Source organism: Brachybacterium halotolerans subsp. kimchii, assembly GCF_020792675.1.
Classification (GTDB): Bacteria; Actinomycetota; Actinomycetes; order Actinomycetales; family Dermabacteraceae; genus Brachybacterium; species Brachybacterium halotolerans.
Map to the genome: position 1 here is coordinate 2606628 of NZ_CP086254.1, position 113318 is coordinate 2719945.

The window sequence follows — 113318 nt, forward strand, 5'->3', positions numbered from 1 at the left end:
GATGTGGTCGGGTCGCTGGGCATGGGCCGAGGAGTCCTTCCGGGGCGGCATCGGCGCCGCGCCTCGCAGCAGATGCTACGGGGCGGCACCGGCGTCGGCCGTGGGCCCCGCGTCAAGCCGGTGCCCCTTCACGATCCCGCGCCCGCTCGCGACCCCTTGTCCCCCATGTGGTCGCCGCGTAGCGTCGGAGGCGTCCACCATCGAACGAAGGAGATGCACGATGAACGAGACCGTCGACGTCCCGACCCCGGCCGGAGCCGAGCGCACGCGGCCCGAGAACGCCGAGGGAGGCTTCCTCGCCTCCGACGCCCTGGCCAAGAATCTGCAGCGCGTGCTCGTGGAGCTCACGGCCCTCCACCTCGTGGGCAAGCAGGCCCACTGGAACATCGTGGGCCCGAACTTCCGCGACCTGCACCTGAACCTCGACGAGGTCGTGGACATCGCGCGGGAGGCCGCCGACGACATCGCCGAGCGGATGCGCGCACTCCACGCCACGCCCGACGGTCGACCCGCGGTCGTCGCCGAGCAGAACTCCCTGCCCGAGTTCCCCCAGGGCGAGGTGCTCACCCACGACGCGATCGACCTCGTGACCTCGGCGATCGAGGCGACCGTCGGCAGCATGCGCTACGTCCATGACGAAGTCGACGAGGCCGATCCGACCTCTGCCGACATCCTCCACGGCATCATCGAGAAGCTCGAGCAGCAGGCCTGGTTCATCAGCGCAGAGACGCGCACGCCGGCGAACTGAGCCGCGACCCGCACGGGCGGCGCGTGGGCACCCGTGCGGGCTGCTGAGCCCAGGTGCTGCGGAACAGAGGCGCTGCGGTACCGAGAAGACGAGGGCAGGCCGGATGGGGCGGACGAGGCGAGGCGCCGCGACGGCGGCTCTGGTGCTGCTGATGGCCGCGGCCTGCGCAGGAGAGGACGCGGAGGCCGACGGCAGGTCGATGTCGCCGGTCTCGCGCGGATCGGCCGATGATCCTGCCGCGGCGCGCTCCGATCACCCCTCCTCGGAGGGGGAGCCCACCCCGGCGCTGCCTCCCACCAGAGGGGTCTTCGACTACCAGCTCGGCGGCGCCTACACGCCGTCGAGCCCGATCGACGTGGTCGTGCGCGATGCGACCGCCGAGCCCCTGGAGGGCGCCTACTCCGTCTGCTACGTCAACGGCTTCCAGACCCAGCCCGGCGACGCCGCGATGTGGAGGGGACACGCCGATCTGCTGCTGCACGACGCGCACGGCGACCTGGCCACCGACCCCGACTGGGACGACGAGTACATCCTCGATCCGGCCGGCCCGACGCAGCGCGACGACATCCTGGAGATCCTCGCCCCGGTGATCACGGGCTGCGCCGAGGACGGCTACGACGCCGTCGAGATCGACAACCTCGACACCTTCGACCGGTTCGACCGGATCGACGAGAACGGCGCGATGGCCCTCGCCTCCGCTTACGTGGACCTCGCGCACGAGTCCGGGCTCGCGATCGCCCAGAAGAACGCCGCCGAGATCACGGCGACGGCGCACGAAGAGCTCGGCTTCGACTTCGCCGTCACCGAGGAATGCGGCGCCTACGACGAATGCGCCGCGTACACGGGCGTCTACGGTGCCCACGTCCTGGAGATCGAGTACCCCGACAGCCTCGAGGACGCCGGGATGACCTTCGCCGACCTCTGCACCCTCCCGGACCGCGCACCACTGACGATCCTGAGGGACCGCGACCTCGTCGCCCAGGGCGCCGACGGCTATCGCTACGAATCCTGCTGAACCCGCTCTGCCCCCTGCGCGCGTCAGACCGTGGACTGAGGAGGAGATCGTCGCACGGTGGCAGTGCACAGGGACCCCAGCATGACGCGAACGCGCTGGTGGGAACGAGAGTCTCGGGGGCATGCACACCACCACCTCCCCTCATCCCCGGTCAGCGCCGGTCGCCACCGTGACCGGCCCCTCTCCCTCCGCCGGCTCCGCCCGCCTCGAGGCGCTCGACCTCGCGCGGCTCGTCGCGATCGTCGGCATGATGACCGCCCACCTGCTGGTGCCGTTGGGCGCCGCGCCCGCGGGATCGCCCTGGCAGAACGCTGCGGCCCGGATCGCGAGCGTCCTCACCGAGGGCACCTCCGCGGCGCTGTTCGCCGTGATCGGCGGCTGCAGCCTCGTGCTCGCCTCCCGGAAGCGGCTCGCCGCCGGGGACCGCGCCGGGGCCGTGCGCAGCGGCATGGTCCGCGGGGCGCTCGTCCTCGCGATCGGCCTGCTGCTCGGCTTCGTGCCCACGTGGGTGGTGGTCGTCCTCGTGCCCTTCGGCCTGGGCATGATGATCACCGCGCCCCTGCTGCCGTGCTCGAACCGCGTGCTGGCGGCCATCGCGCTCGTCCTCACCGCCGTCGGCGGCTGGCTGAACGCGAGCGTCCGCTCGGACCTCCGCATCGTCCAGGAGATCGGCAACGTGACCCCGTTGAACGTGCTCGAGCCCGTCACGCTGCTGCGCGGACTCGCGCTCACCGGCATGTATCCGCTGATCACGTGGCTGCCGTACCTGCTGATCGGCGTCATCCTCATGCGGTCCCTGCTGGGCGCGATCGAGGCGGGGAGCGTGCGCCGCTGGTCCCTCACGGTGCTCTGCGCCGGAGTCGGCGCGGCGGTGCTCGCCTATGGCACCTCGGCCGCGGTGAAGGCATGGGCGCTCGCGCAGGGCGAGGACAAGATGCTCCTGGACCTCCACGGCTTCGGCGCACCGCTCCGCGGTGACCTCTGGATGCAGGCCCTGGCGACCCCGCACACCGGCTCGATCGCCGACATCATCGCGACGGCCGGCGTCTCCGTCGCCGTGATCGCCCTGCTCATGCTCGTGATCCCGCCGGCCCGACACCTCGCCGGCGCGCTGCCGCGGGCACTCCGCGCGGCCGGCGCCGCGCCGCTCACGATCTACACGATCCACGTGGTGCTCACCGGCGCCGCGATGATCGCCGCGCTCGTCGTCGCGGGCCCCGACGCCTTCGAGAGCGCGCCGTGGTTCATCGCGGGCGTCTGGATCCTGCTCGCGCATCTCGCCGTCGTCGTGCTGATCGGCCTCGTGCTCTCGGCGCGCGGCTCTCGCGGGCCGCTCGAGGCGCTGGTCAGCAGGGTCGCAGGTCGGGCCGGGGGCCGGGTGCGCGACAGGGACGGGGCCCGGGCCGACGGGTGAGTCGGCCGCACGCGGCGCGGCTCCGTCCGACGTCCCTCACGCCCCCGCAGCCATGCCCGCGAGCGCGAGCGGCAGCAGCGAGCTGACCAGGTTGTTCGTGCCGTGCAGCACCACGCCCGGCCAGATCGAACCCGTGCGTCGGAACAGCAGCGCGGCGAACAGGCCGACCATGAAGGCCGAGGGCAGCACCGTGTTGATGCCGTGGAACAGGGCGAACACGATCGCGCTGCCGAGCACGCCGATCCACGCCCCGTACCGCGAGAGCAGGGCGTTCGCGACCACGCCGCGGAACAGCGACTCCTCGCCGATCGGCGTGATGATCGATCCGCCCACGAGCGTGAGCACCAGGGAGAGCGCCCCGCCCGTCGAGGCCGCCTGGTAGCTGGACTGGGGGGACTGCATGTCGCCGGAGAGCACCACGTAGGCGACCGAGAGCGCGCTGCCGATGATCGCCGCGAGCACGCCGAGCCCCGCCCCGGCGAGCAGCTGCCGGCCGCTCGCGCGTCGGAAGCCGAAGGCCGCGGCCGAGCGGATGCGGAGCGCCCATGCGGCGCCGAAGGCGACCAGCCCCATCACGCCGGAGACGAACAGGCCGATGATCCCGCCCAGTGCGCCGCCGCCCGCGAGCGGAAGCAGCAGGAAGACGAGTCCGAAGCAGATCACGTAGGCGACGAGGCCCACGAGGATCTCCGGCCAGCCCGGGGCCGTTGGGCGTGTGGTCGGTGAGGCGGGCGGGGGAGCGGTCGATGCGGGAGCGGTGCGTCGGTCGGTCATCGTGGTCCTCCTTCGGCGGCCCTGGTGAGCGGACCGGTCGGTGACTGGACGACCAGACAAGACTGTGTGGTCACCACAGGGTCAAGGGGTCTGGTCGACTGCGAGCCGCTCGACGCGCGCGATGACGTCGAGCTGGGCGTCGTTGTAGATCTCGTGCAGCGCATCGCGCAGTGCGTTCCGCGTCTCCGACCTGCTCTTCTGGTACTGCGGGGCAGGATCGCGCAGCCAGGGGTGCGCCTCGACCTGGGCCTGCAGCCGGGGGAGCAGATCCTCCGCGAGCCGCTGCCGCGAGGCCTCGTCGGCGTCGGACGGGAGCTCGTCGAAGCGTCGCGATGTCTCGTCGGACGCCTCGACCATCGAGCGCACGTCGGCCAGGGCCTCGGGCCGATAGAGCTCCGCGTAGATCTGGATCAGCGATCGGTCGGCCTCGCTCATGCCGGCGCTCACCGACTCGAAGCCCGGCGGGGTGTGGGCGGGCGCACCGCCTGCGAGCAGCGCCGCGATCTGCGTGCGCGCCTCCTCGAGCTGGGAGATCCGCGACTGCAGCTCCTCGTCGAGCTCGCGCAGGGTCGTGGACACGGAGCTCTCGCCGTCGTCCCCGACCTCCCCGTCTCCCGAGGTCCCACCGGCGTCCTGCGCCGGGTCATCGATGCTGTCGATCCGCGCGAGCGGAACGCCGAGGTCGACGAGCCGCCGGATCCGCAGCAGGCGCACCAGGTGGGGGACCGTGTACTGCTTGTAGCCGTTGCTGCGGCGCTCGGGCTCCGGCAGCAGGCCCGCCTGGTGGTAGTGGCGCACCGTGTTCACGGTGGTGCCGGCGAGGTCGGCGAGCTGGCGCGTGCTCCAGGGCATGGGGGTCCGATCGATGGGGCGCGAGGGACTCCGAGCCTAGACCCCGCCTTTACACCAGCAGCAGCACTCCGCGCACGAGCGCCATCAGCGCCCCCGCGAGCGCGACCGCGAGCACGATCCGCATGGCGCTCTCGCCGTCGACCCTCCGGGAGACCCGGCCGCCCGCGATCACGCCCAGCAGCAGCGCCGCGATCAGCACGGTCCAGCCGGTGGCGGAGAGCGTGGTCAGCGCCCGCTTGGCCACCAGCGAGACGATGCTGAGGATCATGAACTGCACCTGCGCGGTCGCCGCGAAGCCCCGGTGCTCCCAGCCGGTGGCGCGCGCATAGATCACCACGCCCGGCCCACCCACGCCGGCCGTGACGTTCATGAACCTTGAGGCCAGGCCACCCGCGACGCCGAGCGCAGGGGAGTCAGGGACAGTGCGCCCGCGCATCGCGAGGGTGAGCAGCAGCCCCAGCAGCACGATCGTGCTCACCGCGATCATCAGGGACGCCGCCGGCAGCACGGCCACGGCGATCGCACCGGGGATCACCCCGATCACGCCCATCGGCGCGAGGACCCGCAGCCGCTTCCGGTCGACGTCCCTGCGCACCTGGGTGAGGTTCAGCAGCGCGGACAGCGCTCCGCACACGTTGACCACGAGGATCCCCTGCAGCGGCCCCAGTACGAGGACCAGGAACGGCGAGGCGAGAAGCGCGAAGCCCATGCCCGTCGAGCGCTGCGCGAGCGCCCCGACGAACGTCGCCGCCGCGAGCCCTAGCAGCACTGCGGCGTCCGTTCCGATCACACGCTTCAGGGTATCGGGCGGGCCGGCAAGGGCAGGGCCGCGGCGGAGGGGGCACGGCCGCCCCGTCGGTCCGGCCCGTCCCTGAGCGGCTCGTCCGCCTCCGTGGGTCTCGCTCGTTCCTGTGGGTCTCGCGCGGCCGCGTGCACGCCCCCTTCGGAGACTCGCGCCTGGAAGGATGGGGGCATGGCTGCAGCGCTGCGCTTTCGTGAGGACCGCACGTTCACGATCGTCCAGTTCAACGACACCCAGGACGGGCCGCACACGGACCGGCGCACGACAGCACTCCAGGAGGCGGTGCTCGACGACGTCCGGCCCGACCTCGTCGTCCTCAACGGGGACGTCATCGACGGCCGCCCCACGACTCCCCGCGAGGTCGCGCGGGCGCTCCACAACGTGGCCCGACCCATGGAGGAGCGCTCCATCCCGTGGGTGCTCACGTTCGGCAACCACGACGAGGACTCGGCGGCCGCGACCGGCCTGCGCGAGCGCGACCTGCTGGCCTTGGCCCGAGCCCTGCCGCACAACCTCAACGCGGCCGACGACCCGGCGCTCACCGGCACCGGCAACCAGATGCTGCACGTGCGCTCGGCCGACGGCACCCGCGACGCCTTCGCGATCTGGCTGCTGGACTCGGGCCGCTACGCCCCGGAGAGCATCGTCGGCCGCGACGGCGCCGCGCAGGACTTCGAGGGCTATCCCGGCTGGGACTGGCTGCGGCCCGACCAGATCCGCTGGTACCTCGAGGGCTCCGCCGAGCTCGAGCGCTGGAACGGCGCGCTCGTGCCCGGTGTCGTCTTCCAGCACATCCCGCTGTGGGAGCACCGCTTCGCCTGGTTCGGCAGCGTCGACTCGCGCACCGACGCCGACCACGAGCGTGCGGTGCTCCGCCATCGCATCGAGGGGGAGCGCAACGAGGAGGAGAGCCCCGGGCCCGTGAACTCGGGGATGTTCGCCGCGATGCTCGAGCGGGGCGACGTGAAAGGGCTCTTCGTCGGCCACGACCACACGAACACCTACGTCGCCGACTACTACGGGGTCCTGCTGGGCTACGGCCCCGGCACCGGCTTCGGGGCGTACGGCCTCGAGGGTCAGGACGAGCACCGGCTGCGCGGCGCACGTGTGCTGCACCTGGACGAAGCGGTCGACGGGGTGCTCGCGAGCACCGAGCTGCGCCTCGCCTCCGAGTACGGCATCGATCTCACGCCCGGGGTGCAGCCGGGGGAGCCCGCGCCGCTATCCGCAGAGATCGAGGAGGTGCTGGACCCCATGGAGCGTGCCGGGGCCGACGCGCTGGGCGGGCACGGACTCGCCCCATGAACGGGACCGGGGCGTGTCGCGCACGATCGACGGCGAACCCTGCTGTCGATCTCCGGGCACTCGTTCGACAACAGGGTGAGGATGGCGAGAGACGCCGCTCATGACCGAGGAGGTTCCTGATGGCCCGCTACACAGTCTTCCTGCACCACCCGCTCGACCAGCGCGAGACGGACCCCGAGAGGCTCGCCGCCCTGATGGCGGAGCACGACGCGCACGGGCGGGAGCTCGTGGACGAAGGGGTGATGATCTTCGGATCCCCGCTCGAGGACCCCGACGCCAGCACGTCGATCCGTGCGGACAGCATCGTCGACGGACCGTTCGTGGAGGTCAACGAGATCATCGTGGGGTTCTACGTCATCGAGGTGCCGGATCTCGACGCCGCGATCGCCGTCGCCCGTCGCAACCCGATCATCCGTCACGGAGGCGGGGTCGAGGTGCGCCCGATGCCGGACGACGCGGGGCCCGGCGTCCACGGCGGCGTCGACGCGTGAGGGACGCCGTCGGATGAGCTCGTCGGGCACACGGGCGGCGGCCTCGGCGCTCGCGAGCGTCGAGGCCGCCCACCGCGAGCACTGGGCATCGGTGCTCACCACGACCCTGTCCCTCACCCGCGATCTCGACCTCGCCGAGGACTGCACGCAGGAGGCCTTCGCCCAGGCGATCGCCGCCTGGCCGAGCGACGGCGTCCCCCGCAATCCCGGCGGCTGGCTCGCGACGGCCGCCCGCCGCCGGGCGCTGGACGCGATGCGGCGCAGCGAGACCCTGCGGCGCAAGCTCCCCGTGCTGGTGTGGGACGAGCCCGCGACGACCGGGACGCCCGCGACGACCGAGACGACGGGCACGCCCGCGGCGAGCACGGTCGCGTCGGCGAGCTCAGGGGCGACCCCGTCGGAAGGGACCTCGTTAGAAGGGACCCCGTCGGAGGCGGCCCCCTCCGCCGAGATCGAGGACGAGCAGCACGCGATCGTGCTCGACGAGCAGCTGCGCCTCATCTTCCTCGCTGCGCATCCGGCGCTCGCCCCGGAGTCCCGTATCGCGCTCACGCTGCGACTGGTCGGGGGCATGACCACGGCCGACATCGCCGCCGTGTTCCTCGTGGGCGAGAGCACCATGGCCGCGCGCCTCACACGTGCCAAGAAGCGCATCCGCCTGAGCCGGATACCCTGCCGCGTCCCCGGGGCCGACGAGCTCGACGGACGGGTCGGCGACGTGCTCGACGTGCTCTCCGTGCTGTTGACGACGATGGACGCCGATGCCCGCCCCGGTCGCGGCGTGCGCTCGAAACGCGGAGGGGACGGAGGCGCGCAGAGCGTGGTCGATGCCGCCGTGCGCATGCTCGAGACGCTCGTGCGGCTGCTCCCCGGCCAGACCGAGCCGCTCGGTCTGCTCGCGCAGGCGCTCGCCCTCCGAGCCCGTGCGAGCACGCGCACGGACGCGGTGGGCCGGCCCGTCGCCCTCGCCGAGCAGGACAGGCACCGCTGGGACCGCCCCCTTCTGCAGCGGGCGGACGCCCTGGTCATCGACGGACTATCCCGGGGTGGGCGCGGCCCCTATCTGATCCAGGGCGCGATCGCCTGCGCCGTCGCGCTGCCGGAGCGCCACGAGCACGTCGACTGGGACGAGGTCGTCGAGCTCTACGATGCGCTGCTCGTCCATTGGCCCACGGCGATCGTGCGGCTGGGCCGGGCGGTGGCGCTCACCGAGACGGCGGGACCAGGGACGGCCCTCGCACAGCTCGAGGGCCTGGCGGCGGACCTCGAGGGGCACCGGCCCTTCCACGTGATCCGCGGAGACCTGCTCGAGCGCATGGGCGACAGCCGCTCGGCCGCGGCGGAGTTCCGCGCGGCGCTCGCACTGCCGGGCCGTGCGGGCGAGGACGAGCTCCTGGAGGAGCGGGCACTGCGCTCGCCGGGTCCCGATCCCCTGGGGTGACCGGTCGGCAGCGGCGCCTGCCCGTGCGGCCCCGGCCCGGCCCGGGGCGCCGGCCCGCCGCCCGCGACGCCCGCCCCTCCCGCTCCCACGCCCAGCTTGCTAGCCTGAGGGGCACGGAACCGCTGGTCACTCTCGCCGGGAGGTCAGTCATGGACGACCAGATCCCCTTCGACTCCGCAGACCGCGACCTGGAGGTCCTCGTCGGCTTCGACGGGTCCGAGCAGGCCCGATCCGCCCTGCGCTTCGCCGCCGAGGAGGCGCGACGGCGCGGCAGCGGGCTCACCGTCGTCACCGCCTACGCCGCTCCGGGCGCCTTCTACGCGAACCTCGCCTCGATGCCGCACGAGGCCGACGACGCCGGGAAGGCGGCCGCCCGGGAGACCCTCGAGGAGGCGGCCGAGATCGTGAAGGACCACCCCGGCCCGCTCACCTTCCGCTCCGCCAAGGGCGACGCGACCGGGGTGCTCGTGGACGCCTCCGGCGCGGCGCAGCTCGTGGTCGTGGGCTCGCGCGGACGCGGAGGCTTCGCCGGGCGCGTGCTCGGCTCGGTCGCCTCCGGGCTGCCCGCCCACTCCCGCTGCCCCACGGTCGTCGTGCCCCGCCGCGAGACGGCTGACCGGGAATCCGACAGCGACCCTGTCACCGACAGCGCCCCAGCAGCCGGCAGCGCCCCAGCAGCCGGCCGCGGCCCCGTGGTCGCCGGGGTCGACGGATCGGAGCAGAGCGGCCTCGTGCTGCGCGTCGCCGCCCGTCAGGCCGAGAGGCTCGGCACGCCCCTGCGGGTGTTCGTCGCGATGCCGCTGCTGGACGAGTGGACCTACTGGTACCCCACCTACACGGACGACCACGTGTCCGTGGAGGAGCGCCGCGTCGAGCTCGAGGGCATGGTCGAGGACCGCATCGCCCCGCTGCGCGCGGAGCACCCCGACCTCGAGATCGAGGTCGTCGTCGAGATCGGCAACAGCATCGAGCTGCTGGCCGAGCAGAGCCGCGTCGCCCCTCTCACAGTGCTCGGCACGCGCGGGCGGGGCACGGTGAAGAGCGCTCTGCTGGGCTCGGTCTCCCGCGGCGTGCTGCACGGCGCCGGCGGACCGGTCATGGTGGTCCCGACCCGCGCGGCCCAGGGGTGAGCGCTCTCGCGAGCCTCGGCGCCTGGACGCGCGAGTCCGGCACCGTCACCTACGACGTCGCCCCACTGCCCGAGGACGCCCCCGCGGCGTTCACGATCCACGCCGAGTCGCATCCGTCCGGCGCGCCCTCCGAGTATCCCGCCCACACCCATCCGCTGCACGAGCTGGTGTGGGTGCGCGGCGGGACGATGACCGCACGCGTCGACGACCTGCTGGTGACCGTGCCCGAGGGCCAGGGCCTGTGGATCCCCGCCGGGGTCGAGCATGCGGGCCGGCTCACGGCCGACGTCGAGCTGTGCGACGCGTTCTTCGCGCCCGCCGCCCTGCCGGAGCCGCTCGACGCGGCGACGACCCTGGTGATGACGCCGCTGCTCGAGTCCCTCCTGCTGCATCTGACCCGCCGCGACCTTGTCCCCGCCGCGCGGGCGCGTGCGGAGGCCGTGGTCCTGGACGTCCTCGAGCCGTCGGCACCCGCCCTCGACCTGCGCCTGCCGGGCGATCCGCGCATCGATCCGATCGCGCGAGCCCTGCTCGCCGATCCCGCCGACCCGCGGGACCTGCCCGCCTGGTCCCGCGAGGCGGGGCTGAGCACGCGCACCGTCAGCCGTGCGTTCCGCGCCGCGACCGGGCTGTCCTTCGCGCGGTGGCGGCAGATGCTGCGCATCCATCACGCGCTGCGCCTGCTCGGCGAGGGCCGTGAGGTGCAGGAGGTCTCGCGGATCCTGGGCTACTCCCAGCCCAGCACCTTCATCGACGCCTTCCACCGCGTCACCGGGCGCACGCCCGGCGCGCACCTCGCGACAGGTGTCCGAAAACCCCGATCAGACGTCTCGAGGTCGTGATTGCGGACTCGGTGAGGGTCACCTAATCTGATCGCGGCACCGCTGCCCTCACCTCGGGCGCTTCCGGAGCCCAGGATCCCGCGCTCCCCGAAAGGCCCTCGATGTCCTCCTCCCTCCGTGCCCACCCGCGCCGCCTCGCCGCAGCCGCCTCCGCGCTCGCCGCCGGGGCCCTCACCCTGGCCCTGGGCGCCTGCGGCACGACCGACGTCTCCTCCTCGTCGGCCGACTCCGCGGCGTCCGACGGCGGCGCCGCGGCGGCGATCTCGAAGGACTGTGCGCAGGACACGACGGCCACCTCGGAAGACCCGGTCTCGATCACCGACGGCGTCGGCCGCACGGTCGAGCTCGAGAAGCCCGCGCAGCGCGTCGTCGTCCTCGAATGGCAGCAGGTCGAGGACTCGCTGAGCCTGTGCGTGCAGCCCGTCGGCGTCTCCGAGCCCGACGGCTTCCGCACCTGGGACAGCGCCGAGACCCTCCCCGAGGGCGTCGAGGACGTCGGCACCCGCGGCGAACCCGACCTGGACACGGTGCTCTCGCTCGACCCCGACCTCGTCGTGGTCGAGGCCTTCAGCAAGGACGACGAGATCATCGGCCAGCTCGAGAAGACCGGCGTGCCCGTGCTCGCGAACCTGGGCGCGGACCCCGACGACCCGATCGGCAACATGAAGGGCGTGTTCTCCATGATCGGCGAGGCCACCGGGCGCTCCGAGCGCGCGGATGCCGTGCTCGGAGAGTTCGACGACCACCTCGCGGCGGCCAAGAAGGAGGTCCAGGACGCGGACCTGGAGACGAAGGAGTTCCTGTTCTTCGACGGCTGGGTCGAGGGCGGCAACCTCACCATCCGCCCGTACACCGACGGCGCCCTGTTCACCGAGCTCGGCAAAGAGCTGGGCCTCACGCCCGCCTGGGACGACGACCTCGAGGAGGCCTACGGCACCGGCGAGGGCAGCTACATCGACGAGATGCAGAAGAACGACATCTGGAGCTCCCTGCCCGCCGTGAAGGCGGGGCACGCGCACGCCTTCCCGCCGCGCATCTGGGGCGCCGGCGGGCCCCGCTCGAACGAGCAGGCCATCGACGCCTTCGTCGACGGGATCACCCAGGGCTGAATGCACGGGTGGACCCGCCCCCGGGAGATCAGCTCCCCTCGAGCACCTCGAGCACGTCCTCGCCGTACTCGGCGAGCTTCCTCGCGCCGACGCCGCTGACGCCGCCGAGCTGCTCGACGCTCGTCGGCCGCAGTTCGATGATCCCCACCAGGGTGGAGTCGGAGAAGACCATGTAGGGGGCGATCTGCTTCTCCTTGGCGACCGAGGTGCGCCAGGCACGCAGACGCTCGAAGATCTCCTGCTGCGCCGGCTCGAGGGAGGCGGCCGCGCGCGGCGCCCCGCCCCCGCCGCCGCGCCCCGCACCCCGCGACCGCGGAGCCTTCGCGGGGGAGCGGTCCACGGCCAGCTCCACGGTGACCTCGCCGCGCAGCACCGGGCCCGCGTGCTCGCCGGGGACGAGCACCCCGTATTCGCCGACCGCCTCGACGATGCGGCGGGCGAGCAGCTGGCGCAGCACGGTGCGCCACTCGCGCTCGGAGAGGTCCTCGCCGATGCCCCACACGGAGAGCTCCTGATGGCGTGACTGGGCGGAGCGGTCGTTGTCCTTGCCGCGCAGCACGTCGATGACCTGCCCGGAGCCGAACTGCTGGCCGCGCTCGCGGTCCAGACGGATCAGCGCCGAGAGCAGCTTCTGCGCGGGCACGGTCGCGTCCCAGGTGCTGGGCGGGTTCAGGCACACGTCGCAGTTGCCGCACGGATCCGACTCCTGGCCGAAGTAGTGCAGCAGCTGCACGCGGCGGCAGGTGACCGTCTCGCAGAGGGCGAGCATCGCGTCCAGGTGCGCGCGGGCGTTGCGCTTGAAGGGCTCGGATCCCTCGCCCGTGTCGATGAAGCGGCGCTGGCTGACGAGATCGCCCAGGCCGTAGGCCATCCACGCGGTCGAGGGCTGCCCGTCGCGGCCCGCGCGGCCCGTCTCCTGGTAGTAGCCCTCGATGGACTTGGGCAGGTCCAGGTGGGCGACGAAGCGGACGTCGGGCTTGTCGATCCCCATGCCGAAGGCGATGGTCGCGACGATGACCAGGCCGTCCTCGCGCAGGAAGCGCTCCTGGTGCTCGTGGCGCACGGCCGCGTCGAGGCCCGCGTGGTACGGCAGGGCGGCGACGCCGCGCTCGGCGAGCCAGGCCGCGGTCTGCTCGACGCCCTTGCGCGAGAGGCAGTAGACGATCCCCGCCTCGCCCGGGTGCTCGCTGCGGATCAGCCGCAGCAGCTGCTCGCGCGGGGACGCCTTGGGGTCGATGCGGTACTGGATGTTGGGCCGGTCGAAGCTCGAGACGAAGTGCGCCGCATCCTGCATCCGCAGGTTCTCGGTGATCTCACGGTGGGTCTCACGGGTCGCCGTCGCCGTGAGGGCGATCCGGGGGACGTCAGGGAAGGTCTCGGCGAGCATCGAGAGGCCCAGGTAGTCGGGCCGGAAGTCGTGCCCCCACTGGGCCACGCAGTGGGCCTCGTCGATCGCGAACAGGGCGGGCTCGGCGCGCTGCAGCAGCTGAAGGGTGCGGGGCAGCACCAGGCGCTCGGGCGCCATGTACAGCAGGTCGAGCTCGCCCGCGAGGAGCTGCCGCTCGACGGCCTGCGCCTCGTGCATCTCGAGCGTGGAGTTGAGGTAGGCGGCGCGGATGCCGCTCAGCTCGAGCGCCGCGACCTGGTCAGCCATCAGCGCGATCAGCGGGGAGATCACGATGCCGGTGCCGGTCCTGACCAGCGACGGGATCTGGTAGCACAGCGACTTGCCGCCGCCGGTGGGCATGAGCACGACCGCGTCGCCGCCGCCGATCACCTGATCGATGATCTGCGCCTGCTCGCCCCGGAAGGAGTCATAGCCGAAGACGGTCGAGAGCACCTCGAGGGCGCGCGGGTCGCCGGCGGGGGTCGGGGTCAGGGCCGAGGGGGCCTGCTCGTCCTGTGCGGCCGGGTCGAGCTCGGGACCGGGGGCCGACGGTTCCGACGGGGTCGACGGTGGCGACGGGGCCGACGGTTCCGACCGATCGGCCCGTGCCGACGGGGCCTGCGGGTCGGTCGGAGCGGGCGCGTCGGCGGGGGCGTCATGCATGCGTTCCAGCCTATGCGCGAGCACCGACCCGTCGGGCCGGTGGGCGGCGGGTTGTGGATGGGATGCTGCGGGGGCGGGCGGGACCCGCGGGGCGAGCGTGCCTCTGCGATGCGCCGCTGAGACGAACGGTCACGAGAAGGTCACGGACGCCGCCTCGGCTTTCGCCGGGTGTCGGGATCACCGGAGCATGGGGCCCTCCCCGATGCAGGCGCTCGGGACACGCACCGCCCCTCTCGTGCCCCAGGAGCCGCCATGTCCTCCGTGTCGCAGACCGCTGCGTCCCCGATGATCTCCGCCCCGCCCGGCGGATCCGCCGGATCCGCAACCGCCGCCTCGTACGTATCGCCCTCCGTCCTGGTGGACCGGCTGACCGCGGCCGGCGCCGCCAAGATGCACTATTCGACGCGGGAGACCGTGCTGCGAGCGGTGATGGGAGGCGCGATCCTCACCCTCGGCGCCGCCTTCGCCGTCACCGTGTCCACCCAGACCGGCCAGCCGCTGCTGGGAGCCATGCTCTTCCCCGTCGGCTTCATCCTGCTCTATCTGCTGGGGTACGACCTGCTCACAGGCGTCTTCACGCTGCTGCCGCTGGCGCTCATCGCGCGCCGACCAGGGGCCGCGCCGACCCGGATGCTGCGCACCTGGGGACTCGTGTTCCTCGGCAACTTCGCGGGCGCCTTCGCCGTCGCCCTCCTGATGGCCGTCTACTTCACCTACGGGTTCTCCTCGGTCCCGAGCGACGTGGGACAGGCGATCCGGGAGATCGGGCACAGCCGCACCGTCGGCTACGCCGAGCACGGCGGCGCGGGGATGCTCACGCTGTTCGTGCGCGGGATGCTGTGCAACTGGATGGTCTCCACAGGCGTGGTCGCCGCGTTCATGTCCGACTCGATGCTTGCCAAGATCGTGGGCATGTGGATGCCCGTGATGCTCTTCTTCTACATGGGCTTCGAGCATTCGGTCGTGAACATGTTCCTGTTCCCCTCGGGCCTGCTGCTCGGTGCGGACTTCACGATCGGCGACTACCTGATCTGGAACGAGATCCCGACGGTTCTCGGGAACCTCGTGGGCGGTCTCGTCTTCGTGGGCCTCCCGCTCTACTTCGCCCATCGCACTCGCCGCCCGGTCGGCGGAACCGCCACGGCCGACGAGGCGGAGGAGGGCGCGGCGGCGGAGGCGCTCGCGGCCGACTCCCCGGCCGCCGGCGCCCCCGCGATGAGCGCGCCCGGTGCCGCACGACCCGCCGGTGCCGTCGCGGCGAGCGCCGCCCGATGAGCCCGCGCATCGTCGTCGTCGGCGCGGGGATGGCGGCCCATCGGCTCGTCGACGGTCTCGTCACCCGCGCCGAGGAGCGGCTCTCGATCACCGTCCTCGGGGACGAGCCGCACGGCCCCTACGACCGCGTCGGCCTCACCCGCTTCGTCGACGGCGAGAGCGCCGAGGACCTCGCCCTGCCCACGACGATCTTCGCGGACCCCCGCGTCGACCTCCACACCGGCGACCCGGTGACGGAGATCGATCGCCGGTCGCGCACCGTCGCCACCGCCTCCGGCGAGGTCCACGGCTACGACCGTCTCGTGCTCGCCACCGGCTCGCGCGCCTCCAGACCGGCGATCCCCGGGGCCGACGCGCCGGGCTGCTTCGTCTACCGCACCCTCGAGGACGTCGAGGGGCTGCGCGAGCACGTGAGGGTGTGCGCGGAGGGCACGGGCGAGCGGCCCGTGCGCGGCGTCGTCATCGGCGGCGGACTGCTGGGCCTCGAAGCCGCCGGGGCCCTGCAGGGCATGGGCGCCGAGGTCACCGTGGTCCAGTCCGGCGACCGCCTGATGTCGGCCCAGCTCGACCTGCCCGCGGGCGGGATTCTGGGCCGGCTCATCGCCCAGCGCGACATCCGCGTGCTCACCTCCGCTCGCTCCGCCGAGATCAGCACGGGCGCCGGCGCCGACGCATCGGTCACCGGCGTGCGCCTGGCCGACGGCACCTCCCTCCCCGCCGACGTCGTCGTGTTCGCCGTCGGCGTGCGGCCGCGCGACGAGATCGCTCGAGCGGCCGGTCTGACCTGCCACGACCGCGGCGGCGTCGTCATCGACTCGGGCTGCGCGACCTCCGATCCGGCCGTCCTCGCGATCGGCGAGGCGGCCTCCTTCGAGGGATCGTGCGTGGGGCTCGTCGCCCCTGGATATGCGATGGCCGAGGTCGCGGCTGATCGACTGCTGGGCGGGGACTCCGCCTTCCCCGGCTTCGACGCCTCCACGAAGCTCAAGCTCGCGGGCGTGGACGTCGCGAGCTTCGGCGACGCCTTCGCGGAGACCCCGGGGGCTCTCGACGTGGTGTTCACCGATCCTGTCGCCGGCGTCCACAAGAAGCTCGTCCTCTCCGACGACGCGCAGACCCTGCTGGGAGGGATCCTCGTCGGGGACGCCTCGGCCTACGGGTCGCTGCGCCCGCTGGTGGGCGGACCGCTCGGCGCGGACCCCGCCGCGTATCTGCTGTCCGCGGGCGGCACGGCCGCCCCCACCGCTGAGCTGCCCGACGAGGCCGTGGTCTGCTCGTGCTCCTCGATCACCGCGGGGACCATCCGCCACGCCGTGCGGGAGGAGGGGTGCACCGACGTCGCCGACGTCAAGGCCTGCACGAAGGCCGGCACCACCTGCGGATCCTGTGTGGTGGCGATCAAGGGGCTCGTGGGCGCCGAGCTGCGCGCGATGGGTCGCAGCGTCTCCACAGGCCTGTGCGAGCACTTCGAGATGTCGCGCCGCCAGCTGTTCGACGCCGTGCGCGTCACCGGGCTCACCACGTTCAGCGCGATCATCGAGCGCTTCGGCACCGGACGCGGATGCGACACCTGCAAGCCCGTGATCGCGAGCATCCTCGCTGTGCTCGTGCGCAGCCACGTGCTCGAGGGCGAGAACGCCTCCCTGCAGGACACCAACGACCACCTGATGGCGAACCTGCAGAAGGACGGCACCTACTCGGTGGTGCCGCGCATGCCCGGCGGCGAGGTCACCCCCGAGGGACTCATCGTCGTCGGCGAGGTCGCACGCGACTTCGGGCTGTACACCAAGATCACGGGCGGCCAGCGCATCGACATGTTCGGGGCGCGGATGGAGGAGCTCCCCCTTATCTGGCAGCGCCTGGTCGACGCGGGCTTCGAGTCCGGCCACGCCTACGGCAAGTCGCTGCGCACCGCGAAGTCCTGCGTGGGCTCCGCCTGGTGCCGCTACGGGGTGCTGGACTCGACCGCGATGGCGGTGCGCCTCGAGCTGCGCTACCGAGGGCTGCGCGCGCCGCACAAGCTCAAGCTGGGCGTCTCCGGCTGCGCCCGCGAGTGCGCGGAGGCCCGTGCGAAGGACGCCGGCATCATCGCCACCGCCCAGGGCTGGAACCTGTACGTGGGCGGCAACGGCGGTGCCGCGCCGCGCCACGCGCAGCTGCTCGCCGAGGGCCTGGACGACGATGCGCTCGTGCGGACCATCGACCGCTTCTTCATGTACTACATCCGCACCGCGGACAAGCTGCAGCGCACGGCCCCCTGGCTCGAGGCGCTCGAGGGCGGCATCGACGGGCTGCGCGCCGTCGTCCTCGACGACTCGCTGGGCATCTGCGCGGATCTCGACGCCGCCATGGACGCGCATGTCGAGGACTACGAGGACGAATGGTCGGCGACCCTCGCCGACCCTGCGAAGCTCGCCCGCTTCCGCTCCTTCGTCAACGCCCCCACCACCGCAGACCCCGACCTCGCCTACGTGCCCGAGCGAGGGCAGCGGCGACCGGCCCGCCCTGAGGAGCGGGTCGAGGGGAACGTCCTGATCGCCGGCACGACCCTGGAGGTACGACGATGACCGCGCAGACCCTTCCGATCTCCCGAGCCTCTCGCCCCTCTCGCCCCTCTCGCCCCTCTCGCCACGAGCATTCGGCCCGGCGGCCGACGCAGGCGGACTGGGTGCGAGTGTGCTCACGGGACGACCTCGAGGTCGAGCGGGGCCGGGCGGCGCTCGTCGACGGGGAGCAGGTCGCGCTGTTCCTGCTGGCCGACGGCAGCATCCGCGCGCTGGACAACCACGACCCCTATAGCGGGGCGAACGTCATCTCCCGCGGCATCGTGGGCTCGCGCGCGGGCCGGCCCACCGTCGCCTCCCCGATGTTCAAGCAGGTGTTCGACCTGCGCTCGGGCACCTGCGTGGACCCGCAGGGCGGCGAGCACCTGCGCCTGCGCGTGTGGAGCGTGCGCGAGGAGGCGGGCGCGCTGTTCCTGCAGGCCGGGGGCGCACGATGAGCCTCCTTCTGGGCGTCGACCTCGAGGGCCGGGACGTGCTGCTCGTGGGCGGCGGCGCGGTCGCCGCCCGCCGTGCCCGGATGCTGCGCGAGCAGGGCGCCCGCGTGCGCGTCGTCGCCCCCGCGCTCGATCCCGTCCTCGAGGACCTCGCGGCGATCGGACGGATCCGCTGGATCCCGCGCACCGTGCGCCGGCGCGATCTGCGCGGCGCCTGGCTCGTGCACGCCGCCACGGGTGCGCCGGCCGTGGATCAGCAGGTCGCGCAGTGGTGCTCACGCCGACGCATCCTGTGCGTGACCGCCGCGCGCGCCGGTCACGGCAGCGCCCGCATCGCCGCCCAGGCGACCTCGGGCGAAGTCCGCGTGGGCGTCGTCTCCCAGGCCGGCGCGGACCCCCTGCGCTCGTGCGCCGTGCGCGACGCCATCACGGCGCTGCTCGACCAGGGTGCCCTGCCCGTGCAGAGCCGGCGCGGAGCCGTGGGCGAGGGACCCCGCCGCCTCGGCTCGGTCGCGCTCGTCGGCGGCGGGCCGGGACCTCTCGACCTGCTGACCGTCCGCGCCCGGCGGCTCATCGCCGAGGCCGACGTGCTCGTCGTCGACCGCCTCGGACCCGGGGAGGAGCTGGCCCGCAGCGTGCGCGAGGACGTCGAGGTGATCCGCGTGGGCAAGGCCCCCGGCCACCATCCCGTCCCGCAGGAGCGGATCAGCGCGCTGCTCGTCGAGCACGCGCGGGCCGGCCGGAGCGTGGTGCGCGTGAAGGGCGGCGACCCCTTCGTGCTGGGCCGCGGCGGCGAGGAGTACACCGCGTGCCTGGCCGCCGGGGTGGGCGTCGAGGTGGTCCCCGGGATCACCAGCGCGATCGCCGTCCCGCAGGCCGCCGGCGTGCCCGTCACCCACCGCGGCACCGCGGGATCCCTGCACGTGGTCAGCGGCCACGACGCCGCGGGGACCGCGGGCATCTCCCCGGCGACCCTCGCGGCGCTCGCCGACGCCACCGTCACCACGGTCGTCCTCATGGGGGTCGCCGCCCTCCCGGAGATCGTCGGCCGGGCCCTGGACCACGGCGTTCCGGCGAGCCGGCCCGTCGCGATCATCGAGAACGGGCACACCCCGCGCCAGCGCACCACCCGCACCGCGCTCGGGACCGCGGTCCGCGACGCGCACGCGGCGGGCGTGGCCAGCCCCGCCGTGATCGTCATCGGCGAGGTCGCCCGCGAGGGGCTGCTGCTGCCGGGGCCGACGTCGGAGCCGGTGGCCGAGTCGGCGAGGGGGTCGACGGTGCAGCCGACGCTGGAGCCGACGGCGGGGCCGCCCTGCGCGCCCGCGAAGGGACGCGCATGAGCCCGGGCGCGGCCGACGTCCCCGCGAGCGGGGAGCACGGGAACCCCGCCGAGCACGGGAACCCCGCCGAGCACGAGACCCCCGCCGAGCTCGGGAGCCCTGCCGAGCGCAGGCTCTCCGGTGCGCTCGAGGGGCGCCGCATCGTCCTGGCCGTGGACCGGCGGGCCGACGACCTCGCCGCCGCCCTCGAGCGGCACGGCGCCGAGGTCCAGCATGCCCCGGCGCTGAGCATGATCCCGCACGTCGACGACCCGCAGCTGCTGGCCCGCACCCGCGCACTCATCGCCCGCCCCGCGCAGATGCTCGTCGCGACCACGGGCGTGGGCATGCGCGCCTGGTTCGAGGCGGCGGCCGCCGCCGGGCTCGACGACCTGCTGCGGGACGCGTGCGCCGGCACGCGCGTGCTCGCCCGCGGGCCCAAGGCCCGCGGCGCCGCCCAGCGGGTGGGGCTCGCGGTCGACTGGGTCGCCCCCGAGGGCACCTCCGCCGAGATCATCGAGCACCTGCGCGGAGCGGACCTGCGGGGGCGGCGCGTTGCCGTGCAGCATCACGGCTCCGGGGCCGACGCCCTGGATGCGTGCCTGCAGGACCGGGGCGCCCGCGTCATCGCGCTGAACGTGTACCGCTGGGGCCCGCCGCGGGATCCCGCCGCGGTGCGCGGATCGGTGCGCAGCGCGGCTGATGGTGACGTGGACGCGGTGCTGTTCACCGCCGCCCCGGGCACCGAGAACTGGCTCGCGGCCGCCGAGGTCGAGGGGGCGCTGGGCGCGATCCGCGAGCGCGTCCGCACCGGGCGGCTCGTGATGGCGGCCGTCGGCCCGCTCACCGCCGGCCCCCTCGAGGCGCGGGGGATCCCCGCGCTGATGCCGGTGCGCAGCCGGATGGGCGCGCTCGTGCGCGCCGTCGTCCAGGAGCTCTCCGACGGCGCGGGATCGGGATGCGGGACCGAGGCCGTGCCCGTCTCCGACATCGCGCAGCCCCGGGACTTCGCGCCCGAGGACCCCCGGGCCTCCGTGCCCGCGCAGCCCCGGGACCGCGCGCCCGACCGCCCCGACCAGGAGGTCAGCTCCCGATGATCCGTCTCATCGCCTGCTCCCACGGCACCCGCTTCGCGGACGGCCGGCGCGTGATCGCCCGGATCCGTCGGGCCCTCGCCTCCGCCGTCCCGGAGGCCGAGGTCCTCGAGGCCTTCGTCGACGTCGAGGAGCCCGCCGTGGCGGAGGTCGTCGCCCGCGCGTCGGCCGGGGAATTCGCCGACCGCCCGGCTGTCGTCGTCCCGCTGCTGCTCTCGACGGGCTTCCACACCTCGGTGGACATCGCCCGGGCGGTCGAGCCCTGGCAGCACGCGATCGCCGCCGGACCGCTCGGGCCGCATCCGAGGCTGGTGCGCGCACTGCTCGACCGCCTGGCCGAGGCGCTCGAGGCCGACGCCGCCGATCAGGGCGGCGGCACGGGCGCCGCCCGTGATGCGGGCGTGGTGGGGCTGCGCGAGGGCGACCACGTGGTGCTCGCGGCCGCCGGCTCCTCGGACCCCGCTGCGGCGCGCGCGGTCGAGGCCATGCGCGACCACCTCGCCGCGCACCTCCCGTGCCCCGTCATCATCGGCTACGGCGCGGGCGCCTCCCCGTCGATCCCGCAGGCCGTGAGCGCCGCCCGCGACGACGGCGCCTCCCGCGTGATCGCCGCGAGCTACGTGCTCGCCCCCGGCCACTTCGCCCGCCTCGTCACCGCCTCCGGGGCGGACCTCGTCTCCGCCCCTCTGGGCGATCATCCGGCGGTGATCGAGGTCGCCGCCCAGCGGTTCCGGGAGGCCCTGCAGGACCGGGACCGCCCAGGGCCCGACGGCTCGCGGCGCTGTCACGGGGAGCTGTCCGGGATCTCCTCCGGGCGGTAGCGGGGCAGCCGCGAGGCCGGCAGGGCTGCCGCCGCGCTGATGCCGGCCAGGACCAGGAAGCCCAGCTTGAGGGTGCGCAGGCGCTCGGCCTCGTTGACCTCGATCGCGGCGGCCACCTGCTGGGGGTCCGCCGTCGTGCCCTCGAGCAGCTGGGCGAGCTCGTCGTTGCTCACGAAGTTCGCATTGTCCAGATCGACCTGCGAGACGAGCTCGGGTGGGAGCTCCGTGTGATCGACGACGGCGCGTCCCACGTTCACGCCGAGCAGCGTCACCAGCAGCGCACCCATGACGGCCGTCCCCACGGCCGACGCCAGGTTCTGCGTGGTCCCGCGCAGCGATCCGACGTCCCCGGCGAGCCGCTTCGGGGCGCTCGTGACCAGCACGTTGAACACCAGCGTGACCAGTGATCCCTGGCCGATGCCGAAGACGACGAGTCCCAGGATCGTCGGCAGCGTCTCCCAGTTGTTCGTGACCACCGCAGCGAGCCACACCAGCGCGAGGGTGGTCAGGGCGAAGGAGAACAGCGCGATGGTGCGGGGGCTGAAGCGCGAGTAGAAGCGGACGATGAGGGTCGCGGTGACGAACACGGTGAGGTTGAACGGCATCATCGCCAGCGACGTGGCGAAGGGCGCGCGGCCCTGCACCACCTGGATGTAGGTGGGGACGGTGAAGTTCACGGCCGCCTCCATCGCCACGATGATGAACATCGCGTACACGGCGGAGCGCTCGGCGCGCGAGCCGAGCACCCGCAGATCCACGAGCGGCACCCGGTCGGCGGCCATGCGGCGGCGGGTCCACAGCAGGAACGCCTGACCGCAGATGAGTCCGAGCACCACCAGGACCGGCGAGGGCGACATGCCGAGCACCGAGAACGGAGCGGTCTCCTCGGCGCGCAGGATCCCCCACCCGTTGAGGTTGTTGAACCCCAGGGTGAGCATCACGATCGCGGCGCCGATCAGGACCGAGGCGACGAGGTCGATCGTCACCGACGGGTCTCCGCTGTCCGAGCGCAGGGTGAAGCTGAGCGCGAAGACGGCGATGGCCAGGCCGAGGGTGATGAGGAAGATCGGCCGCCAGCCGACGAGCGTCCCCAGGGTGCCGCCGATGAGGAAGGCGCTCATGCCCGAGAAGGCGCGGGCCGATCCCAGGGAGCCGACGGCCGTCGCCTGCTGGGCACCGCGATAGTTCTCGGCGATCAGGGCGACGAGCGCCGGCACGATGATCGCGGCGGCCGCGCCGGCCAGCAGCTGCCCGGCGATCGCCCAGGTGATCGTGCGCGAGAAGATCATCAGCAGCGACGAGGCGGCGAAGACCACCAGGACGCTGCGGAAGATCAGCGTCCAGCCGATCCGCTGGCCGAGCTTGGCACCGGTCATCACGAGCGCGGCGACCGCGAGCCCGTAGACCACGATCGTCGAGCTCGCGGTGGTGGGCGGGACGTGGAAGTCCTCGACCATGCCGCCGAGCGAGATCGGCAGGGCCGCGACGTTGAAGGACATGAGCACCTGGGCGAGGAAGAGCCCGATCATGGGCACCCACGAGCGTCGCTGCTCGGGGTCCTTCGTCGGAGACGGGGACGGGGAGGAGGCAGAGGACATGAGGACCCTCCTGGTGGTCGTGGTCCTGTGGGGGTGGGGATCAGGGATGGGTGAAGGGGGATGGGGGACGCGCGGAGCAAGGGCGGCGACGGCGGTTCAGGGGCTGGGGGAGGCGAAGAGGTTCAGTCCGAGGGCCCGCGAGAGGTACGCGCAGGTCCGCAGGCCGCGCACGCTGTTGCCGGCCCGGTCGAGCGGCGGGGAGAAGACGCCCACGGCGCCCTTGCCCGGCGCGACGGCGACGATGCCGCCGGAGACCCCCGACTTGGCGGGCAGGCCGATCTCGAACATCCACTCGCCCGATCGCTCGTACATCCCGCACGAGGCGAGGACGGCCAGGGTGTCGCGGCAGACCTCCGCCGAGACGACCCGTCGGCCCGTCCGAGGGTTCACGCCGCCTGCCGCGAGCGTGGCGCCCATGACGGCCAGATCATCGGACGTGACCAGGAGGGAGCACTGCCGCGTATAGGCGTCGATAGCGTCCTCCGCTGGGATGCGGAGCCGGTCGTAGCTGGTCAGCAGGTCGGCGATCCCGCGGTTGCGATGATTGCTCGCGGACTCGGACTCCAGGACGGTCTCGTCGATCCGCAGCGGACGGCCTGCGAAGGCGCTGAGCCCCTCCCGGATCGCCTCGAACTTCGCGGCGCCGTCCCGCCCCGGCATGAGAGCGGTGGTGGCGATGGCCCCCGCATTCACCATCGGGTTCATCGGACTCCCGCTGTTCAGCTCGAGGGCGATGACGGAATTGAAAGGCAGTCCGGTGTTGTTGACGCCCACGATCTCGTGAACACTCTCGTGGCCGATCGCGTCGGTGACGAGCGCGAGCACGAAAGCTTTCGAGATCGATTGGATCGTGAAGAGGGCGGTGGTGTCGCCGGCTGTGTGCATCGGGCCCGCGGCTTCGGCGAGGGAGACGGCGAACAGGTCCGGATCGGCCTCTGCCAGGACCGGGATGTAGTCCGCGACCGTGCCTTCCTGCAGGTCACGGTAGCGCTCATGCACCTCGTGCAGCAGCGTGCGCACGGAGGATTCGGCGGGGAGAGTTCCCGTGCGGGCGCTCTGGGGAATCTCGAGGACGTCGGTCTCGAACATCGCGACCTCCCTTTCGGGAACCGAGCGATCGACAGCTTCGTCATCTGGGTCTCTGTTCACGATACGGCTGTCGCCGAGTGATGAACAGAGGTGACCGGAATGCCCTCATCGGGTTTTCCGTCCCGGTGTCTCCCGGCATATCCGATGATCGCCGGGGAGCGCGTGACGTCGGGTCGGTCGTCGGCCGACGCGGATCAGCTCAGCGCGACCTCGCGCCCCTGCGCCGCGGATGCGTAGATCGCCTCGAGGATCCTCACGATCTCGACGCCATGGCCGACGGGCGCGAGGTTCTCGGTGCGGCCCAGGCAGGAGTCGAGGAAATGCGAGATCTCCGCCCGGAATCCGGCCTCCATCTCGAAGGTGCCGGATCCGATCTGAGGGGTCACGTTGACGATCGAGTCGTGCATCTCGGTGGCGATGCTCAGGCGGGGCTCCAGATCGGCTCCGCCCTTGTCCCCGAAGACGGAGACGCCGATCGAATCCTGCGTCGCGTGCAGGGAGTATGAGCAGTCGATCTGGAGGGTCGATCCGTTGTCGAAGCGCACGAGGGCCGTGGCCATGTCCTCGACGCTGTTGGCCGCGGGGTCGTGGTCCGAGGCCTGGTAGCGCGGAAGAGTGGTGATGTTGGCGCGGTTGCCGAGCAGGTCAAAGGTGCTGCCGCTGACCGTGACGGCCGTCGGGCTCCCCATCAGGAACCAGCACAGGTCCAGCACGTGGATGCCGATGTCGAGCAGGGGGCCGCCGCCCGCGATGCCCTTGTCCGCGAACCAACCGCCCGGGTTGCCCGCCCGGCGGATGCAGGAGGCCTTCGCGTAATAGATCTCGCCCAGATCGCCGGCGTCGACGAAGGACTTCAGGACCTGGCAGTTCGGGGCGTGGCGGCGCACGAAGCCCACCTGCAGCACACGGTCGGAGCCCGCGGCGGCCTCCTGGATCCGCTCCGCCTCCTCGAGGGTGCGGGCCAGAGGCTTCTCGACCAGCACGTGCTTGCCGGCGCGGACGGCCGCGATGGCCCACTCGGCATGGGTGTTGTTCCAGGTGCAGATGCTCACGGCGTCGACCTCGGGGTCGGCCAGCAGCTCGTGCGGGTCGCCGTAGGCGCGGCGCGCCCCGTACTCCTCGGCGACCGTCCGGGCGCGCTCGAGGTTCACGTCGCTGATGGCGACGAGCTCCGCCTCGGGGTGGACGGCGTAGGCGTCGAGGTGGGCGCGGGCGATGGTGCCGGCGCCGATGATGCCGATGCGCAGGGTGCTCATGTCGGATGCTCCTGTGTGGGGGAGGGCGGAGATGGACGAGGCAGGGGAGGGAGAGGAAGGAGGAGGGAGTCAGATGCCGAGCAGTCGGCGCGCGTTCGCGAGGCCGCGCGTGCAGCCGAGGAGGCTGTCCTCCCAGCCCTCGAACTCGATCGCGACGAAGCCCGCGAAGTCGGATGCGCGGATGGTGCGGCAGATCGCGGTGAGGTCGAGGTCGCCGCAGCCCACGACCGCCCCGCGCAGGTGCTTGCCGCCGCGGCTGCGGAACCAGCCCTCGCCGGGATCCGCGTCGGACGGACGGATGTAGAAGTCCTTGAGGTGCACGACCATCGCAAAGGGCAGGTTCTGGGCGACCGACGCCTCGGGCGAATCGTCCACGCACACGAAGTTGCCGACGTCGAGGGTGGTCAGGAAGTTCGGCTCGTCCACCGCGTGCACGATGCGGCGCACGCGATCGGCGGACTGCACGAAGAACCCGTGGTTCTCCAGGCTCGTGGTGATGCTCCGGGTCGCCGCGTACTGCGCGATCTCCTTCGCGCTCGCCACGATGCGGGGCAGGACCTGGTCGAACAGCGGGGTGTCGTCCCCCTCGAGTCCGGCGTGGCGCACCACATCGTGGCGCATGCGCGTGATGCCGAGGCGGTGCGCGAGGTCGACGTAGGCCTTCACCCGGGTGATCGCCTCGGCGGACTCGTGAGGGTCCTCGGAGGTGAGATCCGCGCCGACGGCGAGACTGGAGAGGACGACGCCCGCGGAGGCCGCGTGCTCGCGGACCGCGTCGATCGCGGCCTCCTCCCAGCCGATCGAGGGGACGGGGGAGTCGGGCTCGTCGGAGAGGATCGCCAGCTCGAGGTGCTCCGCGCCGCTCGCGGCGACCCAGTCGATCACCTCGGTCAGCGTCATGGCGCCGGAGGAGAGCCGGGGATGGAAGGAGTACGAGCTGAAGCCGAGGTGGAGGTCGGAAGTCACCGGAGGGTCCTCGAGGGCAGTGGGATGGGCCGGGGAGCGGAGCCGGCGCGAAAGCCGGCTGCCGACGGCGCGCGAACCGAGGACACGGCGTCTGCTTCGACGCACGGGACCAGTCAGCGGCCGGTGTGAATGGTTCCAGTATGGCGGGAGGCAGGAGCTCCCGTTCTGCGTCGTGGTCCGGGCCCGGGGCCGCGGCCGGGCGGCTGCGGCGGCTCAGCCCAGGATGCGCTGCGCCGCGAGATCCAGAGCGGCGTGCGCTTCGGGAGCGTCCGCCGCGAGGTAGACGTGGAAAGCGCCCTCGACCAGGTCGAGCTCCACCTCGCCGCCCTGCGCGCGGGCCTCCTCGACGAATCGCTGCACGTCCGGCAGCAGCAGATCGTTCGTGCCCTGCAGGACCGTGACCGGCGGCAGGACACCGAGTTCCCCGAAGATCGGGCTGACCATCGGGTCGGTGAGGTCTCGACCGCCCGCCCAGTTCCGGGCGGACAGATGGAGGTTGTCGACGGTCATCAGCACGTCGGCGGACTCCATCCGCACGGACTCGGGATCGGCGGTGCGCAGGTCCACCCAGGGGGCGTGGACCACCAGGTGGTCCGGCCTCCGCGTGCCGTTCTGCGCGGCGCGCAGGGTCTGCACGAGGGCCATGTTCCCTCCGGCGGACTCGCCGGCGACGACGTACCGGTGGTCTCCGGCCGCGTTCGGGACCTCCTGGGCCAGGGCGTCGATGAACGGCAGGGCGTCCTCGATGGTGCCGTCGGGCCCGGGCAGGTAGTGCGGGATCCACAGGTCGGCACCGGTGCGGTCGGCCAGCCCCAGCACGATCCGCCCGTGCGACTCCTGGAACGGCAGGGTGAACGCGCCGCCATGGAAGTAGACGACCTGGATCCCTGATCCGCGCTCGCGCGGATGCAGGACCTGCACCGGGAAGCCCGCGATCTCCCTCTCCTCGACCTCGAAGCGCTCGGGCACCTCGGGCGGCATCGGCACCGGATCCTTCGCGAGACCGGGATGCTGGGCGTCCCTCATCGCCTGGACGTGGGCGGGCTTGGCGGCGAGAGCGGCCTCGTAGGCCTCCTGGAGCGACACGGGCATGGCCCGATCCTTCGTCCGGGCGCGAGGCCTGTCAATCGGCGGTTGGCTGCTCGTGCCGGTGGACCGTCGCTCGTGGCGACGGATCATCGCTCGTGCCGGCGGATCTCCGCTCGCGGGAGCCGGATGAGTGTGGTCCCGAGCTCCGGGGATCACAGGGGTCAGGCCGCGACGCGCTCGAGGTCCTCGGCGTCCACGTCCTTGCCCGTCGGATCCCAGCGGTTGAGCACGAGCGAGATCGCGCCGAGCAGGGGTGCGCAGGCGACGATCCAGAACACGCCCGTGCCCAGCTGGGCGGTGAGGATCGGGAAGCCCAGCAGGGAGAGCACGGAGAAGGCCCGCAGGGTGCCCTGGTTGAAGCCGACGCCGATCCCGCGCAGGCGGGTGGGGTAGGAGAGGGTCGCGAAGTTCATGAGGTTCGCGCCGGGGCCACCGGCCTGGGCGAAGATGAACGCGGCGAGCATCGCGACGGCCACGAGCACGAGCGCGCTACTGGGCACGCCGATCGCGGCGAGGGTGAACAGGGCCGCAGCCTGGATCGTGAAGCCCACCAGCGTGACCCGGCGCGAGCCGAAGCGGCTGACCACGCTCATGCCGATGAGGCCGCCGGCCAGGCCGAAGCCCATGTTGATCACGAGCGAGGACACGATCGTGACCAGCGGGCCCTGGTGGAAGAGCGTCGCGATGATCAGCGGGGTGCCGTAGGCGACGGCGTTGTACCCGAAGGTCGAGAACACGGAGACGCACAGGGCGGCGATCGTGCGCTGGCGGAAGCGCGAGGAGAACAGCTCGAGGACGTTCGACAGCCGGGTGCGGGCGCTCGCGCGTTCGGTGCCGCTGGAGGCTTCGGCATCGAGCTCGGCGGTGATCCCGTAGTGGCTGGAGAGCACGTCGACCGCGCCGCGCAGGTCGCCCTGGTCGGCGAGCCACTGCGGGGACTCGGCCATGAAGCGTCGGCGCACCAGCAGCACGATCACGGCGGGCACGGCGCCGAAGCCGACGACGATCCGCCAGAGGTGGTCCTGCTGGGTGGCGGGCAGCAGCCAGAAGCACAGGAGCACGATGAGGTACCCGGTGCCGGTCGCGAAGTACCAGGCGGGGGACCACGCGTTGACGCGCTGAGAGCGGTTGCCTTTGCCGCGCAGCCGGGAGAACTCCGCGAGGAAGGCCATGGCGACAGGGATGTCGAGGCCGACGCCGATGCCCATGACGAACCGGAATCCGATGAGGGACCAGACCTCCGGTGCCAGCGCGCTGCCGAGCGCCGCGACGACGAAGAAGACCATGTCCGCCATGAACAGCCGGTACCTGCCGAAGCGATCCACAAGGTACCCGCCGGCCAGGGCCCCGACCACCGCGCCGACCATGATCGAGGCGTTGACCAGGCCCGTCATGAACCCGTCGAGTCCGAACTGCTCCTTGATGGCGGGCAGCCCGAAGGCGATCGAGGAGAAGTCGTAGGCGTCCATGAAGATCCCGCCGAGGGCCAGCAGGATCACCGCGGTCGCCTTCGGGTCGCGCGATCCGAGCGCGGACAGGATCCTGCTGACGTCGGCGGCGGAGGAGACGCGCAGGGGCACGTTCGCGTCGGGGCCGGCAGCGGTGCCAGAGCCGGGAGCGGGGCGCGCGGAGCTGTTTTCGAGCGCGTTGGAGGAGGGGTCCATCGTCGGGGGCATGGGAATGATTGTGGAGGTCGCCGGCCGGTGCGCGTCGGCGTGTGTCGGAATGTGTCGGGTGTGCGGCGAGCGTCCACCAACGTTCAGAAGGGGTCCTCGGGTCATGGGAGCTTATTCACCCACCGGCACCCCGACCCCCGGCTCCGGCAGGTACACCGTCCCGCCGCGCTCGCGGAACTCCCGGGACTTCTCCGCCATGCCCGCCGCCGCGATCTCCTGCTGGGCGGCCTCGTCGCCGAACTCGTCGCGGATGTCCTGCGAGATCTTCATGGAGCAGAACTTCGGCCCGCACATCGAGCAGAAGTGCGCGGTCTTCGCGGGCTCGGCCGGCAGGGTCTCGTCGTGGTACTCCTCGGCGAGCTGCGGGTCCAGGGACAGCCCGAACTGATCACGCCAGCGGAACTCGAAGCGCGCCTTCGACAGGGCGTCGTCCCGCTGGCGGGCGCCCGGGTGGCCCTTGGCGACGTCAGCCGCATGGGCGGCGATCTTGTAGGTGATCACGCCCGTCTTCACGTCGTCGCGATCGGGCAGCCCCAGGTGCTCCTTCGGGGTGACGTAGCAGAGCATCGCGGTGCCGTAGCGGGCGATCTCCGTCGCCCCGATCGCCGAGGTGATGTGGTCGTACGCAGGGGCGACGTCCGTGACCAGCGGGCCGAGCGTGTAGAACGGCGCCCCGTGGCACAGCTCCTGCTGGCGCTCCACGTTCTCGCGCACCAGGTGCAGCGGCACATGGCCCGGGCCCTCGACCATGACCTGCACGTCGTGCTCCCAGGCGCGCTCGGTGAGCTCGGCGAGGGTGTCGAGCTCGGCGAACTGGGCGGCGTCGTTGGCGTCCGCGAGGGATCCGGGCCTCAGGCCGTCGCCGAGCGAGAAGGCGACGTCGTAGCGGGCGAAGATCTCGCAGAGCTCGTCGAAGTGCTCGTAGAGGAAGTTCTCGCGGTGGCGCGCGAGGCACCAGCCGGCCAGGATCGAGCCGCCGCGCGAGACGATGCCCGTCACCCGGTTCGCCGTCAGCGGCACGTACCGCAGCAGCACGCCCGCGTGGATCGTCATGTAGTCCACGCCCTGCTCGGCCTGCTCGATCACCGTGTCCCGGAAGATCTCCCAGGTCAGGGCGTTCGCGTCGCCGTTCACCTTCTCGAGCGCCTGGTAGATCGGCACGGTGCCGATGGGCACGGGCGCGTTGCGCAGGATCCATTCGCGCGTGGTGTGGATGTCATCGCCCGTGGACAGGTCCATGACGGTGTCCGCGCCCCAGCGGGTGGCCCACCCGAGCTTGGAGACCTCCTCGGCGATCGACGAGGTGACCGCCGAGTTCCCGATGTTCGCGTTGATCTTCACCAGGAAGCGCCGGCCGATGATCATCGGTTCGGCCTCGGGGTGGTTCACGTTGGCGGGGATGATCGCCCGGCCTGCGGCGAGCTCCTCGCGCACCACCTCGACGTCGCAGTCCTCCCGCAGTGCCACGAAGCGCATCTCGGGGGTGATCTCGCCCCGACGGGCGTAGTGCATCTGCGTGACCCGTCGGCCCTCGAGCGAGCGCACCGGGGAACGACGCGCACCGCGCCATTCGGCGCTCGCCTCGCCGCGGCGCACGGCCCCGCGGCCGTCATCGGCCAGGTCGCGGGCGCGGCCCGTGTACTCCTCGACATCGCCTCGATCGCGGATCCAGCTCTCGCGCAGCGGCGGCAGCCCCTCCTCGGGCTCACTGCCCGGACCGGCGGTCCGGTAGACCTCGAGCGGCGGGTTCGGCGCCCCGGTGGGGGAGTCGTCCTGGGAGATCCTCGTGATCGGCACGCGGATGTCGTGCGCAGGGTCCTCGAGGTGGCCGAGGGCGTGGGTGGGGTAGTTCTCGGGGCGTGCAGACATGCAGTCGCTCTCCTTCTTCCTTCGCCGGCATGACCCGGAGCAGGTTCGGTCGGTACTCGGACAGCGTCAGTCCGATCTCAGCCCGTTGCGACGGGCACCCGAGGGATCGGCGACGACCGTAGCACGGAGGACGTGCGGTCACGGCTGGCGGTCCGCGCCCGGCAGCGGTCGCGGACGTGGACGCGGGCCTCGAACCCGGCCTGACGGCGTGGGGACCCGTCCGCCGCGGCGTCGGGCCGCGAGACGTCGGGTCGGCCGTCCGAGATGTCCGTAGAGTTCTCCCCGGCGCCCTCCCTGCCGTCCCTCCTCCGCGCACGCTGCCGGGTTCGCGAACCCTCGCGACGGCGGCCCGCGCACGCCTCCTTCCGAACGGAACGACAGATGACCAGCTCCACCCCTTCCCCCGAGAACAACGGCTCCGCGAACTCCGGGTTCCCCGACGCCGGGTCCGCGCATGGCGCCTACGGCTCCGCCGGCGACCCCTATGGTTCGGCGAGCGGCCCCTATGGTTCGGCGAACGCCGCCTACGGATCCCCGGCCCCCGCTCCGGAGTACGCGGACTCCTCGCAGGCCCCGCAGTTCTCCGCGTCCCCGCAGACGCCGGGCCAGGGCCAGGAACCGCCGAAGAAGTCCAAGGCGCTGTGGTGGGTGCTGGGCGGCTGCGGGTGCCTCGCGCTGCTCGCGATCGCGGCCGTCATCATCGTGATCGTGGTGCTCGTGAACAACGCGGACGTCACCGATGAGCCCGCTCCGACCACGGTCTCCGCGTCCTCGTCCGACGGCGACGCGTCGGACGAGCCCAGCGACTCCGCCACGCCGTCCGACCACACCGTCGACGCGACCCCGAACGATGACTCGTCGGCAGATGCCGACGACTCCGGCGACTCCGCTGCCGACGGCACGGACGTCGACCCCGACGACAAGGACGGCGCGCTCGCCGACGCGAAGACCCAGTCGGACATCCTCTACTCGTCGAAGAAGGGCATCCGCGACACGCTCGTCTTCGAGGGCTACAGCGACGAGACCGCCACCTACGCGGTCGACCACCTGGACGCCGATTGGAACAAGAACGCGCTGGAGAAGGCCAAGCTCTACGAGGAGACCGGGGGCATGTCCGACGACGAGATCCATGAGCAGCTCACCTCCGAGTACGGCGAGCAGTTCACGAAGGAGCAGGCGGACTACGCCATCAAGCACCTGCACGACTGAGCGGTCAGCTGGGCGCTGGGGCGGACGCCCCTGGTGCTCCGGGGTGCACATGGTGTACATGTAGCTACATGTATACACAGGTTGCGCGGAGCAAGCGTCAGTCGATCGTCGACACGCTCGCCGGACGCATTCGCGCAGGGGAGTACGAGCCCGGAGCGAAGCTCGAGGGCGAGCACCGCCTCGCCGAGGAGTTCGGGGTCTCCCGCAGCACCATCCGCCAGGCACTGAGCGAGCTGCAGCACCAGCGACTGATCGCCACGGAGACCGGGCGCGGCTCTTTCGTCATCTTCGACGGCCACCAGCTGGATCAGGACCGCGGATGGACGCAGTCCATGGCTGCCGCCGGCAGCGATGTGAGCGCCGAGATCCTTGCCATCGAGGCCGTGGAACGGTCCGAGGTGCCCCTCTTGCCCGCCGACGTCGCCCTCAGCAGGGCCGTCGCGGTGCGCCGTGTGCGCAGTCTGCGGATCGCCGACGGGCAGGAGGTCCCGGTCTCCTTCGAGTGCGCCACGGTCCCCGCCGTCGGGATGCTCGCGGATCTCCCCACAGCGGGTCTCGTCGAGGGTTCCCTCGCCTCCTCCCTCCAGGCGGCGGGCTTCGTCCCCGTGCAGGGGATCCAGCGGGCCGACGTCCGGCTCCTCGACGAGCGGGAGGCACGGATCCTGCGCCGCGACGCCGGTGAGGCCTTCCTCCGAACTGCCCGCACCTCGTTCGACGCCGACGGGCGGTTCGTCGAGCACGTCGTCTCCCTCTTGGACCCCCGGCACTTCACGCTCGCCCTGAGCTTCGGCGGTGAACGATGAGCGCGGCCGGACACCCGACGACGGTTCTCGACCGTGCGCACGGCGCACTGCTCGGCCTCGCGATCGGTGACGCCCTGGGGATGCCCACCCAGTCACTCTCGCGCGAGCAGATCAGCGACCGCTACGGACGGATCGACGGCTTCGTCGCCGGGGCGCCCGATCAACCCATCGCCCCCGGGATGCCCGCGGGCTCCATCACCGATGACACCGAGCAGGCGCTGATCCTTGCGCGGCTCGCGATCGACGGGGGAGGCCGCGTGGACGAACACGACTTCGCCGAGGCGCTGATCTCCTGGGAGCAGGACATGATCGCGCGCGGCTCCCTCGACCTGCTCGGCCCCTCCACACGCGCAGCGCTCGCGAAGTTGCAGGCAGGCGTGCCTGTCGAGGAGACCGGCCGCTATGGCACCACGAACGGTGCGGCGATGCGCATCGCGCCCGTGGGCATCGCCCACGCTCCGGGGGAGGGTCTGATGGACGCCGTCGTCCAGGCCAGCAGGGTCACCCACAACACCGGCTTGGGGATCTCCGGCGCTGCAGCGATCGCCGCCGCGGTGTCGGCGGGCGTGGACGGCGCTGACGTCGACCAGGCCCTCGAGGCCGCGAGGACGGCCGCGGCCGACGGCGCGACGCGCGGGAACTGGATTGCGGGTGGCTCTATCGCGCAGCGGTTCGGCGCCTTCCGCGGCCCTGTTCGCGGGATGGGTCGCGAGGTCGCAGACGACTTCCTCTACGAGGTGGTCGGCACGTCCGTGCAGTCCCAGGAATCGGTGGTCTCCGCGCTCCTGCTCGTCGAACGGGGGGACGAGGATCCCTTCGGTGCCCTCTGCGCCGCGGCCTCCCTCGGCGGTGACACCGACACCGTTGCCGCCATGGCCGGCGCGGTGCTCGGCGCAGTGCACGGAGCCGACGCGTTCCCCGCCTCTGCCGTTCAGAACGTCCAACAGGTCAACGACCTCGACCTCATGCTCCTCGCACGGCGACTCCTCGCCCTGCGCTCCTGATACCTCGTCCCTAAGGTGCCGATGATGCCCACCGAGATTCCCGACCCCGTGACCGCCCCGCCCTCGTACTCCGCTGATGTCCCTCACACGGGCACGCTCCCGGCAGAGGATGGCGTCCCCGGAGCCCTCGAGCAGCGGGGGATCGAGCCAGTCCCGAAGGGGGAGCGGCACGGCAATCCCCTGGAGCTGTTCTGGGTGTGGTTCGCCGCCAACATCTCGGTGCTGGGACTGCCGCTGGGCGTCAGCCTCATCGCCCTCGGGCTCTCCGTCTGGCAATCGGTACTCGTCGCTGTGATCGGCGCGTTCGGCTCTTTCGCCGTCGTCGGGCTGATCTCGATCGCGGGCCGCCGCGGTGGTGCCCCCAGCCTCACGCTGTCCCGGGCAGTCTTCGGAACGCGCGGGAACGCAGGACCCACCTTGGTCGCGCTGCTCTCCCGCCTGGGCTGGGAGACGGTCAACACCTCGACGGCCGCGCTCGCCGTGGTCACCATCGCGTCGCTGGTCCTGGGCACCGGCGCCGATGCGAAGTCCGCCCCGTTGGTCGCCGTCGTCGGGGTCGTCCTGTTCGTCGGCTTCACCGTGTCCGTCTCCGGCATGGGGCACGCGATCATCCTGGTCGTCCAGAAGTGGTCCACTTGGATCTTCGGCGCGGTGAACCTGGTGATCCTCGCCTTCCTCGTGTTCCGGATCGACTGGGCGCAGGTGGCTCAGGCGCCGAACGGCACCACTGCCGCGGTGCTCACGGGCATCGGGACGATCGCTGCGGGCACCGGCATCGGCTGGGCGAACTCCGGGGCCGACATGGCCCGCTACCAGGCGCCCTCCGTCCGTGCGCTGTCGCTCGTGGCCTCCGCGTCCGCGGGTGCGGGCATCCCCCTCGTGGTCATGATCTCGATGGGGTCGATGCTCGGTGCGTCCGACGCGGCGATCGCGGCGTCCGCCAATCCCCTCGACGCCATCCGCAGCACGCTGCCGCACTCCATCGCGGTGGTCTATCTGCTGGTCTCCTTCGTGGGGCTGCTGCTGTCCAACCATCTCTCGGTCTACTCGGCCGGGCTCACGACTCTGACGCTCGGGCTGCGCGTGAGGCGCGTGTACGCCGTGATCGTCGACGTCGTGGTCACGACCACCGCTTCGCTGCTGTTCCTGCTGGTCGCCGACGGCTTCTACGGTCCGTTCATCACTTTCATCTCGTTGCTCGCCGTGCCGATCTCCGCCTGGGTCGGGATCTTCCTGGTCGATCTCGCGAAGCGGCGGAGCTACGACCCCGTGGCACTGCTGGACCTCACCCCGGGCAGCAGGTACTCCTACACAGGCGGGGTGCGCTGGTCCGCCGTCGTGCCGTGGGTCGTCGCGATCGCCGTGGCCGCGCTGTTCATGCAGATCCGTCCGGGCTCGACGCCCTGGTACACCGGCCCGTTGTTCGACACGTGGATCGGGGTCAACGGCATGGCATGGGTGCTCGCCGCGGTCATCGGCGGAATCCTGTACGCCCTCGTCGGTCTGCGCGGCGTGGAGCGCGACGCATGAGCGGCGGCGTCTCGGGCGCGGCGACAGGACCGCGTGTGATCCACACGGGGCAGGCCGTCGTGGACGTCGTGCTGCGGATCCCCGTCCTGCCGGAGCCGGGAGGCGACGTCTTCACGACCGAGCACGTGCTCGCTGCCGGCGGAGGCGTGAACACGATGGCGGCAGCGGCCCGTGACGGGGCCCGCGTGGTGTACGCGGGCAGCCACGGCACGGGGCCCTTCGGCGACCTCGTGCGTGCGGCGCTCGAGGACGAAGGGGTGGACCTCGTGTCGGACCCGGATCCTTCGCGTGACACGGGATTCAGCATCGCCCTCGTCGACGCCGATGCCGAGCGGACGTTCGTCTCCACGGCCGGGGCCGAGGCGCACACGGGCCCCGATCAGCTGCGCTCCTCCCATCCGCAGCTCGGAGACGTCGTGTGCGTGTCGGGATACTCCCTGGCGCACGAGACCAATCGCGCAGCGCTCCTGAACTGGCTGCCGGCCCTGCCAGACGCCCTTGTGGTCGTGGACCCCGCTCCCGTGATCGGCGACGTGGACCTGGACGCCGTCCGGGCAGTCCTGGAGCGTGCCGACGTCTGGACCACGAACGAGCGGGAGGCGGGAATCCTCGTCGACCGCCTCGGGAGGGACGCCGGTGGCGCCCCTGTCCGCGGGACCTCGGCCGCCGAGATCGCGGAGATGCTCTGCCAGCTCTCCGGGACGACGATCGTGCTGCGCGCCGGGGCCGACGGGGCGTACATCGCGCAGCCGGGCGGGGGCGTCCTGCCGGTGGCGGGGTGCGTCGTCGAAGCCATAGACACCAACGGCGCCGGCGATGCGCATACGGGAGTCCTCTGCGCCCGTCTCGCCGCAGGAGCGCGGCTCGCGGATGCCGTCCGACGGGCAAACGCCGCCGCAGCGCTCGCCGTCACTCGTCGTGGGCCCGCCACGGCTCCGCTCGCAGCGGAGACCGACGCGGCTCTCGCGTCACTCTCGCGCTGATCCGGCGTCGGGTGTCAATGCCCGTCGACCGCGGCGCGCGCCGGCAGCCATGGGACTCCACGGCGAAGTTCTCGCCGCGCCGCGTCACCCCGCAACGGCTGGTTCGTCGGTCCTTCGGAGCAGAATGCGCACATGAGACGGACCAGCGATCCGGCCGAGGGGCCGGGGGAGAGCAGCGGCGCAGCCCCTCCCGATGGCGCCCCGGTCTTCGACGCCCTGTGCGCCCACTACGCCCAGGGGCTCGCGAGCGGCGGTGACGTGCGCTGGCTCGCCCACGCGTGGTCCACGCTCGCCGTCGTCGGTGAGGTGCCCGTCGAGATTCCGTCGAACGGGATCGAAGCGGCCGACGCCCGCATCCGCCTGGCGGCGCTCGCCCTGTTCGGCGCCACCCATGACGGCACGGACGAGGAGCCGGAGCCGCCTGCGGTCCTCGAGGGGCCCCATGTCCTCGCCCCGGTCGACATGGCCGCGTGGATGGCCGCGCATGACCTGATGACCGTCGCTCAGCTGCAGGCCGAGGCCGAGCGCGTCGACCCGGACGCCCGGACGACGGACGCCCCGGCAGCGGTTGGCGCGGCCCGGGAGCAGTCCGACACCAGCCTTGCCGGGGACGCCCCGGTCGCCGACCCTGTCCTGTGCACGGAGGACGTCGAGTTCGCGATCGACGCGGTCGCAGGCGAGGTCATCGGCGCCTACTCGCGGCTGCGTCCGCACGTCGTCGCGCTCTTCGCCGAGCTGTGGGCGCAGAGCTACCCCGCGTCGGACCCGGAGGATGTGGACGATTCCCGCAACGGCGGGACCTTCGTGTTCCCGCACTCGACCTATCCGCTGCCCGACAACGAGACGCTGATGATCCTGAACGACAACGGCAGCGAGACGGAGAAGCGCGCCGCCATGCTGCGGCTCTTCGCGCAGATGCAGTCACTGAAGAGCTGAGCCGTCCGAATCGGCCCGTCGGGGTGCGCGCATCCGGGCCCGGAGCCGATCGGGCTCGTTTCGGTCAGTCCGCGAGAAACCCTGTGATCAGTGCGTTCACCCGATCCGGGCACTGCCGGTTCGACCAGTGCCCGGCCCCGTCGATCAGCTCGAACCTCGCACCGGGGATGGCCTCCGCCGCGGCGCGCGAGCGCTCCGGCGCCACGGCCACGTCCTTGCTGCCCTGGATGACCAGCGTCGGGCACTGGATGCAATGCAGATCGGGGCGCAAGTCGACGTTCATGCGCCGGAATCCGATCGAGGCGTTCTGCCAGTCCGAGGAGGCCGAGCCGTGGGCGAGCACGTCGGCGTGGAACTCGTCGACGATGCCCTCGAGATCGTCGACGGGGCCCGCGAACAGGCTGGTACGGGCGAACCACGCGCACACCGCGCGGCTGCGGAAGACCAGTGACGGCAGCGTCCGGTTCAGCAGGCGGCATCGTGCCGTCACCCACAGCAACTGATGGACGATCGGCGGGAACGAAAGGATCCCGGCCGGCGCGAGCGCCACCAGTCGCGAGACGCGCTCGGGTCGCTCGATCGCGTACGCGAGGGCGAGCGCGCCACCCTGCGAGAGGCCGACGAGGTCGACGGCGTCCAGGTCGAAGCGGTCGAGGACGGCGTCGATGCAGCGCAGCATCCGCTGATGGTCCGCCGTCCCGTCCCAGGGGGTCGAGCCGCCCTGCTTCGGCCAGTCCAGGGCGAGCACGCGATGGGACTCGGCGAGCACGGGCACCAGTCGCCTCCAGCTCAGGGACGCGCTGTCGTTGCCCGCGCCGCTGAGGAGCAGCACGGGCGTGCCGTGCTCACCGCGCGTGATCACCTGCAGCGACCCCTCGGGCTGCGGCACGCGCACCACGTCGCCGAGGTCGGAGCCGAACGGTGGCGACGTCATGGCCGCTGCCTCCTCGGGCCGGCGGAGCGGTCGCGCACGACGGCCCGTCGGCCCCGGGACAGGCTCATCCCCACAGGCTCGCGTACGCGGCGCGGATATGGGACTCGATGCGCTCGGAGGCGAGCTGGGCGGACCCCTCCTCGATCGCCTCGAGGACGCCGTGGTGCTCCGCACGCAGCCGCGCGATCAGCGCATCGGAGTCCTCCAGGGAGCCGAAGGCCTGCAGGATCGGCAGCCGCATGGACTCGCGGATCGCGATCGTCATGTCGGTGACCAGGCGGTTGTGGCCCGCCTCGGCGAGGGCCACGTGGAAGGCGGTGTCGAGCTCGTTGAACGCGGCGCGATCGATGCCCGGCTCGTCCATGGCCCCGAGGATCTCGCGCAGATCGGTGAGGTCCTCCACGGAGGCGTTGCCCGCGGCCAGGCTCGCGCTCGAGCGCTCGAGCATGACGCGCGCGTCGATGACGTCGCCCATCGGGAAGCTCGACAGCGCGACGTGCAGGCGCAGCAGACGTGTGAGCGCATCGCTGGTCTCCGCGACGACCTGCGTGCCGGCGACCGGCCGTGAGCCCACGGCGGAGCGGACGGCGCCCTGCGCCTCGAGCGTGCGGATCGCCTCGCGCACCGCGGCGCGGCTGACCTGCAGTCTCTCGGCGAGGTCGCGTTCGGCCGGGAGGGTGTCGCCCACGTGCAGCGCACCGCTGGTGATCTGCTCCTCGATGCGCTCGACGACGAGCTCGTAGGCGCGGCTGCGGTTCACGGGCCGCCAGGCGTCGGCCCCTGCGGCACGCGGGAGCTCCGACCCATGGGCCGAGGACGTGGTGGTCACGACGGAGCTCCCTTCGCGTCATTGACAAGTGCTGCGCGCCACTCTAGCGTGCCGCTGTGTGGTCAGACCACTGAACGGTCCGGCCCACAGTCGCAATCAACGTCACCGTCGACGGAGAGCCCCTCACGCGCAGGCTTCGTGCGGGTCAGGTGTCGCGGATGGCGGCCGCCCCGACCCGAGACCCCTGAGCGAGGTTCCCATGTACCAGCCCGTCCTCGATGCACTGGGCGGTTCGCTCCTGCTCACAGCCCTGGTGGCGATGCTGCCCCTGGTCGTCCTGTTCGTGCTGATCGGCGTCGTGCGGCTGACGGCCTGGAAGGCGGGGCTGATCGCCCTGGTCCTCTCTCTGCTGGTCGCCGTGCTCGCCTACTCGATGCCCGTGGGCCAGGCCGTGCTCTCGGCCACCGAGGGCGCCGCGTTCGGGTTCTTCCCGATCCTGTGGGTCGTCATCAACGCGATCTGGGTCTACAACATGACCGTGGTGACCGGGCACTTCGACGTGCTGCGGCGCTCCTTCGCGAAGGTCAGCGACGACCAGCGGATCCAGGCGGTCATCATCGCCTTCTGCTTCGGCGCCCTGCTCGAGGCGCTCGCCGGCTTCGGCACCCCCGTGGCGATCACGAGCGTCATGCTCCTGGCCATCGGCATCAAGCCGCTGAAGGCCGCCGTGGTCGCGCTCGTCGCCAACACCGCGCCGGTCGCCTTCGGCGCGCTCGCCGTCCCGATCACCACGCTCGCCAAGGTCAGCGGCCAGGACGAGCACCTGCTCTCCTCGATGGTCGGCCGCCAGACGCCGCTGCTCGCGGTGATCGTGCCGATGATCCTGGTGTTCATCATCGATCGCCGCAAGGGTCTCGTGCAGACCCTTCCTGCCACCCTCACCTGCGGCATCGTCTTCTCGCTGGCCCAGTTCGTCACCTCGAACTTCATCTCCACCCAGCTCACCGACATCGTCGCCGCCCTCGTCGCGGCGCTCGCCGTGGTGCTCCTGCTGCGCGTCTGGCAGCCGCGCGAGGCCTTCGTCCCCGCGACCGACGCCGACGAGACCGCGGGCCTCTCGCAGGCCTCCGGCGCCGGTGTCCGCACCCCCGAGGAGATGGCCGAGGCCGACCGCGACGCGCACGACACCACGGCCGACGTGGTCCGCGCCTACGCCCCGTACGGCATCATCGTGGCGCTGTTCGTGATCACCCAACTGCCCGGCATCAAGGACCTCATCGCCCATGAGGCGCTGAACCCCTCGTTCCAGTGGCCCGGGCTGCACCTGCTGAACGCCGCGGGCGAGCCGTCGACCATCCCGACCTTCAAGCTCGACATCCCGGCCTCCGCCGGCACCTGGCTGGTGATCGCGGGCCTGATCTCGATCCCCGTCATCGGCATCTCCCCGGCCCGCGCCTGGAAGGCCTACACCGGCACCTACAGGCAGCTGGCCGCGGCGATCGTCACCGTGATGGCCGTGCTCTCGCTCGCCTACGTCATGAACGCCTCCGGGCAGACCTCGACGCTGGGCACCTGGCTCGCGGCCTCCGGCGGTCTGTTCGCCCTGGTCTCCCCGGTGCTCGGCTGGATCGGCGTGGCCGTCACCGGTTCGGACACCTCATCGAACTCCCTGTTCGGCGCCCTGCAGGCCTCCGCCGCGCAGCAGGCCGGCCTCGAGCCCCTGCTGACGGCCTCGGCGAACTCCTCGGGCGGCGTGCTCGGCAAGATGATCTCCCCGCAGAACCTCGCGATCGCCGCCGCGGCCGTGGGGCTCGCGGGCAAGGAGGGGGAGATCCTGCGGCGCGTGCTGCCCTGGTCGATCGTCTTCCTCGCGCTCATGTGCGTGATCGTGTTCCTGCAGTCCACGCCGGTGCTCGCCTGGATGATCCCCTAGGCGGACGCGGGAGCGCCCCGGCGCAGGAGCACGATCAGCGGCTGCCCATGGGCACAAGTCCCCATGGGCAGATCGACCTAGGATGCCCAGGATGATGGGCAGTGGACGGGGATCGACGGGCGGATGCAGCCCGGGGGAGGTGACGCGTGAGCGCGTACGAGCAGCGTCGGCCGGGTGAGGACGGGCGGGAGACCGCGACGTCGGCCCGGGAACAGCGGACGGGGCGGCCGCTGGCGATCATCACCGCGGGACTCAGCGCCGTGGCGGGCGTGTGGTCGCTCGTCATGATCGCGACGGTCGTCGCGCTCTGCCGGACCACCTACCTCCTGCCTCCGTCCCCGGGATCGGAGAAGTCCACGGTCCACCATGGGTGGAACACCGGCGCGCTCTGGACGATGGCGCTTCCGGCTGTCGCGCTGCTGCTCGCGCTGTTGGGCGCGGTCATCGGCATCCTCCTGCTGGTGCGCAGGAAAGGGGGGAAAGCCTGGGTCCTGCTCGTCCCCTGCGCGGCTCTGGTGCTCGCCACGCTGGGGCCGATCATCGCCCTGGCTCAGCCCGCGCCCGTGTACTGACCCGTGCCCTGACGTGCACGGAAGCCTTCATGCGTGCGCCGAACCCGGGGGAGCGGAGGCGTTCGACCGTCGTCCTCAGATGTCCCGGAATGTCTCGATCTGCGCACCGAGCGCGTTCAGGCGCTGGGCGAGGTCCTCGTACCCGCGGTTGATGACGTAGACGTTGCGCAGCACCGAGGTGCCCTTCGCCGCGAGCATCGCCAGCAGGATGACGACAGCCGGACGCAGCGCCGGCGGGCACACCAGCTCCGCGCCGCTCCAGTGGGTCGGGCCGTCGATGAGCACCCGGTGCGGGTCCATGAGCTGCACGCGCGCGCCGAGCTTGTTGAGATCGGTCAGGTAGATCGCGCGGTTCTCGTACACCCAGTCGTGCAGCTGGGTCCGGCCCTCGGCCGTCGCGGCGATGACCGCGAAGAACGGCAGGTTGTCGATGTTCAGGCCCGGGAAGGGCATCGGGTGGATCTTGTCGATGGGCGCCCGCAGGTCCGAGACGTGCGTGGTGATGTCCACGAGACGGGTCTTGCCGTTGGCCGCGAGGTACTCCTCGGTGCGGTCGTAGGTGAAGCCCATGTCCTCGAGCACGGCGAGCTCGATCTCCATGAACTCGATCGGCACGCGGCGCACGGTGATCGAGGACTTCGTGACGATCGCGGCGGCGATCAGGCTCATCGCCTCGATCGGGTCCTCACTGGGGGCGTAGTCGACGTCGGCCCGGATCTCCGACCTGCCGTGCACGCGCAGGGTGGTGGTGCCGATGCCCTCGATCCCCACGCCGAGCTTCTCGAGGAAGAAGCAGAGGTCCTGGACCATGTAGTTCGGGCTCGCGTTGCGGATGATCGTCTCGCCCTCGTAGCGGGCGGCGGCCATCAGCGCGTTCTCGGTGACGGTGTCCCCGCGCTCGGTGAGGACGATGGGCCGACGGGGCCCGGCGCCCGGGGTCGCGCTCGCCTGGTAGTGGCCCTCGGTCGCGACGACCTCGAGCCCGAAGGGCCGCAGCGCGGTCATGTGGGGCTCGACGGTGCGGGTGCCCAGGTCGCAGCCGCCCGCGTAGGGGAGCTGGAACTCCTGCTCGCGGTGCATGAGCGGGCCCAGGAACATGATGATGCTGCGGGTCCGACGGGCGGCGCCGGCGTCGATCGAGGCCAGGTCCAGCTGCTCGGGCACGATGATCTCGAGGTCGTTGTTCTCGTTCAGCCAGCGGGTGCGCACGCCGATCGAGGTGAGCACCTCGAGCAGACGGTTGACCTCCTCGATGCGCGCGACCCGGCGCAGCACAGTGGTGCCGCGGTTCAGCAGCGAGGCGCACAGCAGCGCGACCCCGGCGTTCTTCGACGTCTTCACGTCGATCGCGCCGCTCAGCGTGGTGCCGCCCTGCACGCGCAGGTGCGAGGGGGCCGACGATCCGATGCCGACGATCCCCGAGTCGAGGGCCTCGCCGATCTTCGCGAGGGTGTCGAGCGTCAGGTTCTGCTGGCCCTTCTCGATCCGGTTGATCGTGCTCTGCGAGGTGGAGAGCTTCTCGGCGAGCTGCGCCTGCGTGAGGCCCGAGTGCAGACGGGCGTCGCGGATGAGCCGGCCGATCTCGTTCCGGTAGTCCTGGTCGCCCGAACGGGCGCCGGCGGCGGCGGACGCCGCGGCGAGCTGGGCGGACGGGGCGGACGGGGCGGAAGGTGCGGAGGGCGTGGAAGACACGGAGGAGCCGTCAGCGGGACGGGTCTGCGAGGTGAACTCGTCGGTCGTCGTCATGCTCGGGAGCGTATCTCATCTATGAGATACCGGCAGGTAGTGTGATCGGGAAGACGTCTGCGGCGTGGGGGCTCGCCCTCCGCGCGATGTTCCGCGTCGAGGAGTCGGCCTTTCGCGAGGTAAGAGGCCGGCCGCGCTCGGCGCCGAGGCCGTGTGCCGCTGCAGCCGCGTGGGGAGGGGGAGAGGAGGAGGCGATCTGTGACCTCGGCGAGGGGCGTGCGGAGGCTACGACCAGGGGTGTGCCGAGGCTATGAGTTGCGGTGGGAAATGAACGCTGAGCCCCGAGCGGGCGTTCCGTACATATTCCACCGCAACTCGTAGCGCTGAGACAGTGGCCCCGCGCCGCCACACGTCCGCCGGGACCGCGTCTCGCGCGGCCACGTCTGCGGGGACCGCGCCCCCGCGCTGCCACGTCCGCTGGGCGACGGGTGCCCGGCGTCAGCTCTTCGGAGGCGGGGGAGGAGACGGCGCGCCCACCGGCGGCGCGACCCGCGGATAGCGCGCGGCGGTGCCGCCCGCGACCGAGCCGGACCCGTCGACCCCGTCGGACGCTCCCGTCGCACTCTCGCCGGCCGCACCTGCCTCGACCAGGCTCGCGCGCGCCGGCGCCGGGTCCCAGCCGCGATCCACGACGCGCTTCTGCACCGTGATCGCCGCGCCGAGGATGACCAGGCCGATCACAGCGAGGATCACCGAGCCCAGCAGCACACCGGGGCGCGCGCCGTAGCCGATGAGGATGCCGAACCAGCCGAAGTCGGTGTCCCCGAAGGTCGTGTTGGCCGAGCCGAAGGTGCCCAGCACCTTCAGCAGCAGCGCGGGCAGGAAGGTGACCAGCAGGCCGTTGACGAACGCGCCCGCGACGGCGCCGCGGCGTCCGCCGGTCGCATTGCCGTAGACGCCCGCGGCGCCGCCGGTGAAGAAGTGCGGGACGAGCCCGGGCAGGATCAGCGCCAGCCCGAACAGCGGGCCGAACACGGTGCCGAGCAGCAGCAGGCCCACGAGCCCGCCCACGAAGCTCGAGAGGAAGCCGATGAGCACGGCGTTCTGGGCGTAGGGGAAGACGATCGGGGCATCCAGCGCGGGCACCGCACCGGGCACCACGCGCGCGGCGATGCCCTGGAAGGCGGGCACGAGCTCACCGAGGATCGTGCGCACGCCGAACAGGATCACCGCGACGGCGATGCCGAACTGCAGCCCCTGCGTCACGGACTGCATGAGGTAGTTGCCCACGTTCGTCGCCCCGCCCTCGAAGGCGGTGAACGCCGTCTTCTCGCCGGCGCGGACCAGGTAGACGACGGCGACGATCACGTACATGAGCACCATCGACAGTGCGGTCGCGACCATCGAGTCGCGCAGGAAGCGCAGCGAATCGGGCACCTTGAGGTCCTCGGTCGAGCGGCTCCTCCCCTTCGGATCGACGAGTCGGCCGACGCTGCCCGCGGCGATGTACCCGGCGGTGCCGAAATGGCCGATCGCGATCGATTCGTCGCCCGTGATGCGCCGCGTCCACGGCTGCGCGAGCGCTGGCAGCGACACCATGAGCACGCCGAGCAGCGCCGCACCGAGGATCACCACGACCGGCGAGGGCATACCCGCCGAGGCCATGACGATCGTGATCAGGGTGGCCATGAACAGCAGGTGGTGGCCGGTGAGGAAGACGTAGCGCAGCGGCGTGAAGCGCGCGAGCAGGATCGCGACCACGAACCCGAGGATCATCAGCCAGGACACCTGGGCGCCGAACTGCTCCTGGGCGATGCCGGCGATGGCCTCGTTCGTGGGCACCACGCCCTGCGCCCCGAGCGCGCCCTGGATCATCTCGCCGAGCGGCGTGAGCGAGGCGGTCACGAGCGTCGCCCCGGCCCCGATGAGCAGGAACCCGAGCACCGCCTTGATCGCACCGCCGGCGATCTGGCCGACGCTCTTGCGCAGGGCGACCAGGCCGATCGCGGTGATGATGCCGATGAGGAACGCGGGGACGCTCAGGATCTCGTTGACGAGGAACTGGGCGATCGCGACGAGGACGTGCATGACGGGCTCCGTGCGGGTGAGGAGGGGACGGGAAGGGCAGGTGGGGAGGGGACGGGCGGGTCAGACGGCGTAGAGGCGGCGCAGGGCGGCGTCGATCTCCGCCAGGGAGGTGAAGTTCTCGATCACCTCGACGGGCACGCCCACGTCCCCGAGGGTCTGGGCGATCGCGCCGGAGGTCAGCAGGAAGTCGGCCTCCTTCGCGCGGCCCTTCGCGGAGATCGTGTCGGTCGCCTCGACCGTGAGGTACGGCGACCAGCCCCAGCGGTCCAGCACCTGCTCGGCCGTGTTCTTGAGGAACAGGCTCGTGCCCAGACCGTTCCCGCACACGGTGAGGATGAGGTTCTTCGAGGGGACGGCGTCGGCGAGCGCGGCCGGGTCGGCCGGAACGGCCGACGGGGTCGACTCGGCGGCGTCACCTGCTTTCGAGGGGCCGGTCCCCGAGGGGGCGACGGCGCCGCCACCGGCACCCGCGGCTGCGGCGTCGCCGTCGAGCGCCGCCAGGACCTCGTCGGCCGAGGACGCCGTGTCCAGGGCGGCGCGGCGCCCCGGATCGGCCAGCGCCCCGGCGAGCGCGGCAAGGGCCTGCTGGTGGGCGGAGTCGTCGGCCGCGGCGAGGGCCATGACGATCGTGACCGGGTCGTTCGACTCGTGCCCGAAGGCGACCGGCTCCGCGAGGCGCACGAAGGACATCCCGGTGCGCGCCACCGAGTCGTCGGGCCGCGCGTGCGCGAGGGCGAAGCCCGGGGTGATGACGATGTACGGACCGTGCTCCTCGACTGTGCGGACCATCGACTCCGTGTACGCGCCGCCGGCGACGCCTTCGCGCACGAGCAGGTCACCGGCCTCCCGGATCGCAGAGCGCCAGTCCGGGGCGACCACGTCCAGCGCGATCCCGGAAGCGGGCAGCAGGTCGGTGATCGCCGAGGGTGAGGGCGCGGGCATGGTGGCCTCCGGGGGTGCGGGGTGCGGACGATCGCAGGTCGCGTGTGCGCGCTCTCGCGCGAGCGAGTTCCTCACTGCGAGGGTACGCGGCTGCGCATCGGCCCAGTGAGGTGCACACCGGAGCGGAGCGGTGCAGCCGGCCCGGGGTGGGGTGTGAGCGGGCTACGAGTTGCGGTGGATTGTGGTCGTTTCGGCGACGCGACCACAATCCACCGCAACTCGTAGCTCCCTGCACACGTCCCCTGTGGGGTACCCCGGTCAGGCGCGGAACCGTGCTCGGCTCGTCGACCGGTGAGCAGGAGATGCCCAGGCCGTGACGCTTCGGGGAACACTGCCGGGCCTGCGCTCGCGCCACCTGGCAGGACACTTCTCGTGCACGGAGAGTGGAGGGAGCCCTGCCCCTCCACTTCTCAGGAGCATCCCCATGTCCCGACCCGTCCATCGCCGCGCCCTCCTCGCCGGCCTGGGAACCTCCGCCGTCGGCGGCATCGGCGCCGCAGCCGCCGTCCCAGCGTCCACGGCTTCCGCTGCTGCCCCGGCGTCCGCCTCCCAGCCCTCCCCGGCCGGTCCCGCCCCCGCAGCCGGAGCAGGCGGCTGACGCCTCGTCGGCCCCGCCAAGGGCAAGCGCCTCCACATCATGACCTTCAACATCCGCATGGAGAACACTGCCAACACCCACCCGGGCGAGGCCGACCACTGGCCCGAGCGCGAGCCGATCCTCGTGGACCTCCTCGAGCGCGAGAAGCCCACGATCCTCGGCATCCAGGAGGGCAAGTACTCCCAGCTGCCCGCGATCGAGAGGGCTCTTCCCTCCCACCGCATGATCGGTTTCGGGCGACAGGGCGGCAGCAGCGACGAGTACTCGGCGATCTTCTACGACCCGGCGCGCCTGCAGGTCCTCTCCTGGGACCAGTTCTGGCTCTCCGACGCCCCGACGGTGATCGGCTCGGCCACCTGGGGCAACCGCGTCACCCGCATCGTGGTCTGGGCGCACATGCGCGATCTGCGCACCGGACGCGAGTTCGCCATGATCAACACCCACTTCGACCACGAGTCGGAGCCCGCCCGCGTGAAGAGCGCGCAGGCGATCTCCGAGCTCGTCCAGGGGGAGGACATCGACGGCCTCCCCACGATCATCACCGGCGACTTCAACTCGCCGGCAGGAACCTCGGGTGCCTACGAGACCCTCGTGACTGACGGACCGCTCCTCGATGCCTGGGCGACCGCCCGCGAGCACCGCAGCCGCGAGTGGGGCACCTTCCCCGGGTACGAGGAGCCCGTCGAGGGCGGCGACCGCATCGACTGGATCCTCACCACCGAGGACGTGCGCGTCCACGAGGCTGGCATCAACATGTACCGGGAGAAGAAGCGCTACCCCTCCGACCACGCACCCGTGGAGGCGCTGGTCTCGCTGACCTGACACGTGCCCCGCAGGACCGAGCCGAGGGGGTCGCGATGCCAGGGAGCCGACCGCGTCGCGAACTGTCGGCGCGACGACTCGGAGCTCGATGCGCACGGAGCGGGGACCGAAGATCGTGGGGTCCTCGTAGGGGCCGACGCTCGACCGCCGGCCCTCCGCGCCGTGACCCTCGTCATGTTCGGGCGGTGCGCCGGGTCTCGCCCTCCACGTCAGCGCCGCGCGAGCGCCGAGCCTCGTCCCGGCGTCGTCGCATCGGCCCCGCGGAGCCTGCACAATTGAGCGCGGTTCTGACCGTTCCGCCGCGCAATCGCCCAGAGTCGGGCAGTGCGGTGGTCTTCTCCCACGTAAGGCAACGATGAAGTTCTTCCAACGACTCGGCAGGTCCCTGATGCTGCCGGTGGCGGTCCTCCCGGTCGCCGCGATCCTCAGCGGCCTCGGCTACTGGATCCTCACGGCGACGGGCAACGACACCAACATCGCGGGCGTCTTCCTGAAGACCGCCGGCAGCGCGCTCCTGGACCACCTCCCGATCCTCTTCGCCATCGGCGTGTCGATCGGCATGGCCACCAAGCCCGACGGGACCTCGGCGCTCGCCGGCCTGGTCTCCTGGCTGACGGTGACCACGCTGCTGGACCCCGAGAACGTCGCCCTGTTCAAGGACATCGACGTCGCCCAGGTGAACCCCGCCTTCGACCAGATCGAGAACGTGTTCGTCGGGATCATCTGCGGCCTCATCGGCGCCTGGGCATACGACCACTTCAAGGACACGAAGCTGCCCGACGCGCTCTCGTTCTTCTCCGGCAAGCGCTCGGTCGCGATCGTCACCGCCGGCATCTCGCTCGTGCTCGCCCTCGTGCTGTTCTTCCTCTGGCCGCTGGTCTTCAGCGGCCTCGTCGCATTCGGCGAGTTCTGCCTGACGCTCGGCCCCTTCGGCGTCGGCCTCTACGGGTTCCTCAACCGCCTGCTCATCCCCTTCGGGCTGCACCACGCCCTGAACTCGGTCTTCTGGTTCGACGTCGCCGGGATCAACGACCTCAACAACTTCATCGGCGGCACCGGCACCTACGGCGAGACCGGCCAGTACATGGCCGGGTTCTTCCCGATCATGATGTTCGGCCTGCCCGGCGCGGCCCTCGCGATGTACACGACGGCCAAGACCAGCCGCCGCAAGCTCGCCGCGGGCGTGCTGCTCTCGAGCGCGATCGCCTCCTTCTTCGTCGGCGTCACCGAGCCGCTCGAGTTCTCCTTCATGTTCCTGGCGCCGGGCCTGTACGTGGTGCACGCCCTGTTCACCGGCATCTCGATGGCGATCACGGCCGCGCTGCCGGTCCGCATGGGCTTCGGCTTCTCCGGCGGATTCATCGACCTCGCGCTGGGCTGGGTCAACCCGATGGCCCAGAACCCGTGGGCGCTGCCCGTGATGGGCGTGTTCTGGTTCGTCGTCTACTTCCTGTCCTTCCGCTTCATCATCCGCCGCTTCGACCTGAAGACCATCGGTCGCGAGGACGGCGACCCGGAGGACGAGTCCGAGGATGCGGCCGGCGCGGCCACCGGTGACGCGAAGTACCTCGCCATCGCCACGGCGTTCCTCGCGGCCCTCGGCGGGCGCGAGAACATCCTGGATCTCGAGAACTGCGCCACCCGCCTGCGCATGCAGGTGGCCGACGCCTCCGTCGTCGACGAGGCCGCGCTGAAGAGGGCGGGCGCCGCAGGCACGATGAAGCCCGGCCGCGGCTCCGTGCAGGTCATCTACGGGACGAACGTCCAGTTCGTGAAGGACGCGATGGACGACGTGATGAGCGGTCGCGTGCAGACGCTCGACACCGCGGAGGCCGAGGCGATCGCCGCCGGCTCCACGAGCAGCGGCGGAGACGCCCAGGGCGGGGTCGCGACCGTCGCCCGCACCAGCCACCTGGTGCGCCTGCGGCAGGCGCTCGAGGGCACCGCAGTGCCGCTCGTGGACGTCCCGGATCCGACCTTCGCGCAGGAGATCATGGGCCCGGGCATCGCCGTGCAGCCGCCCGAGGACCTCGTCGACGCCGTGGTCATCGCCCCGGCCGCGGGCACCGTGCAGCACGTCTTCGACACCGGGCACGCCGTCGCCCTCACCCTGGACGACGGCACCGAGGTGCTCATCCACGTGGGCCTGGACACCGTCGCGATGCAGGGCCGTGGCTTCGAGACCCTCGTGGCGACCGGTGACCGCGTGGTCGCGGGCATGCCGCTGCTGCGCGTCGACCTGGCGGCGGTGCGCGCGGACGGGCATCCCACGATCACCCCGATCATCGTCCTCAACGACAAGGACGCCGTGGTCGAGGTCGTCTGAGGTCGACCGGGCGAGGCCGGTCCCACGGAGGCCGGCCTCGCCCGCTCACCCGTCGCCCCCCCGCTCCCGTCGGCCCCGCCGGCACCCGTCGGCCCCCGCGCCCCTCGGCCCCCGGGTCCGACCACGGGCAGAGGCCCGCACCGCGCGATCCCCCTGGCAGGGGATGACCGGACGCCCACGGGATGGGACTCTTGGGGCATGTCCCTCCTCCTCTCCCCGGTGCCGATCCTGCTCGTCGTCCTCCTGATCCTGTCCCTGCGCAGGGACGCGCGCTGGACGGGCAACGCCTTCCTGCTGTCCCTGACGGCGCTCACGGTCCTCTTCGCGCTGGCCGCGGGATCCGACAGCGCTGCGGGTGCCCTCGTGGGCGGGGTGCTGGTGCTGATCGCGGTCCTCTCGCCGCTGCTCACGCTCGTGCTCATCGGCTTCCTCATCGCCAACGGCGTGTTCATGATGCGCAAGGAGGGGCGGAGTCTGGGGAACCTGCTGTCCCTGCTGGCGGGCCTCGGACTGCTCGCCGTCATCGTCGGCGCCGCGATCTCGCTCCGCTTCGCCGCGGAGCACCCGTGGCTCTTCGTCGTCCTCACGTTCGTGGCCCTGCTGGGCACATGGGCGGGGTACGTGCTGACCTCGTATCTCGTCTACGACGTCGTCTACGCGTGGATCGCCTCCCGCACCTCGGCCCGCTACGTGATGGTGCACGGCTCGGGCCTCATCCGCGGGAGGGTCCCCAAGCTGCTCGCGAACCGCGTCGACGCCGGCATCGCGCACTGGAGGCGCGTGCGCGAGACCCACCCCGATGCGCTGCTCGTCCTCTCCGGGGGCCAGGGACCGGACGAGCCCCGCTCGGAGGCCTCGGCGATGGCCGAGTACGCGCGCGAGCAGGGCGTCCCGCAGGAGGCGATCGTGCTCGAGGACCGCTCGCGCACCACCGAGGAGAACCTGCGCAACACCCGTGGGCTGGTGGGGACCGTGCTCCCGGCCGAAGGGCCCGGCCTCACCGTCACCAGCAGCTATCACGTGCTACGCACGGCCGCCCTCGCCCGCCGCGTGGGCCTGGACGCGCAGGTCGCGCCCGCGCGCACCGCCGGCTACTTCTGGCCGAGCGCCTTCCTGCGGGAGGTCGTCGCGCTCGTGGCCCGGCACAAGATCCTGCACGTCCTGGTCGCCGCGATCGTGAGCGTGCCGCTCCCGCTGCTCATCGCCTTCGCCGTCATCAACGCCTGAGGCGAGCGGCAGGGTCGACGACAGGGCTCGGTCCGACGGCGGGGCCCGGTCAGCCGACGGGACGCGGACCGGCGGAGTGGCTCGGTCCGACGGTCTCTCAGCGGAGCCCGGAGAGCCTGCGCATCAGGGTCCCGCGCAGCTGTGAGAACGGCGGACGCATGAGCGCGAGCGTGTCCGGGACCAGGGGCTTCTTCAGCACCGGCTTCTCGTGGCTGAACCTCTCGTACGAGAAGCGCCCGTGGTAGGCGCCGATGCCGCTCCCGCCCACCCCGCCGAAGGGCAGCGTCGGCGTGGCGACATGGATCAGGCACGCGCCCTCGACCACGCCGCCGGACGACGTCCGCTCCACGAAGGCATCGGCGACCTGCCGCGATGCGGTGAAGAGATAGAGGGCGAGCGGCTTCTCGCCGGCGCCGACGAAGGCGATCGCCTCCTCGGGCCCGCCGACGGGCACGATCGGCAGGATCGGCCCGAAGATCTCCTCGCGCATCACCGTGGGGGTGTTCTCCTCGGTGCGGGCGGCGCTGGGGGAGTCGGGCCTGTCCATCACCAGCACGGTCGGCGCGACGTACAGGTCCTCGCGGTCCACGGTCCCGCCGAGCGCGACGCGGCCCGCGCCCTTCCCGTCAGCCGCCTCGATGTATCCGGCGAGCCGGTCGAGGTGCCGCGGGGCGACGATGCGCCCGTAGTCGGGACTGCGCGAGGGGTTCTGTCCCCACAGCGCGGCGATCGCACGCCGCAGGGCCGCGACCAGGGGCTCGACGAGCTCCGGGGTGGTGAGCACGTGGTCGGGGGCGACGCAGGTCTGACCGGCGTTGACGAACTTCGCCCAGGCCAGCTGCCGCGCGACCTGCTCGAGGTGCGCGGCGTCGTCGACCCACACGGGGCACTTGCCGCCCAGCTCGAGCGTCACCGGGGTCAGATGCTTCGCGGCGGCCGCCATGACGATCCGGCCCACACTGCCGTTCCCGGTGTACACGACGTGGTCGAAGCGCTCCTCGAGCAGCGCCGTGGTCTCCTCGACGCCGCCCTCGACCACGGGGAACGCCTGGGCGTCGAGGTAGCGGGGCAGCAGCCGCGCGAGCACTCCCGAGACCGTGGGCGTGACCTCGCTGGGCTTGAGCACGGCCGTGTTGCCGGCGGCGATCACCCCCACGAGCGGAGCCAGCAGCAGCTGCACCGGATAGTTCCACGGCGAGATCACCAGGACCGTGCCCAGCGGCTCCGGCACCAGACGGGCGCGGGCGGGCTGGAGGGGCAGCGGCACACCGGCCCGGCGCGGCAGGGACCAGCGCTCGAGCTGCCGCAGCGCCTCGTCGATCTCGCTCGTCACCGGGAAGATCTCGGTGAGGCGGAACTCCGTGGCGCTCTTGCCGAGGTCGGCGGCGACCGCCTCCTCGAGCTCGGCGTGGTGCGCTCGCAGCAGGGCCCGCAGGCCCTGCAGCTGCGCGCGGCGGAACACCAGCGAACGGCTCGCACCACGGGTGAAGGCGGCGCGGGCACCGTCGACGCGCGCACGGATCGTGGCGGGAGCGGTGGAGGGGACGGCGTCGGCCTCGCGCCGCGCACGGCGCGAGAGGGCGGGCGGGGACGTGGTGGTCGATGGCATCGGTGCCTCCTGGCGCTCGGTCCGCGCACGCGGACTGCGGCCCACTGTGCCACGGGCGCCCGGGCGCCGACCGAGTGGCTGGGTGGTCGCCCGGGCGGGCCGGGACGTGAGGACAGGGTCAGTCCGCGGGGCGCACGTCGAGCGTCCAGGTGACACCGAAGCGGTCCGTGAGCATGCCGAAGCCTGCGCTCCACGGCGAGGCCGCGAGCGGCTCGATCACCGAGGCCCCGTCGGCGAGGGCGTCCCAGATCGGGCGCAGCTCCTCGAGGCTGCCGGCGCCCGCTGCGAGGAAGAAGGGCTGATCGGTGAGGGTGGTGCCGTTCTCGCGGCGGGTGCGGAAGGGGAACGGCTCGTCGCGGCCCGGCACGTCGTACGCCATCAGCCGCACACCGTCCTCGGAGGTCAGGCTGCCGAACACCACCTTGTCGGCGTCGGGGGAAACGGCGGGCATGCCGAGGGCGCCGTAGGTGGTCGTGGAGACCTCGCCGCCGAAGACGTCTCGGTAGAAGGTCAGCGCCTCGCGCGCGGTGCCGGGCAGGTTCAGGTGCGCGGTGGTGGAGATGCTCATGGTGGTCCTCTCGGAGGTCCGCGGCGGGCGCCGCGGAGGCAGGTGTTGGCGGCGGGGGTGCCGTCGAGGACGACGATTCCGCACGAAGAGGACAGGACGGGTCCTCATCATGGGGGAGGATCGGGGCATGCCCACCACCTCCTCGCGGATGCTCTCGCTGCTCTCCCTGCTGCAGGTCCCGCGCGCATGGACCGGCCCGGCGCTCGCCGACCGCCTGGGCGTCACCCCGCGCACCGTGCGGCGCGACGTGGACCGGCTCCGCGACCTGGGCTATGCGATCCGGTCGACGAAGGGTCCCGTGGGCGGCTATCGGCTCGAGGCGGGGGAGCGGATGCCGCCCCTGCTCCTCGACGACGAGCAGGCGCTCGCCGTCACGGTGGCCCTGCGCACGACCCCCTCGAGCGGGGTCGCGATCGAGGACGCGTCCTCGCGCGTGCTCGCCGCGATCTTGCAGGTCATGCCCTCGGACCTGCGGCAGCGCGCGTCCTCGCTCGCTCTAGAGGTCGTGCCGGCGCCGGTCAGCGCGGACCCTGCGGCGCTCGAGGCCGTGAGCGCCGCGGTGCGCCGCCGCGAGGTCCTCCGCTTCGACTACCCGGGTTCGACGTGGCCCCGTCGCACCGAGCCCCATGGCCTCGTGGCCCGCCAGGGCCTGTGGTACCTGATCGCCTGGGACCTCGAGCGCGAGGACTGGCGCACGTTCCGCCTGGACAGGATGGTGCCGCGCACGCCGACCGGACCGCGCTTCACCCCGCGGGAGCTGCCCGCGGGGGATGCGGCCACCTTCCTGTCCGCCCACCTCAAGGGGTCCCGCGAGGCCGACCGCTGGCCCTGCGAGGGCACCGTCGAGATCGACCTCCCGCTGCGCGAGCTCGCACCGTGGCTGCCCGACGCCCGCATCGAGGAGGTCGCGGAGGGCCGATGCCGGGCCGTGCTCGGATCCTGGTCCTGGGAGGGGCTCATCGCCCAGGTGATCCGCCTCGGTGCCCCGTTCCGCCTGCTCGGGCCGGGCGAGCTCGTCGCCGCGGCCCGCACTGCACAGGCCTCCCTCTCCCGCGCGGCCGACGGCATGGGAGGCTCTGCGCATGGCACCCGCTGAACTCCCGCCCCCGCTCGTCGTCGCCGACGCCGCGGCCTGGCGAGCATGGCTCGACGCCCACGAGGACACCTCCGAGGGCGTCTGGCTCCTGCTCGCGAAGAAGGGCGGCAGCGGGCCGACGACCCTCACCTACCAGCAGGCTCTCGAGGAGGCCCTGTGCAGCGGGTGGATCGACGGGCAGCGTCGCGCGCACGACGAGCACTCCTTCCGCCAGCGCTACACCCCGCGCCGCCCGCGCTCGATCTGGTCGCAGCGCAACGTCGACATCATCGGCCGGCTCGAGGCCGCGTCGCGGATGCGCGAGCGCGGGCGGGCGGAGGTCGAGCGGGCGAAGGCCGACGGGCGCTGGGACAGCGCCTACGCCGGGGCCGCCAGCGCGCAGGTGCCGCCCGCGCTCGCCGAGGCGCTCGCCGCCTCACCCCGGGCCCGCGCAGCGTTCGACCTGCTCACGGGCAGTGCCCGCTATTCCGCCCTGCACCCGATCCTGAGCGCGACCCGCGAGGCGACTCGCCGCACCCGCATCGCCGCGCTCGTCGAGAGACTCGAGAAGGACTGACGGCGCGGGCGGCGGATCGACGGCGCGTCGGGCCGACGGGCTCAGTCGGTGATGCCGACGGCCTCGAGAACCCTGACGAGCGTGTCCTGGTCGCCCACGTTCCCGGGGACCACGATGTACAGCAGCTCGCGGCCGTCCCGCGCGCTCAGGCACCAGGCCGAGACCCCGGGCAGGATCTGGCCGAGCACGTGCGCGGTGCGCGCACCGAGTCCCCTGCGCGCGACCTCCGCCGAGGTGATCCCGCCCTTCGAGATCACCGTGCCCACGCGCGGCAGCAGATCCGCGACAGCCGTGGTCAGCGCCGCCATCACCCGTTCGCCGTGATCGAGCGTGCCGTGGCTCGCGGAGCGCTGCCGCTCGGTCGACAGCAGCAGGAGGGACGCGGCGTCGTCGGCCGGGACGGTCCCGGTGGCAGGGGCGGCAGTGGCAGCACTGGTGGCGGTGCCGACCGAGGCGACCGCGTCCGCCGCCGCGTGCCCCGCCGTGGAGGGATCCACGAGGGCCGCCTCGGTGCCGACGAGCGCCGGCTCGCCGAATCGCCGCGTGACCTGCGCGAGCTGCGTGGTCGCGCCCGCCGTGTGCGATCCGCAGACGAGCAGGGTCTCGCCCGTCGGCCGCTCCAGGGGCAGCGGCAGCCGACCCTCGCTCGCGACCCCCGCGAGGTGGGCCGCGAGAGGGGAGGCCGAGCGCACCACGATCCGCGTGCCGTGCTCCGCCGCCGCGTCGACCGCGCCGGCGATCCGCTTGATGTCCTCGTCGGTCACCGCATCGGGCAGGACCACGTCGCCCTCCGCGGCCGCGGTCAGTGCGTGTTCGAGAGCTCCCGCGCGCACGTCGGCGAGGGGCACGGGGACGCCGCGACGGCCCGAGGCACGGCCCACGTAGTCGGGCAGGTAACCGGTGGTGAAGCCGAACACCGGATCCTCGGCGAACTCCGTCTCGTGGGCCGGCAGGTCCTGGCCGTCGATGCGCACCAGGTGCATGCCGTCGCGGGTGGTGCGCCCGCCGTCGGGGAAGGCCGGGACGAACAGCATGACGGCGTCCTCGAGGAACACCTCGGTCTCGGCGAACACGTGCCCGCGCAGCGTCGAATCTCCGCGCAGCACGAACCGCACCTGCTCACCGGACCGCTCGGCCACGGCGATCCCCGCCGCCCGCACACGCCGGGCCAGGGCGACGGCCTCGTCCGGGGGCAGGGCGCGGCTGTTCGTCTGCACGTACACCGAGTCCGCTCCGGTCAGGGCCTCCTCGAGATCCCGCTCGAGCGTCTCCTCGGAGAGGTCCAGCAGCACGGTCACGCCGGTCGCGGACTGCGTGCCCGTGGGGTCGTCGTCCAGGACGATGGTCTTCATGGGGTCCTCTCGGGGTGGGTAGGGGGTGGGGTCGACGGCGGGACGTCGGGGGACTGGCATGAGCCTGTCACGGGGCGGGACCGCATCGGCAGCGCCGCCCGCGCGGCGGACGTGCCCGCCTCGTCGGCCGGACCGGATGTAGCGTCCCCCTCGATCTCGCGCGAAGCCGCGAGCCGCGCCCCGAGGAGGAATCATCAGCGAGCTCCTGTCCCACCTGCCCCAGCTCGGCGCCGCCGGGTGGCTGCTCGTCGTCGCCGGGGCGCTCGTGGTCGGCTTCTCGAAGTCCGCCCTGCCGGGTGCCGGGACGATCGCCGTGGGCCTGTTCGCCCTGGCCCTGCCGCCCAAGGAGTCGACCGCCGCGCTTCTGATCCTGCTGATCCTGGGCGATGCGACCGCGCTGTGGATGTACCGCCGCGAGCCCGACTGGCGCACGCTGATCCGTCTGATCCCGAGCGTGCTCGTCGGTCTCGTGGTGGGCGCGCTGTTCCTCAAGTACGCCGACGCCTCGGCCGTGCGCGGTGGCATCGGCGTGATCCTCCTTCTCCTGGTCGCGCTCACCCTGTGGCGCCGACGCCGCGCGACCCTGCGGGCTCGCCGCGACGAGAGCCGAGGCGACGGCACGGCAGCGGGAGAGGACGAGCCGACCGTCGGTCGGATCGGGCGCATCGGCTACGGATCGCTCGGTGGCTTCACCACGATGGTCGCGAACGCCGGCGGACCGCCCATGTCCATGTACTTCTACGCGATGCGCATGCCCGTGCTGACGTTCCTGGGGACCTCCGCCTGGTTCTTCGCGATCGTGAATCTGCTGAAGCTGCCTTTCTCCGCGAGCTTGGGCCTGTTCAGCCTGCAGTACGCGCTCATGGACGTGCTGCTCGCGCCGCTGGTCATCCTCAGCGCACTGATCGGTCGACGCATCGCCCAGCGCGTCCCGCAGAGCGTCTTCGAGAAGGCGATCCTCGTGCTCACCGTGGTCTCCGCTGCCGCGCTGATCGTGGGGGCGTGAGCGGACTCAGGGGTCGGCAGCGGGATCCAGGCGGGATAGAGGCGGGCCGCCGGAGCCCTTGTCCTCGACTCCCCGTGGGCGCCACCTTGCAGGGCGGTCGCGGCGGCGTGCCGAGTCCTGGTCGTTGCTCAGCGGGCTCCCTGCCCGCAGCGCCTATCGTGAGGCCGTCGGCCCCGCAGATGAGGAGATCCCATGAGCACCCCGAGCCTCGCTGGCACGTATCCCATCGGAGGGCGCGACGTGCCCCGTATCGGCTACGGCCTGGGCAGTCTGCACCGCTCGGCCGAGCAGCCCGGCGGGCACGATGCCGCCGTCTCCCTCCTGCGCGACGTCTATGACCTGGGCATCCGCATGCTCGACACCGCCCACTTCTACGGGGACGGGCTCGCGAACTCGCTGATCCGCGAGGCGCTGGGCACGCACCGCGACGACCTCTTCCTCGCCACCAAGGCCGGGGCGCGCTCGACGCCAGAGGGGCCGTTCCCGATGACCGCGGCACAGAAGCCCTCCGAGCTGCGCGACAGCGTCGAGATCAACCTGCAGACCCTCGGCACCGACCGGTTGGACCTCCTGTATCTGCGCCGCATGGACTTCCTCCCCGGACTCGTCGTCGAGGGGGATCAGCAGGTGCCGCTCGAAGATCAGCTCGGCCAACTGCTCGCGCTGCAGGACGAGGGCAAGATCCTGGGGATCGGTCTCAGCCATGTGCGCCTCGAGCAGGTGCGGCAGGCGTTTGACCTGGGTGTCGAGGTGCAGGCCGTACAGAACATCTTCAACGCCGTCGACCGCCACGACCAGGCGCTCGCCGATCTGACGGAGGAGAAGGGCGCCGCGTGGATCCCGTACTTCCCGCTCGGCGGCGGCTTCCACCAGGGTCCGAAGGTCACCGACGACGAGACCGTGCAGCGCATCGCCGCCGCGCACGGGGTCACACCTTCGCAGGTGGGCCAGGCATGGCTTCTGCACAGCGCCCCGAACACCGTGCTGATCTCCGGCACCTCCCAGCGAGCGCACCTCGAGGAGAACGTCGCCGCCGGCAATGTGCAGCTGAGCGACGCGGAGTGGGCGCAGCTCGACGCGCTGGGCTGATGCGTCTCTGACAGTGTGACACGGGGGCTATGCGGGCCCTGGTGAAGCGGGGATGTTGCCCGCGAGGCGACCGTCCGATGGGGTCCGATCGGGTGGCTCCCGTTATCCACAACGGGGTGAGAGCAGTGGCGGGCTGGGCGTCGCCTGGATACTGTGCAGGCATCCCGCCCCCACCCGGAAGCCGCCATGACGACGACTCGACGCACCCTCTCCTCCCTCGCCGTCCTCGCTCTCGCCGCCGGTCTGATGACCGGCTGCGGTGACAAGGACGACCCCTCTCCCAGCGCTGGCAGCGAAGCCACCGCGTCTGCCCCCGTGGAGCAGTCCGATGGGGGAGGCGAGAGCGCGAAGCCGGACGTGCCGAAGCCCGACCCGAAGGATTACGCGGGAATGGATGAGCACACGGATGAGGGGGCGGAGCAGGCATACAAATACTTTTGGGCTGTGATGCTTTGGTCCTATCAGACGGGGGACACAGAAGTGCTTAAAAGTCTCTTTGGCGAAAGTTGCGCCAGTTGTGATCAAAACTTGCACGAAATCGAGAAACTTAACAAGACGGGAAAATGGTGGTCTCGGGCTACGATCGATGACCGCGATCTCCGCACATATGAATCCGAGAAGCATGAGCTTGAAGTCGGCTACACCTTCATTCTCTCTGAACACTCGGAACCTGTTTACGGCAACTCGCGACTCAAGCAGGAGCCTGATACAAGGTACGGGACGGTGGGCGGCATGTCGTGGAGCGAAGGTTCGTGGGTGGTGAATGCCTTCAACTTGAAGACTGAGAAGGTCGTCGATGGGTGAGGGGGTGCGCCGCCGCTCTTGCTCGAGGGCAAAGTTGGCGATCGCGTTCCTTTTCGTGATTGCAGGCGTTCTGGCCGGGCATTCCTCGGCGTACGGAGATTTCCAGGGCTTCCTCGACGATGATTCGGTTGGGGCTGACGCCGAAGAGCAAATCAATAAAGGGGAAGGCGGAGATGAGCCGGTCGACACGGGGCCGGGTCATTCTAAGGCTGATCGAGATCGACGCGATAGGCCGACTGGGCGCACGAAGGTGGTCGCGCCGCCTTCTAATCCGTTCTCGGGCTTGGTGGCGTCCATTTCTGCAATATTTGAAACTGAATGGAAGGATGTGGATCGCACTCCCTACAAATGCACGCAAAACGGCAACGTTGGAAAGTGTGTGGCCGATCCTGATGCGTGTACGGCGGAAGAATTGCCGACGATTCGGACCGCAGGTGTCGATGTCATGATCCCGAACACCTCCGGAGTTTCCACAACTCGAGGCGGGGGTGGGGACGGGCAGAGTCAGGTTGGTACTACTTCACTGCGTGGTGCAGGTAGTTCTGCAGGTACCTCTACTTCTACTCGCTGCGTTGGTTCGAAGACTCCTGAAGCGCCTCAAGGCGCTCAGTCTCAGAGTGCCGAGGACGAGAAGCCGGTCGTCATCACCGTCACGCAGAAGGACTTCGCGAAGCTGCCGGTGAAGGCGGCGTCGGCGCATGCTGGTCCGGAGCAGGGGTGGTTGCCGGCGAACATGGATCTGGTGCTCTATGCGGATTCGGAGTCGCAGGTGCTGGAGACGGAGCTGCTGGACACTCCGGTCAGGATCCGGGCGACTCCTGTGGAGTACCGGTGGGATCTGGGTGATGGGAACGTGCTCGTCACGGATGATCCCGGGGAGCCGTGGCCGTCGAAGGATGTGGGCGCGACCTTCGCCTATGAGGGCTGGTACGACGTCACGCTGACGACCACGTATGAGGGGCAGTTCTCCGTGGATGGCGGGGAGTGGCAGGACATCGACGGCACGGTGGAGATCGCCTCGGATCCCCAGGAGGTCTACTCGAAGTCGCTGGAGTCCCGTCTGGTCAATCCCGACCGTCCGCATGACGAGGAGAAGGATCCCTTCGTGCCGAAGCGCTCGAAGGACACCGAAGGTCCACGCGACCCGAACGCCACCACCAAGGAGATCTGAGCGGAGGACGGCTGCTGATCGTCGGCCGTCCGTCGGCCCCGATCACCTCTCCTGGCCGGACACCTCCGCCCGCTCCGCGAACGACCTCGCGGGCGCGGGACCATCGGTCAGGTGCAGCGCGAGCTCGCAGAACATGGCGTCGGCCCAGGAGAACCAGGGGCGGGTGAAGCGCTCGGGGTCATCCACGTGGAAGGACTCGTGCATGCGGTCCGTTCCGCCGTCCGTCGCGAGCAGCAGTCGGATGATCTCGCGACCCCGCTCCGGCGTGCCCGTCAGACCCTCGACGGCGAAGGCGATGGGCCACACGTACTGCTCGGGGGTGTGCGGGCTGCCGATGCCCGTCGCCACCGTCCCCGAGTAGCGGTACGGGTTCGCCATTCCCAGGCAGAACGCTCGTGTCGCGTCCGCGAGCTCGGGATCCAGCACATCGGGCGCATCCAGCGGCAGGGACAGCAGCGAGGGCATGTTCGCGTCGTCCATCAGCAGCTGCCCGCCCAGGCCGTCGACCTCGTAGGCGTAGATCCGGGAGCCCTCGTGCTCGACCACGCCGTGCGCCGCGACGCCCTCGAGGATCGAAGTGCGCAGAGCATCGGCGTCCGCCGCGAGCGCTTCGTCGCCGTACACAGACAGCGCCACGTCCGCGATCGCCATCAGGGCCTGCGCGGCCTGCAGGTTCGCCGGCACGTTGTAGCCGAAGGTGCAGGCGTCGTCGGAGGGTCGGAAACCGCTCCAGGTCATGCCGGTGACGCCGAGGGGCGATCCCAGTCCGTCGCGGTCCAGAGTCTCCGTGGGGATGCCGATGTCGCGCACGAACCTGTACTGCGAGCGCTCCTCGTGCTCGGTCTCGAGCCGCCACTGGTTCACGATCGTGCGCAGGACACCGTGGGCCAGACCGTCGAACAGGTCCCCGCGACCGGTGATCCGCAGCAGACGGTGCCCGAAGATGATCGGGAACGCGAGGGAGTCGACCTCGTACTTCTGCTCCCAGATCATCGGGTCCTGGCACAGGTCGTTCGCATCGTGATGCGCGCCCGTGGGCCCCAGGTTCGCGGAGTTCGCGTACGGGTCGTGCGCGATCATCCGCAGCTGGCGGCGCACCACCGCCGTGAGCAGATCCGTGAGCGGCTCGCAGTCGGCGGCGAGACGCAGGTAGGGGAACATCTGCGTGGTCGAGTCGCGCAGCCACATCGCGGGGATGTCGCCCGTGATGACGAATGCGGTGCCGTCCTCCGCGAGGGTGATCGTGTCGGTGAGAGTGCGCAGCAGCGCCGCCTCGACGAACGATCCGGCCTCTTCGCCGAGCTCGCTGCGGACACGGTCGGCGGCCGAGCGCACGGCATCGGCGATCTGGGGTTCCACGGTGAAGCTCACCCGCGCAAGAGTATGCGGAAAGCGCTCTGCGGGGCGATCGGTTTCAGCGCTCCGCATCGTCTGCGGAGTCCATCGGACAGGCCCAGCGGGCGTCGACCGGTCTCCGCTGCCCCTGCCCCGTCGTCCGCCCATCGTTTGCCCGTCGGCCTGCCCCATCGTCTGCCGGTCGGCCTGCCCCGTCGGGGTGCGCCTTCGGTCTGCCCCTGGTCCTCGACCCTCGCGTGGGGCACCCTGGTGGCATGCCCAGGAACAAGCGGCAGGCCCCGGACACGGGCGACCGCGAGCGTGCGCAGGCGCTCGCCGAGTACTCCGTCTGGCTGGAGGCACCGGGAGCGGGCGCGGATCCGGTCACGGCGCGGGGCGTCGACGTCACCTCGGAGACCCAGCTCGTGGACGCGCTGCTGCGTCTGAAATCCTCACGGCTCGCGAGCGACGACGTCGGCGAATGGACGGGCCCGGTGATCGAGCAGCTGCTCACGCAGTTGGTCCCGCGCACCGTCATCCAGGTCCGCGAGGCCTCGATGGACCTGGTCCCGGCCCTCACCCGCTTCTTCGTGTTCCTCCAGGAGACCGGGCGCTGGTCGCGCCGCTCGATGCGTCCCGAGGCCGCCGCGCGCACGCTCGCCGACCTCGAGTTCGCGGTGCTCGAGGCGGCCGACGACCCCTCCCGCCGCTCCTTCTCCTCGAACCTCATCGGCTACGGCCTCGAGCACGGCCTGGACCCGCGCGACGAGGCCGCGCTCATGGGGTACATCGACTGGTACGACGCGCTGCCCGATGACGAGCGCACCCAGCTCAGCCGGACCGGCCGCCTCACCGACCCTTCCGTGCCCTACGACCCCGCGACGATGCGCGCCCAGCCGGGGGATCACGACGGGATCGCGGAGGTCGACCGCCTCCAGCGAGGGCCTTCATCCGACGCCCATCGAGGACCGCACGCCGCCGGCCGACGACAGCCACGCGACAGCCGCACGCGAGGCCACCACGGCGAGGATCCGGAGGAGCCGTGGCCGGTGTGGCCGCCCGCCCCTCACCGCGTGAGCGAGCCGACGCCCGAGACCGCACCGAGCACGGACCAGTCGGACGCTGAGGACATGGCGCTGCGCGCGGAGATGGCCGCGAGGGTGCCGTTCGTGCGCGCAGCCGTCGTGCTGCTCGAGACGGTCGGCAGCGGCATCACCGTGACCTCCACGGCGGGTCTCGATCGCGCCGCGACCCGCACGGTCCTCGCCCGCCTGGGCAGCGGGCCCGAAGCGCGGCCGAGGGACGTGCGGTCGATGTGGGAAGCGCCCGGGATCGTGGGCCCCTGGATCGCGCTGCTCGACGGCGGGTGGCTGGTCCGCGAGGGCCGACGGGTCGTCCCCGATGCTCCGGCCGACGGCGGCGTCGGCGCGGCGGGCGACGCGGACTCGCCGCAGCTGCGCCCATCGACCGCGGAGCCCGAGGAGTTCCTCCGCTTCGCGCGCGCCGTGATCGTCAGCCTGCTCGCCGGCCTCGGCATGCGCGGCCCCGAGGAGGGCGGTCTGCGCGGACTGCCCGAGACGCTCTCCGCGCTGCGTGCGGCGTGCGGACCGGACGGCGCAGAGGTGACCACGGGGCCCGACGGGGACGACGTCCGCGCCGACCTCGAGGAGCTCGCCGCGGTCGGCCTGCTTCGCCGCGAGGGGGAGCGCTTCGTCGGCGCCCCGATCCTCCATGTCGCGCTCGACGAGGCCGAACGGATCCTGGGGGAGGCGGGGCGCCGACGCGGGACCCCGTGAGGTCCCGCGCCGCGCTCAGCTCACCGTCGCAGCCACACCGTGGTCGCGCCCGGCAGCGTGCGTGCCTCGTCGGCCGCATCATCGGCGCCCCCGAGCTCCCCGCTCGCCACGAGCACCTCGCCCGAGGGCAGCGGGACCTCGGTGTCGCCGAAGTTCGTCGCGCAGACCCAGCCGCCCTCGCGCTCGAAGACGAGCACGTCGCCGCCTGCGGGCACGTCGCCGCCTGCGGGCACCTCGCCACCTGCGAGCACGTCGTCCCAGGTGAGCGTCTCCGCGCCCTGCAGCTCGCGGCGCAGGTGCAGCGCCCGTCGGTACATCTCGAGGGTCGACGTCGGATCCTCGGACTCCGCCTCGACGGAGAAGTCCGCGAACCACGAGGGCTGGGGGAGATGCGCGCCGCCCTCGCCGAAGCCGAACGACGCACCGCCGCGGGTCCAGGGCAGGGGGACGCGGCAGCCGTCGCGGCCCAGGCCGTCGGCGCTGCGGGTCTCGGGCGTGGTGCGCAGGAACGCAGGATCCTGTCGCCGCTCGTCGGGGATCTCGGCCACCTCGTGCAGCCCCAGCTCCTCGCCCTGGTACAGGTAGGCGCTGCCGGGCAGGGCCAGTTCGAACAGGGTCGCCGCTCGGGCGCGCCGCAGACCCAGCTCGCGGTCGATGCCGTCGTCGGGCCCGCCCGCGGCGACCCAGTCGGCGCCCTGCTTGCCGGGCCGGCCGGCGCGCGGCGGCAGGCCGTAGCGGGTCGCGTGGCGCACCACGTCATGGTTGGAGAACACCCAGGTGCTCGAGGAGCCCGTCTGCGCGGACTGGGCGAGGTTCTCGGTGACGATGCGACGGTAGTCCGCCGCGTCGAAGTCGGCCTCGAGCAGGTCGAAGTTGAACGCCTGGCCCAGTCCCTGCGGGCTCGCGTAGCGGGCGCGGCGCTCGGCGGAGCCCACCCAGGCCTCCGCGACCGCGGTGCGCGGCGGGGAGTACTCATCGAAGACGCGCCGCCACTCGGCGTAGATCTCGTGGACGTCGTCGCGGTCCCACAGCGGGTGCGTGCCGTCCTGAGGCATCGCATCCAGCTCGGCGGTGCTCGGCAGCTCCTCGCCCAGATCCTTGGCGAGCGCATGCGCGACGTCGACCCGGAAGCCGTCGACACCGCGGTCCGCCCAGAAGCGCAGTGTGTTCAGGAAGTCCTCGCGCACCTCGCGGTCCGCCCAGTTCAGATCGGGCTGCTCGGTCGCGAACAGGTGCAGGTACCACTGGCCGTCCTCGACCCGGGTCCAGGCGGGTCCGCCGAAGATCGACTCCCAGTCGGCCGGAGGCAGCTCGCCGTGCTCGCCGCGCCCCTCGCGGAAGATGTACCGCTCCCGGGCACGGGAGCCGCGCCCCGCGGCGAGGGCCTCCTGGAACCAGGCGTGGCCGCTGCCGGTGTGGTTGGGGACGAGGTCCACGATCAGCCGCAGGCCCGCCGCGTGCAAGGCGGTCGAGAGCTCGTCGAAGTCCTCGAGCGTGCCGATCCTCGGGTCGACGTCGCGGTAGTCGTCCACGTCGTAGCCGCCGTCGGCCAGGGCCGAGGGGTAGAAGGGGCTGAGCCACACGGCATCCACCCCGAGCTCCCGCAGGTATGGAACGCGGGAGGTGATGCCGCGCAGGTCGCCGACGCCGTCGCCGTTCGCGTCCGCGAAGGAGCGCGGGTAGATCTGGTAGACGGCCGCCTGCCGCCACCAGGTCGGGTCGTCGACGAGCAGCTCGGCGGACTCGTCGAGGGGGCGGATCTGGGCGGTGGACTGGGAAGTCATGGGGTCCTTCGAGAGGTTGCGGGTGGTCACTTCACGGCGCCCTGGGTGAGTCCGGAGATCACCCAGCGCTGCGCGAACAGGTAGACGATGATCGCCGGGGCCATGGCCATCAGGTAGCTGGCGAAGGCGATGTTGTAGGTGTTGGAGAACTGGGTCTGGAACATCTGCTGCAGCACGGGGATGGTCTGCAGCTCGGGGTTGGAGGTGATCAGGCTCGGCATCATGAAGTCGTTCCATGAGCCGAGGAAGGCGAAGATGCCCACGGTCGCGGCCATCGGCCCGAGCAGCGGGAAGATCAGTCGCCAGAACACCTGCCAGGTGCTCGCGCCGTCGACGCGCATCGACTCCTCGAGCTCGAGGGGGATCGAGCGCAGGAACGCCGTGAACAGCATCGTGTTGAACGCGAGCGAGAACACGATGTGCAGCAGTGCGACGCCCACGGGGTTGTCCAGGCCCACCATGCCGGTGAGCTGCACCTGGGGCAGCGCGACCACAGGGAACGGGATGAACATCGCTGTGAGCAGGTAGAAGAACGACCACCGGAACAGGCGTCGCTCCCAGTTGCGCACGATGGCGTAGGCGGCGAGCGCGGAGATCACGATCTCCCCGGCCACCGAGATGAGCGTGATGAACGCGCTCATCGTGAGGGCGCGCGGGAAGTCCGTGAGCTGCCAGGCGTCGATGAAGCTCTGCGCGGTCAGCGGCGAGGGCAGCGTGAAGGCCTGCCCGTCGACCGCCTGGCCGGAGGTCTTCAGCGCCATGTTGATCGTGACCAGCAGCGGCACGATCACGCTGAGCGAGCAGACGATGAGGATGATCGTCGCGGGCCAGTTGGTGCGCTCGCGGCCGACGCGCCGACGGGACGTGCTGCGTCCCGATCCCGCGCCGCCGGGCGGGGGAGTGGGGTCGGTGGGGGTGGCGATGGTGCTCATGCTCCGAAGCTCGCTCTCCCGCGCGTGATGCGAAGCTGCAGCACGGCGATGATGATGCTGATCAGGAAGAAGACGAAGGCGTTGGCCATCTGGTAGCCGTAGTCCCCGCCCTCGAAGCCCTTGAAGATCGACATGGCGACGCTGCGGGTCGCGGTGCCGGGGCCGCCATCGGTGAGGCCGACGATGATGTCGTAGGCGTTGAGGTAGTTCTTGAAGCCCAGGATCGTGTTGATGACGATGTAGCCCGAGACCAGGGGCAGCGTGATCCGGCGCAGTGCCTGCCAGCCCGTCGCCCCGTCCAGGGACGCGGCCTCGTAGACGTCGGCGGGGATCGTCACCAGGCCCGCGAGATAGATGAGCATCGTCGAGGGGATCGTGGACCAGGCCGTGACGATGACGATCGCGATCCACGCGAGGTGCTCGTCGGCCAGGATCGAGGAGGACAGCGAATCGATGCCCAGCGCCCCCGCCATCTGCGGGAGCGTGTTGGAGAACAGGAACTTGAAGACGAACGCGATGATGATCCCGGAGATCACCATCGGCAGCACGTACACCGTGCGCAGCGCCGCGGCGAAGCGGATCCTCGCGGTCAGCCCCAGCGCCAGCAGGAACGCGATCGCGTTGACCACGATCACCGTGACCAGGGCGAAGCCGAGCGTGAAGCCGTACGCCGAGAGGATGCCCTCGTCGCGGAACATCGCGATGTAGTTGCGCAGCCCGATGAACTCCCAGTCGCCGAATCCGATGGAGTTCGTGAAGCTGTAGCCGAAGCCCAGGATCGCTGGCACGGTCACGGCGAGGGTGAAGATCGCCAGTGCAGGGAACAGGAACAGGTAGTAGACGGGATCGGTGCGCTGCTTTCGCGGCGCGATCGCGGTGCGCGGTCCGCGATCGGGCGCGTCCGCGCCGTCGCGGTCGGTCCCCGCGGAGAGGGAGGTGGTCGACATCAGGAGGTCCTTCGTCCGGTGCGTCGGGTGGTAGGCGGCGGGTGTCGGCGTCACTGCCGGTAGGCCAGGCGCGCCCAATCGGAGTCCAGTCGGGCGAGCACGGGCTCGGGATCCGCGCCGAACGCGATGGACTGCAGGTAGTTCTCGTAGGGGATCGTCCTCGGGATGAACTGCGAGGGCCCCATGTAGAAGGCGCCGTTGTCGTAGTAGTCCTGCATCTGGACGATCCGGTCGTCGCTCACGGGCGGGGCGTCCTTCGTGGTGCCGAAGGCCAGGAAGTCCTTGTTGTAGGAGTTCTGCAGCTCCGGCTCCATGAGGTGGTTCAGCAGGTCCCGGGCTCCCCGGATCTGATCGGCCGCCTCGGGGATCCACAGGGAGAGGTCGATGTTCACTCGGATCTTCAGATCCTTCGCGTCGCCGGTCATCGGCAGCGGGAAGGTGCCCAGCTCCGCGTCGCCGCCGACCTTGTCGATCTCCGCGATCGCCCACGGGCCCTGGAAGCACATGGCGGCCTTGCCCGCGGCCATCGCGGTGTTGCCGTCCCCGTAGCCGCGGCTGGAGGCATCCTCGTTGTGGAAGTCGAGCAGCTGCACCATGTGCTGGATGGGCTCCAACAGGGTCTTCTGGAAGGAGACCTCCGAATCAGGGCCGACGTCCTCACCGATCGCGTTCAACTTCTCGTAGAAGCTGCGCACGTCGACCATGCCGCCCACCGTGTAGTCGAACAGGCCCTGCGTGATCGTCCACGGGTCGCGGAAGGTGCCGTAGATCGGGGTGGCCCCGGCCTTCTTCAGCTCCTGGCACACGTCCAGGAAGTCGTCCCAGGTCGTCGGGACCTCGAGGCCGTGGTGCGCGAAGATCGACTTGTTGTAGATGACCGAGGCGCCTGTGACGGAGTAGGGGATGACGCTCGTGCGGCCCTCGTAGGTGGGGTACCAGTCGGCGAGGTCCAGGACGTCCTTGCGGATGGTCTTGGCGACGGGCATGTCCGCGAGGTCGGAGAGCGCGCCGCGCTCCATGAAGCGGGCCATCTCGAGGTTGTAGTTCTGGCAGGCGATGTCCGGCGGGCTGTGGCGCACGAAGCTCGCGGAGAGGTTCGTGGCGATGTCGTGGACGTACCGGTACTGCTTCTGCTCGCCGTTGAAGTCCCCGACGACCTGGCTGAAGTGCGGGATCGCCTCGGGCTTCGACTGGTAGAGCGTGACGGTCGGGCGGCCGGAGCCGCAGCCGGTGAGGCCCGCGGCCGCGGCGAGGACGCCGCTCGAGGCGAGCAGGGCGCGCCGTGTCAGGGGGCGCGAGGAGGCTGGTGACACCGTCGATCTCCTTCGATCGGGGGCGGGATGACGAGTGGAGCGTCGGACGTGCGGGCGGGGCCGAACCGCCCGTCCTATTAGATTCAATACCTAGATTTAACGTCTGAAGGAAGTATGCGCGGCGCCTCCGGTACCGTCAAGGCATGGCCGATTCCACCGCGCGATCACCTCGCATCCTCCGTCGGATCAACTCCGGCGCGCTGCTGCGGTTCGCCCTGGCCAGCGGCGAGTTCACGGCGGCCGAGGCTATGGCGACGAGCGGCCTGACCCGGGCTACCGTGCTGGGGCTCTGCGCGGACCTCGTGGCCGCGGGATGGCTCGAGGAGGTGGCCGATTCGCGCGCCGCCGGGCTGTCCAGCAGGGGGCGCCCCGCGCGCCGCTACCGCCTGCGCGAGGATGCCGGCGTGGTGGTCGGCGTCGATGCGGGGGAGTCGCGCTTCGACGTGATCGCCGCGGACCTGCGCGGCACGATCCTCGCGAGCGGAAGGCGCCGGATCGACCCCGCGGAGATCGATCGCGAGGGGCGGGTCTCGCTCGTGCGCGAGCTCGTCGACGAGGTGCTCGAGGCCGCCCGCGCGTCGGCCCGCGCAGAGGGCGGCCGCTCCTATCCGCTCGGGGCGGCTCCGCTGCTCACCGTCGTCGGCGTCCCCGCCCCCGTCGATGCCGAAGGGCGATCACCGGAAGACCAGGGCGCGTTCTGGGACATCATGAACTCGGGCTTCCAGGACGACCTCGCGGGCGGCGTCGTCGTCGAGAACGACGCCAACCTCGCGGTCCTCGCCGAGCACGCCCATCACCCCAGCCCGCACATGGCCGCCCTGCTCACGGGGGAGCGCTTCGGCGCCGGCGTCATCGTCGACGGCCACCTGCTGCGCGGTGCCCGCGGGGGCGCGGGCGAGATGCGCTTCCTCGACCTCATCGCGGCTGACGACCCTGACGCCGGCGCCGTCGACGGGCTCGGTGCCCTCGCCCGGCGGTGGGCGATCGGCGAGCTGACGCGCAGCGACATCCCGTCGACCCTGCGCGAGTTCGACCCGTCGGACCTCGATGCCGAACAGGTCTTCGCCGCCGCGGCCGACGGCGATGTCCTCGCCGAGAGCATCCTGCGCCGTCTCGGTGTGCGCCTCGCGCAGGTCGCCGTGGTGCTCGAGAGCCTGCTCGATGTCGAGACGATCGTGATCGCAGGCGGTGTCGCGCCCGCCATCGGCCCGGTGCTCGGGCATGCGCGCTCAGTGCTCGAGGCCGACTTCTTCCCACCCTTCCCGGAGCTCGTCGCGAGCACGCTCGGTCGGGACGTGATCGTGCGCGGCGCGATCGAGCTCGCCCTCTCCCGCATCCGCGAGGAGCCCCTGGACTTCCTGCCGGCGGGGGCCGACCGCGAGGTCTGAGCGCCCGAGCTGAGCGTACCGATCTGAGACGGCCTTCTGCTCGTCCCGCCCTCCCGCTATGTTCGGACAAACATCGTGGAACGAGAGGAGGGCACATGCGGCTGGGACTGGTGGGCTACGGAGTCGGCGGCAGGTACTTCCACGCCCCGTTCATCCGGGCGGCAGACGGAGTCGAGCTCGCAGGTGTGGTCGCCCGAGCGGAGACCACGCGTGCCCGGGTGTGAGAGGATCTGCCGGACACCCCGGTCTTCGCGAGCCTCACGGAGATGCTCGCCTCCTGTGCGCTGGAGCCCGGCGTGGACGCGGTCACCATCACCACGCCGCCGGCGACACGTCGCGACCTGGTCCTGGAGGCCATCGCGGAGGGCGTCCACGTGGTCGCGGACAAGCCGTTCGCGCCCTCGGCTCCCGCCGCGAGGGAGCTCGCCCGCGCGGCCGAGGATGCCGGGGTGCTGCTCTCCGTCTTCCACAACCGGCGCTTCGACGCCGACCTGCGCACCCTCCGCGGTGTGCTGGAGAGCGGTCGGCTGGGCGAGCTGTGGCGCGTGCACTCCCGCTTCGACCTCGACGAGCCGCACCAGCTCGAGGCCGGTCCCGACGGAGGCCTGCTGCGCGACCTCGGCACCCATCTCGTCGACCAGATGATGTGGCTCCTGGGTCCGGTCACGGCGGTGCATGCGCACCTCGATCACGTCGACCTGCCCGAGGGGCGCACGGATGCCTCCTTCGTGATCGACCTCCAGCACGCCTCGGGCGTGCACTCGCACGTGTCCTCGAGCAAGCTCAACCATCTCGCCGAGCGGACCCTGCGGGCCTACGGTGCGCGAGGCTCGTACGAGGTGACCAGCAGCGACGTCCAGGCGCAGGCCGTGTTCGCGGGTCAGGACCCGGCGGCGGACCGTGAGGGGTGGGGCTTCGACGCTCCCGAGAACGCGGGCGTGCTGCGCACCGATGAGGGCGAGCAGCGGGTTCCCTCCGTCCAGGGCGCCTACTTCGCCTTCTACGAGCAGTTCGCGCGCGCCTGCGCCGGGAAGGGCCCCGCGCCCTCGCCGGCCGACGAGGGGGTGGCCGTGCTCGCCGTGCTCGATGCCGCGCGCCGCAGTGCGGAGACGGGGCAGGTGGAGGCGGTCGGGCGGGTGTAGGGCCGGGCCCTCGGGCCCCTGCCCTCAGGCTGCGAGAGCCTCGGGGATCCCGGGGATCACCTCGACGTGCCCGCCCACGCGATAGGCGACGGCGGGATCGTAGGGCGCGAAGCGCAGGGGCATGCCTGCCTCCTCGGGCGTGCGGTCGGCCTTGCGCCCGTTGCACTCGCGGCAGGCGGAGACCAGGTTCGTCCAGCTCGAGGCGCCGCCGCGGGAGACCGGCAGGATGTGGTCGACGGTCGCCAGCAGCGCGGAGCACGGCGGCGTCTTGGAGACGCTGCGCCCGCAGAAGGCGCAGGTCCAGTGGTCGCGCTCGTGGACGGCGCGGAAGGAGAAGCCGACGGAGCGGCGGCCCTCGCCCTCGACCCATGCCCCGCTCAGCTCGCGCGTCAGCTCCAGGGCCGTGGGCACGATGTCATCGCCGGCCAGGGTCAGCTCGACGGGGTCCGCGACGCCGCGCCGGATCATCCCGAACGCGTGCCGGACCGAGGTCGTGTGCAGCAGCTCGCCGATCCCGGTCGCCGGGTCGTACCCCTTGTTGAAGACCTTCACCACGGACATCGCTGCCACCTCCTGCCGCCGTGCGGCGGTGCGCCCGCGCGAGTGGGTTCCCGCGGGGCACGCTTGCATCGTTGCGCGTCGCGGTGCCGGAATCAACCGATTTCGCTCACTCGTCGCCCGCGTGTCGTCCGCTCGTTCCCCGAGGAGACGGCGTTTCGTCGTGCCCTGTCGTGCCGCCATGTGCCGCGCGGGCGGGCGCGTCCGTTCCTCCCCAGAGCTCCGCCATCCACATCCCTCGCCGGCCCCTCGCGGTCGCCCACGGCGACCGGGAGGCTCGGGTCATGACGCACATGACGCACGCACCCATCGACCCTGACGACGCCCAGGACGCGGACCTCACGCCCGACGCCGAGGAGGTCGACGTCTGGGATGGCCCTCCCTGTGGTCACACCTGGCAGGAGGAAGATGAGGCATGGCCCCTCGAGGACCGCGTCGCGGCGCCGTGGTTCCTGCCTCCGACGTCCTCCCTGCTCGAGGAGGAGGAGATCGACGACCTCGAGTGGGTGCGGCAGGCGGCCGCGATCCCCTTCGTGCAGCGCTGCCGGCTGCTGCGCGACTACGTCGGCGACGGTCGGCCGCTCACCGACAGCGGAGTGCTGCCCAATGCCGCGGTCCGCGAGCTCAAGCAGCGGGCCGGGATCGTCCGTCCCGGCGGCCGGCTGCGCGAGATCCCCGAGCTGCTCGGGCCGTGGGTCGTGCTGCTGAATCTCGGGGTGCTCGTCTGCGACGACGAGAACCACAGGGTGCGCCGCTGCAGCGCGGAGCATCCCGGCGCGCGAGCTGGCTTCGACGAGGGCGACGAGCCTCTGGGGGAGATGGACGGCGAGGTCGACGGTGTTCTGGCGATCGCCGAACTGCTGCATGTCATCAGCCGCTACTGCCCAGGTCACGGCGGGTTCCGGAACACGGGGCTCCTGCTCGAATCGCTGCTCGCTGCGACCTGCGAGGACGGGGTCACGCTGCCGGAGCTCCCTGCCGACGGGTGTCTCGACGAGGCCGCGATCGGGCGCCTTTTCCGGGGCATCGGCGCGAACACCGCGATCACGTGGGACCCGATCGACGAACGTCGAGGCGAGGTGGATCTGCAGGCGCTCGGCGACCTCGCCGACGCGCAGAGAGACCTCTTCCTGCTCCAGGCCTACGGGATCCTCGGCGTCTCCGAGCCCGGGCGGTCGGGCATCGTGTTCCGGGCGCCGCGACCCGTGCGCACAGCGGTCGCACTCCTTGCGCTGCGTCGTCAGCAGGAGGAGGACGCCCGGCGGGACGCGCGGGGCACGTTCCTGCAGTAGGGGCTGACGCGGGAGATGCCGAAGCAGGAGGGGCGTTGCGGGAGGACCCGCGGCGTGGGCGCGGCGCGAGATCCCCGCCGGTCGGTCGATGGTCAGGACGCGGCGTACCAGAAGCCCTCGAAGGTGTCCTTGTAGACCCGGTAGCCCAGATTGGAGGTGTCATAGCGGTAGGAGGCCAGGATCTCGCCCTCCGCGTCGCGCTCCGAGAACGCGCCGGACTTCCCGGAGTTCACCACGGCGTTGTCGTCGATGCCCCCGCTGCCCAGGCGGAACACGTTGGAGACGACCGAGGAGTACGGCACTTCGACCGCGAGGTCCTCGGTATAGCTCCAGGTGCTCTCGTCCACGAGGTAGCGCAGCATGTGGCTCGTGCCCTCGAGCTCGTCCGTCGAGGCGTTGTCCGGGCCCTCGTCCTTCCAGTCCACCTCATTGCGTGTGCCGACGTACCAGTAGTTGTTGTTGAACATCTCCAGGTAGAACTGGCCGTCCGGCAGGGAGTCGTCGTCGATGCGGTGCACCGAGTGCTGGCCCGCGTTGCCGATCATCGACCCCGAGGGCTCGAGGAACTTCCCCTCGTAGCCGGTGCCCTCCCAGAGGCCCTCCGCACCGAGCATCCACCGCACGCTCGGTGTGGAGCCGGCTTCCAGCGCGTTCTCGAGGGCGAAGGCCGTGGAGGTCTCGCGCGAGGACAGGTACATGACGTCGTCGATGATCTGGAGGGTGTTGATGTGGATCCAGTCCTCACCTGTCGCGACGGGGTCCCCGAGCCCGTCGCCGGTGCGGGCGTGCGCGAGCTTCTCGTACTCGGGGAACACCTTCTGGAGGTCGACCACCTGTTCCACGTCGCCCGTGCTCAGGTCCACCCGGGTCACCCGGTCCTCGGAGCGTCCGCTGCTGGTGACCGACGTCAGCACGAACGCGGCGCCGCCCACCACGTCCAGGTCGTGGTGCACGGACTGCTTCCCGAGGTCGATGATCGTGTCGGCGTGGCCCAGGTGGTCCAGCACCGAGACCTGCGCGCTGCCCGTGGTGGTGACGATGCGGCCGTCCTCCACCACCAGGTGGTGCTGGGCGGAGGTGGTCGAGGTGAGCTCGGCGCGCATGATCCCCGCGTTGTCCATGAGGAAGGAGTTGTTGCCCGGCCCGGAGATCCCGGACATGGCGAACAAGCCCTCGGTCAGCGCCTCCGCATCCTTCACGTCGGCGGAGATGGTCGAGGAGTAGCCCGAGGCGGTGGTGGGCGTGCGGATGCTCAGGGTCCCGCGCACGACCTGCCCGCTCTTCGGCCGCCAGGTGAGGGCGAGGGTGTTGGTCGCCCCCGGGACCAGGCCGACGACCAGGCCCTCGAAGCCCGTCTCCGCATGGTTCGCGGCGGTCTTCGCGAAGTCCTCGGCATCGGCGACGGCGTCGACGAAGGAGAGCTCGCCCGCGGAGTCGTCCGCGAAGTGCACGTAGAGCCCGGTGCGGGTGGTGCCGTAGGGGTCGAGCACCAGCAGCGGGTTCTGCGCGGTCCAGCCGCCCTCGGCCTTCTTCGCCTCGAGCGCCTCGTGCCGCGCCGTCTGCGTCGCCTCGGTGTACAGCTCGGGGTTCGACTCGCCGTCCTCGAGGTCGTAGGACACCTGCCAGATGGTCCAGTCCCCGCGCGCGTTCTCGAACTCGGAGATCCTCACCTGCGGCGTCTTCGCCGCTGCGTCCGACGACCCGCCCGAGTTCTGGCAGCCGGCCAGCGCGAGGCCGGCGGCGCCCGCCCCCGCGCCGAGCAGGACGGAGCGACGAGTGGGCGCGCGGTGGGCGAGTCGGGCGTCGGCGTCCTGGGAAGGGGTGTCCCGGGCAGGGGAGTGCGGTGCGGGTCGGTGCATCGGGCGAACGTAGCGAGCGTCCGTCGAGCCCCTGCTGTCGCCCGGCTGTGGATTCGCTGTGCGGCAGTCCGCCCTCGACGGGCACGACCATTCCCACGTGGAGAGAATCTCTGGCCTCGGGCTTCGCGGACCGGTAGCGTCGGAGCCCCGCACCTCGAAAGGCATTCGACGATGACTGCTCGCGCGACCGCTGGCACGCCCCTGCGCGCCTCCGCCCAGGACGGCACCCACCCTCGCCCCACCCTGATCCGTGAGAGCTGGACCAGCCTCGACGGCACCTGGGACTTCGCCCGTGACGACGAGGACCGCGGCCTCGCCGAGCACTGGTTCATCGGCGGATCCGCGGATGCGGGCGCGTCCGACGCCACCCGTCCCGACCCGCTCGACCGACAGATCCAGGTGCCCTTCGTCCCCGAGAGCGAGGCCTCCGGGATCGGTGACCGCGGCTTCCACCCCGTCGTCTGGTACCGGCGCACCGCCCGGGTCTCCCCGCCAGCAGGGCATCGCGCCCTGCTGCACCTCGGCGCGGTCGACCACGAGGCGATGGTGTGGGTCAACGGCCGCCTCGCCGGGCAGCACACCGGCGGGCAGACCGCCTTCACCGTCGACCTCACCGACCACCTCGCCGACGACGGCACCGCGGTGATCGTGGTCCGCGCCGCCGACGACCCACACGACGTGGACCTGCCCCACGGCAAGCAGGACTGGGAGGAGAAGCCCCACGGCATCTGGTACGACCGCACCACCGGCATCTGGCGCACGGTGTGGATCGAGATCGTGCCGGACCAACACGTCACGGCCTTCACCGCCGAGACGGACCTCGCCCGCTGCCGCGTCGAGGTGGTCGTGGACCTGGCCCGTCGGCCCCGCCCCGGCACCTGGGTGCGCGTCGAGCTCAGCAGCACGACGGCTCGCGGCACCGAGCAGCTCGGCGCGATCGAGCTCGACGCCGTGGAGCCCCGCGTCGCCGGCGCCGTCGAGATCTCCGCACTGCGCAACACCCAGGCCCGCGACCGCCTGCTGTGGCGACCCGGCCACCCGCACCTCGTGGACGCCCGCGTCCTCGTGCTCGCCAGCGACGACGACGGCGCGGATGCGGGCGGGGGCGTCGTCCGCGACGAGGCCTTCGGCTACCTGGGTCTGCGCACCGTCGGGGTCGACCGGGGCTGGTTCCTGCTCAACGGCGAGCCCTGCTACGTGCGATCCGTCCTCGAGCAGGGCTTCTGGCCGGACACGCACCTCACCCCGCCGTCGGCCGATGCCTGCCGCGAGGAGGTCGGGCTGATCCTCGACCTCGGCTTCAACGCAGCCCGCATCCACCAGAAGACCGAGGACCCGCGCCTGCTGTTCCAGGCCGACCGCCAGGGTCTGATGATCTGGGGCGAGACCGCGAACGCCTATACGTACTCGCCGCGCGCCGTCGCCGCGCTCAGCTCCGAGTGGGCCGAGACCGTCGCCCAGTACCGCGCCCACCCGAGCATCGTCACCTGGGTGCCGATCAACGAGAGCTGGGGCGTGCGCGACCTCTCCGGCCACCCCGGACAGCGCCAGCTCGCCCTCGCCATGACCGCCCTGACCCGGGCCCTCGACCCGAGCCGGCCCGTCGTCTCCAACGACGGCTACGAGCACACCGGCGGCGACCTGCTCACCGTCCACGACTACTGCACCGACCCGCCCCGGCTGCGCGCCCACTACGCCGACGCCGCCGCCCTCGAACGCACGATCACCGGCATGGGCCCGCAGGGGCGCAGGCCCGTCCTCGACGGCCCGAGCGAGCTCGGCCCCGACGCCCCCGTGATGCTCACCGAGTTCGGCGGCATCGCCTTCGCCGTGGCCGAGACCTGGGGATACGCGGTCGTCGGCAGCGAGGAGGAGTTCACCGAGCGCGTCGGCGGCCTCTTCGAGGCCGTCACCGCGAGCCCCGTCCTCGCCGGCTTCTGCTACACCCAGCTCACCGACACCCAGCAGGAGGCCAACGGCCTCGCGACCGCCGACCGTCGGCCGAAGCTCGATGCCGCGGTGATCCGCGGCTTCGTCACCGGGGAGGCCGGCGCATGAGCGCCGCTCCCGCATCGGACCCCGCGTCCGACGACACCTGGAACCCGCTCCCCGGCGTCGCGGTCGCCCTCCCGCTCGGCGCGATCCGGCCTCGCGGCTGGCTCGAACGGCAGCTGCGCCTGCAGGCCGACGGGATCACCGGACGTCTGCCCGAGGTCTGGCCGGACGTCGGCCCCGACAGCGGCTGGCTCGGCGGGGACGGCGAGAGCTGGGAGCGCGGCCCCTACTACCTCGACGGACTCGTCTCCCTCGCGCACGTGCTCGGCGACGAGCAGCTCATCGCCCAGGCCCGGCCCTGGATCGAATGGATGCTCGGCTCCCAGCGCGAGGACGGCTTCTTCGGGCCGACGGCCGACGAGGACTGGTGGCCGCGCATGGTCGCCGCGAAGGTGCTGATCCAGCACGCCGAGGCGACCGGCGATCCGCGCGTCGTCCCGTTCCTGCTGCGCTGGCACCGCTTCCAGCTCGCGCACCTGCCCGCGCGCCCGCTCGCGCAGTGGGCGAAGGCACGCGGCGCCGAGGACGTGCTCACGATCGCCTGGACCCGCGCACACCTCCCGGCGGAGCAGGCGGAGGCGAGCGGCCGGCTCGAGGACCTCGTCCGCCTCGTCCTCTCCCAGACCTTCGACTGGGACACCCACCTCATCGAGCGCGTCATCACCGGTCAGGCCCAGGTCTCCGCCCACTCGGCCCACGGCGTGAACGTCGCGATGGGACTCAAGACCGGCGCCGCCGCCCAGCTCGTCGACGGCGATCCCGGCCATCGCGCGCGCACCGAGGAGGCCCTCGCGCACCTCATGCGCTGGCACGGCCAGGCCCACGGCTGGTTCTCCGGCGACGAGTGGCTGGGCGGGCGCGAGGCGACCGCCGGCATCGAGACCTGCCTGGTCGTGGAGATGATGCACACGGTCGAGGTGCTCGCGAAGGTGTACGGCGACGCCGTGCAGGGCGACCGCCTCGAGTCTCTCGCCTTCAACCTGCTCGCGGCCTCGTGCGATCCACGGATGCGAGCCCACCAGTACCACCAGCAGGGCACCCAGATCGAGGTCTCCGTCGCCCACCGCGACTGGTCGTTCTCGAGCGACGACGCGAACATGTTCGGCCTCGAGCCGCACTTCGGATGCTGCACCGCGAACCTCCACCAGGGCTGGCCCAAGTTCGCCGCCAACCTCTGGGTGCGCGACCCCGACGGCGGCCTCCGCGCCGTCGCCTACGCACCCTGCACGATCGACGTCGACGCGGACGGCACGCAGCTCCACCTCGACGTGATCACCGACTACCCGTTCCGCGACAGCGTGCGGATCCTGGTGCGCGGGGGAGACCGGCCGGAACCGGCCGCCGCGGAGAACGCCGAGGTGCCGCTGCGCCTGCGCATCCCCACCTGGTGCGATGCGCCGCGACTGGTCGTGGACGGCGAGGAGGTCCCGGTCGAACCGTCGGCCGACGGGCACGTGGAGCTACGCCGCGCCTGGCACGGCGAGAACACCATCGAGCTCACGCTGCCGATGCGCGCCCGCGTCGAGCGGCGCGAGCGGCAGGCCGCCGCGGTGCACGTGGGCCCGCTGGTCATGGTCGCGACCCCGGGCGAGAACTGGATGGAGGTCCCGGACGCCCCCGGCCTGGGGGAGTGGGAGATCCGCCCGCGGGGGAACTGGAGCTGGGCGCTCGCCGACGTCGAGCAGGCAGGTGCCTGGCAGATCGGCCACGGCGAGATCCCCGCCGCTCCCTTCGCTGCGGGAGAGGCCCTCACCCTCGAGGCCCGCGGCAGCCGCCTCTCCCAGTGGCAGGCGGACGGCGCCTCGGCGACCCCGCCGCCGGCGAGCCCGGTGCTCGAGCACGGTCCCGTGCACGGGCTGCGCCTCGTCCCCTACGGCACGGCGCGCCTGCGCGTCATGGAGTTCCCGGTGATCGGGGCGTGGCTCAGCGACGGCAACGAGGACGAGTTCTGATACCTATGGGGCCATGGAACCCCTGAACCGGTCGACCTTCTCCCCGCTCACGCAGATCGGGGTGTCCGCCCCGCCCACCCCTGGCATGATCCATCTGGGGCTCGGGAACTTCCATCGCGCCCACACCGCGGTGTACACCGCGCGGGCGATGGAGGCCGCGGGCGGGGACTGGGGGATCAGCGCGTTCGGGCACCGCAGCCGAGCCGTCGTCGACGCCATGACTGCCCAGGACGGCCTCTACTCGGTCCTGCAGCTGTCCCCGCAGGGTGAGAACGCGCAGATCGTCGACGTGCACCGGCGCTTGGGGATCCTCACCGAGGACCCCGCGGCCGTCGTCGCGGAGATCGCCGACCCCGCACGCAGGATCCTCACCCTCACCGTCTCCGAGGGCGGCTACGGCTGGTCGCCCAACGCCCGGGGCCTGGACCTCGAGGACCCGGCCATCCGCGCCGACCTCGCCGCGGGAACGGGGACGAGCGCGGGATCCGGCGACGCCCCGCGCACGGTCATCGGCACGATCGCCCGGGGCATCGAGCGCCGCGCCGCGAGCGGCGAGCCGTTCACGATCCAGTCCTGCGACAACCTCCAGGGCAACGGCGACGTCGCCCGCGCCGTCGTCACGCAGTTCCTCCAGGAGGTCGGGGCCGACGAGGACGTGCTGCGCTTCGCCGGCACCCGCGTGGGCTTCCCGAACTCGATGGTCGACCGCATCGTGCCCTCGACCACGGACGACACCCGACGCAGCGTCGAGCGCCTGCTGGGCATGCGCGACGAGGCCCCGGTGCGCACCGAGGAGTTCACCATGTGGGTGATGCAGGAGGACCACCCCGGTGGCCGTCCTGGCTGGGAGGCCGGCGGGGCCGTGCTCAGCGACCAGGTGGATCGCTACGAGCTCGTGAAGCTGCGCCTGGTCAACGCCTCGCAGTCGCTCCTCGCCTACCTGGGCGTGCTCCAGGGGATCCCCACCATCCCCGGCACCTGGCAGCGCCCGGCCGTGCAGGACACCGTGCTCGCGCAGATCCGCCGCGACGCCCTGCCCACGATCCCGCTGCCCGACGGCCTGGACCCGGAGGAGTACATCGCCTCGCTCGTGCGGCGCTGGGAGAACGTGCCGCTCGCGGACTCGACCTCCCGCATCGCATCGCTCGGCTCCATCCGCTTGCCCCAGCGCATCCCGGTCGCCGCGCTCCAGCACCTGCGTGAGGGGCACATGCCGCACGTGTTCGCCCTGCTCATCGCCGGATGGATCGCGACGATCGTCCAGCCCGACGGTGTGGCCGTCACCCCCGAGATGGCGGCGGTCGACGAGCCCGCGCGCGAGCGCATCCTGCGCTCCGTCGGCTCCGCGACCGCTCCGCGCGAGATCGCCCGCGCCGTGCTCGACGCGGGCTTCCTGGGGCACGACCTGCCCCGCGAGGAAGCGTTCACCGAACACGTCGGCGAGCTGCTCGAGGTGATCGCCCGCCACGGCATCGAGGCGGCGATGAAGGACGCGGTGGGCTGAGAGGCCCTGCTCAGGCACGGCCCGCGGAAGCGGTGCCGTGGCACGATGCACCCGTGCCCTCCGAGAAGCTGCTGACGATCAGCACGTTCGCGCGTGCCGTCGGTGTCCCCGCGAGTGCCCTGAGGCATTATGCGGCGCTCCACGTCCTCGAGCCCGCTGACGTCGACACAGTCAGCGGATACCGGTACTACGCGCCGTCGCAGATCGAGGACGGCTTGGTCGTCGCCCAGATGCGCGCCGCGCACGTGCCGATCCAGACGATGCGCACGATCCTGCACGGATCCGCGAGCGGTGCCGCAGCAGCCCTCGAGGACCTGCTCGCGGAGCACAGCGACCATGCCCGTGATCGACGCGTCGAACTGGGTCGTCTGCGCCGACGTTTCCTCTCCGGGCCGGCGGACCAGAAGCCGACCAGCGCCGCCCTGTCCGGACCGCAGCTCTCACGCGCCCTCCATGACGTGCTCGCGGCGACGATGTATGCCGAAGGGAACGTCGCTGGGGTGACCTTGGAGATCGCTGCCGGAGGCGTCGAGCTCGCCGCCACGGATCGGTACTGGCTCGTTCGCCGAGTCCTGCGAACAGACGCCGAGGGCGGTCCCACGCGCGTCACGCTCGCGCCGACCCAGGCGCGCGAGATCGCTGATCTCACGGCGTCGGAGCCTCGGGTCGAGGTCGACCTGGATCGGGACGCGATCGTCATCAGGCCGGCGGGGTCTTCGTCAGACGCCACGTCGTATCCCGCGGTGGACCGTGCCGTCCCACATCTGGGTCTTCTCGTCACCACTCAGCCGGATCCCGTCGTGCTGATGAGCGTGGATCGGCTCTCGCTCCTGGACGCGCTGCAGAGTCATGCACCGAACGAGCCCTTGCGGATCTGCGCGATCGACGAGCAGGCACGCGTCGGGGACGAGATTCTGCAGGGATGGTCTCGCGGCCCCGCGGCACACGCAGAATCGGGCGGCGCGACGATCCACATCCAGCCCGCGCTCCTCGCACGCGCGATCACCCTGGTCGACGGCGCGGACGTGCTGCTGTCGTGGAGCGGCGCCGACGCGCCCATGTTCGTCGAGCCGGACGCGCACGACACCCTCACCTGCCTCGTGATGCCCATGAGGGTTTGACCTTCATGTCGCGTGAAGCCCCAGCCTCAGGGCATGAACACGCGAACGACGACACCGCCCGCGCGACGCCGCCTTCCTCTGGGCTTCCACCTGTGGTGGTGCGTGGCCACCCTCGTCTCGGGTGCGGATGCGATGCTGGGCTTCGCTCTGATCTGGGTCGCGACCGGCCTCGGTCCGACCGCGGTGGCCCTGGTCAGCACCCTCGCCGTGGTCCCCAGGATTGCGCTGCTCCTCGTGGGCGGCGCGGTCGGGGATCAGGTGGGTCCCCGCCGCATGCTCGTGATCGCCACGATGGCGCAGGTGGTCGTGCTCCTCACGCTGATCCCGGTGCATCGGCTCGCGTCGGCTCTGGTCTTCCTCGCGCTCGCCTCCGGCATGCTCGCGATCGTCTCCGCCTTCCAACAACCGGCTGCCGTCGTGCTGCCACGCCTGCTCATCGACGGTCCCGACCAGCTCCCGCGTGCTCTCGCGCGGATCTCGGGGAGCACGCAGGCGGCACGCATCATCGGGGTCGCCTCCGGCGGCATCGCGGTGCAGGCGTGGGCGCTCGAGAATCTGATCCTCACCAGTGCGGTTGCAGCCACCTCCTCCCTCGGCGCCCTGCTGATCCTGGCCTCCAGGATCCGGTCAGCGCCCGAGTCGCACGGCCTCACGGTGAAGGGCGGGGTCTCCGTGCCCCGAGCGATCCTCGACGGGATCCGCTCGGCACATCACCTGCGCATCTGGCCGTTGCTGGGCGCCGTCGCTCTGCTCTGTGCCGCTGTGCTGCCGACGATCGGAGTGGTCCTGCCGAGCGCAGCCCGGCTTGCGGAGTGGTCGAGTTCCAGGACGGGCCTGCTCGAATCCGCGTGGGCGGCGGGCAGCCTGGGCGTGACCTTCCTGATCTCTTTCACGGGCACGAGCAGGCACATGACGTGGGCTCTCACGTCAGGGCTGGTCGTGGTGGGCGTGGCGCTCGCTGTCCTCGCACTGCGCTTCACACCGGGAACGGGGACCGGCGCCTGTCTCGTGCTGGGGATCGGGACGGCCCTGGCGACGACCCATATCGCGCCGGCGCTGTTGAGTCTCGCCCCTCCGGATCAGATGACGCGATACCAGTCACTGATGACCATCGTGCAGCTCGCGCCGCCCCTGCTCCTGAACGCTCCGTTCTCCGCGCTCGCGGGCACGGGGCACGCGAAGCTCGCGCTCATCGTCGCCGGGGTCGCCTCGGTGCTCGGCGCCGCGCTGATTCTCCATGAGGCGAGATCCCGACGTCAGCATGCGCTGTCGTCGGATGCCGATGCTCCCTCGGCCTTCGGCTGACGGGGGACCGGAGCGATGGGACCCGGGGCTCAGCCCCGCCCCATCACCGTGAACCCGCTGGGCCCGAGACGTTCGAGCTCCTCGCGCAGCAGAGCCCCGAGCTCTGCGCGCCGCTCCTCGTCCATGCGCTCGGCAGGCCCGGTGATGCTCACGGCCGCGGCCCGGCCGTCGAAGCGCAGCGCGGCGACGCCCACGCAGGCGATGCCCTGCTCGTTCTCCTGGACCTCGGCGGACCAGCCGCGCTCCCTCGCCTCGTCGACGACCTCCTGCAGCCGGGCCGGCGGCACGACCAGGCCGCCGTCGGCCGTCGTCGCCTCCGCGTAGGGGGCGAGAGCGGGGCCGGGAACGCCCTGCGCGGCGAGCATCGCCCGCCCCAGGGCCGTGCGCGCGGCAGGCGCCCGGTTGCCCACGCGCGACCACACCCGCAGGGTGCGCTCGGGCTCGACCTTGTCGAGGTAGAGCACGTTCGTGCCGTCCATCGTCCCCAGGTGCACGAGCTCCTGCGAGCTGCGGCTGATGCTCGCCAGCACGGGGGAGAACAGCGCTGGCAGATGGTCCCCGCGCGCATAGCGCTCGGCGAGGACGATGGGCGCGCTGCCCAGGCGGTACCGCTGGTCGGAGGGGTCCTGGACGGCGAAGCCCCGGTGCGCGAGGGCCTGCAGGATGCGGTGCGAGGAGGCCTTGTGGAAGCCGCTCGCCTCCGCGATCTCGCGCAGCATGAGGCCGTCGGGCCCCGCCTCGGCGAGCACGTCGAGCAGCACGAGCGCCTTGTCGATGCTGCCGACGGGGGAGGAGGACGTCGGGTCGGAGCCAGGGGCTGTCGGCATGGGGGCCTTCCGGATCGGTGGGCGAGCCGTGCCCCTCGACGGGGAGCGGACGGCACGCGGTCGGCGATGACCAGGGTGCGGGCGCGATCTTGCCGGGCCCGCGAGGCGGGCCTATAGTGATCACGCATTGCGGAACTGTCGTTTCAGGATACAAAACGATAGGCGATTCCGCCACCGGAACCACAGAAGTCGCCGACACCGGCGCCGCGCGGCCCGCGCGAGGAGGAACGACGATGAAGTCCCTGGTCATCCATGGTGCGGAGGACATCCGCCTCGAGGATCAGCCCGTGCCCGAGCCCGCCGAGGGCCAGGTGCGCCTGCGCGTGAAGTACGTGGGCATCTGCGGCTCCGACCTGCACTACTACTACCTCGGCCGCAACGGCGAGAACCTCGTGCGGGAGCCCTTCGTCCCCGGCCACGAGCTCTCGGCGACGGTTGACCTCGACCCCTCCGGCGAGCTCGCCCCGGGCACTCCCGTGACCGTGCACCCCGCCCGCTACGGCGCTCCGGTCGAGGGCCTCGAGGAGCGTCCGCACCTCTGGCCCGGAGGCGACTACCTGGGCAGCGCGGGCGTGTTCCCGCACCGCCAGGGCGCCGCCGCGGAGCAGCTCGTCGTCGAGCGCGACATGGTGCGTGTCCTGCCCGAGGGCCTCTCCCTCGAGACCGCCGCCCTCGCCGAGCCGCTGGCCGTGTCCATCCACGCCGTGAACATCGCGGGCGACGTCGCCGGACGCCCCGCCCTCGTCCTCGGCGCCGGCCCGATCGGCCTGCTCGCCGTCTCCGCGCTGCACCACGCGGGCGCCTCCGAGATCGTCGTCGGCGACGTGCGTCCCGAGCCCCTCGAGCGCGCCCGGGCGCTCGGCGCGACCCGCACCTTCCTCGTCACCGAGGAGCAGGTGGATCCCGGGTCCTTCCCCGTCGTCCTCGAGTGCTCGGCCGCCCCGGTCTCGCTGGGCTCGGCCGTCCGGGCCGTCGCCCCCGGCGGCATCGTCGTGCAGGTCGGGATCCTCCCGGACGCCGAGATCTCCGTGAACCTCGCCCCGCTGCTCGCGAAGGAGGCGGAGCTGCGCGGCACCTTCCGCTTCTCCACCGAGATCGACGACGCGATCACGCTGCTCGTCCAGGACCCTGCGATCGGCGAGGTCGTCACCCAGGTGATCCCCGCTGCCGACGCGACCGAGGCCTTCGCGACCGCCCGCGACGCCTCCCGCTCCGCGAAGGTCCTGCTCGCCCTCTGACCGACAGCGTCCGGGCCGACGAGGTCCGGGCGCCTCCCCGGCCGTCGGTCGTCCGTCGGGCCCGACCGACGCGCGCCCGACCGACGCGTCCGACGGACGCGGGTCCCTCGGACGCGACCCCACACCTCGAGAACACCACCGAAACCACCCCGCCCCCGGGCACCGCGCGAAGGAGCACGATGACTCACGCCCCCACCAGCGACGACTCCCCGTCGACCCCCACCGGCACCGGGCAGCCCGAGCGCAGCGTCGGCGACCTCGTGCGCGCGGCCGTCTCCGGCTGGCTGGGCACGGCGCTGGAGTTCATGGACTTCCAGCTCTACTCGCTGGCCGCCGCCCTCGTGTTCAGCGAGCTCTTCTTCGCGAACGACGACCCGGGCATGGCCGTGGTCGGCGCCATGGCCACCTACGGCGTCGGATACATCGCGCGGCCCGTCGGCGCCTGGTTCTTCGGACGCATGGGCGACCGGATCGGGCGCCGCAAGGTGCTCTTCTACACGATCGTGATCATGGGGCTCGCGACCGCCCTGATCGGCGTGCTGCCCGTGTACTCGCAGGTCGGCATGCTCGCCCCGGCGCTGCTGGTGATCCTGCGCCTCCTGCAGGGCTTCGGCGCGGGCGCCGAGATCTCCGGCGCCGGCGTCATGCTCTCCGAGTACGCGCCCGCCCGCCGACGCGGCGTGATCGCCTCGCTGGTCGCCCTCGGCACCAACTGCGGCACCCTGTTCGCCTCCGGCATCTGGGCGATCCTGCTGGTCGCCGTCACCGAGCAGCAGCTCATGGACTGGGCATGGCGCATCCCGTTCGTCGCGAGCGCCCTGGTCATGGTGTTCGCCGTATGGGTCCGCCTGACCCTCAAGGAGAGCCCCGTCTTCGAGGCCCGCGAGGACGTCGTCGAGGGAGAGGCCGTCACCGCGGCCGACGTCCGGGCCGGGGACGCCCCCGCCGAGGCCGTCCGCGCGGTCGAGGCGAAGTCCCTGACCTTCAAGTCCGTGGCCGTGGCCTTCCTGCTGCGCTTCGGGCAGGCGGGCAACTCCGGGATGATCCAGACCTACCTGATCTCCTTCATCACCGTTGTGCTGATGCTGAACAAGCAGCTCTCGACCGAGGTCGTCATCATCTCCTCGCTGGTGGCCTTTGCGACCGTGCCGATCGTCGGCGCCCTCGGCGACCGCTTCGGCCGACGCACGATGTACGGCGTGACGAGCGCGGCCGCCCTCGTGCTCGTCGTGCCCTGCATGCTCGCGATCTCCAGCGGCACCACCTGGAAGGTGATCGTCGGCTACGTGGTCATCCACAACGTGTCCGTGATGTCGATGGCCTCCATGGAGAACCTCGCTCTCCCCGAGATCTTCGGCGCGAAGAACCGCTACCAGGCCACGGCCGTCGTCCGCGAGATCGCCGCCATCATCGCCACCGGCGTCGCCCCGGTGGTCGCCGCCGCCTGGGTCACCGCCGCCTCCGGTTCATGGATCCCCGTCGCGGTGATCATCGCGTTCTTCAGCGCCTGTGCGCTGTTCGCCGCGATCTGGATGAAGGAGGTCGCCGGCCGCGACCTCACCGACCCCGAGCCGGCGATGTGACCGTGCCCCGCCCCGATCCCGCCACCGACCATCCGAGAGGACTCTCATGAGCATCCGCAGAATCGACGTCGACGTCACCAGCCCGGGACGCAACTTCGTCACGGCGATCGTCACCACGGACGACGGCGTGACGGGTCTGGGCGACGGCACCCTCAACGGTCGCGAGCTCGCCGTCGCGTCCTACCTGCGCGATCACGTCGCGCCCACGCTCATCGGCCGCGACGAGACGCAGATCGAGTCGACCTGGCAGTACCTCTACCGCAGCCCCTACTGGCGGCGCGGACCGGTGACGATGGCCGCCGTCGCCGCCATCGACATGGCCCTGTGGGACATCGCCGCCAAGCGCGCGGGCGTGCCCCTGTACCGCCTGCTGGGCGGGGCGAGCCGCACCGGGCTCATGACCTACGCCCACGCCTCGGGCACCGATCTCGAGCACCTGGACGACGCGATCCGCGGATACGTCGAGCAGGGCTTCCGGGCCGTGCGCATCCAGACCGGCGTGCCGGGCCTCGGCCAGATCTACGGGGTGCACGACTCCGCGCCCGGCGGGACCTACGAGTACGAGCCCGCCGGTCGTCTCGCGGCCGACGCGCCCCGCCGCCCCGAGGAGGAGACCTGGGACACCGCCGCCTACCTGCGGCACCTGCCGACGGTCTTCGAGCACGTGCGCAGCGAGTTCGGCCCCGAGCTGCACCTCCTGCACGACGGCCACCACCGGATGCGCCCCATCGAGGCAGCCCGCCTGGCGAGCGATCTCGAGCCCTACCGTCCGTTCTGGCTCGAGGACTGCACCCCCGGTGAGGACCAGAGCGCGCTGCGCCTGGTGCGCGAGCACTCCACGACCCCGCTCGCGATCGGCGAGGTCTTCAACTCCGTCTTCGACTACCAGACCCTCATCACCGAGCGGCTCATCGACTACGTGCGCTCCTCCGCGACCCACGCCGGCGGCGTGACCGGCCTGCGCCAGCTGATGACCTTCGCGGGGATCTACGGCATCCGCTCCGGATTCCACGGGCCGACGGACGTCTCCCCGGTGGGCATGGCCGCGCACCTGCACCTGGGCCTGGCGATCCACAACTTCGGCATCCAGGAGTTTATGCCGCACTCCGCGCGCACCCTCGAGGTGTTCCGCACCTCGTTTACGTTCGCCGACGGCATGCTCCAACCGGGGGAGACCCCCGGCCTGGGCGTCGAGCTGGACCGCGAGGCCGCCGCCGCCCACCCCTACGAGCCGGCCTACCTGCCCGTGAACCGCCTGCGCGACGGCACCGTGCACGACTGGTGAGCGACGCCCACCCGATCGCCGGACCCTCCGAGCCCCTGACCCTCCGACCCGAGGAGCACCACATGACCGACCCCCGCACCTCCGCCGCCACGACCGACGCGGGCCTCCCGCCCGCCCCCGTCGACCGCCTTCCGCTGCCCGAGCGCTCCCTCGCCTCACGGCTGGTCGTGGTCATGCGCGGACGTGAGGCATCCCAGTACCCGCAGGTCATCGACACTCTCGCGGAGGCCGGGGTGCGCAGCTTCGAGCTGACCCTCACCACCCCCGGCACGCTCGACGCCCTCCCCGGGCTCGTCGAGCGCTTCGGGGCCGAGGCCGACCTGGGCGTCGGCACCATCACCACACCCGAGGAGGCTCGCCGCGCGGCCGACGGCGGCGCCGCCTACCTCGTCACCCCGGTCACCGACCCCGCGGTGATCGCGGCCTCGATCGGCGCGGGCACGCCCATCGTCCCCGGCGGCCTCACCCCCACCGAGCTGTTCACCTCCTGGCGGGCCGGCGCGAGCGCCGTCAAGGTGTTCCCGGCGGGCACCGTCGGTCCCGGATACGTCAAGGACCTGCACGGTCCCTTCCCCGACCTGCGCGTGATCCCCTCGGGCGGGGTCGACCTCGCGGCCGCCCGGGCCTGGCTCGACGCAGGGGCCGACGCGGTCTCCGTGGGCGGACCCCTGCTCGGCGACGCCTTCCGCGGCGGAGACCTCGGTGCGCTCGCCGACCGCGCCCGCGAGTTCGTCGGAGTCTGCACGGAGGCGGGCCGGTGACGGTCTCGCCCATCCAGGATCCGCAGGCGGGAGGGGCGCCGCGCGTCGTCACCGTCGGCGAGACCATGGCGCTGCTGCACAGCGAGAGCATCGGCTCCCTCGCGCACGCGCGCACCATGACGATCGGCATCGGCGGCGCCGAGAGCAACCTCGCGATCGGCCTGCGTCGCCTCGGCGTCCCCGTCGCCTGGGTGAGCCGCGTCGGGGCCGACGAGCTGGGCACCCGGGTGCTGCGCGAGCTGCGCGCCGAGCAGGTCGAGGTGCGCGCGGTCGTCGATCCGGAGCGGCCGACGGGCCTCATGCTCAAGTCCCATCCCAGCGGCGGCGCGACCACGGTGCGCTACTACCGCAGCGGCTCCGCGGCCTCCGCCCTCGATGCCGCGGCACTCGCGGGCGACGACGGGAACGGCCTGCCCGACGACCTGCTCGCCGGCGCCGAAATCCTCCACCTCACGGGCATCACCCCGCTGCTCTCGGACACCGCGCGCGAGGCCGTGCTGGACCTCGTCGAGCGCGCCCGAGCGGTCGGCACGCTGGTCAGCTTCGACGTGAACCTGCGTTCCGCGCTCGCGCCCCGCGAGGTCGCCGCCCCGCTGCTCGCGTGCATCGCGGTCGCCGCGGACATCGTCTTCGGCGGCACCGACGAGCTCGCACTGATCGCCGACGCCCTCGCAGCGGAGGCGCAGGCCGCCGGCGAGAGCGGGGATGCAGGTGGCGATGCGGCGCGCGGGGGAGAGGACTCGCTGGTGCGCATTCTGCACGCCCACGGGATCCCCGAGGTGGTCGAGAAGCGCGGCGCCGAGGGAGCCCGCGCGCTCGCCGCGGGATCGGTGACCGGCGCAGACGCGACCACGCTCCCCGACGCGGAGCAGGCCGAGGCTCCCGGGCTCAGCGTCGACGTCGTCGACACCGTCGGGGCGGGCGATGCGTTCGTCGCTGGCTATCTCAGCGCCCGCCTCGAGGGCCTGGACCTCGCCGCACGCCTGGCGCGCGGCAACGAGTGCGGAGCGCTCATCTGCACGACCCCGGGCGACTGGGAGGGCGCCGCCCACCGCGAGGACCTGGGCCGCCTCGCCGCGGGCACGAAGGACCCCGTCGTGCGCTGATCCGAGGTCCTGCCGGCCTCGAGGGCTCCGCGCGCCACGACGGCGCGGATCTCGGCCACAATGGCCGCATGACCTCCCCGATCGCGACCCTGGATTCCGTGCTCGCGCTGCTGAGGAAGGACCCGACCGGGGAGGCCGACCTCGAGCGTCTCGCGCACGAGGCGCACGCCCTGCCGGTCGGGGACCTCGTCTACCTGGTGCGCACGAGCGACGCCGAGAAGTCCGCCCTGCTCTTCCGCGTGCTCGACAAGGACCAGGCGCTGCGCGTCTTCGAGGAGCTCGCGCCCCATCAGCAGGCCGAGCTCGTCTCCGCCCTGCGCGACCCGCAGGTCGCGCAGATCATCGAGGACCTCGATCCCGACGACCGCGCCTCCCTCTTCGACGAGCTGCCGGCCTCGGTCGCCGAACGACTCCTGCACGGGCTCGACGCCGACGAGCGCGCGATGACGACGACGGTCCTGGGATATCCGCGCGATGCCATCGGCCGCTATATGTCGCCCGAGGTCATCGCGCTGCATCCCGAGCAGAGTGTCGACCAGGCCCTCGCCCACGTGCGCGCCCACATCGACGAGCCGGAGACGATCTACCTGCTGCCCGTGGTGGACGGCTCGAGGAAGGTCCTCGGTGTCGTGGGCCTGCGCCGACTCCTCGCCGAGGACGGGACGACGCGCGTCCACGACCTCGAGCACACCGCGGTCCTCGCCCGCGCGAGCGAGGAGCGCGAGCAGGTCGCGCGGCGCTTCCTCGCGGAGAAGCTGCTGGCCATGCCCATCGTCGACGGCGAGGAGCGGCTCGTCGGCGTCCTCACCATCGACGACGCCATGGCGATCATCGAAGAGGAGGACGCCGAGGACTCCGCCCGCCACGGCGGCGCGGAGCCGCTCCCGCGGGCATACCTCGCGACGCCGATCCTGCAGATCGTGCGCAGCCGCATCGTCTGGCTGGTAGTCCTCGCCGTCTCGGCGATCCTCACCGTCCAGGTGCTCGAGTTCTTCGAGGCCAGCCTCGACGAGGTCGTGGTGCTCGCCCTGTTCATCCCGCTGCTCACGGGCACCGGCGGCAACACCGGGAACCAGGCCGCGACCACCGTGACCCGCGCGCTCGCCGTGGGGGAGGTGCGCGTGCGCGACCTGCCGCGGGTGGTGTGGCGCGAGCTGCGGATCGGCGCGACCCTCGGGTCGGTGCTCGGCACGCTGGGCCTGGTGATCGCCGGGATCTTCTACGGCCTGCCGGTCGGCATCGTGATGGGCCTGACGCTGCTGGCGATCTGCATGATGGCGGCGGTCGTCGGCGGGCTCATGCCGCTGATCGCCAAGCGCATCGGGGCCGACCCGGCGGTGTTCTCCAACCCCTTCATCTCGACCTTCTGCGACGCGACCGGCCTGGTCATCTACTTCTCCATCGCGACGGCGGTGCTGGGGCTCTGACAGGGCGGGACGGGTCGGCCGACGGGCGGGATGGGTCGGCCGACGGGCGGATCAGTGCACGAGCCCGCCGGCATGATGAAGCGCCCGCACCCCGGGTGGGGATGCGGGCGCTTCCGTGCGCGCGGAGCGCGTCAGGACGTCAGGCGGTCTGCTCGCCGGACTGCTCCGACTGCTCCGACGGGGACGACGTGTCGGACGCGTCCGACGGGGACGACGGGTCCGACTCGTCGCTCTCCGCCCCGGTGCCGTCCGCACCGCTCGCAGCGGCCGGGACATCGCCAGCGAGGATCCGGTAGATCGAGCGCTTGGCCTCGGTGAGGACCTCGGCGACCTGGCTCATGTGCTGGGACTCGCCCGAACGGGTGGCCTCGCGGACGGCGCCCGTGAGGTCCCGCAGCGAGCTGCGCAGATCTAGCGCACCCTGCGCGAAGGAGTCGTCCTCGCCCGCGAAGGGGTCCGACCAGGACGCCTGGTTCTCCTCAACATGGGTCTTGCCGGAGTCGGTGAGGGTGGCGAGCTTGCGCCCGCCCTCCTTCGACATCTCGACGAAGCCCTCGTCCTCGAGCTGGGAGAGCGTCGGGTAGATCGCGCCCGGGCTGACGGACCACGCCCCGCCCGTGCGCTCGTCGATGGTCTGCATGAGCTGGTAGCCGTGCATCGGCTCCTCGCTCAGCAGCAGCAGGACGGCCGTGCGCACGTCACCGCGGGGCCGACGTCCGCGTCCACGGCCACGACCGCGGCCTCCGCGGGGGCCGAAGCCTCGACCCTGGCCGTCGGCGTCCTCGAAGCCGGGGCCCCCGGGACCGCGTCCGCCGAACCCGGGGGCACCCGGTCCGCCGAAGCCGCGTCCGCCGGGACCGGCCGGACCGCCGAAGCCGCGTCCACCGCGTCCTCCGAAGCCGTGTCCGCCGAATCCGGGACCGCGGCCCTCGAACTCGGAGCCGTCGAAGCCGCGCGCGTCGAACTCGCGGCCGTCGGCGCCCGGATGGGCGTGACCTCGACCGTGCTGGTCGAAGCCGTGGTGCTCAGCGTGTCCGGGACGCTCCGGACGCTCCGGACGCTCGGGACGCTCCGGACGCTCGGGGTGCTCCGGGTGTCCGGGATGGCCCGGGTGATCGCCCGGACCGCGGCCCGCCCGGGGACCGCCGCGCTGCTCGCGAGGGCCGAAGCCCATGTCGTCGGGGTACATGGCCCCTCCTTCCTCGGCGCGACGGCGCTGGCCGCCGCGTCGCATGAGTGCCCGGCGCAGAGCGCGCGGGTCGAGTTCCTGATGCTGGTCGTGATGATCGTGATGGCGTCGCATGAGTGATCTCCTTACGGTCGTTCATGTCGTGACAGCATCACGATATATCGCTAGCGCGAGCGAGCGCAAGAGTGAGCTGCGCGACGCCGCGCACCGGTCCGCATCGCGCGAGCGCGTGATGCGCCCGGCTGCCCGCTCGGGTCATCCCGTGAGAAGTACGAAACCGTTGCCATCAGCGCTGATGGCAACGGTTTCGTACTTCTCACGAGACTGTGCCCGCTGCTCGGTGCTGGGAACCCGCCGGCTCCCTGGTCCCAGCAGTGTGGAGGACCGGCGCTGTGGATAACTTCCGGTGCGCGGCGCGCCCGCGGGCATCCTGTTCGCCATGCCCCCGCGCCGGTCATCCCTGCCGCAGAGCCTCGCCACCGCGTTCACGGTGGCCGAAGCCCGCGCTCTCGGCATCGGCGCGCAGCGACTCAGGGCCCCGGACGTGTGTCGGCTATCCCGCGGCGTCTACGCGCGCACGGGTGAGGACGTCACGGTCTCCGATCTCGCCCGTGCATTCTGCAGCGACGCGCCCGACGCCGTCATCTGCGGTCCGACCGCGGCGGAACTGCTCGGGATGCCCCTTCCGTTCCGCCACCTTGCTCGCGAGACGGGGCTGCTCGACCTCGCCGCGAGGACGCGACGCCGCCACGCACCCTACGTGCGATGGCACCAGCTCGGAGCGCTCGGTGCGCACGAGGTGATGGAGACGGGAGGCGTCCGACTGACGTCGCGGGTCCGCACGTGGGGAGACCTCTCGACCCTCCTCGATCGCGACGAGCTGACATCCGTCGCCGACCACCTCCTCCGCCATCCCAGGTTCCGCTTCGAAGGGCGCCGGCGCCCCTACGCGAGCCTCGACGAGCTTCAGGGATCCGTTGCGAGCCGTCCGGGGCGGCGCGGCAACGAAGCGCTGCGGGCGGCGCTGGACCAGGCGCGCGTGGGCAGCGACTCTCCGGCCGAGACCATGCTGCGCCTGCATCTGGAGCTCGCGGGCCTTCCGGAGCCGCAGCTCAACATCGCGATCGTCGAGGGCACGGTGGACCTGGGCGAGCCGGACCTCTCCTGGCCGGAGTTCCGTGTCTGCGCCGAGCACGAGGGGCCGTCGCACCTGACCCGTGAACAGCAGGAGCGTGACATCGCCCGGACCGAGGCCCGGCTCCGTCACGGCTGGATCGAAGTGCGCACTGTCGCCGCGGACCTCCGCCGTGCTGGCAACCGGGCGGTCAGCAGAGTGTCCGATGCCCTGCTCCGACACGGCTGGAGAGGCTGACGTCACCCGGCGGCTCGCTGCTGCGCACCTTCGATTCCATCCGCGCTGCATGCAGGTAGCGGGGCCTCCTGAGTGTCCCGGCGCACCGAGAAGACTCGTGAGAAGTACGAAACGGTTGCCAAGATCGATCTTGGCAACCGTTTCGTACTTCTCACGGCCGATGGGGCTGATGGGGCCGATTAGGCCGAAGGAGCGGGCGGAGGGTCACACCTCGTCGCCGGCGGTGATGGCCTCGGCCTCCTGCTCGCTGGTCAGGTGGTGCTGCTGGCCGACCTGGGAGAGGTGGCGTCGGCCGATGACGAGCATCAGCATGCTCAGCGCCACGGTGACCGCGCCCAGCACGTACGGCGCTGCGGCGCCGACGGCCTCGGAGAGCGGGCCGGCGACGGCCGGGGCGATCGCGCCGCCCAGGAAGCGCACGCCCGAGTAGGCGGAGCTGGCCACGCCGCGCGGCAGGTCCGTGGCCTCCATGACGGTCTCGGTCAGCGCCGTGTTCATGACGCCCAGCAGCAGGCCGCCCACGATGATCAGCACGATGATGCCGATCATGGATCCGTGCGCGAGGGCGAGGCCCAGCATGAGCACGGCCAGCAGGCCCTCGATGGTCAGCAGCGTGGGGATGAGGCCCAGCTTGCGGGTGAGGATCGGGGCGACGAACACCGAGGTGATCGCGAGGCATACGCCCCAGCCGAAGAAGACGCCGCCGATCTGCATGGCGCCGAACTCCTTGCCCTGGGCCGCGGCGGCGGCCTCGAGCGGGAACGGGGAGTAGGCGAGCATCACGAAGAACGTGAAGTTGTAGAAGATCGCGACGAGCGCGAGGGTGCGCAGGGCCGGGTTGCCCAGCGCCCGCAGGGAGGCGAGCGGCGAGACGTGGACCGGCTTGGCCTCCTTCTTCAGCAGAGCGGTGATGGCGATGAAGCCGATGGCCATGAGCACCGCGGTGCCGAAGAACGGGGCACGCCAGGAGACGCTGCCCAGGAGGCCGCCCAGCAGCGGGCCGAGCGCCATGCCGATGCCCAGCGCGGTCTCGTACAGGATGATCGCGCCGCCCGACGGGCCCGCGGTTGCGCCCACGATCGCCGCGAGCGCGGTGGAGATGAACAGGGCGTTGCCCAGTCCCCAGCCGGCGCGCAGGCCGATGATCTCGCTGACCGAGCCGGATGCGCCGGCGAGCGCCGCGAAGACGACCACGAGCGCGAGGCCGATCAGCAGGGTGGTGCGCACGCCGACCTTCGAGCTGAACCAGCTCGTGAAGAACATGGCGATCGCGGTGATGAACAGGTAGCTGGTGAACAGCAGCATCGCCTGCGTGGGGGAGGCGTCGAGCTGGGAGCTGATCGCGGGGAGGATCGGGTCCACCAGACCGATGCCCATGAAGGACACCGTCGCGGCGAAGGCGATCGCCCACACGGCCTTGGGCTGGTGGAAGGCGTCGCGCAGGGTCGGTGCGGCGTTCGATGCGGGGGTGGGCGCGGAGCCCGCGGTGTGCGGGTCCGTGGCGGAAGGGGCTGTCATGCGATCGGTGACCTTCTCATGATCGATGGGGCGGGTTCGGGGGAGCGGGGCGCGGGCGGCTCCGCCGGGTCGGGTGCGGGAGACGCCGCCGGTTCGGGGCGCGGCGCCGCCGACGGGTCAGGTGCTGGGAGGTGCGGGGTCTGCCGCGGGAGGCGAGGGGTCGGCCGCGAGAGCTGCGGAGTCGTGGGTCTCCACGATCCGGGCCAGGATCTCGGCGGCCTGCGCGAGGGTGCGCCTGTCGTCGTCCTCGAGCTCGTCGAGGATGGGGCCGACGCCGTGATTCATGCGGCCGCGCCAGTCGGCGAGCTTCTCGCGGCCGGCGGGGGTGATGTCGACGAGGACCGAGCGTGAATCGGCGGGATCGGGGGTCCGGAAGACCAGGCCCTCCTCCTCGAGCCGCTTCGCCACGGTGGTCGCCGTGGGGCGGGTGACCCTCTCGCGCTCGGCGATCTCGCTGAGCCGCAGCGGTCCCCGCTGCTCGATCGTGCTCACCACCCGCCAGGAGACGGAGGAGACGCCGACGTCCGCGCGGCGCGCGGCGAGCCGCACGAAGCGGCTGCAGGCGAGCGTCAGGTCCTGGGGGAAGTCATCGGTGGGCACGTCGCCCCAATGTAGTTAGGAATGCGAACTATCGCAACATGCTGTGGCGCACGGGACGATCTGTCGCGCCCGGTGGACGATCGGCCGCGCCCCACGGACGGCCGGCCGCGCTCCGTGGACGATCGGTCGCGCTCCGCAGGGTGGATGGGCGGGCGCCCGGCTCAGTCGCCCGTCGACCGGGTCTCCGCGTCCGCGTCGCGCGCCGAGGCGGCGCCGTGATTCCAGTCGGGACGCCAGCTGCCCGGCTCCGTGTAGGGGTGGTCGCCGACCTCGGCCTGCATCTGCGCGAGCTGCGCGGCGAGATCCGCCCGGATCTCCGCGTAGGCGGGATCGCCGGCCACGTTGCGGAGCTCCCGGGGGTCGGTGCGCAGGTCGTAGAGCTCGTACTCGCGCTCGAAGATGCGATCCGAGGCGCCCGGTGCACCGAGGCCCGCGCCGTAGTAGTCGATGTACGCGAAGTCCTCGGTGCGGATCCCGTAGTGCGCCGGGGCATGGTGGGCGGGGTCGTCGTGCTCCCAGTAACGGTAGTAGACGGCGCGCGGCCAGTCCTCGATCTCCTCGCCGCGCAGGAGTGGGCGGAAGCTGCGTCCCTGCTGGCCGGGCATCGCCTGCTCGGGATCGACCCCGGCGACATCGAGGAGGGTCGCGGCGATGTCGACGTTGCGCAGCATCGAGGTCACGCGCGAGCCCGCCGGGACCTCGGCGGGCCAGCGCACGAGCATGGGCATCTGCAGGGACTCGTCGTACATCAGGCGCTTGTCGAACAGGCCGTGGTCGCCCAGGAAGAAGCCCTGGTCCGAGGTGTAGACGACCAGGGTGTCCTCGGCGATGCCGAGCTGATCGAGGTGGTCGAGCACCCGGCCCACGCTGTCGTCGACCGCCTGGACGGTCTGCAGGTAGTCGCGCAGGTAGCGCTGGTAGTTCCAGCGGGCGCGGTCCTCGCGCCGGTCGTCGGCGCGCAGCTCGGCGGGCATGTCCTCCTTGACGTCGGTGCGGGTGAGGTCGTCGGCGATCGACATGCGCGCTCCCTGCACCGCCTTCGAGCGGGTCGAGAGGTCCTCGAGGAGCGTGTCGGGCTCGGGGATGCTGCCCACGGGGTGGAGCTCGGCATGCCGGGGGTGCGGGATCCACGGCCGGTGCGGTGCCTTGTGATGGAGCATCAGGCAGAAGGGGGCCGACGGGCGCTGTGCGCGCTCCTCGTCGATCCAGTCGATGGCCATGTCCGTGAGCAGATCGGTCACGTAGCCCTCGTACTGCTCCTCGCCGTCCGGCGTGAGGAGCCGCGGGTCCCAGTACTCGCCCTGGCCGGGGAGGATCCGCCAGGCGTCGAAGCCGCGCGGCAGGGCCGACGGCGAATCGCCCAGGTGCCACTTGCCGAACAGTGCTGTCGCGTAGCCGGCGCTCTGCAGCGCCTCCGAGACTGTGGGCACGCGGTGGTCGAACTCGGTGTAGATCGTCGCGGCGCCGTTGATGTGGCTGTAGGTGCCGGTGAGGATCGACGCGCGCGACGGCGTGCAGATCGAGTTCGTGCAGTACATGGCGTCCAGTCGCGCACCCTCCTTCGCGAGACGGTCCATGTGCGGGGTGGTGTTCACGCGGCTGCCGTAGGCCGAGATCGCGTGCGCGGCGTGGTCGTCGGACATGATGAAGAGGATGTTCGGGCGGGTCCGGGAGGACGGGGCGCCGTGTGCTGCGGGCGACGCATGGCTGGGGCTGGACATGGGGCTCCTCGTGGGTCGTCGATCGGCGACCGGAGTGCCTGCAGCCGCCGTGCTGCCATGCGGGCACGCTATCGCGATCCGCGGTGCGGCACAGCGGTCGATGCACCGCCCGACCCGCGATACATCCGAGGACCTATGGGCGAGCGTCCGAGACCCATGGGAGAGCTGAGTCGAGGCGAGCCGCTGACATGCGGACGCGTCGATGCGAAAACGCGGATGGACGCAGGGCATCTCGGACAGCTCTTGACTCATCCCATGTTTTCCTCAAGAGTGGTGCCGTTGCGAAGACATCCGATGTCTTGAGGCGCAGGCGTCGACGGCTCGGTGTCCGCAACGATCGAGAAGGTCGACGACGACCTTCGGGACCAGAGGTGGGACATGCCGATGATGGACAGGGCCGCACTCCTCTCACGCCGCGCGCTGCTCGCGGGCGCAGGCGTGGGGCTGCTCGGCGCCTCCGGTGCGCTGACGGCCTGCGGCGGGCCCACCGGGGACCCCAGCACGCGGCTGTACACCTGGATCTCGAGCGCGAGCGACCGCGAGCAGTGGGAGGCGTTCATCGGGGCCGCGAAGCAGGAGGATCCCGGATTCGCCCTCACCCTCGAGGGTCCCAGCTTCGAGGACTTCTGGACAAAGGCGAAGACGCGGATGACGGCGAAGGACGCGCCTGCGCTGCTGACCACGCAGGCGGCCAGGACGCAGGAGATCGGCCCCCTGCTCGCTCCGCTCGATGATCTCGCGCAGGACGCGGGCGTCGACCTGGGCGCCTTCAACGAGGCGATGATGACCGCCATGACGGTCGACGGCACGATCCGCGCCGTCCCGTACGACGCCGAGCCGATGGTCCTCTACTTCAACCGCTCCCTGTTCGAGGCCGCGGGTCTCGAGCTGCCCGGTCTCGACTACACGACGGACCACTTCCTCGATGATGCGAAGGCGCTGACCTCCGGCGACGTCCACGGCCTCGCGATCTCCGCGGGCCTCGTGCACCTGGGCATGGCGATCGGCTTCGCCGACGGCGGAGCCCCCGTCGCCGACGGCGGTCTCACGCTCACCGACCCCGCGATCGTCGAGGGCATGCAGTTCGGATTCGACCTCGTCACCGAGCACGGCGTCGCGACGGCCCCGTCGGCCGTGGACTCCGAACCGGCCGCTCAGCAGGAGCTCATGGGCGGCACCGCCGCGATGTACGTCGACGGGCCGTGGATGTACCAGGTGTACGCCGACGCCCTCGGCGACGACCTCGGCGTCGGCGTGATCCCCTCACGCAGCGGCGATGCACGCGGGCTGATCCAGGGGTCGGGCTTCGGGATCGCGGCCGAGGCAGACGACCCCGCCGCGGCGTTCCGGACGCTCGCGGCCATCACGACCCCGAACGTCATCGGCAGTGTGGCCCACGCGCGCGGCACGTTCCCTTCGCTCGCGCAGGAGCGGGACCGCTGGGCGGAGGGGAAGCCCGAGGACAGCGTCCGCGCCGTCACCGCTCTCGCGGACTCGGGGCAGCCGCTGGTCACCACGTCGAACTGGAACGAGATCGTCTCGGTCTTCGCCCAGTACGCGACCGACGGCTTCCGGGGGCGCCGGACGGCGCAGCAGATCCTCGGCGAGATCCAGGAGGCGACCGCACGATGACCGCAGCTCTCGACCACGCGCCCGCGTCGGCCCCCGCCGCGCCCGCGCGCCGCCCGCAGCGCACGGGCCGAGGCCGCCCGGCGCGCTGGCCCGCGGTCCTCTACCTCGGCCCAGGCATGCTCGGGTTCGCCGTCTTCATCGTCGTGCCCCTCGCGGCCTCGCTGGTCATCAGTGTGTTCGACTGGCCGCTGCTGGGGTCGCCCCGCTTCGTCGGGCTGGAGAACTACCGGTACATGCTCGCCGGGGACCCGGCGTTCTGGCGCAGCCTGCTGAACACCCTGATCTTCGCGGTGCTCTACACGGCCGTGAACCTCGCCGTCGCCCTGGGGCTCAGCTACTGGCTGATGAACCTCGGCGGACGCTGGGCGGCGTTCTTCCGGGTCCTGTTCTTCATCCCCGTGGTGACGCCGATGATCGGCAACGCGCTGGTCTTCCGTCTCCTGCTCGACGACGACGGCGTGGTCAACGCCCTGCTCGCACATCTCGGGATCACCGGTCCGCAGTGGCTGAACACCCCGGGATGGGCGATGATCTCGCTGGTGATGATGTCCCTGTGGCAGGGGATGGGCTACAACATCATCGTCCTCGGGGCGGGGATCTCCGGCATCAGCCCCACCGTCCTCGAAGCCTCTCGGATCGACGGCGCCGGTCCCGTGAACCGCTTCGTCCGAGTGGTCTTCCCGATGCTCTCGCCCACGATCTTCTTCTGCACGATCATGACCGTGATCGGCGCGTTCAAGGTCTTCGCCCAGCCCTACGCCCTCACCGAGGGCGGGCCGGGCAACGCGACCAACACGCTCGTGCTCCACCTCTACCGCAACGGCTTCTCGTTCGATCGCCTCGGCTACGCCTCCGCGCTCGCCTGGGCGCTCTTCGTGATCGTCATGCTCATCACCGCCGTCCAGTTCAGCCAGCAGAAGAGGTGGGTCTCCTATGACAGCTGACGTGACAGCCCGGCGCGCCGCCCCGGCCCCGCGCCGCAGGGGCATCCGCCCGGGCCGCCTGATCTCCCGCATCCTGATCTGCGTGGTGGGACTGGCCTTCGCCTTCCCATTCCTCTGGATGCTCGCGACGTCGCTGAAGCCGACCGACGAGGTCTTCGCGACCGGCACCAGCCCGCTGGGCTCCCGCTTGGAGTGGTCGAACTACCTGACTGCGTGGACGGCCATCCCCTTCGCGCGGATCCTCGTCAACAGCTTCCTCATCGCCCTCGTGGGGGCTGCGATCACGGTGACGGTCTCCGTGCTCAGCGCCTATGCGTTCACGCGCTTCGCCTTCCGTGGACGCGCGACCCTGTTCGGCGCGTTCCTGGCGACGATGGTGCTGCCGCAGGAGGTGCTGATCATCCCGCTGTACCTGATGATGCAGGAGCTGGGCCTGGTGAACTCCTACCCCGCGCTGATCCTCCCCTTCGCCTTCGGGGCCTTCGGCACCTTCCTGATCCGCCAGTTCCTGCTCAGCCTCCCCGCCGACTACGAGGAGGCCGCGACGATCGACGGGGCAGGACGGCTGCGCACCCTGGTCAGCATCATCGTCCCGCTGCTGCGCGCCCCGATCTCCGTGGTCTTCGTCTTCGCGTTCATCGAGTACTGGGCGAGCTTCCTGTGGCCGCTGATCATCGTCAACGACTCCTGGATGGCGACGGTGCCCATCGGCCTGCAGATGTTCTCCGGTGAGCGCGGCACCGACTGGGGGCCGCTGATGGCGGCCGTCACCCTGGTCGTGCTGCCCAGCCTGCTGATCGTCGTGCTGCTCCAGAAGCAGCTGCAGCAGGGGGTGAGCATGGGTGGCTTCGGAGGCCGCTGACTCTTCGCCGATCTTCCCGACCGACCCCGCACCACCCGCATCCGAGGAGACGATGAACCCATGGCCGCCGACACCGACAGCAGCATGAGCACAGCCCCCGAGACCTCCGCCGCCGAAACCCCTTCGCACGGGAACTCCGCCCCCGCGAACTCCGCCCCCGGGGCGTCCGGCTCCGACAACGCCTCCACCACGCCCGCGGACGACACCCAGCGCTGGAACGGCCTCCCCACCCGCCGCCCCGACTGGTTCCGCGATGCCCCGCTGGGCATCTTCATCCACTGGGGCGCCTACGCCGTCCCGGCCTGGGCGGAGCCCATCGGCGAGCTCGGCACCTTCGACAACGACCACGAATGGTTCTCGCACAACCCCTACGCCGAGTGGTACTTCAACACGATCCGCCTCGACGGCTCGCCCGCCCAGCAGCATCAGCAGGAGGTCTTCGGCGGCGCGCCCTACGACGACTTCCTCGACGCCTGGGACCCGAGCGACTTCGACGCGAGGGACTGGGTCGACCTGTTCCGCCGCGCGGGCGCCGACTACGTCGTGCCCACCACCAAGCACCACGACGGCATCACCCTGTGGGACGCCCCCGGCACGGGCGACCGCAACACCGTGCGCCGCGGACCCCGCCGCGACATCGTCGGCGAGCTCGCCGAGGCGACGACGAACGCCGGTCTGCGCTTCGGCGTCTACTACTCGGGCGGACTCGACTGGCACGTGCGGCCCACGGATCCCATCGGCATGGAGGGGGCGGCCGAGCGCATGCTCCGCCCCCTCGACGACGAGTACGGCCAGTACTGCTCCGCCCACGTGCGAGACCTCATCGACCGCTACGCGCCCGACGTCTTCTGGAATGACATCGGCTGGCCCGACGAGAACCACCACTTCGGCCCCGGCGGCCTCGGCGAGCTCCTCGAGCACTTCTACGCGCAGCGACCCGAGGGACTGATCAACGACCGTTTCTCCGGCGCCCACCACGATTTCGTGACCACCGAGTACCAGGCCGGGGAGATCCCCGAGGGCGAGGCCTGGGAGAACTGCCGCGGCATCGGCCTGTCCTTCGGGTACAACCAGGTCGAGGGGCCCGAGCAGTACCTCAGCGTCGCCCAGGCCGTCCGTCACGTCGTCGACGCCGTCTCCCAGGGCGGACGCGTCCTGCTGAACGTCGGCCCGAAGGCCGACGGCACCCTGCCCGAGCCCCAGGTCGCCGTCCTCGAGGGCCTCGGCGAGTTCATGGCCGAGCACAAGGCGGACCTCGCGGGCTCCACCGGCCTCGGCGAGCTCGAGATCCCGGGCGCGACCTGGGCGCGCGCCGTGGAGAAGGACGGCACCGTGCACGTCTTCCTCAGCGGCCCGGCGGGGGAGATCGACGTCCCCGCCGCCGCACTGCCCGACGCCGGCTGGCCCGAGGGCGGCGTGCACGTGCACCTCGAGGGCGAGGACGCGCCGCCCGTCTCGATCAGCGCGCCCACCGCCTGACACGGGCCCCACGCATCCACTCCACGCACCGACCGAACCGAGGACAACCACCGGTGAGCACCTTCGTCTCCTTCGACGTCCGCGACGTCCGCTTCCCCACCAGCCGCGATCTCGACGGTTCGGACGCGATGAACCCCGATCCCGACTACTCGGCCGCGTACCTCACGATCCGCACGGACACCGAGAATCCCGCCGATGCCGGGACGAGCCTCGTGTTCACCATCGGCCGCGGCAACGACGTGCAGAGCGCAGCGATCAGGGCGCTCGAGCCGCACGTGATCGGGAGGGACGTCGAGGAGGTGCTCGCCGACCTCGGCGGGATGCAGAAGGAGCTCGACGGCGACTCGCCGCTCAGGTGGCTCGGCCCGGAGACGGGCGTGATGGCGATGGCGATCGGCGCCGTCGTCAACGCGCTGTGGGACCTGAGGGCGCGCCGCGAGGGGAGGCCGCTGTGGCTGACCCTCGCGATGCTCGACCCCGAGGAGATCCTCGACCTCGTCGACTTCCGGTATCTCACCGACGCCCTCACCCGCGAGGAGGCCCGCGAGATCCTCGAGCGCGGCGCCGAGGGACGCGAGGAGCGGATCGCCGCAGTGCGCGCGCACGGCGTCCCCGCCTACACGACGACCCCGGGCTGGCTCGGCTACAGCGACGAGAAGCTGCGCCGCCTGCTGCGGGAGGCGCGGGACGACGGCTTCGAGATGGTGAAGCTCAAGGTCGGGGCCGACGTCGAGGACGACGTGCGCCGCCTCGCCCTCGCGCGCGCCGAGATGGGGGAGGGCTTCCCGATCGCGGTGGACGCGAACCAGCGCTGGGACGTCGCCGAGGCGATCGAGTGGCTGAACCGGCTCGCGCCTCACGTCCCCTACTGGATCGAGGAGCCGACGTTCCCCGGGGACGTCCTCGCCCACGCCGCGATCCGCCGGGGCGTGGCCCCGCTCCAGGTCGCGACCGGCGAGCAGGGCGCGAACCGGATCGTGTTCAAGCAGCTGCTGCAGGCCGGCGCGATCGACGTCCTCCAGCTCGACGCGACCCGCGTCGCGGGGATCGGTGAGAACGTCGCGAACCTGCTGCTCGCCGCGAAGTTCGGCGTGCCCGTCTGCCCCCATGCGGGCGGCGTGGGCCTGTGCGAGATGGTGCAGCACCTCGCGTTCTTCGACGCCGTCGCGATCGGGGGCGAGGATCCTCGGCGCCGCATCGAGTTCGTCGACCACCTGCACGAGCACTTCGAGGTGCCCGTGCGCGTCGAGCGCGGCGCCTACCGCGCGCCCGAGGAGCCCGGCGGCGGAGCGCGGATGCTCGAGGCGTCCGTCCGGGACCACGAGTTCCCCGGCGGCGTCGTGTGGTCGGGAGAGCCCGCATGAGCGCGGCCGGCCTGCGCCTCCCGCTGCCGCGTCTCGGCTTCGGCGCCGCCCAGCTCGGCAACCTCTACCGGGTCACCACCGACGAGGAGGCCGACGGCGCGGTCGCCGCCGCCTGGGAGCAGGGGATCCGGTACTTCGACACCGCCCCGCACTACGGGATCGGCACCAGCGAGCGCCGCCTCGGCGAGCGGCTCCGGGGCCTCCCGCGCGAGGAGTACCTGGTGTCCACGAAGGTGGGCCGCCTGCTCGAGCCGGGCCCCGGCACGGGTGACGACCACGCGAACGCCTTCTGGGTCCCGGACGACCACGTGCGCCGCTGGGACTTCTCCGAGACCGGTGTGCGCGCCTCCCACCAGGCGTCGCTCGAGCGCCTGGGCCTGGATCGCGTGGACATCCTCTACGCCCACGACCCGGAGGAGGGGCCGACCGAGCAGGCCTTCGCGGAGGGCCTGCCGGCGCTGGCCCGCATGCGCGAGGAGAGCCTCGTGGACGCGGTCGGCGTCGGCTCGAAGGACGCCGCCGTGTGCACACGGGCCGTGCGCACCGGACTGGTCGACCTCGTCATGCTCTCGGGCCGGTTCACGCTCCTCGAGCAGGACGCCGCGCGCGAGCTGCTCGACGCGTGCCGGGAGCACGACGTGCAGGTGGTCGCCGTGAGCGTCTTCAACTCCGGCCTGCTCTCCCAGCCCGTCGTCCCCGACGACGCCACCTACGAGTACGCCGCCGCGCCGGCCGCGATCCTCGCGCATGCCCGCGCCCTCGCCGCGCTCGCCGAGGACCACGGCGTCACCCTGCCCGATCTGGCCGTCCAGTACCCGCTGCGCCACCCGGCGATCGCCTCGGTGGTGCTGGGCATGCGGACCGCGGGGCAGGTGGTCTCGAACGTCGAGCGGATGCGGCAGCACGTGCCGGAGGCGGCGTGGGAGGCGGTCGCCGCGCTCGAGGCGGAATGGGCGGAGCAGACCGCCGGGGCGCGCGATGCGTGATCCCGTCGTTCCTGCGGTCACCGATGACGTGGGCGCCCGCATGGGGGTCACCGATGCCCACCTGCACCTCTGGGACCTGCAGCAGAGCCCCTATGCCTGGCTCGCGGGGGCGCCCGAGGCGCTGCGCCGCACGGGCGAGTGGTCGATGGTGCGTGACGGGCTGGCAGCTCTCGACGTCACGCGCGTGATCCTGGTCCAGGCCGACGACACCCCCGCGGACACCGCCCACCTCCAGCGCACTGCCCGCGCGATCGAGGCGGAGGGCACGGGGACCTCGGCAGCGACCCCGCGCGTCACGGCCGATGTCGTCGGCTGGCTGCCGCTCGAGGACCCCGACGCGGTCGCGGACGCGCTCGCCGACCCCGCCGTCACCGACCACCTGGTCGGCGTGCGGCACCTCGTCCACGACGAGCCGGATCCGGGATTCCTCGAGCGTCCTGCCGTCGGCCGCTCGCTCGAGCTCCTGGCCGCCGCGGGCCTCCCGCTCGACGTGCCCGACGCCTTCCCCCGTCACATGGAGCAGGTGGTCCGCCTCGCCGCGGCGCACCCCGAGCTCACCCTGGTGCTCGACCACCTCGGCAAGCCGCCGCTCGGCGACGGCGCGCAGATGGGGGTCTGGAGGGCGGCGCTCGAGCGGATCGCCGCCGCGCCGCGCACCGTCGCGAAGCTGTCCGGTCTCGCGACCAGCGGTAACGGTGCGTTCGCGCCGGCCGTCGCCGCGGCGCTCGAACTGTTCGGGCCCGCGCGGCTGATGGTCGGCTCCGACTGGCCGATCGCCCCGTCGGCCTTCACCCTCGACGGCTTCTCCCCGCTGCTCTCCCACGTGCGCGCGCAGCTCGCCGGCGACGACGAGGCACTCGGCGAGGTGCTGCGGGGAACGGCGGAGCGGGTCTACAGGCGGGCAGGGTCGTCCGGTGAGACCGGAGAGACCGGGTCGCCCGGTGAGACCGGTGAGACCGGATAGGTCGGAGAGGCGGTCACGCTCCGGTGACCGGGTCCGTCCCGTCGGCCGCCGCGTCCGGGGGCACGCCCTGCCGGATCAGCCAGGACTCGACGCCCGCGACGTGGGAGGTCGCGTAGGCGCGGGCGAGGTCGGCCCGACCTGCGCGCAGCGCCTCGAGGATCCGCGAGTGCTCGGCGAGCGTCCGCTCGACGGCCTCGGAGTCCGTGAGCCCGCGCCACACGCGCGCCCGCGAGGTCGAGCTCGCGAGCGAATCGAGCAGCGTGCTCAGGTACGCGTTCGGGCAGCGGTGGTTGATGAGTCGGTGGAAGGCGATGTCGGAGGCCACGAGCGCCTCGATGCCCGAGTCGGTGTTCAGCTGGGAGAGCATCTCGTCGAGCTGCGCGAAGTCCTCGTCGGTCAGGTGCGGGGCGGCCTGCTCGACGGCGATCGGCTCCATGAGCCGGCGCAGCTCGAGGATCTCGAGGTGGGAGGAGTCCTGGTGCAGGTCCAGCACGAAGGAGAGGGACTCCAGCAGCTGCTCGGGCTCGAGGGCGGTGACGTAGGTGCCGTCGCCCTGGCGCACGTCCAGCACGCGGATCACCGAGAGCGCCTTCACGGCCTCGCGCAGGGAGTTGCGGGAGACGCCGATCGTCTCGGCGAGCTCCTTCTCGGTGGGCAGGCGGTCGCCGGGCTTCAGCCGCCCGTCGACCACCATCTGCTTGATGGCGGAGATCGCCTTGTCGCTGACTGCCGAGGCCATGTCAGTCCACCGGCCGCGTGCGCAGGCCGCTCATGCCCCCGTCGACCGCGAGCGAGGTGCCCGTGGTCGAGGAGTTCAGCGGGCTCGCGAGGAAGACCACGGACTCGGCGACCTCCTGCGGGGTGACCATGCGGCCCGTCGGCTGACGGGCGTCGAGCGCCGCCCTCTCGGCCACGGGATCGGGGAAGTTCTGGACCATGCGATCCACGAACTCGGTCGCGACCGTCCCCGGGTTCACGCAGTTCACGCGGATGCCCTCGCGCACGTGGTCGGTGGCCATCGCGAACGTCATCGCCTGCACGGCGCCCTTGGTCGCCGAGTAGAGCACCCGCTCCTGCAGGCCCGCGGTCGCGGCGATCGAGGACATGTTGACGACGGCCGCATGCGCTGGGCGGCGCAGATGGGGGAGCGCGGCGGCGGTCACGCGCGCCATCGCGGTGACGTTCACGCTGAGCACGCGCGCCCACTGCTCGTCGTCGTTCGCGGTCACATCGCCCACGGCGCTCACGCCCGCGTTGTTCACGACCACGTCGATCCCGCCCAGGGAGTCCGCGGCGGCGTCGACCGCGGTGCCCGTCGCCGCCCTGTCGCCGAGGTCGACCACGTGGACGGTCGCGCCCTCGGGCGCACCCGTCGGCGAGAGGTCGAGCACGGCGACGTGCGCGCCGAGCTCCAGGAAGCGGGCCGACGTCGCCCGGCCGATTCCCGAGCAGCCGCCGGTGACCAGGACCTTCAGGCCCTCATAGGGGTTCGCGGGGGTCATCGGCCGGTCTCCTTCTCGGTGGTGGTGGACGCTGCGTCGGACGCCGTGGCAGGCGCGGTGGGGGCGGGCGTGTCGTGGAAGGTCTGGCGCTGGCTGCCCAGGCCCTCGATGGCGAGCTCGACGACATCGCCGTCGCGCAGGTAGGGCTGACCGGGGAGACCCATCGCGACTCCCGCGGGCGTCCCCGTGTTCACGAGGTCGCTGGGATAGAGGGTCATGAAGCGCGACAGGTAGGCGAGCACCTCGCCGACGCCGAAGATCTGGTCTGCCGTGGTGCCGTCCTGGCGGCTCTCGCCGTTCACCGAGAGGGTGAGGGAGAGGTCCTGGACGTCGGAGATCTCGTCGGCGGTGACGAGGTACGGGCCCATGGGGTTGAAGGTCTCGCAGTTCTTGCCCTTGTCCCAGGTGCCGCCGCGCTCGATCTGGAACTCGCGCTCGGAGACGTCGTTGCTGATCGTGTACCCGGCGACGGCGGCGAGCGCCTCCTCGGGCGAGGCCGCATAGCGCAGCGTGCTGCCGATGACGGCGCCCAGCTCGACCTCCCAGTCGGTCTTCACGGAGTCGCGCGGGATCAGCACGTCGTCATAGGGGCCGACGACGGTGTCCGGGGCTTTCATGAAGACGATCGGCTCGGCAGGGATCTCGGCGTTCGTCTCCGCCGCATGGTCGCGGTAGTTCAGACCGATGCACAGGATCTTGCCGGGCGCGAGCGGGGCGCCGACGCGGATGGTGCCTGACGGGGCGGCGTCCGAGGTCTGCGGCTCCGCGGCGTCGGACCCGCGCGTCGCGTCGGCGTCCAGCACCGGCAGATCGCCGGTGTCGAGGACGGGCAGGGAATTCTCCGCGATCGCGCGGCGGGTCCGCTCGATCCCGTCGTCCTCGAGGAAGGTCCTTGTCAGGGCCGTGGCTCCGCCCGTGAGAGGTGAGAGGTCGTAGGACGTGCCGTCGTGGACGACAGCCGTGCGCTCGGCGCCGGCAGGGCCGTAGGCGAAGAACTTCACAGGGGCTCCCCTTCGAATCATCGATGATGCCCTCGCAGGCTACCGCAGACATCCGATGTTTGGTGCGGGGAGAGGTGCGGCGAGCCGTCCGAGCCCTGTGCGTGCAGCGCCCGGGCCGGCTCGCCCTCCGGTGGCGGCGGTCAGGCCCCGGGCGCCGCCTTCAGCACGCGCGCCTGGTCCTGGGCCTTGAGCGCGAGCTCGACGGAGGTGAACACGTGGTCCTGGGTCATGGCGTTCTCGGTGCGGTGCAGGACGTCGAGGATGAGGTCGCCGAAGAAGGGGTAGCCGACCTGACCGGTGGCCTCGATGCGGTGCTCGCCCTCGCCGTCGACCAGGAGGACCTGGCCGGGGCCGTTGTCGGTGGTGACGTCGACGTACTTGCGCAGCTCGATGTAGCCCTCGGTGCCGAGGATGAAGGTGCGGCCGTCGCCCCAGGTGCGCAGCCCGTCGGGGGTGAACCAGTCCACGCGCACGTAGCCGGAGGCGCCGGAGGACAGGGCGACATGGGCGTCGCCGAAGTCGTCGAGCTCGGGGTGGTCGGCGTGGTCGAAGTTGCCGATGGAGGAGGAGAGGATCTCGGCGTCGTCCGAGCCCGTGAAGGTGAGCATCTGCTCGAAGTTGTGGGAGCCGATGTCGGTGAGGATGCCGCCGTAGCGGGCGCGCTCATAGAACCAGTCGGGGCGGGAGTCCGGGTCGCCGAGGCGGTGGGGGCCCATGCCCAGGACCTGGATGACCTGGCCGATGGCGCCGCGGTCGATGAGCTGTCCGGCCAGGACCGCGGCCTCCACGTGGATGCGCTCGGAGAAGTAGCAGGCGTACTTCCTGCCGGTGCGCTCGACGGCGGCGCGGGCGCGCTCGAGCTGGTCGAAGGTGGTCAGCGGGGTCTTGTCGGTGAAGTAGTCCTTGCCCGCGTCCATGACGCGGATGCCGAGATCGGCGCGGTCAGCGGGGACCGCCGCGGCGGCGACGAGGAGCACCTCGGGGTCCTCGAGGATCTGCTCCTCGGACTCGGCGAGCTGGACGCCCTCGAAGCGCTCGGTGAAGGCGGCGGCGCGCTCGGGCTGGGTGTCGTAGACCCACTTCAGGGTGCCGCCGGCGCCGATCAGGCCCTCGCACATGGCGGTGATGTGGCCGTGGTCCAGGTGCATCGCGGCGAAGGTGAACTCACCGGGGGAGACGACGGGCTTCGGCATCGGAGCGGGGGCGTAGTTCGCGCCTTCGGAGACGGCCATGATGCGTGGGTTCCTTTCGAGGAAGCGGACGGCTGTGGGTGTGTCAGGTGAGGACGACGGGCGAGGCGACCCGGGCGGGCAGCGAGGATCCGCTGCTGCGAAGCGCCCGGTCAGGCCTGTGCGGCGTCGGGGAGGCCGACGGGCATGTACCCGTCCTGGGTGGCGACCGACCCGGTCTTCTCGTGGAAGTGCGGGGCGCGCTCCACGAGGGTGCCCGAGCGGTAGTACGGGTCCTCCGGGCTGATGGGCAGGTCGACGACGCGCCGCTCGATCGCGGACTCGTAGACCGCGGTCACGAGCTCGACGGCGTTGCGTCCGTCCTGCCCGGTCACGAGCGGCTCGCGGCCCTCGCGCACGGCGGCCACGACGTCGGCCAGCTGCGCGGGATGCCCGGTCCGGGGCAGCGGTGGGAGCGAGGCCGCGAACTCCTCGAGCTCGGCGACCGTCTCGACGTCGCCGCCCTGCTCGGGGAAGCCGTTGGGGCGGGCGACCTCGGCCGCGGGCTCCCAGGGCTGGGAGACGCGGGCGCGCGCACCCTGCAGCGAGATCTCCTGCTTCTGGCCGTGGTGGACCACGGAGCTGGTGAGCTCGGCGAGGCTGCGCTCGTACTGCAGGATCGCGGTCGACAGGTCCTCGACCTCGGCGTTGTCGTGCTGGGCATTGGTCATCATCGCGCTCACGGCGAGCGGACGACCCAGCAGCCAGAGGGCGATGTCGATGTGGTGGATGGCGTGGTTCAGCGTGGGACCGCCGCCCTCGGAGGCCCACGTGCCGCGCCACCACAGGTCGTAGTAGGAGTGCCCGCGCCACCACTCGGAGGCGATCCGTGCGTGCGAGAGAGGGCCGATCTTCCCGGAGTCCAGCACCGCCTTCAGCCGTGCCATCTCGTCGCGGAAGCGGTTCTGCGCGATCGTCGAGAGGATCTTCCCGCTCGCGCGCTGCGCGGCGAGCATCGCGTCGCACTCCTCGAGGGAGGTGGCCATGGGCTTCTCGACCACGGCGTTCACGCCCGCCTCGAGCACCTGGATCGCGAGCGGCGCATGGGCCGACGGGGGAGTGGTGACGGAGACCAGGTCCAGGTCCTCGGCCTCGAGCATCGCCGCGACGTCGTCGTAGACGCGGGCGTTCTCGAGCCCGAAGGCCTCGCGCTTGGCCGTCGGCCCCGGGAGGTCCAGATCCGCCAGGGCGACGATGCGCAGGTCGGGGAACTCCTCGGCGAGCTCGAGGTACGCGTTGATGTGGGCGTCGGAGATGGCGCCGGTGCCGATGATGCCGACGGAGAACATGTCGGGGATGTACCTTCCGGAGGTGGACGGACGTGCCTTCCAGTGTCCCGCGTCACGCCGGGCGACGTGGGCGGATGCCGCGGGTTGCCCCGCGCGGGGCCGGCCCCTCAGCCCCTCACGTCGGTGAGCGGGACGGCCTGCGGACGCTCGCAGCTGCTCGCGACCTCGACGCGCGAGCCGCTGCGCGAGGAGGCGAGCACGGCGTTCATGACCTCCAGGGCGTGCTGGCCGAGCGCGCCGCTCGCCCGCAGGTCCGCGCCGCGCAGCGCCATGTCCTGCAGACCGATCCCGCGCGAGGCGTCCACGTAGCCGGCGCTCACAGGCAGGGTCTCCCACCCCTCGCCGCCCAGGCGGTGCAGCGCGACGTCGCCGTCGAAGCGGTTGGGGTCGGGCACCGCGAGGCTGCCGGCGCTGCCGTGGATCTCGATCGGGTGGATCGAGGTGGCGACCGCGTCGAAGCTCATCACGAGCGTGGAGAGCACTCCCGAGGAGTGCACGAGGATCCCGCTGACGTGCGTGTCCGTGCTGACCGGGATGATCTCGCCCGCGCGCGGGCCGGAGCCGATGGTGCGCTCGGCGCGGGTGCGGGAGGCCGCGCCGATCACGGCGTCGACCGGGCCCAGCAGCGTGACCAGCGCGTGGACGTAGTACGGACCCATGTCCAGCAGCGGTCCGCCGCCGGGCACGTAGTAGAAGTCCGGGTTGGGGTGCCAGCGCTCGTGGCCGGGGGTGAGCATGGTGGCGGTCGCCGCGATCGGGGCGCCGATGAGGCCCTCGTCGATCGCCGCGCGCGCCGTCTGCGTGCCCGTGCCCAGCACGGTGTCGGGGGCGGAGCCGACGAGCACGCCGGCCGCACGGGCCGCCTCGAGCACCGCGGCGCCGTCGGCCGTCTCGACGGCGAAGGGCTTCTCGGCGTACACGTTCTTCCCGGCGGCGATCGCCCGGCGGTCCACCTCGGCGTGGGACGCGGGGATCGTGAGGTTCAGGACCGTGTCCACGTCCGGGTCGGCGATCAGCTCGTCGACCGAGAGGGCGCGCACGCCCTCGTGCTCGGAGGCGACGGCCTCGGCCCGGGAGGCGTCCAGGTCCGCGACCGCGACGAGCTCCACGTCCGGCAGGGAGGGGAAGGAGGCGAGGTACTGCGCGGAGATGTTCCCGCAGCCGATCATGCCGATCCGCAGGGGGCGGGGAGCGGCGCTCATCGGGCCTCCTCCGTCCGGTGCGCGCGGCCGGCGGACGCGGCGGCGTACGGGTCCTCGGAGCCGCGCGCGGCCCACAGCAGCCCGCGCTCGACGATCGTGCGCACGCTGGGATCCTCGAGCACGTCGACGTGGTGGCCGGGGGTGGCGACGAAGATCCGGCCCTTCCCCCACTGGCGGGTCCAGATCGCGGGCGAGGTGATCGGGCGGGTCCACGGGTCCCACTCCCGCACCTTCTGGGTGGTGGTCGCGAGCACGTCGATGTAGTCGTCGGAGAGCACCCAGTACTGCTCCGTGACCAGGTCGAAGTCGTCCACGCCGCGGGTGATGGGGTGCTCGGCGGCCGCCGGGAGCATGTTCACCGTGTAGGGGACGTAGTTGTCGTCCTGCTCGCCACGGCGCTCGTCGGGATGCTTGCCCGGGTGGCAGCCGAACTGGCCGCCGATGAGGGTGAGGTAGTCCGACTCGCTGCGGTAGCTGTCGGCGATGCCGCCGTGCCATCCGGCCAGGCCCGTCCCGGCCTCGACCGCGGCGCGCAGGCCCTCGAACTGGGGGCGCTCGATCGTGGACATGGTCATGCACTGCACGATGAGGTCGACGCCGGCCATGTAGTCGGCGTCCGCGTAGATCGCCGGGCTCTCCTCGATGCGCACCTCGAAGCCGTGCTCGCGCAGGTGGGGGATGAACAGGTCGGTCGCCTCGACGGGCTGGTGCCCGTCCCAGCCGCCGCGGACGACGAGGGCGGTTCGGGTGGTGGTCATCGGGAGGTCTCCTCGGTGGTGGACGGGGCGGGCGCGGTGGGCGCGGTGGACGGGGTGGACTGAGCGGGGCCGACGGCGGTCCAGCGGGAGTCGTCGGCGTGGCTGGCCTCGACGGCGGCCAGCACGCGCTGCACGCGCAGGGCCTCGTCGAAGGACGGCGAGGGTTCGGTGCCCTCGCCGATCGCGCGCACCAGGTCTGCGATCTCGTGCGTGAAGGTGTGCTCGTAGCCCAGGCCGTGCCCGGTGGGCCACCAGGCGGCGGCGTAGGGATGCTCGGGCTCATTGGTGAGCACGCGGGTGAAGCCCTGGCGCCCCGCGGGGGCGGTGGCGTCGTAGATCTCCAGCTCGTTCATGCGCTCGAAGTCGAAGGCGATCGCTCCGCGCGAGCCGTGGAGCTCGATGCGCATCGCGTTCTTGCGTCCCTGCGCCATGCGGGTGGCCTCGAAGGAGCCGAGCACGCCGCTCGCGAGGCGCACCGAGAACAGGGCGGTGTCGTCCACGGTGACCTCTCGGCGCTCCCCGGCGGCGTCCCCCTTCCCGCCCAGGCCCTGCATCGC

The 113318-nt window shown here is 71.7% G+C and carries 98 protein-coding genes and 1 riboswitch (2 of these 99 cut by a window edge); of the genes, 58 read left to right on the plus strand and 40 right to left on the minus strand.

Annotated elements, in window-relative coordinates; genetic code table 11:
• On the minus strand, positions 1–23 hold the 5' end (the start) of the coding sequence (locus Bra3105_RS11750; protein ID WP_228356880.1) for a sulfatase-like hydrolase/transferase. 1465 nt of this gene lie to the left of the window's left edge; the window shows 23 of its 1488 coding nt (coding positions 1–23); the start codon lies at positions 21–23; its stop codon lies beyond the left edge, outside the window.
• Between the two features lie 197 nt (positions 24–220).
• On the opposite strand from Bra3105_RS11750, the gene Bra3105_RS11755 reads away from it, so the two are divergent.
• The 3 genes from Bra3105_RS11755 (at position 221) to Bra3105_RS11765 (ending at position 3177) form a co-directional block, all read left to right on the plus strand.
• Complete coding sequence (locus Bra3105_RS11755) at positions 221–748, plus strand: Dps family protein (RefSeq protein ID WP_228356883.1); 528 nt, start codon at positions 221–223, stop codon at positions 746–748.
• 103 nt (positions 749–851) lie between these two features.
• A complete protein-coding gene (locus tag Bra3105_RS11760; RefSeq protein ID WP_228356884.1) occupies positions 852–1763 on the plus strand; it encodes an endo alpha-1,4 polygalactosaminidase in 912 nt (303 codons plus the stop codon).
• A gap of 121 nt (positions 1764–1884) precedes the next feature.
• Complete coding sequence (locus Bra3105_RS11765; RefSeq protein WP_228356885.1) at positions 1885–3177, plus strand: heparan-alpha-glucosaminide N-acetyltransferase domain-containing protein; 1293 nt, start codon at positions 1885–1887, stop codon at positions 3175–3177.
• A 36-nt stretch (positions 3178–3213) separates the two neighbouring features.
• On the opposite strand, the gene Bra3105_RS11770 is transcribed toward Bra3105_RS11765, so the two are convergent.
• The 3 genes from Bra3105_RS11770 to Bra3105_RS11780 form a co-directional block, all read right to left on the minus strand.
• Complete coding sequence (locus Bra3105_RS11770) at positions 3214–3951, minus strand: CPBP family intramembrane glutamic endopeptidase (protein WP_228356887.1); 738 nt, start codon at positions 3949–3951, stop codon at positions 3214–3216.
• An 81-nt stretch (positions 3952–4032) separates the two neighbouring features.
• Complete coding sequence (locus Bra3105_RS11775; RefSeq protein WP_228356888.1) at positions 4033–4803, minus strand: MerR family transcriptional regulator; 771 nt, start codon at positions 4801–4803, stop codon at positions 4033–4035.
• 49 nt (positions 4804–4852) lie between these two features.
• Positions 4853–5593: a sulfite exporter TauE/SafE family protein gene (locus Bra3105_RS11780; RefSeq protein WP_228356889.1), complete on the minus strand. Its 741-nt coding sequence runs from the start codon at positions 5591–5593 to the stop codon at positions 4853–4855.
• Positions 5594–5776: 183 nt separating this feature from the next.
• Between Bra3105_RS11780 and Bra3105_RS11785 the strand changes: the two genes are divergently transcribed.
• The 6 genes from Bra3105_RS11785 to Bra3105_RS11810 all read left to right on the plus strand — a co-directional run bounded on the left by Bra3105_RS11785 (position 5777) and on the right by Bra3105_RS11810 (position 11923).
• Positions 5777–6910, plus strand: a complete 1134-nt coding sequence (locus Bra3105_RS11785; protein ID WP_228356890.1) for a metallophosphoesterase family protein — start codon at positions 5777–5779, stop codon at positions 6908–6910.
• A 119-nt stretch (positions 6911–7029) separates the two neighbouring features.
• Positions 7030–7401 (plus strand): YciI family protein, encoded by a 372-nt coding sequence (locus Bra3105_RS11790; RefSeq protein WP_228356891.1) that lies wholly within the window; start codon positions 7030–7032, stop codon positions 7399–7401.
• Between the two features lie 13 nt (positions 7402–7414).
• Complete coding sequence (locus tag Bra3105_RS11795; RefSeq protein WP_228356893.1) at positions 7415–8842, plus strand: RNA polymerase sigma factor; 1428 nt, start codon at positions 7415–7417, stop codon at positions 8840–8842.
• Positions 8843–8991: 149 nt separating this feature from the next.
• Complete coding sequence (locus Bra3105_RS11800) at positions 8992–9972, plus strand: universal stress protein (protein WP_228356894.1); 981 nt, start codon at positions 8992–8994, stop codon at positions 9970–9972.
• Positions 9969–10814, plus strand: a complete 846-nt coding sequence (locus Bra3105_RS11805; RefSeq protein ID WP_228356895.1) for an AraC family transcriptional regulator — start codon at positions 9969–9971, stop codon at positions 10812–10814. Before Bra3105_RS11800 ends, Bra3105_RS11805 begins: the two co-directional genes overlap by 4 nt.
• A gap of 101 nt (positions 10815–10915) precedes the next feature.
• Positions 10916–11923 carry an ABC transporter substrate-binding protein gene (locus Bra3105_RS11810; RefSeq protein ID WP_228356897.1) on the plus strand — a complete coding sequence of 336 codons (1008 nt, stop codon included), beginning with the start codon at positions 10916–10918 and terminating at the stop codon, positions 11921–11923.
• 28 nt (positions 11924–11951) lie between these two features.
• Here Bra3105_RS11810 and recQ read toward each other — a convergent pair whose 3' ends face one another.
• The gene (gene recQ, locus Bra3105_RS11815) at positions 11952–13973 is read right to left on the minus strand and encodes a DNA helicase RecQ (protein WP_228356898.1); all 2022 of its coding nucleotides are present in this window, start codon (positions 13971–13973) and stop codon (positions 11952–11954) included.
• A gap of 285 nt (positions 13974–14258) precedes the next feature.
• On the opposite strand from recQ, the gene Bra3105_RS11820 reads away from it, so the two are divergent.
• The 6 genes from Bra3105_RS11820 (at position 14259) to Bra3105_RS11845 (ending at position 21483) form a co-directional block, all read left to right on the plus strand.
• Positions 14259–15248: a formate/nitrite transporter family protein gene (locus Bra3105_RS11820; protein WP_228359655.1), complete on the plus strand. Its 990-nt coding sequence runs from the start codon at positions 14259–14261 to the stop codon at positions 15246–15248.
• Positions 15245–17815, plus strand: coding sequence for a nitrite reductase large subunit NirB (nirB, locus tag Bra3105_RS11825; RefSeq protein WP_228356899.1), 2571 nt, complete (start codon positions 15245–15247; stop codon positions 17813–17815). The genes Bra3105_RS11820 and nirB overlap by 4 nt, the downstream gene beginning before the upstream one ends.
• A 107-nt stretch (positions 17816–17922) precedes the next feature.
• The gene (nirD, locus tag Bra3105_RS11830) at positions 17923–18249 is read left to right on the plus strand and encodes a nitrite reductase small subunit NirD (RefSeq protein WP_323188819.1); all 327 of its coding nucleotides are present in this window, start codon (positions 17923–17925) and stop codon (positions 18247–18249) included.
• Entirely contained in the window at positions 18246–19589 is a 1344-nt protein-coding gene (gene cobA / locus Bra3105_RS11835; RefSeq protein ID WP_228356902.1) for a uroporphyrinogen-III C-methyltransferase, read from the plus strand. The genes nirD and cobA overlap by 4 nt, the downstream gene beginning before the upstream one ends.
• A complete protein-coding gene (locus Bra3105_RS11840; protein WP_228356903.1) occupies positions 19586–20665 on the plus strand; it encodes a uroporphyrinogen-III synthase in 1080 nt (359 codons plus the stop codon). Before cobA ends, Bra3105_RS11840 begins: the two co-directional genes overlap by 4 nt.
• Positions 20662–21483 carry a sirohydrochlorin chelatase gene (locus tag Bra3105_RS11845; RefSeq protein WP_228356906.1) on the plus strand — a complete coding sequence of 274 codons (822 nt, stop codon included), beginning with the start codon at positions 20662–20664 and terminating at the stop codon, positions 21481–21483. Before Bra3105_RS11840 ends, Bra3105_RS11845 begins: the two co-directional genes overlap by 4 nt.
• Here the strand turns inward: Bra3105_RS11845 and Bra3105_RS11850 are convergent.
• The 7 genes from Bra3105_RS11850 to thiC form a co-directional block, all read right to left on the minus strand.
• Entirely contained in the window at positions 21447–23081 is a 1635-nt protein-coding gene (locus Bra3105_RS11850) for an MFS transporter (protein ID WP_228356907.1), read from the minus strand. The genes Bra3105_RS11845 and Bra3105_RS11850 overlap by 37 nt on opposite strands.
• A 96-nt stretch (positions 23082–23177) precedes the next feature.
• Positions 23178–24170 carry a glutaminase A gene (glsA, locus tag Bra3105_RS11855; protein WP_228356908.1) on the minus strand — a complete coding sequence of 331 codons (993 nt, stop codon included), beginning with the start codon at positions 24168–24170 and terminating at the stop codon, positions 23178–23180.
• A gap of 194 nt (positions 24171–24364) precedes the next feature.
• Entirely contained in the window at positions 24365–25426 is a 1062-nt protein-coding gene (locus Bra3105_RS11860) for a Gfo/Idh/MocA family protein (protein WP_228356910.1), read from the minus strand.
• Between the two features lie 69 nt (positions 25427–25495).
• On the minus strand, positions 25496–26392 hold the full coding sequence (locus tag Bra3105_RS11865) for a sugar phosphate isomerase/epimerase family protein (RefSeq protein ID WP_228356911.1): 897 nt from the start codon (positions 26390–26392) through the stop codon (positions 25496–25498).
• Positions 26393–26605: 213 nt separating this feature from the next.
• Positions 26606–27484: an alpha/beta hydrolase fold domain-containing protein gene (locus Bra3105_RS11870; RefSeq protein ID WP_228356912.1), complete on the minus strand. Its 879-nt coding sequence runs from the start codon at positions 27482–27484 to the stop codon at positions 26606–26608.
• Positions 27485–27642: 158 nt separating this feature from the next.
• Entirely contained in the window at positions 27643–29157 is a 1515-nt protein-coding gene (locus Bra3105_RS11875; protein WP_228356915.1) for an MFS transporter, read from the minus strand.
• Positions 29158–29268: 111 nt separating this feature from the next.
• On the minus strand, positions 29269–31026 hold the full coding sequence (thiC, locus tag Bra3105_RS11880) for a phosphomethylpyrimidine synthase ThiC (RefSeq protein WP_228356918.1): 1758 nt from the start codon (positions 31024–31026) through the stop codon (positions 29269–29271).
• A riboswitch (TPP riboswitch) is annotated at positions 31026–31136 on the minus strand. It overlaps the preceding gene by 1 nt.
• 271 nt (positions 31137–31407) lie before the next feature.
• Between thiC and Bra3105_RS11885 the strand changes: the two genes are divergently transcribed.
• The 6 genes from Bra3105_RS11885 (at position 31408) to Bra3105_RS11910 (ending at position 37491) form a co-directional block, all read left to right on the plus strand.
• Positions 31408–32235, plus strand: a complete 828-nt coding sequence (locus Bra3105_RS11885) for an Ltp family lipoprotein (RefSeq protein ID WP_228356920.1) — start codon at positions 31408–31410, stop codon at positions 32233–32235.
• Positions 32236–32303: 68 nt separating this feature from the next.
• Positions 32304–33038 (plus strand): GntR family transcriptional regulator, encoded by a 735-nt coding sequence (locus Bra3105_RS11890; RefSeq protein ID WP_228356922.1) that lies wholly within the window; start codon positions 32304–32306, stop codon positions 33036–33038.
• Positions 33035–34042, plus strand: a complete 1008-nt coding sequence (locus Bra3105_RS11895; RefSeq protein WP_228356923.1) for an ADP-ribosylglycohydrolase family protein — start codon at positions 33035–33037, stop codon at positions 34040–34042. Before Bra3105_RS11890 ends, Bra3105_RS11895 begins: the two co-directional genes overlap by 4 nt.
• A 24-nt stretch (positions 34043–34066) precedes the next feature.
• Positions 34067–35572 carry a purine-cytosine permease family protein gene (locus tag Bra3105_RS11900; RefSeq protein WP_228356924.1) on the plus strand — a complete coding sequence of 502 codons (1506 nt, stop codon included), beginning with the start codon at positions 34067–34069 and terminating at the stop codon, positions 35570–35572.
• Between the two features lie 35 nt (positions 35573–35607).
• Positions 35608–36555: a PfkB family carbohydrate kinase gene (locus tag Bra3105_RS11905; protein ID WP_228356925.1), complete on the plus strand. Its 948-nt coding sequence runs from the start codon at positions 35608–35610 to the stop codon at positions 36553–36555.
• Positions 36556–36687: 132 nt separating this feature from the next.
• A complete protein-coding gene (locus Bra3105_RS11910; protein WP_228356926.1) occupies positions 36688–37491 on the plus strand; it encodes a hypothetical protein in 804 nt (267 codons plus the stop codon).
• Positions 37492–37555: 64 nt separating this feature from the next.
• On the opposite strand, the gene Bra3105_RS11915 is transcribed toward Bra3105_RS11910, so the two are convergent.
• Positions 37556–38425: an alpha/beta fold hydrolase gene (locus Bra3105_RS11915; RefSeq protein ID WP_228356927.1), complete on the minus strand. Its 870-nt coding sequence runs from the start codon at positions 38423–38425 to the stop codon at positions 37556–37558.
• Between the two features lie 64 nt (positions 38426–38489).
• Positions 38490–39254, minus strand: coding sequence for a FadR/GntR family transcriptional regulator (locus tag Bra3105_RS11920; RefSeq protein WP_228356929.1), 765 nt, complete (start codon positions 39252–39254; stop codon positions 38490–38492).
• A 199-nt stretch (positions 39255–39453) separates the two neighbouring features.
• On the opposite strand from Bra3105_RS11920, the gene Bra3105_RS11925 reads away from it, so the two are divergent.
• Together Bra3105_RS11925 and Bra3105_RS11930 are read left to right on the plus strand one after the other, a co-directional pair.
• Complete coding sequence (locus tag Bra3105_RS11925; RefSeq protein ID WP_228356935.1) at positions 39454–41127, plus strand: L-lactate permease; 1674 nt, start codon at positions 39454–39456, stop codon at positions 41125–41127.
• Positions 41128–41273: 146 nt separating this feature from the next.
• Positions 41274–41699, plus strand: coding sequence for a hypothetical protein (locus tag Bra3105_RS11930; RefSeq protein ID WP_228356937.1), 426 nt, complete (start codon positions 41274–41276; stop codon positions 41697–41699).
• A gap of 75 nt (positions 41700–41774) precedes the next feature.
• On the opposite strand, the gene Bra3105_RS11935 is transcribed toward Bra3105_RS11930, so the two are convergent.
• The 3 genes from Bra3105_RS11935 to Bra3105_RS11945 all read right to left on the minus strand — a co-directional run bounded on the left by Bra3105_RS11935 (position 41775) and on the right by Bra3105_RS11945 (position 46415).
• Positions 41775–43445 (minus strand): helix-turn-helix domain-containing protein, encoded by a 1671-nt coding sequence (locus Bra3105_RS11935; RefSeq protein ID WP_228356938.1) that lies wholly within the window; start codon positions 43443–43445, stop codon positions 41775–41777.
• A 438-nt stretch (positions 43446–43883) separates the two neighbouring features.
• Positions 43884–45473, minus strand: coding sequence for a PTS ascorbate transporter subunit IIC (locus Bra3105_RS11940; RefSeq protein WP_228356940.1), 1590 nt, complete (start codon positions 45471–45473; stop codon positions 43884–43886).
• 60 nt (positions 45474–45533) lie between these two features.
• Positions 45534–46415, minus strand: coding sequence for a PTS sugar transporter subunit IIA (locus Bra3105_RS11945; protein ID WP_228356941.1), 882 nt, complete (start codon positions 46413–46415; stop codon positions 45534–45536).
• Positions 46416–46839: 424 nt separating this feature from the next.
• On the opposite strand from Bra3105_RS11945, the gene Bra3105_RS11950 reads away from it, so the two are divergent.
• From Bra3105_RS11950 to Bra3105_RS11965, 4 genes are all read left to right on the plus strand, one after another.
• The gene (locus Bra3105_RS11950; RefSeq protein ID WP_228356942.1) at positions 46840–47013 is read left to right on the plus strand and encodes a hypothetical protein; all 174 of its coding nucleotides are present in this window, start codon (positions 46840–46842) and stop codon (positions 47011–47013) included.
• A gap of 39 nt (positions 47014–47052) precedes the next feature.
• On the plus strand, positions 47053–47835 hold the full coding sequence (locus tag Bra3105_RS11955) for an endonuclease/exonuclease/phosphatase family protein (RefSeq protein WP_228356943.1): 783 nt from the start codon (positions 47053–47055) through the stop codon (positions 47833–47835).
• 355 nt (positions 47836–48190) lie between these two features.
• Entirely contained in the window at positions 48191–50161 is a 1971-nt protein-coding gene (nagE, locus tag Bra3105_RS11960) for an N-acetylglucosamine-specific PTS transporter subunit IIBC (RefSeq protein ID WP_228356944.1), read from the plus strand.
• Between the two features lie 198 nt (positions 50162–50359).
• Positions 50360–51388, plus strand: coding sequence for a YdcF family protein (locus Bra3105_RS11965; RefSeq protein ID WP_228356945.1), 1029 nt, complete (start codon positions 50360–50362; stop codon positions 51386–51388).
• 97 nt (positions 51389–51485) lie between these two features.
• On the opposite strand, the gene Bra3105_RS11970 is transcribed toward Bra3105_RS11965, so the two are convergent.
• Positions 51486–52997, minus strand: a complete 1512-nt coding sequence (locus Bra3105_RS11970; protein WP_228356946.1) for an aldehyde dehydrogenase family protein — start codon at positions 52995–52997, stop codon at positions 51486–51488.
• A 118-nt stretch (positions 52998–53115) separates the two neighbouring features.
• Positions 53116–53565: a VOC family protein gene (locus tag Bra3105_RS11975; RefSeq protein WP_228356947.1), complete on the minus strand. Its 450-nt coding sequence runs from the start codon at positions 53563–53565 to the stop codon at positions 53116–53118.
• A 127-nt stretch (positions 53566–53692) separates the two neighbouring features.
• Here Bra3105_RS11975 and Bra3105_RS11980 point away from each other — a divergent pair, with 127 nt between their 5' ends.
• Together Bra3105_RS11980 and Bra3105_RS11985 are read left to right on the plus strand one after the other, a co-directional pair.
• The gene (locus Bra3105_RS11980; RefSeq protein WP_228356948.1) at positions 53693–54661 is read left to right on the plus strand and encodes a helix-turn-helix transcriptional regulator; all 969 of its coding nucleotides are present in this window, start codon (positions 53693–53695) and stop codon (positions 54659–54661) included.
• Positions 54648–55217, plus strand: coding sequence for a YdeI/OmpD-associated family protein (locus Bra3105_RS11985; RefSeq protein ID WP_228356949.1), 570 nt, complete (start codon positions 54648–54650; stop codon positions 55215–55217). Before Bra3105_RS11980 ends, Bra3105_RS11985 begins: the two co-directional genes overlap by 14 nt.
• 41 nt (positions 55218–55258) lie before the next feature.
• On the opposite strand, the gene Bra3105_RS11990 is transcribed toward Bra3105_RS11985, so the two are convergent.
• Positions 55259–56569, minus strand: a complete 1311-nt coding sequence (locus tag Bra3105_RS11990) for a four-carbon acid sugar kinase family protein (protein ID WP_228356950.1) — start codon at positions 56567–56569, stop codon at positions 55259–55261.
• A 205-nt stretch (positions 56570–56774) separates the two neighbouring features.
• Here Bra3105_RS11990 and Bra3105_RS11995 point away from each other — a divergent pair, with 205 nt between their 5' ends.
• From Bra3105_RS11995 to Bra3105_RS12010, 4 genes are all read left to right on the plus strand, one after another.
• Positions 56775–57575 carry a sulfite exporter TauE/SafE family protein gene (locus Bra3105_RS11995; protein ID WP_228359656.1) on the plus strand — a complete coding sequence of 267 codons (801 nt, stop codon included), beginning with the start codon at positions 56775–56777 and terminating at the stop codon, positions 57573–57575.
• Between the two features lie 192 nt (positions 57576–57767).
• Positions 57768–58664, plus strand: a complete 897-nt coding sequence (locus Bra3105_RS12000) for an aldo/keto reductase (protein ID WP_228356951.1) — start codon at positions 57768–57770, stop codon at positions 58662–58664.
• Positions 58665–58850: 186 nt separating this feature from the next.
• Positions 58851–59468 carry a DUF6318 family protein gene (locus Bra3105_RS12005; RefSeq protein ID WP_228356952.1) on the plus strand — a complete coding sequence of 206 codons (618 nt, stop codon included), beginning with the start codon at positions 58851–58853 and terminating at the stop codon, positions 59466–59468.
• Entirely contained in the window at positions 59461–60639 is a 1179-nt protein-coding gene (locus tag Bra3105_RS12010; RefSeq protein ID WP_228356953.1) for a PKD domain-containing protein, read from the plus strand. The genes Bra3105_RS12005 and Bra3105_RS12010 overlap by 8 nt, the downstream gene beginning before the upstream one ends.
• Before the next feature lie 42 nt (positions 60640–60681).
• Here the strand turns inward: Bra3105_RS12010 and Bra3105_RS12015 are convergent, their stop codons facing one another.
• Entirely contained in the window at positions 60682–62010 is a 1329-nt protein-coding gene (locus tag Bra3105_RS12015; protein ID WP_228356954.1) for a glycoside hydrolase family 125 protein, read from the minus strand.
• A 239-nt stretch (positions 62011–62249) separates the two neighbouring features.
• On the opposite strand from Bra3105_RS12015, the gene Bra3105_RS12020 reads away from it, so the two are divergent.
• Positions 62250–63770 (plus strand): hypothetical protein, encoded by a 1521-nt coding sequence (locus Bra3105_RS12020; protein ID WP_228356955.1) that lies wholly within the window; start codon positions 62250–62252, stop codon positions 63768–63770.
• A 20-nt stretch (positions 63771–63790) separates the two neighbouring features.
• Here the strand turns inward: Bra3105_RS12020 and Bra3105_RS12025 are convergent, their stop codons facing one another.
• The 4 genes from Bra3105_RS12025 to Bra3105_RS12040 are packed head-to-tail and all read right to left on the minus strand — an operon-like array spanning position 63791 to position 68746.
• Positions 63791–65554 carry a glycoside hydrolase family 13 protein gene (locus Bra3105_RS12025; protein ID WP_228356956.1) on the minus strand — a complete coding sequence of 588 codons (1764 nt, stop codon included), beginning with the start codon at positions 65552–65554 and terminating at the stop codon, positions 63791–63793.
• Between the two features lie 26 nt (positions 65555–65580).
• Positions 65581–66486: a carbohydrate ABC transporter permease gene (locus Bra3105_RS12030; RefSeq protein ID WP_228356957.1), complete on the minus strand. Its 906-nt coding sequence runs from the start codon at positions 66484–66486 to the stop codon at positions 65581–65583.
• A complete protein-coding gene (locus tag Bra3105_RS12035) occupies positions 66483–67433 on the minus strand; it encodes a carbohydrate ABC transporter permease (RefSeq protein ID WP_228356958.1) in 951 nt (316 codons plus the stop codon). The genes Bra3105_RS12030 and Bra3105_RS12035 overlap by 4 nt, the downstream gene beginning before the upstream one ends.
• Positions 67434–67483: 50 nt before the next feature.
• Positions 67484–68746 carry an ABC transporter substrate-binding protein gene (locus Bra3105_RS12040; RefSeq protein WP_228356959.1) on the minus strand — a complete coding sequence of 421 codons (1263 nt, stop codon included), beginning with the start codon at positions 68744–68746 and terminating at the stop codon, positions 67484–67486.
• 143 nt (positions 68747–68889) lie between these two features.
• On the opposite strand from Bra3105_RS12040, the gene Bra3105_RS12045 reads away from it, so the two are divergent.
• From Bra3105_RS12045 to Bra3105_RS12050, 3 genes are all read left to right on the plus strand, one after another.
• Positions 68890–70134, plus strand: a complete 1245-nt coding sequence (locus Bra3105_RS12045) for an ROK family transcriptional regulator (protein WP_228356960.1) — start codon at positions 68890–68892, stop codon at positions 70132–70134.
• Positions 70135–70229: 95 nt separating this feature from the next.
• Complete coding sequence (locus Bra3105_RS18570) at positions 70230–70358, plus strand: hypothetical protein (RefSeq protein WP_323188820.1); 129 nt, start codon at positions 70230–70232, stop codon at positions 70356–70358.
• A gap of 6 nt (positions 70359–70364) precedes the next feature.
• Positions 70365–71276, plus strand: coding sequence for a Gfo/Idh/MocA family oxidoreductase (locus tag Bra3105_RS12050; RefSeq protein ID WP_323188862.1), 912 nt, complete (start codon positions 70365–70367; stop codon positions 71274–71276).
• 24 nt (positions 71277–71300) lie between these two features.
• On the opposite strand, the gene Bra3105_RS12055 is transcribed toward Bra3105_RS12050, so the two are convergent.
• Positions 71301–71837, minus strand: a complete 537-nt coding sequence (locus Bra3105_RS12055) for an HNH endonuclease (RefSeq protein ID WP_228356961.1) — start codon at positions 71835–71837, stop codon at positions 71301–71303.
• 281 nt (positions 71838–72118) lie between these two features.
• Between Bra3105_RS12055 and Bra3105_RS12060 the strand changes: the two genes are divergently transcribed.
• Positions 72119–73126 carry a hypothetical protein gene (locus Bra3105_RS12060; RefSeq protein WP_228356962.1) on the plus strand — a complete coding sequence of 336 codons (1008 nt, stop codon included), beginning with the start codon at positions 72119–72121 and terminating at the stop codon, positions 73124–73126.
• Between the two features lie 92 nt (positions 73127–73218).
• Here Bra3105_RS12060 and Bra3105_RS12065 read toward each other — a convergent pair whose 3' ends face one another.
• Positions 73219–74985: an aryl-sulfate sulfotransferase gene (locus tag Bra3105_RS12065; RefSeq protein ID WP_228356963.1), complete on the minus strand. Its 1767-nt coding sequence runs from the start codon at positions 74983–74985 to the stop codon at positions 73219–73221.
• A 171-nt stretch (positions 74986–75156) separates the two neighbouring features.
• Between Bra3105_RS12065 and Bra3105_RS12070 the strand changes: the two genes are divergently transcribed.
• The 5 genes from Bra3105_RS12070 to Bra3105_RS12090 are packed head-to-tail and all read left to right on the plus strand — an operon-like array spanning position 75157 to position 82922.
• Complete coding sequence (locus Bra3105_RS12070; protein WP_228356964.1) at positions 75157–77043, plus strand: glycoside hydrolase family 2 protein; 1887 nt, start codon at positions 75157–75159, stop codon at positions 77041–77043.
• Entirely contained in the window at positions 77040–78992 is a 1953-nt protein-coding gene (locus Bra3105_RS12075) for a glycoside hydrolase family protein (protein ID WP_228356965.1), read from the plus strand. Before Bra3105_RS12070 ends, Bra3105_RS12075 begins: the two co-directional genes overlap by 4 nt.
• A gap of 13 nt (positions 78993–79005) precedes the next feature.
• The gene (locus Bra3105_RS12080) at positions 79006–80496 is read left to right on the plus strand and encodes a mannitol dehydrogenase family protein (protein WP_228356966.1); all 1491 of its coding nucleotides are present in this window, start codon (positions 79006–79008) and stop codon (positions 80494–80496) included.
• Between the two features lie 53 nt (positions 80497–80549).
• Entirely contained in the window at positions 80550–81617 is a 1068-nt protein-coding gene (locus Bra3105_RS12085) for a MerR family transcriptional regulator (protein WP_228356967.1), read from the plus strand.
• A gap of 33 nt (positions 81618–81650) precedes the next feature.
• A complete protein-coding gene (locus Bra3105_RS12090) occupies positions 81651–82922 on the plus strand; it encodes an MFS transporter (protein ID WP_228356968.1) in 1272 nt (423 codons plus the stop codon).
• Positions 82923–82951: 29 nt separating this feature from the next.
• Here the strand turns inward: Bra3105_RS12090 and Bra3105_RS12095 are convergent, their stop codons facing one another.
• Entirely contained in the window at positions 82952–83749 is a 798-nt protein-coding gene (locus tag Bra3105_RS12095; protein ID WP_228356969.1) for an IclR family transcriptional regulator, read from the minus strand.
• Between the two features lie 233 nt (positions 83750–83982).
• Between Bra3105_RS12095 and Bra3105_RS12100 the strand changes: the two genes are divergently transcribed.
• From Bra3105_RS12100 to mgtE, 6 genes are all read left to right on the plus strand, one after another.
• A complete protein-coding gene (locus Bra3105_RS12100) occupies positions 83983–84987 on the plus strand; it encodes an L-idonate 5-dehydrogenase (RefSeq protein ID WP_228356970.1) in 1005 nt (334 codons plus the stop codon).
• Between the two features lie 179 nt (positions 84988–85166).
• Entirely contained in the window at positions 85167–86570 is a 1404-nt protein-coding gene (locus Bra3105_RS12105) for an MFS transporter (RefSeq protein ID WP_228356971.1), read from the plus strand.
• 46 nt (positions 86571–86616) lie between these two features.
• Entirely contained in the window at positions 86617–87855 is a 1239-nt protein-coding gene (manD, locus tag Bra3105_RS12110; protein ID WP_228356972.1) for a D-mannonate dehydratase ManD, read from the plus strand.
• A gap of 62 nt (positions 87856–87917) precedes the next feature.
• Positions 87918–88616, plus strand: a complete 699-nt coding sequence (locus Bra3105_RS12115; protein WP_228356973.1) for a bifunctional 4-hydroxy-2-oxoglutarate aldolase/2-dehydro-3-deoxy-phosphogluconate aldolase — start codon at positions 87918–87920, stop codon at positions 88614–88616.
• On the plus strand, positions 88613–89722 hold the full coding sequence (locus Bra3105_RS12120) for a sugar kinase (protein WP_228356974.1): 1110 nt from the start codon (positions 88613–88615) through the stop codon (positions 89720–89722). The genes Bra3105_RS12115 and Bra3105_RS12120 overlap by 4 nt, the downstream gene beginning before the upstream one ends.
• Before the next feature lie 68 nt (positions 89723–89790).
• Positions 89791–91149, plus strand: coding sequence for a magnesium transporter (gene mgtE / locus Bra3105_RS12125; RefSeq protein WP_228356975.1), 1359 nt, complete (start codon positions 89791–89793; stop codon positions 91147–91149).
• Between the two features lie 139 nt (positions 91150–91288).
• On the opposite strand, the gene Bra3105_RS12130 is transcribed toward mgtE, so the two are convergent.
• The gene (locus Bra3105_RS12130; RefSeq protein ID WP_228356976.1) at positions 91289–91846 is read right to left on the minus strand and encodes a PadR family transcriptional regulator; all 558 of its coding nucleotides are present in this window, start codon (positions 91844–91846) and stop codon (positions 91289–91291) included.
• A 204-nt stretch (positions 91847–92050) separates the two neighbouring features.
• On the opposite strand from Bra3105_RS12130, the gene Bra3105_RS12135 reads away from it, so the two are divergent.
• Both Bra3105_RS12135 and Bra3105_RS12140 read left to right on the plus strand, forming a co-directional pair.
• On the plus strand, positions 92051–92458 hold the full coding sequence (locus Bra3105_RS12135) for a hypothetical protein (RefSeq protein WP_228356977.1): 408 nt from the start codon (positions 92051–92053) through the stop codon (positions 92456–92458).
• 319 nt (positions 92459–92777) lie between these two features.
• Entirely contained in the window at positions 92778–93710 is a 933-nt protein-coding gene (locus tag Bra3105_RS12140; RefSeq protein ID WP_228356978.1) for a hypothetical protein, read from the plus strand.
• Positions 93711–93914: 204 nt separating this feature from the next.
• Here the strand turns inward: Bra3105_RS12140 and Bra3105_RS12145 are convergent, their stop codons facing one another.
• From Bra3105_RS12145 to Bra3105_RS12155, 3 genes are all read right to left on the minus strand, one after another.
• Positions 93915–95228 (minus strand): MFS transporter, encoded by a 1314-nt coding sequence (locus Bra3105_RS12145; RefSeq protein ID WP_228356979.1) that lies wholly within the window; start codon positions 95226–95228, stop codon positions 93915–93917.
• A gap of 117 nt (positions 95229–95345) precedes the next feature.
• A complete protein-coding gene (locus tag Bra3105_RS12150) occupies positions 95346–95828 on the minus strand; it encodes a MarR family winged helix-turn-helix transcriptional regulator (RefSeq protein ID WP_228356980.1) in 483 nt (160 codons plus the stop codon).
• Positions 95829–95989: 161 nt separating this feature from the next.
• Positions 95990–97549: a sulfatase family protein gene (locus tag Bra3105_RS12155; RefSeq protein ID WP_228356981.1), complete on the minus strand. Its 1560-nt coding sequence runs from the start codon at positions 97547–97549 to the stop codon at positions 95990–95992.
• A gap of 324 nt (positions 97550–97873) precedes the next feature.
• On the opposite strand from Bra3105_RS12155, the gene Bra3105_RS12160 reads away from it, so the two are divergent.
• From Bra3105_RS12160 to Bra3105_RS12190, 7 genes are read left to right on the plus strand one after another with little or no spacing between them, the layout of a single operon-like run.
• Positions 97874–99181 (plus strand): ABC transporter substrate-binding protein, encoded by a 1308-nt coding sequence (locus Bra3105_RS12160; RefSeq protein WP_228356982.1) that lies wholly within the window; start codon positions 97874–97876, stop codon positions 99179–99181.
• Entirely contained in the window at positions 99178–100125 is a 948-nt protein-coding gene (locus tag Bra3105_RS12165; protein ID WP_228356983.1) for a carbohydrate ABC transporter permease, read from the plus strand. The genes Bra3105_RS12160 and Bra3105_RS12165 overlap by 4 nt, the downstream gene beginning before the upstream one ends.
• Complete coding sequence (locus Bra3105_RS12170; protein WP_200503493.1) at positions 100115–100987, plus strand: carbohydrate ABC transporter permease; 873 nt, start codon at positions 100115–100117, stop codon at positions 100985–100987. Before Bra3105_RS12165 ends, Bra3105_RS12170 begins: the two co-directional genes overlap by 11 nt.
• Positions 100988–101047: 60 nt before the next feature.
• Positions 101048–102466: an alpha-L-fucosidase gene (locus Bra3105_RS12175; protein ID WP_228356984.1), complete on the plus strand. Its 1419-nt coding sequence runs from the start codon at positions 101048–101050 to the stop codon at positions 102464–102466.
• A 53-nt stretch (positions 102467–102519) separates the two neighbouring features.
• On the plus strand, positions 102520–103830 hold the full coding sequence (locus tag Bra3105_RS12180) for an enolase C-terminal domain-like protein (protein ID WP_228356985.1): 1311 nt from the start codon (positions 102520–102522) through the stop codon (positions 103828–103830).
• Positions 103827–104816: an aldo/keto reductase gene (locus tag Bra3105_RS12185; RefSeq protein ID WP_228356986.1), complete on the plus strand. Its 990-nt coding sequence runs from the start codon at positions 103827–103829 to the stop codon at positions 104814–104816. Before Bra3105_RS12180 ends, Bra3105_RS12185 begins: the two co-directional genes overlap by 4 nt.
• Positions 104809–105780 (plus strand): amidohydrolase family protein, encoded by a 972-nt coding sequence (locus tag Bra3105_RS12190; protein WP_228356987.1) that lies wholly within the window; start codon positions 104809–104811, stop codon positions 105778–105780. Before Bra3105_RS12185 ends, Bra3105_RS12190 begins: the two co-directional genes overlap by 8 nt.
• 13 nt (positions 105781–105793) lie before the next feature.
• Here Bra3105_RS12190 and Bra3105_RS12195 read toward each other — a convergent pair whose 3' ends face one another.
• From Bra3105_RS12195 to Bra3105_RS12230, 8 genes are all read right to left on the minus strand, one after another.
• Positions 105794–106519 carry a FadR/GntR family transcriptional regulator gene (locus Bra3105_RS12195; protein ID WP_228356988.1) on the minus strand — a complete coding sequence of 242 codons (726 nt, stop codon included), beginning with the start codon at positions 106517–106519 and terminating at the stop codon, positions 105794–105796.
• A gap of 1 nt (position 106520) precedes the next feature.
• Entirely contained in the window at positions 106521–107282 is a 762-nt protein-coding gene (locus Bra3105_RS12200) for an SDR family NAD(P)-dependent oxidoreductase (protein ID WP_228356989.1), read from the minus strand.
• Entirely contained in the window at positions 107279–108283 is a 1005-nt protein-coding gene (locus tag Bra3105_RS12205; RefSeq protein ID WP_228356990.1) for a fumarylacetoacetate hydrolase family protein, read from the minus strand. The genes Bra3105_RS12200 and Bra3105_RS12205 overlap by 4 nt, the downstream gene beginning before the upstream one ends.
• A 140-nt stretch (positions 108284–108423) precedes the next feature.
• The gene (locus tag Bra3105_RS12210) at positions 108424–109515 is read right to left on the minus strand and encodes a Gfo/Idh/MocA family protein (RefSeq protein WP_228356991.1); all 1092 of its coding nucleotides are present in this window, start codon (positions 109513–109515) and stop codon (positions 108424–108426) included.
• A 110-nt stretch (positions 109516–109625) separates the two neighbouring features.
• Positions 109626–110801 (minus strand): Gfo/Idh/MocA family protein, encoded by a 1176-nt coding sequence (locus Bra3105_RS12215; protein WP_228356992.1) that lies wholly within the window; start codon positions 110799–110801, stop codon positions 109626–109628.
• Between the two features lie 107 nt (positions 110802–110908).
• Positions 110909–112003 carry a Gfo/Idh/MocA family protein gene (locus Bra3105_RS12220; protein ID WP_228356993.1) on the minus strand — a complete coding sequence of 365 codons (1095 nt, stop codon included), beginning with the start codon at positions 112001–112003 and terminating at the stop codon, positions 110909–110911.
• Entirely contained in the window at positions 112000–112761 is a 762-nt protein-coding gene (locus Bra3105_RS12225) for a ThuA domain-containing protein (RefSeq protein ID WP_228356994.1), read from the minus strand. The genes Bra3105_RS12220 and Bra3105_RS12225 overlap by 4 nt, the downstream gene beginning before the upstream one ends.
• A protein-coding gene (locus Bra3105_RS12230) for a Gfo/Idh/MocA family protein (RefSeq protein ID WP_267061682.1) crosses the window boundary here: on the minus strand, positions 112758–113318 show its 3' portion. It continues 705 nt past the right edge of the window; 561 of the gene's 1266 nt are visible here — the last part of the coding sequence; its start codon lies off the right edge, out of view; its stop codon occupies positions 112758–112760. The genes Bra3105_RS12225 and Bra3105_RS12230 overlap by 4 nt, the downstream gene beginning before the upstream one ends.

Bases quoted from the DNA above. Each gene is read 5' to 3' on its own strand.
- Bra3105_RS12170 (WP_200503493.1), top strand. From the start codon at position 100,115: ATGACAGCTGACGTGACAGCCCGGCGCGCCGCCCCGGCCCCGCGCCGC.
- Bra3105_RS11915 (WP_228356927.1), bottom strand. From the start codon at position 38,425: ATGACGTCGCCACCGTTCGGCTCCGACCTCGGCGACGTGGTGCGCGTG.
- nirB (WP_228356899.1), top strand. From the start codon at position 15,245: ATGAGCCCGCGCATCGTCGTCGTCGGCGCGGGGATGGCGGCCCATCGG.
- Bra3105_RS12100 (WP_228356970.1), top strand. From the start codon at position 83,983: ATGAAGTCCCTGGTCATCCATGGTGCGGAGGACATCCGCCTCGAGGAT.
- Bra3105_RS12070 (WP_228356964.1), top strand. From the start codon at position 75,157: ATGACTGCTCGCGCGACCGCTGGCACGCCCCTGCGCGCCTCCGCCCAG.
- Bra3105_RS11950 (WP_228356942.1), top strand. From the start codon at position 46,840: ATGTCCCGACCCGTCCATCGCCGCGCCCTCCTCGCCGGCCTGGGAACC.
- Bra3105_RS11935 (WP_228356938.1), bottom strand. From the start codon at position 43,445: ATGACGACGACCGACGAGTTCACCTCGCAGACCCGTCCCGCTGACGGC.
- Bra3105_RS12005 (WP_228356952.1), top strand. From the start codon at position 58,851: ATGACGACGACTCGACGCACCCTCTCCTCCCTCGCCGTCCTCGCTCTC.
- Bra3105_RS12010 (WP_228356953.1), top strand. From the start codon at position 59,461: ATGGGTGAGGGGGTGCGCCGCCGCTCTTGCTCGAGGGCAAAGTTGGCG.
- Bra3105_RS12020 (WP_228356955.1), top strand. From the start codon at position 62,250: ATGCCCAGGAACAAGCGGCAGGCCCCGGACACGGGCGACCGCGAGCGT.
- Bra3105_RS12000 (WP_228356951.1), top strand. From the start codon at position 57,768: ATGAGCACCCCGAGCCTCGCTGGCACGTATCCCATCGGAGGGCGCGAC.
- Bra3105_RS12220 (WP_228356993.1), bottom strand. From the start codon at position 112,003: ATGAGCGCCGCTCCCCGCCCCCTGCGGATCGGCATGATCGGCTGCGGG.
- Bra3105_RS11975 (WP_228356947.1), bottom strand. From the start codon at position 53,565: ATGAGCATCTCCACCACCGCGCACCTGAACCTGCCCGGCACCGCGCGC.
- Bra3105_RS12055 (WP_228356961.1), bottom strand. From the start codon at position 71,837: ATGTCCGTGGTGAAGGTCTTCAACAAGGGGTACGACCCGGCGACCGGG.
- Bra3105_RS12145 (WP_228356979.1), bottom strand. From the start codon at position 95,228: ATGACAGCCCCTTCCGCCACGGACCCGCACACCGCGGGCTCCGCGCCC.
- Bra3105_RS11955 (WP_228356943.1), top strand. From the start codon at position 47,053: ATGACCTTCAACATCCGCATGGAGAACACTGCCAACACCCACCCGGGC.
- Bra3105_RS12060 (WP_228356962.1), top strand. From the start codon at position 72,119: ATGACGCACATGACGCACGCACCCATCGACCCTGACGACGCCCAGGAC.
- Bra3105_RS12225 (WP_228356994.1), bottom strand. From the start codon at position 112,761: ATGACCACCACCCGAACCGCCCTCGTCGTCCGCGGCGGCTGGGACGGG.
- Bra3105_RS12115 (WP_228356973.1), top strand. From the start codon at position 87,918: ATGACCGACCCCCGCACCTCCGCCGCCACGACCGACGCGGGCCTCCCG.
- Bra3105_RS11820 (WP_228359655.1), top strand. From the start codon at position 14,259: ATGATCTCCGCCCCGCCCGGCGGATCCGCCGGATCCGCAACCGCCGCC.
- Bra3105_RS18570 (WP_323188820.1), top strand. From the start codon at position 70,230: ATGCGGCTGGGACTGGTGGGCTACGGAGTCGGCGGCAGGTACTTCCAC.
- Bra3105_RS11840 (WP_228356903.1), top strand. From the start codon at position 19,586: ATGAGCCCGGGCGCGGCCGACGTCCCCGCGAGCGGGGAGCACGGGAAC.
- Bra3105_RS11775 (WP_228356888.1), bottom strand. From the start codon at position 4,803: ATGCCCTGGAGCACGCGCCAGCTCGCCGACCTCGCCGGCACCACCGTG.
- Bra3105_RS11925 (WP_228356935.1), top strand. From the start codon at position 39,454: ATGTACCAGCCCGTCCTCGATGCACTGGGCGGTTCGCTCCTGCTCACA.
- Bra3105_RS12035 (WP_228356958.1), bottom strand. From the start codon at position 67,433: ATGTCGACCACCTCCCTCTCCGCGGGGACCGACCGCGACGGCGCGGAC.
- thiC (WP_228356918.1), bottom strand. From the start codon at position 31,026: ATGTCTGCACGCCCCGAGAACTACCCCACCCACGCCCTCGGCCACCTC.
- Bra3105_RS11850 (WP_228356907.1), bottom strand. From the start codon at position 23,081: ATGTCCTCTGCCTCCTCCCCGTCCCCGTCTCCGACGAAGGACCCCGAG.
- recQ (WP_228356898.1), bottom strand. From the start codon at position 13,973: ATGCATGACGCCCCCGCCGACGCGCCCGCTCCGACCGACCCGCAGGCC.
- Bra3105_RS12165 (WP_228356983.1), top strand. From the start codon at position 99,178: ATGACCGCAGCTCTCGACCACGCGCCCGCGTCGGCCCCCGCCGCGCCC.
- Bra3105_RS12065 (WP_228356963.1), bottom strand. From the start codon at position 74,985: ATGCACCGACCCGCACCGCACTCCCCTGCCCGGGACACCCCTTCCCAG.
- Bra3105_RS11800 (WP_228356894.1), top strand. From the start codon at position 8,992: ATGGACGACCAGATCCCCTTCGACTCCGCAGACCGCGACCTGGAGGTC.
- Bra3105_RS11895 (WP_228356923.1), top strand. From the start codon at position 33,035: ATGAGCGCGGCCGGACACCCGACGACGGTTCTCGACCGTGCGCACGGC.
- Bra3105_RS12200 (WP_228356989.1), bottom strand. From the start codon at position 107,282: ATGACCCCCGCGAACCCCTATGAGGGCCTGAAGGTCCTGGTCACCGGC.
- Bra3105_RS12195 (WP_228356988.1), bottom strand. From the start codon at position 106,519: ATGGCCTCGGCAGTCAGCGACAAGGCGATCTCCGCCATCAAGCAGATG.
- Bra3105_RS12030 (WP_228356957.1), bottom strand. From the start codon at position 66,486: ATGAGCACCATCGCCACCCCCACCGACCCCACTCCCCCGCCCGGCGGC.
- Bra3105_RS11755 (WP_228356883.1), top strand. From the start codon at position 221: ATGAACGAGACCGTCGACGTCCCGACCCCGGCCGGAGCCGAGCGCACG.
- Bra3105_RS11980 (WP_228356948.1), top strand. From the start codon at position 53,693: ATGCCCACCACCTCCTCGCGGATGCTCTCGCTGCTCTCCCTGCTGCAG.
- Bra3105_RS11910 (WP_228356926.1), top strand. From the start codon at position 36,688: ATGAGACGGACCAGCGATCCGGCCGAGGGGCCGGGGGAGAGCAGCGGC.
- Bra3105_RS12025 (WP_228356956.1), bottom strand. From the start codon at position 65,554: ATGACTTCCCAGTCCACCGCCCAGATCCGCCCCCTCGACGAGTCCGCC.
- Bra3105_RS11790 (WP_228356891.1), top strand. From the start codon at position 7,030: ATGGCCCGCTACACAGTCTTCCTGCACCACCCGCTCGACCAGCGCGAG.
- Bra3105_RS12105 (WP_228356971.1), top strand. From the start codon at position 85,167: ATGACTCACGCCCCCACCAGCGACGACTCCCCGTCGACCCCCACCGGC.
- Bra3105_RS11990 (WP_228356950.1), bottom strand. From the start codon at position 56,569: ATGAAGACCATCGTCCTGGACGACGACCCCACGGGCACGCAGTCCGCG.
- Bra3105_RS11875 (WP_228356915.1), bottom strand. From the start codon at position 29,157: ATGCCCCCGACGATGGACCCCTCCTCCAACGCGCTCGAAAACAGCTCC.
- Bra3105_RS12045 (WP_228356960.1), top strand. From the start codon at position 68,890: ATGGCCGATTCCACCGCGCGATCACCTCGCATCCTCCGTCGGATCAAC.
- Bra3105_RS11860 (WP_228356910.1), bottom strand. From the start codon at position 25,426: ATGAGCACCCTGCGCATCGGCATCATCGGCGCCGGCACCATCGCCCGC.
- Bra3105_RS11760 (WP_228356884.1), top strand. From the start codon at position 852: ATGGGGCGGACGAGGCGAGGCGCCGCGACGGCGGCTCTGGTGCTGCTG.
- Bra3105_RS12140 (WP_228356978.1), top strand. From the start codon at position 92,778: ATGCCCCCGCGCCGGTCATCCCTGCCGCAGAGCCTCGCCACCGCGTTC.
- Bra3105_RS11765 (WP_228356885.1), top strand. From the start codon at position 1,885: ATGCACACCACCACCTCCCCTCATCCCCGGTCAGCGCCGGTCGCCACC.
- Bra3105_RS11965 (WP_228356945.1), top strand. From the start codon at position 50,360: ATGTCCCTCCTCCTCTCCCCGGTGCCGATCCTGCTCGTCGTCCTCCTG.
- Bra3105_RS11945 (WP_228356941.1), bottom strand. From the start codon at position 46,415: ATGCCCGCGCCCTCACCCTCGGCGATCACCGACCTGCTGCCCGCTTCC.
- Bra3105_RS12075 (WP_228356965.1), top strand. From the start codon at position 77,040: ATGAGCGCCGCTCCCGCATCGGACCCCGCGTCCGACGACACCTGGAAC.
- Bra3105_RS11985 (WP_228356949.1), top strand. From the start codon at position 54,648: ATGGCACCCGCTGAACTCCCGCCCCCGCTCGTCGTCGCCGACGCCGCG.
- Bra3105_RS12175 (WP_228356984.1), top strand. From the start codon at position 101,048: ATGGCCGCCGACACCGACAGCAGCATGAGCACAGCCCCCGAGACCTCC.
- mgtE (WP_228356975.1), top strand. From the start codon at position 89,791: ATGACCTCCCCGATCGCGACCCTGGATTCCGTGCTCGCGCTGCTGAGG.
- Bra3105_RS12185 (WP_228356986.1), top strand. From the start codon at position 103,827: ATGAGCGCGGCCGGCCTGCGCCTCCCGCTGCCGCGTCTCGGCTTCGGC.
- cobA (WP_228356902.1), top strand. From the start codon at position 18,246: ATGAGCCTCCTTCTGGGCGTCGACCTCGAGGGCCGGGACGTGCTGCTC.
- Bra3105_RS12080 (WP_228356966.1), top strand. From the start codon at position 79,006: ATGGAACCCCTGAACCGGTCGACCTTCTCCCCGCTCACGCAGATCGGG.
- Bra3105_RS11900 (WP_228356924.1), top strand. From the start codon at position 34,067: ATGCCCACCGAGATTCCCGACCCCGTGACCGCCCCGCCCTCGTACTCC.
- Bra3105_RS11770 (WP_228356887.1), bottom strand. From the start codon at position 3,951: ATGACCGACCGACGCACCGCTCCCGCATCGACCGCTCCCCCGCCCGCC.
- Bra3105_RS12210 (WP_228356991.1), bottom strand. From the start codon at position 109,515: ATGGCCGTCTCCGAAGGCGCGAACTACGCCCCCGCTCCGATGCCGAAG.
- Bra3105_RS11885 (WP_228356920.1), top strand. From the start codon at position 31,408: ATGACCAGCTCCACCCCTTCCCCCGAGAACAACGGCTCCGCGAACTCC.
- manD (WP_228356972.1), top strand. From the start codon at position 86,617: ATGAGCATCCGCAGAATCGACGTCGACGTCACCAGCCCGGGACGCAAC.
- Bra3105_RS11940 (WP_228356940.1), bottom strand. From the start codon at position 45,473: ATGCACGTCCTCGTCGCGATCGCCCAGTTCCTCGTCAACGAGATCCTG.
- Bra3105_RS11795 (WP_228356893.1), top strand. From the start codon at position 7,415: ATGAGCTCGTCGGGCACACGGGCGGCGGCCTCGGCGCTCGCGAGCGTC.
- nagE (WP_228356944.1), top strand. From the start codon at position 48,191: ATGAAGTTCTTCCAACGACTCGGCAGGTCCCTGATGCTGCCGGTGGCG.
- Bra3105_RS12095 (WP_228356969.1), bottom strand. From the start codon at position 83,749: ATGCCGACAGCCCCTGGCTCCGACCCGACGTCCTCCTCCCCCGTCGGC.
- Bra3105_RS11870 (WP_228356912.1), bottom strand. From the start codon at position 27,484: ATGCCCGTGTCGCTCCAGGAGGCCTACGAGGCCGCTCTCGCCGCCAAG.
- Bra3105_RS11845 (WP_228356906.1), top strand. From the start codon at position 20,662: ATGATCCGTCTCATCGCCTGCTCCCACGGCACCCGCTTCGCGGACGGC.
- Bra3105_RS12090 (WP_228356968.1), top strand. From the start codon at position 81,651: ATGAACACGCGAACGACGACACCGCCCGCGCGACGCCGCCTTCCTCTG.
- Bra3105_RS11810 (WP_228356897.1), top strand. From the start codon at position 10,916: ATGTCCTCCTCCCTCCGTGCCCACCCGCGCCGCCTCGCCGCAGCCGCC.
- Bra3105_RS11890 (WP_228356922.1), top strand. From the start codon at position 32,304: ATGTATACACAGGTTGCGCGGAGCAAGCGTCAGTCGATCGTCGACACG.
- Bra3105_RS12215 (WP_228356992.1), bottom strand. From the start codon at position 110,801: ATGTTCTCCGTCGGCATCATCGGCACCGGCGCCATCTCCGACGCCCAC.
- Bra3105_RS11970 (WP_228356946.1), bottom strand. From the start codon at position 52,997: ATGCCATCGACCACCACGTCCCCGCCCGCCCTCTCGCGCCGTGCGCGG.
- glsA (WP_228356908.1), bottom strand. From the start codon at position 24,170: ATGTTCGAGACCGACGTCCTCGAGATTCCCCAGAGCGCCCGCACGGGA.
- Bra3105_RS12190 (WP_228356987.1), top strand. From the start codon at position 104,809: ATGCGTGATCCCGTCGTTCCTGCGGTCACCGATGACGTGGGCGCCCGC.
- Bra3105_RS12155 (WP_228356981.1), bottom strand. From the start codon at position 97,549: ATGTCCAGCCCCAGCCATGCGTCGCCCGCAGCACACGGCGCCCCGTCC.
- Bra3105_RS11785 (WP_228356890.1), top strand. From the start codon at position 5,777: ATGGCTGCAGCGCTGCGCTTTCGTGAGGACCGCACGTTCACGATCGTC.